This window comes from Sorangium sp. So ce590 (genome assembly GCF_051521365.1).
GTDB lineage: Bacteria > Myxococcota_A > Polyangia > Polyangiales > Polyangiaceae > Sorangium.
Window position 1 is genome coordinate 1,903,159 of the sequence record NZ_CP150346.1, and the last position, 115,343, is coordinate 2,018,501.

94 protein-coding genes (2 of these 94 only partly in view) are annotated in these 115,343 nt (G+C 71.6%); 49 read left to right on the top strand and 45 right to left on the bottom strand.

What is annotated here, in order from left to right; all coding sequences use genetic code 11:
- Both WMF28_RS07100 and WMF28_RS07105 read left to right on the top strand, forming a co-directional pair.
- Positions 1-202 carry the end of a GNAT family N-acetyltransferase gene (locus tag WMF28_RS07100; protein ID WP_437601317.1) on the top strand. Its footprint begins 269 nt before the window's first position, so the window shows 202 of its 471 coding nt (coding positions 270-471); its start codon lies off the left edge, out of view; it ends in the stop codon at positions 200-202.
- 195 nt (positions 203-397) lie between these two features.
- On the top strand, positions 398-1,258 hold the full coding sequence (locus WMF28_RS07105; protein ID WP_437601319.1) for an SDR family oxidoreductase: 861 nt from the start codon (positions 398-400) through the stop codon (positions 1,256-1,258).
- Between the two features lie 89 nt (positions 1,259-1,347).
- Here WMF28_RS07105 and WMF28_RS07110 read toward each other — a convergent pair whose 3' ends face one another.
- A complete protein-coding gene (locus WMF28_RS07110) occupies positions 1,348-2,193 on the bottom strand; it encodes a PPK2 family polyphosphate kinase (RefSeq protein ID WP_437601321.1) in 846 nt (281 codons plus the stop codon).
- On the opposite strand from WMF28_RS07110, the gene WMF28_RS07115 reads away from it, so the two are divergent.
- The 3 genes from WMF28_RS07115 (at position 2,192) to WMF28_RS07125 (ending at position 4,898) form a co-directional block, all read left to right on the top strand.
- A complete protein-coding gene (locus tag WMF28_RS07115; protein WP_437601322.1) occupies positions 2,192-2,443 on the top strand; it encodes a hypothetical protein in 252 nt (83 codons plus the stop codon). The genes WMF28_RS07110 and WMF28_RS07115 overlap by 2 nt on opposite strands.
- A gap of 116 nt (positions 2,444-2,559) precedes the next feature.
- Complete coding sequence (locus tag WMF28_RS07120; protein ID WP_437601324.1) at positions 2,560-3,744, top strand: MFS transporter; 1,185 nt, start codon at positions 2,560-2,562, stop codon at positions 3,742-3,744.
- 92 nt (positions 3,745-3,836) lie between these two features.
- Positions 3,837-4,898 carry an ABC transporter substrate-binding protein gene (locus WMF28_RS07125; protein ID WP_437601326.1) on the top strand — a complete coding sequence of 354 codons (1,062 nt, stop codon included), beginning with the start codon at positions 3,837-3,839 and terminating at the stop codon, positions 4,896-4,898.
- Between the two features lie 33 nt (positions 4,899-4,931).
- On the opposite strand, the gene WMF28_RS07130 is transcribed toward WMF28_RS07125, so the two are convergent.
- Positions 4,932-6,185, bottom strand: coding sequence for an efflux RND transporter periplasmic adaptor subunit (locus WMF28_RS07130; protein WP_437601327.1), 1,254 nt, complete (start codon positions 6,183-6,185; stop codon positions 4,932-4,934).
- Positions 6,182-9,364 (bottom strand): efflux RND transporter permease subunit, encoded by a 3,183-nt coding sequence (locus WMF28_RS07135; protein WP_437601329.1) that lies wholly within the window; start codon positions 9,362-9,364, stop codon positions 6,182-6,184. Before WMF28_RS07135 ends, WMF28_RS07130 begins: the two co-directional genes overlap by 4 nt.
- A 126-nt stretch (positions 9,365-9,490) precedes the next feature.
- On the opposite strand from WMF28_RS07135, the gene WMF28_RS07140 reads away from it, so the two are divergent.
- Positions 9,491-10,468 carry a LysR substrate-binding domain-containing protein gene (locus tag WMF28_RS07140; protein ID WP_437601330.1) on the top strand — a complete coding sequence of 326 codons (978 nt, stop codon included), beginning with the start codon at positions 9,491-9,493 and terminating at the stop codon, positions 10,466-10,468.
- A 48-nt stretch (positions 10,469-10,516) separates the two neighbouring features.
- Here the strand turns inward: WMF28_RS07140 and WMF28_RS07145 are convergent, their stop codons facing one another.
- The 3 genes from WMF28_RS07145 to WMF28_RS07155 all read right to left on the bottom strand — a co-directional run bounded on the left by WMF28_RS07145 (position 10,517) and on the right by WMF28_RS07155 (position 13,950).
- On the bottom strand, positions 10,517-10,810 hold the full coding sequence (locus WMF28_RS07145) for a hypothetical protein (protein WP_437601332.1): 294 nt from the start codon (positions 10,808-10,810) through the stop codon (positions 10,517-10,519).
- Between the two features lie 139 nt (positions 10,811-10,949).
- Entirely contained in the window at positions 10,950-13,079 is a 2,130-nt protein-coding gene (locus WMF28_RS07150) for a substrate-binding domain-containing protein (protein WP_437601333.1), read from the bottom strand.
- A 262-nt stretch (positions 13,080-13,341) separates the two neighbouring features.
- On the bottom strand, positions 13,342-13,950 hold the full coding sequence (locus WMF28_RS07155) for a hypothetical protein (protein ID WP_437601334.1): 609 nt from the start codon (positions 13,948-13,950) through the stop codon (positions 13,342-13,344).
- A 20-nt stretch (positions 13,951-13,970) separates the two neighbouring features.
- On the opposite strand from WMF28_RS07155, the gene WMF28_RS07160 reads away from it, so the two are divergent.
- Positions 13,971-15,773 carry a hypothetical protein gene (locus tag WMF28_RS07160; protein ID WP_437601335.1) on the top strand — a complete coding sequence of 601 codons (1,803 nt, stop codon included), beginning with the start codon at positions 13,971-13,973 and terminating at the stop codon, positions 15,771-15,773.
- Between the two features lie 311 nt (positions 15,774-16,084).
- On the opposite strand, the gene WMF28_RS07165 is transcribed toward WMF28_RS07160, so the two are convergent.
- On the bottom strand, positions 16,085-21,028 hold the full coding sequence (locus tag WMF28_RS07165; RefSeq protein WP_437601336.1) for a sigma 54-interacting transcriptional regulator: 4,944 nt from the start codon (positions 21,026-21,028) through the stop codon (positions 16,085-16,087).
- Positions 21,029-21,139: 111 nt separating this feature from the next.
- Between WMF28_RS07165 and WMF28_RS07170 the strand changes: the two genes are divergently transcribed.
- From WMF28_RS07170 to speB, 5 genes are all read left to right on the top strand, one after another.
- Entirely contained in the window at positions 21,140-21,871 is a 732-nt protein-coding gene (locus WMF28_RS07170; RefSeq protein WP_437601337.1) for a hypothetical protein, read from the top strand.
- A gap of 104 nt (positions 21,872-21,975) precedes the next feature.
- Complete coding sequence (locus WMF28_RS07175) at positions 21,976-22,653, top strand: hypothetical protein (RefSeq protein WP_437601338.1); 678 nt, start codon at positions 21,976-21,978, stop codon at positions 22,651-22,653.
- Between the two features lie 379 nt (positions 22,654-23,032).
- On the top strand, positions 23,033-25,153 hold the full coding sequence (locus WMF28_RS07180) for a substrate-binding domain-containing protein (RefSeq protein WP_437601339.1): 2,121 nt from the start codon (positions 23,033-23,035) through the stop codon (positions 25,151-25,153).
- Between the two features lie 69 nt (positions 25,154-25,222).
- Positions 25,223-27,340 (top strand): substrate-binding domain-containing protein, encoded by a 2,118-nt coding sequence (locus WMF28_RS07185; protein ID WP_437601341.1) that lies wholly within the window; start codon positions 25,223-25,225, stop codon positions 27,338-27,340.
- 138 nt (positions 27,341-27,478) lie between these two features.
- Positions 27,479-28,456, top strand: a complete 978-nt coding sequence (gene speB, locus WMF28_RS07190; RefSeq protein ID WP_437601342.1) for an agmatinase — start codon at positions 27,479-27,481, stop codon at positions 28,454-28,456.
- Positions 28,457-28,737: 281 nt separating this feature from the next.
- Here the strand turns inward: speB and WMF28_RS07195 are convergent, their stop codons facing one another.
- The 3 genes from WMF28_RS07195 to nrfH all read right to left on the bottom strand — a co-directional run bounded on the left by WMF28_RS07195 (position 28,738) and on the right by nrfH (position 32,388).
- The gene (locus WMF28_RS07195) at positions 28,738-30,051 is read right to left on the bottom strand and encodes a M28 family metallopeptidase (protein WP_437601344.1); all 1,314 of its coding nucleotides are present in this window, start codon (positions 30,049-30,051) and stop codon (positions 28,738-28,740) included.
- 267 nt (positions 30,052-30,318) lie between these two features.
- Positions 30,319-31,818, bottom strand: coding sequence for an ammonia-forming cytochrome c nitrite reductase subunit c552 (locus WMF28_RS07200; protein WP_437601345.1), 1,500 nt, complete (start codon positions 31,816-31,818; stop codon positions 30,319-30,321).
- A gap of 30 nt (positions 31,819-31,848) precedes the next feature.
- A complete protein-coding gene (nrfH, locus tag WMF28_RS07205; RefSeq protein WP_437601347.1) occupies positions 31,849-32,388 on the bottom strand; it encodes a cytochrome c nitrite reductase small subunit in 540 nt (179 codons plus the stop codon).
- Positions 32,389-32,663: 275 nt separating this feature from the next.
- On the opposite strand from nrfH, the gene WMF28_RS07210 reads away from it, so the two are divergent.
- The 6 genes from WMF28_RS07210 (at position 32,664) to WMF28_RS07235 (ending at position 38,465) form a co-directional block, all read left to right on the top strand.
- Positions 32,664-33,515 carry a phytanoyl-CoA dioxygenase family protein gene (locus WMF28_RS07210; protein WP_437601348.1) on the top strand — a complete coding sequence of 284 codons (852 nt, stop codon included), beginning with the start codon at positions 32,664-32,666 and terminating at the stop codon, positions 33,513-33,515.
- An 8-nt stretch (positions 33,516-33,523) separates the two neighbouring features.
- Positions 33,524-34,663 carry a hypothetical protein gene (locus tag WMF28_RS07215; protein ID WP_437601349.1) on the top strand — a complete coding sequence of 380 codons (1,140 nt, stop codon included), beginning with the start codon at positions 33,524-33,526 and terminating at the stop codon, positions 34,661-34,663.
- 1 nt (position 34,664) lies between these two features.
- Positions 34,665-35,909 carry an MFS transporter gene (locus tag WMF28_RS07220; RefSeq protein WP_437601350.1) on the top strand — a complete coding sequence of 415 codons (1,245 nt, stop codon included), beginning with the start codon at positions 34,665-34,667 and terminating at the stop codon, positions 35,907-35,909.
- A gap of 546 nt (positions 35,910-36,455) precedes the next feature.
- Positions 36,456-37,175, top strand: a complete 720-nt coding sequence (locus WMF28_RS07225) for a hypothetical protein (protein WP_437601351.1) — start codon at positions 36,456-36,458, stop codon at positions 37,173-37,175.
- 11 nt (positions 37,176-37,186) lie between these two features.
- The gene (locus WMF28_RS07230; protein ID WP_437601352.1) at positions 37,187-37,990 is read left to right on the top strand and encodes a hypothetical protein; all 804 of its coding nucleotides are present in this window, start codon (positions 37,187-37,189) and stop codon (positions 37,988-37,990) included.
- Positions 37,965-38,465: a hypothetical protein gene (locus WMF28_RS07235; RefSeq protein ID WP_437601353.1), complete on the top strand. Its 501-nt coding sequence runs from the start codon at positions 37,965-37,967 to the stop codon at positions 38,463-38,465. Before WMF28_RS07230 ends, WMF28_RS07235 begins: the two co-directional genes overlap by 26 nt.
- Before the next feature lie 136 nt (positions 38,466-38,601).
- Here the strand turns inward: WMF28_RS07235 and WMF28_RS07240 are convergent, their stop codons facing one another.
- The 8 genes from WMF28_RS07240 to WMF28_RS07275 form a co-directional block, all read right to left on the bottom strand.
- Positions 38,602-39,597 carry a zinc-dependent alcohol dehydrogenase family protein gene (locus WMF28_RS07240; protein ID WP_437601354.1) on the bottom strand — a complete coding sequence of 332 codons (996 nt, stop codon included), beginning with the start codon at positions 39,595-39,597 and terminating at the stop codon, positions 38,602-38,604.
- Positions 39,598-39,918: 321 nt separating this feature from the next.
- Positions 39,919-41,010, bottom strand: coding sequence for an alpha/beta hydrolase (locus tag WMF28_RS07245; protein WP_437601355.1), 1,092 nt, complete (start codon positions 41,008-41,010; stop codon positions 39,919-39,921).
- A 127-nt stretch (positions 41,011-41,137) separates the two neighbouring features.
- The gene (locus tag WMF28_RS07250; protein WP_437601357.1) at positions 41,138-41,791 is read right to left on the bottom strand and encodes a YIP1 family protein; all 654 of its coding nucleotides are present in this window, start codon (positions 41,789-41,791) and stop codon (positions 41,138-41,140) included.
- On the bottom strand, positions 41,788-42,153 hold the full coding sequence (locus WMF28_RS07255; protein WP_437578986.1) for a DUF2089 domain-containing protein: 366 nt from the start codon (positions 42,151-42,153) through the stop codon (positions 41,788-41,790). Before WMF28_RS07255 ends, WMF28_RS07250 begins: the two co-directional genes overlap by 4 nt.
- Positions 42,154-42,317: 164 nt before the next feature.
- Complete coding sequence (locus tag WMF28_RS07260; RefSeq protein WP_437601358.1) at positions 42,318-43,358, bottom strand: polysaccharide lyase; 1,041 nt, start codon at positions 43,356-43,358, stop codon at positions 42,318-42,320.
- Positions 43,359-43,588: 230 nt separating this feature from the next.
- Positions 43,589-44,470, bottom strand: a complete 882-nt coding sequence (locus tag WMF28_RS07265; RefSeq protein ID WP_437601360.1) for a galactose mutarotase — start codon at positions 44,468-44,470, stop codon at positions 43,589-43,591.
- Between the two features lie 34 nt (positions 44,471-44,504).
- Positions 44,505-44,792 carry a hypothetical protein gene (locus WMF28_RS07270; protein ID WP_437487923.1) on the bottom strand — a complete coding sequence of 96 codons (288 nt, stop codon included), beginning with the start codon at positions 44,790-44,792 and terminating at the stop codon, positions 44,505-44,507.
- Between the two features lie 88 nt (positions 44,793-44,880).
- A complete protein-coding gene (locus WMF28_RS07275) occupies positions 44,881-45,372 on the bottom strand; it encodes an LEA type 2 family protein (RefSeq protein ID WP_437601361.1) in 492 nt (163 codons plus the stop codon).
- A 172-nt stretch (positions 45,373-45,544) separates the two neighbouring features.
- Between WMF28_RS07275 and WMF28_RS07280 the strand changes: the two genes are divergently transcribed.
- The gene (locus WMF28_RS07280) at positions 45,545-46,513 is read left to right on the top strand and encodes an alpha/beta fold hydrolase (protein ID WP_437601362.1); all 969 of its coding nucleotides are present in this window, start codon (positions 45,545-45,547) and stop codon (positions 46,511-46,513) included.
- Here WMF28_RS07280 and WMF28_RS07285 read toward each other — a convergent pair.
- Positions 46,451-47,428, bottom strand: a complete 978-nt coding sequence (locus WMF28_RS07285; protein ID WP_437601363.1) for a penicillin-binding transpeptidase domain-containing protein — start codon at positions 47,426-47,428, stop codon at positions 46,451-46,453. The two genes, WMF28_RS07280 and WMF28_RS07285, sit on opposite strands and share 63 nt — an antisense overlap.
- Positions 47,429-47,457: 29 nt before the next feature.
- Positions 47,458-49,413, bottom strand: coding sequence for a MutS-related protein (locus WMF28_RS07290; protein WP_437601364.1), 1,956 nt, complete (start codon positions 49,411-49,413; stop codon positions 47,458-47,460).
- Between the two features lie 114 nt (positions 49,414-49,527).
- Here WMF28_RS07290 and WMF28_RS07295 point away from each other — a divergent pair, with 114 nt between their 5' ends.
- The 9 genes from WMF28_RS07295 (at position 49,528) to WMF28_RS07335 (ending at position 58,095) form a co-directional block, all read left to right on the top strand.
- Complete coding sequence (locus WMF28_RS07295; RefSeq protein WP_437601365.1) at positions 49,528-50,517, top strand: transaldolase; 990 nt, start codon at positions 49,528-49,530, stop codon at positions 50,515-50,517.
- 271 nt (positions 50,518-50,788) lie between these two features.
- Positions 50,789-51,553, top strand: coding sequence for a class I SAM-dependent methyltransferase (locus WMF28_RS07300; protein WP_437601366.1), 765 nt, complete (start codon positions 50,789-50,791; stop codon positions 51,551-51,553).
- Between the two features lie 10 nt (positions 51,554-51,563).
- Entirely contained in the window at positions 51,564-52,412 is an 849-nt protein-coding gene (locus WMF28_RS07305; RefSeq protein WP_437601367.1) for a class I SAM-dependent methyltransferase, read from the top strand.
- Positions 52,405-53,460 carry a polysaccharide deacetylase family protein gene (locus WMF28_RS07310; RefSeq protein ID WP_437601369.1) on the top strand — a complete coding sequence of 352 codons (1,056 nt, stop codon included), beginning with the start codon at positions 52,405-52,407 and terminating at the stop codon, positions 53,458-53,460. Before WMF28_RS07305 ends, WMF28_RS07310 begins: the two co-directional genes overlap by 8 nt.
- Before the next feature lie 157 nt (positions 53,461-53,617).
- Entirely contained in the window at positions 53,618-54,619 is a 1,002-nt protein-coding gene (locus WMF28_RS07315; RefSeq protein WP_437601370.1) for a hypothetical protein, read from the top strand.
- A 162-nt stretch (positions 54,620-54,781) separates the two neighbouring features.
- Complete coding sequence (locus WMF28_RS07320) at positions 54,782-55,108, top strand: acyl carrier protein (RefSeq protein ID WP_437601371.1); 327 nt, start codon at positions 54,782-54,784, stop codon at positions 55,106-55,108.
- The gene (locus WMF28_RS07325) at positions 55,105-56,049 is read left to right on the top strand and encodes an SAM-dependent methyltransferase (RefSeq protein WP_437601372.1); all 945 of its coding nucleotides are present in this window, start codon (positions 55,105-55,107) and stop codon (positions 56,047-56,049) included. Before WMF28_RS07320 ends, WMF28_RS07325 begins: the two co-directional genes overlap by 4 nt.
- On the top strand, positions 56,046-57,725 hold the full coding sequence (locus WMF28_RS07330; RefSeq protein ID WP_437601373.1) for an AMP-binding protein: 1,680 nt from the start codon (positions 56,046-56,048) through the stop codon (positions 57,723-57,725). Before WMF28_RS07325 ends, WMF28_RS07330 begins: the two co-directional genes overlap by 4 nt.
- A gap of 184 nt (positions 57,726-57,909) precedes the next feature.
- A complete protein-coding gene (locus WMF28_RS07335) occupies positions 57,910-58,095 on the top strand; it encodes a hypothetical protein (protein WP_437601374.1) in 186 nt (61 codons plus the stop codon).
- A gap of 83 nt (positions 58,096-58,178) precedes the next feature.
- On the opposite strand, the gene WMF28_RS07340 is transcribed toward WMF28_RS07335, so the two are convergent.
- A complete protein-coding gene (locus tag WMF28_RS07340; protein ID WP_437601375.1) occupies positions 58,179-59,330 on the bottom strand; it encodes a glycoside hydrolase family 5 protein in 1,152 nt (383 codons plus the stop codon).
- Between the two features lie 488 nt (positions 59,331-59,818).
- Positions 59,819-61,321, bottom strand: a complete 1,503-nt coding sequence (locus WMF28_RS07345; protein WP_437601376.1) for a carboxypeptidase regulatory-like domain-containing protein — start codon at positions 61,319-61,321, stop codon at positions 59,819-59,821.
- Between the two features lie 411 nt (positions 61,322-61,732).
- Here WMF28_RS07345 and WMF28_RS07350 point away from each other — a divergent pair, with 411 nt between their 5' ends.
- Positions 61,733-63,118, top strand: coding sequence for an MATE family efflux transporter (locus WMF28_RS07350; RefSeq protein ID WP_437601377.1), 1,386 nt, complete (start codon positions 61,733-61,735; stop codon positions 63,116-63,118).
- 135 nt (positions 63,119-63,253) lie between these two features.
- Here WMF28_RS07350 and WMF28_RS07355 read toward each other — a convergent pair whose 3' ends face one another.
- From WMF28_RS07355 to WMF28_RS07365, 3 genes are all read right to left on the bottom strand, one after another.
- The gene (locus WMF28_RS07355) at positions 63,254-63,892 is read right to left on the bottom strand and encodes a hypothetical protein (protein ID WP_437601378.1); all 639 of its coding nucleotides are present in this window, start codon (positions 63,890-63,892) and stop codon (positions 63,254-63,256) included.
- Positions 63,893-64,005: 113 nt separating this feature from the next.
- Positions 64,006-65,421: a sigma 54-interacting transcriptional regulator gene (locus WMF28_RS07360; RefSeq protein ID WP_437601379.1), complete on the bottom strand. Its 1,416-nt coding sequence runs from the start codon at positions 65,419-65,421 to the stop codon at positions 64,006-64,008.
- Positions 65,422-65,475: 54 nt separating this feature from the next.
- Complete coding sequence (locus WMF28_RS07365) at positions 65,476-65,889, bottom strand: Smr/MutS family protein (RefSeq protein WP_437601380.1); 414 nt, start codon at positions 65,887-65,889, stop codon at positions 65,476-65,478.
- 121 nt (positions 65,890-66,010) lie between these two features.
- On the opposite strand from WMF28_RS07365, the gene WMF28_RS07370 reads away from it, so the two are divergent.
- Positions 66,011-66,586 carry a helix-turn-helix transcriptional regulator gene (locus tag WMF28_RS07370; protein ID WP_437601381.1) on the top strand — a complete coding sequence of 192 codons (576 nt, stop codon included), beginning with the start codon at positions 66,011-66,013 and terminating at the stop codon, positions 66,584-66,586.
- A complete protein-coding gene (locus WMF28_RS07375) occupies positions 66,565-67,368 on the top strand; it encodes an SDR family NAD(P)-dependent oxidoreductase (protein WP_437601382.1) in 804 nt (267 codons plus the stop codon). Before WMF28_RS07370 ends, WMF28_RS07375 begins: the two co-directional genes overlap by 22 nt.
- Positions 67,369-67,530: 162 nt before the next feature.
- Here WMF28_RS07375 and WMF28_RS07380 read toward each other — a convergent pair whose 3' ends face one another.
- From WMF28_RS07380 to WMF28_RS07405, 6 genes are all read right to left on the bottom strand, one after another.
- On the bottom strand, positions 67,531-68,859 hold the full coding sequence (locus tag WMF28_RS07380) for an extracellular catalytic domain type 1 short-chain-length polyhydroxyalkanoate depolymerase (protein ID WP_437601383.1): 1,329 nt from the start codon (positions 68,857-68,859) through the stop codon (positions 67,531-67,533).
- 138 nt (positions 68,860-68,997) lie between these two features.
- Positions 68,998-69,738 carry an alpha/beta hydrolase family esterase gene (locus tag WMF28_RS07385; protein ID WP_437601384.1) on the bottom strand — a complete coding sequence of 247 codons (741 nt, stop codon included), beginning with the start codon at positions 69,736-69,738 and terminating at the stop codon, positions 68,998-69,000.
- 380 nt (positions 69,739-70,118) lie between these two features.
- Positions 70,119-71,159 carry a poly(ethylene terephthalate) hydrolase family protein gene (locus tag WMF28_RS07390; protein WP_437601385.1) on the bottom strand — a complete coding sequence of 347 codons (1,041 nt, stop codon included), beginning with the start codon at positions 71,157-71,159 and terminating at the stop codon, positions 70,119-70,121.
- A 515-nt stretch (positions 71,160-71,674) separates the two neighbouring features.
- Positions 71,675-72,916: a glycoside hydrolase family 5 protein gene (locus WMF28_RS07395; protein ID WP_437601386.1), complete on the bottom strand. Its 1,242-nt coding sequence runs from the start codon at positions 72,914-72,916 to the stop codon at positions 71,675-71,677.
- 881 nt (positions 72,917-73,797) lie between these two features.
- Positions 73,798-75,138, bottom strand: coding sequence for a PAS domain-containing protein (locus WMF28_RS07400; RefSeq protein WP_437601387.1), 1,341 nt, complete (start codon positions 75,136-75,138; stop codon positions 73,798-73,800).
- Between the two features lie 317 nt (positions 75,139-75,455).
- Positions 75,456-75,911 carry a GAF domain-containing protein gene (locus tag WMF28_RS07405; protein ID WP_437601388.1) on the bottom strand — a complete coding sequence of 152 codons (456 nt, stop codon included), beginning with the start codon at positions 75,909-75,911 and terminating at the stop codon, positions 75,456-75,458.
- Positions 75,912-76,079: 168 nt separating this feature from the next.
- Between WMF28_RS07405 and ligD the strand changes: the two genes are divergently transcribed.
- The 7 genes from ligD (at position 76,080) to WMF28_RS07440 (ending at position 85,071) form a co-directional block, all read left to right on the top strand.
- Entirely contained in the window at positions 76,080-77,654 is a 1,575-nt protein-coding gene (ligD, locus tag WMF28_RS07410; RefSeq protein ID WP_437601389.1) for a non-homologous end-joining DNA ligase, read from the top strand.
- Positions 77,655-77,777: 123 nt separating this feature from the next.
- Positions 77,778-79,265: an MDR family MFS transporter gene (locus tag WMF28_RS07415; RefSeq protein WP_437601390.1), complete on the top strand. Its 1,488-nt coding sequence runs from the start codon at positions 77,778-77,780 to the stop codon at positions 79,263-79,265.
- 453 nt (positions 79,266-79,718) lie between these two features.
- Entirely contained in the window at positions 79,719-80,948 is a 1,230-nt protein-coding gene (locus tag WMF28_RS07420) for an arabinan endo-1,5-alpha-L-arabinosidase (RefSeq protein WP_437601391.1), read from the top strand.
- Positions 80,949-81,195: 247 nt separating this feature from the next.
- Entirely contained in the window at positions 81,196-81,834 is a 639-nt protein-coding gene (locus WMF28_RS07425) for an RNA polymerase sigma factor (protein WP_437601392.1), read from the top strand.
- On the top strand, positions 81,831-82,853 hold the full coding sequence (locus WMF28_RS07430) for a tetratricopeptide repeat protein (protein ID WP_437601393.1): 1,023 nt from the start codon (positions 81,831-81,833) through the stop codon (positions 82,851-82,853). Before WMF28_RS07425 ends, WMF28_RS07430 begins: the two co-directional genes overlap by 4 nt.
- Complete coding sequence (locus WMF28_RS07435) at positions 82,850-84,037, top strand: hypothetical protein (RefSeq protein ID WP_437601394.1); 1,188 nt, start codon at positions 82,850-82,852, stop codon at positions 84,035-84,037. The genes WMF28_RS07430 and WMF28_RS07435 overlap by 4 nt, the downstream gene beginning before the upstream one ends.
- A gap of 53 nt (positions 84,038-84,090) precedes the next feature.
- On the top strand, positions 84,091-85,071 hold the full coding sequence (locus WMF28_RS07440; RefSeq protein ID WP_437601395.1) for a rhamnogalacturonan acetylesterase: 981 nt from the start codon (positions 84,091-84,093) through the stop codon (positions 85,069-85,071).
- A gap of 33 nt (positions 85,072-85,104) precedes the next feature.
- Here WMF28_RS07440 and WMF28_RS07445 read toward each other — a convergent pair whose 3' ends face one another.
- The 9 genes from WMF28_RS07445 to WMF28_RS07485 form a co-directional block, all read right to left on the bottom strand.
- Positions 85,105-85,560 carry a hypothetical protein gene (locus WMF28_RS07445; RefSeq protein ID WP_437601396.1) on the bottom strand — a complete coding sequence of 152 codons (456 nt, stop codon included), beginning with the start codon at positions 85,558-85,560 and terminating at the stop codon, positions 85,105-85,107.
- A gap of 141 nt (positions 85,561-85,701) precedes the next feature.
- Positions 85,702-86,070 (bottom strand): molecular chaperone DnaJ, encoded by a 369-nt coding sequence (locus WMF28_RS07450; protein ID WP_437601397.1) that lies wholly within the window; start codon positions 86,068-86,070, stop codon positions 85,702-85,704.
- A 326-nt stretch (positions 86,071-86,396) separates the two neighbouring features.
- Entirely contained in the window at positions 86,397-86,837 is a 441-nt protein-coding gene (locus WMF28_RS07455; protein ID WP_437601398.1) for a hypothetical protein, read from the bottom strand.
- A gap of 361 nt (positions 86,838-87,198) precedes the next feature.
- Positions 87,199-87,339 (bottom strand): hypothetical protein, encoded by a 141-nt coding sequence (locus WMF28_RS07460; RefSeq protein ID WP_437601399.1) that lies wholly within the window; start codon positions 87,337-87,339, stop codon positions 87,199-87,201.
- Between the two features lie 6 nt (positions 87,340-87,345).
- Entirely contained in the window at positions 87,346-88,065 is a 720-nt protein-coding gene (locus tag WMF28_RS07465) for a YciI family protein (protein ID WP_437601400.1), read from the bottom strand.
- A 318-nt stretch (positions 88,066-88,383) separates the two neighbouring features.
- Complete coding sequence (locus WMF28_RS07470) at positions 88,384-88,974, bottom strand: GTP-binding protein (protein ID WP_437601402.1); 591 nt, start codon at positions 88,972-88,974, stop codon at positions 88,384-88,386.
- Between the two features lie 353 nt (positions 88,975-89,327).
- Entirely contained in the window at positions 89,328-90,581 is a 1,254-nt protein-coding gene (locus tag WMF28_RS07475) for a hypothetical protein (protein ID WP_437601404.1), read from the bottom strand.
- Between the two features lie 249 nt (positions 90,582-90,830).
- Complete coding sequence (locus WMF28_RS07480; RefSeq protein ID WP_437601406.1) at positions 90,831-90,974, bottom strand: hypothetical protein; 144 nt, start codon at positions 90,972-90,974, stop codon at positions 90,831-90,833.
- Positions 90,975-91,085: 111 nt separating this feature from the next.
- On the bottom strand, positions 91,086-91,418 hold the full coding sequence (locus WMF28_RS07485) for a hypothetical protein (protein WP_437601407.1): 333 nt from the start codon (positions 91,416-91,418) through the stop codon (positions 91,086-91,088).
- 1,196 nt (positions 91,419-92,614) lie between these two features.
- Between WMF28_RS07485 and WMF28_RS07490 the strand changes: the two genes are divergently transcribed.
- A complete protein-coding gene (locus WMF28_RS07490; protein ID WP_437601408.1) occupies positions 92,615-93,895 on the top strand; it encodes a serine hydrolase domain-containing protein in 1,281 nt (426 codons plus the stop codon).
- A gap of 126 nt (positions 93,896-94,021) precedes the next feature.
- On the opposite strand, the gene WMF28_RS07495 is transcribed toward WMF28_RS07490, so the two are convergent.
- Positions 94,022-95,815 carry an adenylate/guanylate cyclase domain-containing protein gene (locus WMF28_RS07495; RefSeq protein ID WP_437601409.1) on the bottom strand — a complete coding sequence of 598 codons (1,794 nt, stop codon included), beginning with the start codon at positions 95,813-95,815 and terminating at the stop codon, positions 94,022-94,024.
- Positions 95,816-95,908: 93 nt separating this feature from the next.
- Positions 95,909-97,672 carry an OmpA family protein gene (locus WMF28_RS07500; RefSeq protein WP_437601411.1) on the bottom strand — a complete coding sequence of 588 codons (1,764 nt, stop codon included), beginning with the start codon at positions 97,670-97,672 and terminating at the stop codon, positions 95,909-95,911.
- Between the two features lie 68 nt (positions 97,673-97,740).
- Here WMF28_RS07500 and WMF28_RS07505 point away from each other — a divergent pair, with 68 nt between their 5' ends.
- Together WMF28_RS07505 and WMF28_RS07510 are read left to right on the top strand one after the other, a co-directional pair.
- Positions 97,741-100,149, top strand: coding sequence for a FecR domain-containing protein (locus WMF28_RS07505; RefSeq protein ID WP_437601412.1), 2,409 nt, complete (start codon positions 97,741-97,743; stop codon positions 100,147-100,149).
- Positions 100,146-101,660 (top strand): serine/threonine-protein kinase, encoded by a 1,515-nt coding sequence (locus WMF28_RS07510; RefSeq protein WP_437601414.1) that lies wholly within the window; start codon positions 100,146-100,148, stop codon positions 101,658-101,660. The genes WMF28_RS07505 and WMF28_RS07510 overlap by 4 nt, the downstream gene beginning before the upstream one ends.
- Positions 101,661-101,717: 57 nt before the next feature.
- Here the strand turns inward: WMF28_RS07510 and WMF28_RS07515 are convergent, their stop codons facing one another.
- Complete coding sequence (locus WMF28_RS07515; RefSeq protein ID WP_437601415.1) at positions 101,718-104,012, bottom strand: multiheme c-type cytochrome; 2,295 nt, start codon at positions 104,010-104,012, stop codon at positions 101,718-101,720.
- An 80-nt stretch (positions 104,013-104,092) separates the two neighbouring features.
- Positions 104,093-106,108, bottom strand: coding sequence for an arylsulfatase (locus WMF28_RS07520; protein ID WP_437601417.1), 2,016 nt, complete (start codon positions 106,106-106,108; stop codon positions 104,093-104,095).
- A 392-nt stretch (positions 106,109-106,500) separates the two neighbouring features.
- Here WMF28_RS07520 and WMF28_RS07525 point away from each other — a divergent pair, with 392 nt between their 5' ends.
- From WMF28_RS07525 to WMF28_RS07560, 8 genes are all read left to right on the top strand, one after another.
- Positions 106,501-106,713 carry a hypothetical protein gene (locus WMF28_RS07525; protein ID WP_437601418.1) on the top strand — a complete coding sequence of 71 codons (213 nt, stop codon included), beginning with the start codon at positions 106,501-106,503 and terminating at the stop codon, positions 106,711-106,713.
- A 51-nt stretch (positions 106,714-106,764) separates the two neighbouring features.
- On the top strand, positions 106,765-107,718 hold the full coding sequence (locus tag WMF28_RS07530) for an ArsR/SmtB family transcription factor (protein ID WP_437601419.1): 954 nt from the start codon (positions 106,765-106,767) through the stop codon (positions 107,716-107,718).
- A complete protein-coding gene (locus WMF28_RS07535; RefSeq protein WP_437604225.1) occupies positions 107,718-109,877 on the top strand; it encodes a vitamin B12 dependent-methionine synthase activation domain-containing protein in 2,160 nt (719 codons plus the stop codon). The genes WMF28_RS07530 and WMF28_RS07535 overlap by 1 nt, the downstream gene beginning before the upstream one ends.
- A 331-nt stretch (positions 109,878-110,208) precedes the next feature.
- Positions 110,209-111,285: a glycosyltransferase family 2 protein gene (locus WMF28_RS07540; RefSeq protein ID WP_437601420.1), complete on the top strand. Its 1,077-nt coding sequence runs from the start codon at positions 110,209-110,211 to the stop codon at positions 111,283-111,285.
- 93 nt (positions 111,286-111,378) lie between these two features.
- Entirely contained in the window at positions 111,379-112,017 is a 639-nt protein-coding gene (locus WMF28_RS07545; protein ID WP_437601422.1) for a methylthioribulose 1-phosphate dehydratase, read from the top strand.
- Positions 112,014-112,556, top strand: coding sequence for a 1,2-dihydroxy-3-keto-5-methylthiopentene dioxygenase (locus tag WMF28_RS07550; protein WP_437601423.1), 543 nt, complete (start codon positions 112,014-112,016; stop codon positions 112,554-112,556). The genes WMF28_RS07545 and WMF28_RS07550 overlap by 4 nt, the downstream gene beginning before the upstream one ends.
- A gap of 2 nt (positions 112,557-112,558) precedes the next feature.
- Positions 112,559-113,266: an acireductone synthase gene (gene mtnC, locus WMF28_RS07555; RefSeq protein ID WP_437601424.1), complete on the top strand. Its 708-nt coding sequence runs from the start codon at positions 112,559-112,561 to the stop codon at positions 113,264-113,266.
- A gap of 181 nt (positions 113,267-113,447) precedes the next feature.
- Positions 113,448-114,077 carry a Uma2 family endonuclease gene (locus WMF28_RS07560; RefSeq protein ID WP_437601425.1) on the top strand — a complete coding sequence of 210 codons (630 nt, stop codon included), beginning with the start codon at positions 113,448-113,450 and terminating at the stop codon, positions 114,075-114,077.
- 55 nt (positions 114,078-114,132) lie between these two features.
- Here the strand turns inward: WMF28_RS07560 and WMF28_RS07565 are convergent, their stop codons facing one another.
- On the bottom strand, positions 114,133-115,343 hold the 3' portion of the coding sequence (locus tag WMF28_RS07565) for a prolipoprotein diacylglyceryl transferase (protein ID WP_437601426.1). 586 nt of this gene lie beyond the right edge of the window; the window shows 1,211 of its 1,797 coding nt (coding positions 587-1,797); its start codon lies beyond the right edge, outside the window — the gene reads right to left on this strand; its stop codon occupies positions 114,133-114,135.

Sequence of the window (115,343 nt, forward strand, 5' to 3'; positions counted from 1 at the left end):
GGACCTTCGCGGCGCCGGCCTCGGGCGGCGGCTGCTCGAGGAGGCGATCCGCATCGGCGCCGCGCAGGGCGCGCGCGCGCTGGTCCTGAACGCCCAGGTCGTCGCCGCGCCGTTCTATCGCAAGCTCGGCTTCGTCGAGGAGGGGCCGATCTTCGACGAGGCCGGGATCCCGCACACCAGGATGGTCCGGCGGATGACCTGAGCCCGCTGTCGATTGACACGTTGTGTCTGCGCGGCGCGTCCGCCGGAGCCGCCGTGAGACCTGTCTGTCCGCCGGCAGATCCCGTGATCCTTGACGTCGACGCCGACATGCTGGAAAGGCTTGTGTCGCTGCGCGGCTGGCCCGGGAGCGACGGAGCGCTCCCGGGCGCCGCGCTCGAAAGGAACGGGTGCCCCGATGACTGTGCAGCGGATCCTCCTCGCCGGCGCCACGGGCGTGGTCGGCACCGAGCTCTTGCGCTTGCTCCGCGCGCGGGAGCAGTTCGTGCGCACGCTCTCTCGCACCCAGGGCAACGCGGCGCGCCTCCGCGGCCTCGCCTCGGAGGTCGTCGTCGCCGACGCTGCGGAGCCCGGGGCCGTGAGCGGCGCGCTCGACGGCATCGATACGGTCATCTCGTGTCTCGGCGCGAATGTGTCGATGACGCTGCGCGAGCGCAGGAGCTACCATGACGTCGATGTCGTGGCGAACACGAGCCTGCTCGAGGCGGCGAAGCGGGCGGGGGTGAAGCGCTTCGTTTACCTCTCCGCGCACCCGGGCCCCGGCTATGCCCACACCCGCTATCTCGCCGCCCATCTCCAGGTGGAGGAGCGCATTCGCGCCTCGGGTCTCTCGTTCTCGTTCGTGCGCCCGACCGGCATCTTCTCCGCGCTGAACGACCTGGTCACGATGGCCCGCGCCGGCGTGGGCACGGTGCCCGGCGACGGCCTGGCGAGGACCAACCCGGTTCACCCGGTGGACGTCGCGGAGGCCCTCGCCGAGGTGCTCGCCGGGGGCCCTGACGTGGTGCCCGTGGGCGGTCCCGACGTCATGACCCGCGACGAGGTGATGCGGCTGGCCTTCGACGCCGTCGGGAAGAAGGGGTATATCGTGCACATCCCCGCGGGGGTGCTCCGGTCCACGAGCGTGCTGCTCGAGGGCATCCATCCGCGGATGTCGGATCTGCTGGAGTTCGTGGCGGCCGTCATGACGTCCGACTCGGTCGCGCCCACGCGCGGGACACGGCCTCTGCGCGCCTGGTTCGAGGCGCTCGCCAGGTGAGCGCGGCCATGGCCGCGCGCGGCGCACGAGCGAGGGAAAGCCATCGCCGTGCTCCTGCGAGGAGGAGTTGAGCCGCCGAGGCGACAGGCTCACCCCTTGTGCCGCACGCCCCTCGATCTCCGGTACTCCTCGAGCTCCTCGCGGCCCGCCCTCCCGTTCCGCTCGAGCGTCTTCAGCCAGTCGTCGCGGTATTCGCGCATCGCCTCGGCCACGGCCTCGGCGACGACGAGGTTGCGGTACCACTTGGCGTCCGCCGGGACGATGCACCAGGGCGCGTGCCGCGAGGTGCAGCGCCGGAAGACCTCCTCGTAGGCCTCCGTGTACTCGTCCCAGTGCTCCCGCTCCTTCCAGTCGTTCACGTTGAGCTTCCAGGCCGTCGAGGGGTCCTCCTCGCGCTCCAGGAGCCGCTTCTCCTGCTCCTTCTTGCTGATGTGCAAGAAGAACTTGAGCACGAGGGTCCCGTGCTCGGCGAGCAGCTCCTCGAAGTCGTTGATATGGTCGTAGCGCTCGCCCCACAGCGACTTCGGCGCCAGGTCGTGCACGCGCACGACGAGCACGTCCTCGTAGTGAGAGCGGTTGAAGATGGCGAACTCCCCTGCGCGGGGCGCCTGCCGGTGGATCCGCCACAGGAAGTCGTGCTCCCGCTCCTCCTTCGTGGGCACCCCGAACGAGCTCACCGAGACGCCGCGCGGGTTGAGCGCGCCGACGACGTTCTTGATCGCGCCGTCCTTGCCGGCCGCGTCGCGGCCCTGGAGGACGATCAGGACGCTGTGCGTCCGCGCCCCCCACATGAGCTCCTGGAGCTCGAGCAGCTCCTTGCCGAGCTCCTTGAGCCGCTCGGCCGCCTCCTGCTTCGTCGCGTCGCGCGGCGGGTCGGTCGAGATGTCATCGAGGCGAACCTTCGAATCGGCCTTCGTGAGTCGCGTGATGGGCATGCCCGCGAGCGTACACGATCCTGCCCGGGCGCCCTCCTGGAGCGACGGCGAGCGGCCGCGGCGAGGCGCGCCGCCGGCCTCGGCGTTCACCGGCCCTTCAAGCGGGGCCCCGGCTCGAGCCATCGAGCGCGGCGGCGTCGTCCTGCTCGCGCCGGAGCAGCGGATCACCACCGGGTGCTGCCAGGGCAGCAGCGCGAGCGCGGGCTGCCTCGAAATGCGGCGCGCGGCGGGGCGGCACGGGGGTTGCTGAGCGTCGCTGGCACGCGGTGACGGCTGCTGATCGCTGGCGCGGATCAACAGGCCTGATGCGAGCCGTGCCCCGAGGTCAAGCTGCGCTCCTTCATCGACAAGAACCGCTTTCTTCTGGTGTTCGCGGCGCTGTCCTCGGTCATGGGCATCAGCGTCGGCGTGGCCAAGGTGACCACGACGCTCTACGCGCTGGAGCTCGAGGCGAACGAGGCGCTGCTCGGCCTCATCGCCGGGTCGCAGAGCATCGGGGTGCTGCTCATGAGCATCCCGATCGGGCTCCTCGTGGAGCACCTCGGGCCGGCGCGGCTGTTCGTGCTGGGGAGCCTCGTGGCCGGGACCCTCTACATGGCCTTGCCGGCGGTCCCGTCTCCGGTGTTCCTGCTGGCCTGCACGACCGCGATCAGCTTCTTCATGCCGCTGCGCTTCGTCTCGCTCAGCACCGTGTTCATGCAGCAGCTCGAGACGGTGGGTGAGGGCAAGGCCGGCTGGTACCGCGGCACCCATATGGTCGGCATGTTCCTGCTCGGCCCCATGCTCGCGGCCACCCTCACCAAGGCCCTGGGTTTCCGGGGCACCTACTGGCTCATCGGGGTGTGCTTCCTGGTCACGGTCTTCATGTCGCCGATCGTCTTCGGTCGTTATGCGGCGCGGTCCACCTCCCCTCGAGCGCTCCGGCTCTCCGGCGTCCGGTCCGACCTCGCCCTGCTCGCGCAGGACATCGAGCTGCGCAGCGTGTGCATGATCGAGTTCGCGACCCAGTCGGTCAATTCGTTCTTCATGTTCTTCATCATCCCGATCGGCATCACCGTCGCCCAGCTGACGGCGGCCGACGCCTCGGGGCTGCTCGCCTGGGAGGGCGTGACGTACATCTTCGCGCTGTTCGCGCTGGGCGGCCTGGTGGGCCGGCTGGGGCACGAGCGCGTCTATCTCGCCAGCTTCGTCCTCGTCCCGAGCGCGCTCTTGCTGCTCGGCCTCTCGCGCGATCTGACCCTGCTCCGGGCCGGCGGCCTGCTCCTCGGCCTCGGCCTCGGCCTCTTGCAGATCGCGAACCTCACCCGCATCGCCCGGATCGGCGCGCGGGTGGGGCGGGGGAAGGTGGCCGGCCTGCACGCCCTTGTGGGGCCGTCAGGAGGCCTGTTCGGCAGCACCGTGGGCGGCCTCGTGGGCAAGAGCCTGGGGCTCCAGTCCATGTTCCTGCTCCTGACCGTGCTCTTCGGCCTGCTCCTCGCCCTGGCGCGCAGGACGTCGAGCGCGGTGGCGGCGGTGCACCCCGCGTCCCCCGAGCCCGCGGCCGCCGAGTAGAGGCGCGCGTCGCCGCGCCGTCGAGGGGGCCCCGGCAGAAGAGAGATGAGCCAGACCCGGCGCCGACGCACGGCGCACAGAGGCCCTGCATCATGAGTGAACTCGACAGCCCTGCTCCGCTCTCCGCCACCCGCCGCGCGTTCGCGGCGGCGCTCTGCGTCGCGCTCGCGCTCGCGGCCTGCTCGAAGGCCGAGCCCGGCGGCGGCCGGGGCAAGGGCGACGGCGAGCACGAGGTGCTGGAGCTGCGCTATCAGGGGTTCTCCGGCGTGGTCACGCTGCCCGAGCTGGCGGAGGATCTGGGGTACCTCGCCCCGATCCAGCTGAGCTACGTCGGCAACACGATCAGCGGGCCGCAGGACATCCAGACGGTGGTCACCGGAGACACGGATTTCGGGCAGGCGTTCAACGGCGCCGTGATCAAGCTGATCGCCGCCGGCGCGCCGCTCCGGGCGGTGGTGGGCGGCTACGGGGTCGACGCGAAGCGGTGGAGCGGCTTCTACGTGACCGAGGACAGCGCCATCCGGGGGCCGCGGGATCTGCTCGGCAAGAAGGTCGCCATGAACACGCTGGGCGCGCACCACGAGCTCATGCTGAAGGAGTACCTGTCGCGTCACGGGCTGACGAGCGACGAGATCGCGCAGGTCACGCTGGTGGTGCTGCCGCCCGTGAGCGCGGAGCAGGCGCTCCGGCAGGGGCAGGTCGACGTCTCGGTCCTCGGCGACATCCTGCGCGACAAGGCGCTCGAGCGCGGCGGCCTCCGGGCGCTGTTCTCGGATCACGAGCTGTTCGGGGAGTTCACCGCCGGCAGCTACGTGCTGACAAGGCGCTTCCTGAAGGAGAGCCCGAACAGCGCCCGCAAGCTCGTGGAGGCGGCGGCGCGCGCCATCGAGTGGGCCCGGACGACCCCGCGCGAGGAGGTGGTGGCCCGCCTGGAGCGCATCATCGCGCGGCGGGGCCGCAACGAGGACGCGTCGCTGGTCAAGTACTGGACAAGCATGGGTGTCGCCGGCAAAGGAGGGCTTTTGTCGGCCAAGGAATACCAGGTCTGGATCGACTGGCTGGTGAAGGACGGCGAGCTGAAGGCGGGCCAGCTCAAGGCCGAGGACCTGTATACCAACCAGCTCAACCCGTTCGCGGCGACGCAGGTCGAGTGACGGCCTGAGCCCCGGCGAGCCCCTCCCGGGGCGTCACGGCACGACCTCGACCGCCATCCCGTCGGTCAGCTCCGCGCTCGCGAGCTTCACGATGCGCTCGCTCCCGTCGAGCCCCGTCGACACGTGGATCGTCGCGCCCGTGTCGCGCCCGACGGTGATGGGCGCGAAGCGGATCTTGCCCCCGGCCTCCACGACGGCCACGCGGAGCCCCTTGGCGTCGTTGTAGAGCGCCGTCGCCGGGATCTCGAGCACGCGGTGCGGCGTGGACAAGGTCAGCGCGACCTCGGCGTACATGCCCGCGAGGAGCCGCCCGTCAGGGTTCGGCACCCGCACCTCCGTGTTCATCGTCCGCGTCGCCGCGTCGAGCGCGCCGGCCGTGCGCGCGATCGTGCCCTGGAACGGCTGCGCCGCGAACTCGCGCACCGTGACCTTCGCGGGCGCGTCGACCCGCACGCTGGGCGCGACGTCCTGCGGGACGCCCACGAAGACGCGCACGGGGTCGGTCGCGGCGATCCGGAAGAGCGGCGTCCCGTTGCCCGCGGTGACCAGCGCCCCGCGCTCGATCGTCCGCGAGGTGACCGTCCCCGCGAACGGCGCGACGATCTTCGCGAACTTCTTGAGATCCAGGAGGCGCTGGATGCTCGCCTTCTGCGCGGTGATCGCCGCCTGCGCCACGGTGACGCCCGCCTCGGCGACGTGCGCCTGCCCCTGCCGCTCCTCGAGCTCCTCCTGCGGCGCCACCCCCGCGGGGACGAGCTGCTCGTAGCGCTTCACGCTCGACCGCGACAGGTCGCGGCTCGCCTGCGCCTGCACGAGGCCTGCGCTCGCCTGAACGAGCTGCGCGCGGGCCTGCGCGAGCTCCTGATCGAGCTCGGGCGTGTCGATCTCGGCGAGGACCTGCCCCTCCTCGACCCTGTCGCCGAGGTCCACGGCCCACCTCCGCACGTAGCCGCTCACGCGCGGGTAGACGACCGTCTCCTCGAGGGGCTGGATGCTCCCCGGCAGGGCGAGCGCCCTGTCGCTCGACACAGGCTGCGGCGCGACGACCACGACGCGCGGGGCGGCGCCCTCGGTGGCCCGCACGCCCTCCTCGAGCGCCGCGCGGGCGCTCCGGCGGGGCAGGTAGGCCGCGGCGAACGCGGCCCCGAGCACGACGACGAGGCCCACGCCGAGGGCGACGCCGCGCGTCCGTGTCATCGCGGCGGGCGGCGGCAGATCGAAGCCGAGATCGTCGGCGGGAGGGCCCGGGGGCGGAGCGGGGGCAAGAGCAGGGTCGGGGGGGCTCATAGGTCCTCTGCGAGCAGGTCTCGGGCCGGGGCCTTGTTCCGGAGGAGGCTGTACATCACCGGCACGAAGAAGAGCGTGCTCAGCGTCGCGACGAGCAGGCCGCCGATGACCGCGCGGCCCAGCGGGGCGTTCTGCTCGCCGCCCTCGCCGACGCCGAGCGACATGGGCAGCATGCCGAAGATCATCGCGAGCGCCGTCATGAGCACCGGCCGCAGGCGCGTCATGCCCGCGGCGAGCGCCGCGGTGCCCGCGTCGCGGCCCAGCTTGCGCTGCTCGTTCGCGAACGTCACGACGAGGATGCTGTTGGCCGTGGCGACGCCGACGCACATGATCGACCCCATGAGCGCGGGCACGCTCAGCGTCGTGTGCGTCACGAAGAGCATCCACGCGATGCCCGCCACCGCGCCCGGGAGCGCCATCAGGATGATCAGCGGGTCGAGCCACGACTGGAAGTTGACGACCATCAGCAGGTAGACGAGCACGACCGCGAAGAGGAGCCCGTAGCCGAGCCCGGTGAACGAGGAGTCCATGCTCTCCGCCTGCCCCTTGATGGTCACCTTGGTCCCGCGCGGCATCTCGGGCCTGAGCTCGTCGACGACGCGCGCGACCGCGCCCGCGACCGAGCCGAGGTCGGTGCCGTCGACGTTCGCCTGGACGTCGAACGTCCTCGCGACGTTGTAGTGGGTGATGTTCGCCGGCCCTGTCGTGCGCGACAGCGACGCGACGTTCGACAGGAGCTGGGGGCGGCCGTCGCCGCTCGACAGCGGCGTCGCGTTCAGGTCGTCGATGGAGCCGATCGCGTACTGGGGCGTCTGCACGGCGACGAGGTACTGCACGCCGCGCTTGTCGAGCCAGTAGGTCGGCGACGTCTGCCCGCTCGACGAGAGCGAGACCAGGACGTCGCTCGCCACGTCGCGCTGGGTGAGCCCCATCTGGTCGGCCATGGTGCGGTCGACGTCGATGCGGAGCTGCGGCCTCGCCGGCACCTGCGCGAGGTGGACGTCGACCGCGCCGGGGATCTTCTCCATGCGGTCGGCGATCCGCAGCGCGACCGCGTAGGTCTCGTCCTCCTTGCCGATCGGGCCCACGACCTGGACGTTGATCGGCGCCGCGAGGCCGAAGTTCAGCACCTGCGTCGAGATGTCGGGGGCGAGGAAGAAGAACGTCGACTCGGGGTACGTCGCGTTGAGCTTCGCGCGGAGCTTCCGGACATAGTCGGCGGTCGGCTGGTGGTGCTCCTCGAGCGCGATGAAGATCTGCCCGTCGGCCGACGAGATCTGCGCGCCCTCGCTCAGCGACAGGTTGATGCCGCTCGCCGGGATCCCGAGGTTGTCGAGCATCGTGCGGATCTCGCCCGGCGGGATCACCTCGCGGATGGTCTCCTGGATCTGGGCGAAGCGCCGCTCGCTCTCCTCGAGGCGGGTGCCCGCCGGGCCGCGCACGTGGAGCTTGATGAGCCCGGCGTCGACGGTCGGGAAGAAGTCGCGGCCGAGGAGCGGGATCAGCGCGACCGAGGCGGCGACGAACACAAGGAACGCCCCGACGAACCCGGCGCGGTGCGCGAGCGCCCACGCGAGCCACCCGCCGTACGCCGCCCGCAGCCGGTCGAAGGCGCGGTTGAACGCGGCGAAGACGCGCCCGAAGAGGCTCTTCGCGTTCGCCGTCCCCTCCGGGCCATGGCCGCTGGCGTGCTCCGCCGCCTCGCGCTCGAGCAACAGGCGTACGAGGGTCGGGACGAGCGTCCGCGACAGGAAGTACGACATGAGCATGGCGAAGACGACCGCCATGGCCATCGGCACGAAGAGCGACTTCGCGGCGCCGGTGATGAAGACCACCGGCACGAAGACGATGCAGATGCAGAGGGTGGAGACGAGCGCCGGGAGGGCGATCTCCTGCGCCCCGTCGACGATGGCCCGGATGAACGGCTTCCGCTGCCCCAGGTGGCGGTGGATGTTCTCGATGGACACGGTCGCGTCGTCGACGAGGATGCCGACCGCGAGCGCCATCCCGCCGAGCGTCATCACGTTGAGCGTGTGGCCCAGGGCGTTGAGGGCGATGATCGAGACGAGGATCGAGAGCGGGATGCTGAGGACGACGATGAGCGTGCTGCGCCAGCTCCCGAGGAACAGCAGGATCATGAGCGCGGTGAGCCCCGCGGCGATGAGCGCCTCGTGCACGACCCCGTCGACCGCCGCGCGCACGAACACCGACTGATCGAAGAGCAGCGAGACCTTGAGCTCCTTCGGGAGCTTCTCCAGCGTGGCCGGCAGCATCGCGTGGATGCGCGAGGTGACGTCGAGCGTGCTCGCGCTCCCGTTCTTGAGGATGCTCAGGAGCACGCTGCGCTTGCCCTCCACGTGCACCATGTTCGTCTGCGGCGCGTTCCCGTCGCGGACGCTCGCGACGTCGCGGAGGTACACGGTCGTCCCGTTGACGGTCTTGAGCGGCAGCTTGCCGAGGTCCTCGAAGGCCTCGGGGCTGCTGTTCATGAGGACGGGGTACTCGTTCTCCCCCATCTTCGCCGTGCCGGAGGGCAGGATGACGTTCTGCAGCCCGAGCGCGGCGTTCACGTCGCGCGGCGACAGCCCCCAGGCGAAGAGGCGCTGCGGGTCGATGTCGACCATGATCTGGCGCTGCTTGCCGCCGTAGGGCCAGGGGATCTGCGTGCCCCGGATCGTGGCGATGTCGGCGCGGATGAAGTTGACCGCGTAATCGAAGAGCTGCTGCTCGCTCAGCGACTCGCTCTCGAGCGCGGCCTGGAGGATGGGCACGCTCGAGGCGCTGTAACGGATGATGAGCGGCGGGCTGATGCCGGGCGGCATCATGCGGATGGCGGTCTGCGAGACCGCCGTGACCTGCGCGGTGGCGGCCTCGATGCTGGCGCCCGGCTGGAGGAAGATCTTGATGATCGCGATGCCGGTGAGCGACTGGCTCTCGATGTGGTCGATGTCGTTGACCGTGGTCGTCAGGAAGCGCTCGTAGTTGTTGACGATGCGCTTCTCCATCTCCTCGGGAGGGAGGCCGCCGTAGTTGAAGATGACGGACAGGACCGGGATGTCGATGTCGGGGAAGATGTCCGTCGGCATCCGGGTGATGGTGAACACGCCCAGGATGACGATGAGCATCGACATCACGATGAACGTGTACGTGCGTTGCAGCGCGATCCGGACGAGCCACATGGGCCATTTCCCGTCCCCCGCCGGAGCGCCCCGGCCGGGGCGGCGCCCGGAGGGCAGGCGTCGCATTTAGGGTGCCCCTGACGTTCGTCCAATCTATTATTTCGTATCACACGATACCTTCAAGGTATGGATCTGCGCCACCTCCGGTACTTCACGGCCGTCGCCGAGGAGCGGCATTTCGGCCGCGCGGCGCAGCGGCTCGGCATCGCCCAGCCCCCGCTGAGCCGGCAAATCCAGGATCTCGAGTCCGAGCTCGGGTTCTCGCTCTTCGATCGCTCGCGGCGGCGGGTGGAGCTGACGCCGGCGGGCGCGGTCTTCCTCGCCCACGTCCGGCGGGTCTTCGACGCGCTCGAGCTCGCGGTGCACGAGGCCAGGCGCGCGAGCGTCGGCGAGACCGGGCGCCTCGTGGTCGGGTACCTGTCGTCGCTCGCCTACAGCGGCATCACCGAGCTGGTCCGCGCCTTTCGCACGGACTTCCCGTCGGTGGAGCTCGCGCTCCGCGAGATGCCACCGCAGGAGCAGATCGACGCGCTCAAGGACGGGCGCATCGACGTCGGGTTCGTGCGGGCGCCGCTCAACGACGCCCGGCTCGCCTCCGAGTGCGTCCGCCGCGAGTCGCTCCTGGTCGCCCTGCCGGCGGATCACCCGCTCGCGGGGCACAAGCGCATCCCGCTCGAGCTCCTGTCGCACGAGCCGTTCGTCGTGTTCCCGCGCCAGCGCGGGTCGGCCTTCTTCGACCTGGTGATGGGGCTCTGCCGCGAGGCGGGCTTCTCTCCGCGCATCGTGCAGGAGGCGCTGCACCTCGACATCCTGAGCCTCGTGGCGGCGGGCTTCGGCGTCTCTATCCTACCGGAATCCATCAAGAATATCCGACGCAGAGGGCTCGCGCTGCGGCCGATCGTGGGCGCGCCGTCGACGGTCCTCCTCGTCGCGTGGCGCGCCGACGACGCCTCGCCCACGCTCGGGCAGTTCCTCTCGTTCGTGCGGCGGGTGGGCGTCAGTCGGAGCAAGCCGCGCGCGCCGCGCCGCGCACCCGGCGAAGGCGAGCGCGGCGCGCGGGCCCGCGGGGCAGGGGCGGCGGAGCCAGACGTGGAGGCGTCGTAGAGGAGCCGAGCGCGCGCCTGCCGTTCGGATCCCGACGGCGGGGTGAGCTCATCGGGCTTGCAAGCAGCTCTCGACTTTCTGTTCGAACGAGTCGCAGACTGCCAAGCATACATCGATGGAACGCAGGCAACAGCCGTCGGCTGTACACTGCCCAGCGCGCCCTGTGAACCCGCCGTTGCACCGGACGACCCAGAAGGGGCAATCGTCGGTGGTGCTGCACTCGATGGGATCCTCGTCGCACTCACCGCCTCCGCACCCGCTGGTGCTGGTGACGAGCACGCCGACGTGCATCGCGACGGCCGCGAGCGCTGTCGCGGCGGACAGACGTACAAGGTTCGACATGGCTTGCTCCTCCGGAGGCAGCCTCCTCTACCCGGCGCGATCAGGTCAACGACAATGTGGACCCATGCACGGCGAGGTCAGCGCCGGTCCGCTGCGCAGGCGGCCGCTCCGGGAGCGCCGGACGCTGCCGGGCGGCGGCTCAGGCATGTGGCATCCGTGGTCCGGTGATCGGCTGTCGCCTGCGGCGCAGCGCCGAGAGCGCGCTGGCGACGGTCGGGTAAAGCGTCATCCCCTCGAGGTCGATGCCGAGCTGGGTGAACTCCTGCGCGACCTGCGGCCGCATCCCCACGACGATGACCTCGGCGCCGAGCAGGAGGGCGGCGCGGGTCGTCTTCCTCAGCGACGCTGCGACCTGCATGTCGGCGAAGGGCACGCCGGTGATATCCATCAGCAACACCTCGGCTTCCTGGCGGCTGAGCTCCGCGAGCACCACCTCGAGCACGTGGCTCGCGCGCTCCAGATCGATGGCCCCGACGAGCGGCACGAGCAGCACCCCCTTGTCGAGCGGGATGACCGGGCACCCGAGCCGGCGCACGGCGTCGGCGAGGGCGCGCTCGCGCTCGTAGGCGGCGCGCGTCTGCTTCTCCTGCTCGATCAGCGACTCGATGAGCGACGCGCGCTCGAATGTCGCGGTGAGCATCGCCACCCACATGTCCATGTCCCGGTGATCCAGCCCGAGCGGGCTGCTCACCGGAGCGCAGATGGCCAGGACGCCGCGATCCTCGCCCTGGCTGCGGAGCGGGATGAGCCGGATGACGTGGTCGCCGTCGACCTGGACGGCGGCAGGCAGCCAGCCGCCGCGCGGGAACTCCGCCGTCGCAATGCGCGTGTCCGCCGCCGGCGAGGCGATCGGCGTGCCGGGGCAGGAGCTCTCGACGATCCGCAGCATGGGACCGGCGTCCCCGGGCTCTTCCCACACGGCGAGGCAGCCCCAGCTCATCTGCACCGCGGAGAGCCAGCTCAGCTTGCTCCCGCCGTTGTCGGCGTGCTCCAAGAGCGTCTCCCGGACAACGAGGTTGATGTCGAGGAGGCTGTTCAGGTAATCGGCGCGGGTCGCTTCGATCGCCACCCGGCCTTCCATCATGTCGTGGCGGGCCCTCCGGATGTACCCCGTGACGCGCCGCTTCGCGGCGGCGTCCCCGGCGCCGCGGAGCATCGACTGGCCCGCTTGCTCCAGCCGGTCGATGATCGCCAGGAGCAGGTCGATATGGGGCATCTGCTCCGCGGCCTCCCGCCATGCCCGCTCCAGCGCCGCCGGAGGGGGGCCTGGCCTCCCCTGGACGGCCGCCTCGAGCCCGAGGACCACGTCCGTCACGCCAGGCCAGGTATCGGTCGGCGGCGCGCTCCGGTCGGGCGCCGACGAGAAGGTGGCGAGAGCGACAAGCTCGCGAGCGAGCGTGTCGGCCTGGTCCGCGGCGCCCTCGGCCGACGCGGGCGCCTCGGGCTGCTCCGGGGCGGGCGAGCAGCCGCACGAGCGGCGCACGACAAGGAGCGTCGGCGCGATGTGCCCCGCGCTCGGGACATCCCGTCCAGCGAGGAGATCGATGAGCAGCTGGGCGGCCGTCCTGCCGATCCAGTCGAAGCGCTGGCGGACCGTGGTCAGCGGCGGAGAGGTGTACCTGGCCGCCTCGATGTCGTCGAACCCGACGAGGGCGAGGTCCTCGGGGACGCGGACGCCCGCCTCGGAGAGCGCGTCGATGGCCCCGAGCGCCCCCTGGTCGGTGGCCACGAACATCGCGGTGCAGGACATGCCCGATTCGACGAGGCGTTGCGCGGCGAACCGCCCGCTCACCCTCTCGTTGTTCGGGAGCTCGAAGACGAGGGCGGGATCGAACGGGATCCCGCGCTCCTCGAGCGCATCGCGGTACGCCTGGAAGCGCTGCCGGATATCCTCGTGCGCCATGTTGCCCGCGAAGACGATCCGCCTGTGCCCGTGCTCGATCAGGTGACGCACGGCCGCCAGGGCGCCGCCGTGGTTGTCGGGCAGGACGTACGGGCAGCGCCCGTCCCTGGAGCGCGCGCTGAGGGTCACGACCGGCCGGCCGTCGTCGAGGAAGAGCTCGATGTCCGTCGGATCGATCAGGGCGATCCACCCGTCGATCTGGTCCCGCGCGAGCTTCAGCCGGTGAACGTCTCGCGGCGACGACTTGACGGCGATCACGCGATATCCGGAGCGCCCTGCGGCCGACTGGATACCGCCGAGCACCTCGCAGAAATACGTGCCCCAGATGTCGTGGCACATGAGGCCGATGGCTCTATCGAGCGACATGGTGGCAGAATCCTCGGTTGTCCCCAGCACCGGCATTCCGCCGCGCCGCCGTCATAAACAGGTACGTTTAGCATGGAACGCGCGCGTGCGTCATGCCGGTCGGCGGCGGGTAGTGCTCACATTTGCCCGGAGAGAGTTCACATGAAGGCGGGAAGATCATTGAGCTTTTCTTCCCGCCTTCCGGCCTTCCCGCCTTCCCGCCTTCATGTTGAAATTTGAGCACTACCCGGCAGCGGGATCACAGCGGAGACGTGACCGGGGCTCACGCGCCGTGCGGCGAGCGTTGCTCGGGGTCGCCCGTGAACGGGAATGCCTGCTGCTCGAGGGGCACCCGCCCCTTGCGCTTCGGCCGGCGCGGCGGCGCCCCGACGTCCGGCTCGGCCGGCGCTGCCTCGGTCCGCTCGGCGCAGCGCGGGCAGAGCGCCGACAGGAGCCCGTCCGGCTCCGGCGCGGCGGCGGGCCGGGGCGGAGCGGGCGGCTCCGGCGCCGCCTCGGGCACCGATGGCTCGACCGGCTCCGGCTCGGCCCTCTCCAGCTCGGCGCGGCCGCGCGCGTGCTCGGCGGTGACCAGGGCGCGGAGGGCGCGGGCGGCGGCCCGGTGCTCGGCGGCGGCCCGGCGCAGGCGCGCGACGAGCTCGATCGCGGCGCGCGGCGGCGCGTGGAAGCGGGCGCGCTCGCGGTGCGCGCAGCTGTCGTGCGCGCCGCCGCTGCTGCCGCAGTCGATGCAGATCCGATCGAGCGAGGGCGGCCCTCCTGCGGCGGAGAACGCCTCGTCCGCCGCGGTGTCGTCGGGTGGGATCGCGTCGACGGGCTCGTCGTCGTCGGGCGGCAGCTCTTCGACGACGACGGCGGCGGCCTTGCGGGAGCGCATGCCTGTCGGCTAGCAGATGGATGAACGAATGTACAGTGCGGGCCGCCTGGCTCCACGAGCGCGTGACCGCCGGCGCCGCCGCGGCGCTGCGTCCGGCGCGGAGCCGGCGTGATAGCCTCTCGCCAATGATCCTCCCGTTCGCGCAGAAGCGCGCGCTGGCCCGGCCAGCCCGAAGTGTCCGGCTCGCGCGCGCAGCCTGCCTCGCGGGCGCGGCCGCCGCCTGCCTCGCGCTCGGCTGCCAGGGGATCCTCGGCATTCACGATGTCTCGCGCGACGGCGCCGGGGGCGCCGGGGGCAACGGCGCCGGCGGTGACGGCGGTGATGGCGGCGCCGCGTCAGGCGAAGGTGGGAGCGGCGGCGGGCCTGCGTCCGGCAGCGGGGGCGGGATGCCCCAGGCGGGCTTCTCGATCGCGCTCGACCCGGCGGCGACGCGCGTGGTGCGCGGCGGCTCGGCGGACCTCACGGTCACCGTCACGCGATCGAGCGACTTCGCGGGTGAGGTCGAGCTCTCGCTGGCGGATCTGCCGGGCGGGGTCACGGCGGGCCCGGTCGTGGTCCCGGGCGACGAGACCACCGGCGTGCTCACGCTGGCCGCGGATCCGCTCGCCACGGTCGGCGGCGCCGCGCCCTCGCTCGTGGCCAGCGCGCCCGGGCTGGAGGACCGTGTGGCGCCGGTCGCTCTCCTCGTCGCCGACCCGCCGGGGACGCTCGACCAGTCGTTCGATGGAGATGGAATCGCCACCAGCGGGACGGCCCACGAGGCGCGCGCCGTCGTCGTCCAGGAGGACGGCAGGATCGTCGTCGCCGGGGTCGACGGAGACACCTGGGGGCTCGCGCGCTTCCTGCCGAGCGGCGCGCTGGATCCCGAGTTCGGCACAGGCGGCCTCGTCGTCGGCCAGGAGGGATCGGTCGCGTCGCTGGCGCTCCAGCCGGATGGGCGCATCCTGGCGGTGGGGACGCGGAACGCCCAGCTCTCGGTCGTCCGGTTCAACGCGAGCGGCGGCGTCGATCAGGCCTTCGGGGCGAGCGGGGTCGCGAGGCTCGATCCTGGCTGGATCAGCGGCTCGGAGGGGTTCGACGTCGCGGTCCAGAGCGACGGCGCGATCATCGCTGTCGGCGTCGGGATCTCGGGCAACCGCGGCATCGTCGTGAGGTTCTCGCCCACGGGCGACGCCGACAGGGCGTTCGGCGGCTCGGGCATCTTCTCGCTGGACGAGCGCCCGCTGCACTCCGTCGCGCTCGCCGCGGACGACAACATCATCGTCGGAGGGACGGAGCGGCCCCAGGGCCCCGCCTTCCTGGCGGCGCGGCTCGATCGCGACGGGGTGCTCGATGCGGGCTTCGGAACGGGCGGCATCGCCTACCTCGATCGGACACCGTACAACGATACAGATCTCGCCCTCGGGAGCGACGGCAAGCCGGTCCTCGTGGGCTATGCGCTCGACGGCGTGAACGAGTGGACATTCGCGCGGTTCAACGCGGACGGCTCGGCGGACTCGACGTTCGGCGGGAGCGGCCTTGTGCGCGGGAGCGCGGGTGACGCGCACTATGTCCGAGGCCGGGGCGTCGCTCTCCAGGCGGATGGCAAGATCCTCGGCGCGGTCGCAGGGGGCACCGTGGCCTCGGGCATCACGGCCTCGATCCTCCGGCTCCTGCCGGACGGCACGCGGGATGTCGGGTTCGGCGCCTCGGGCGCCGTCGTGCTGAACGACCATCCGGAGACCAACCACCTCTACGCCGTCGCCGTCCAGCGCGACGGTCGCATCGTGGCGGTGGGGAAGCGGTCGAGCCTGGGGCTCATGGTGGTGCGCGTCTGGGATTGAAGGGTACGATGCACCTCGATCGCTGCGTCGACGACGACCTTGGCTATCTGATTCTCGGTCATTCTCTCCGCCTCTTTGCGCTTTTGCGTCTTTGCGTTGAAATCCGAGATTCTCGACGACATCAGCTGCAGGCACGATGAGGCACCCAGCGCTCTGACAAGCTGCGGTTTGACGCCCTCCGTCGACGTGACTTCATGGCCAGCTCGTGGCTTCGCGAAGCGAGGAGCTCGCGAGGAGGATGAGAGCGACGCGGGGCTCGGTCCTTCAAAGCTTCTTCCGGGATGCGATACGATCGCGCGACGTGCCGGCGCTCATTCCCGGCGCAGCAGCCCGTGCCGGGCGAGCTTCCGGTACAGCGTCGTCCTCGGGATCCCGAGGCTCCGCGACACCTCGCACACGTTCCAGCGGGCGAGATCGAGCGCGGCGCGGATCCGCTCCGCCTCGGCGCCCCGGTAGTCCGCGCGCGACCGGGATCGCGGCGCGGGCGCCGCCGCCGGCAGCTGGAGGTCGGCCGGGCCGATCTCGGGGCCCGGCGCGAGCACGCACGCGCGCGAGAGGACGTTCTCGAGCTGCCTCACGTTGCCGGGCCAGCCGTACGACATGAGCCGTCGGAGCGCCCCCCGCGACAGCCGGAAGGCCGGGCGGCCCTGGCGCGCCGCGAGCTTCTCGACGATCGCCTGCGCGATCGCCGGGATGTCGTCCGGCCGCTCGCGGAGCGGCGGCAAGCGGATCTCGATGACGCTGACCCGGTAGTAGAGATCCTCGCGAAAGCGCCCCCGGGCGACCTCCTCCCGCAGATCCCGGTTCGTCGCGCAGACGACCCGCACGTCGGCGACCGAGAGGCTCCGGTCCGACCCCACCGGGCGGATCGAGCGCTCCTGGAGCGCGCGGAGCAGCTTCGCCTGCACGCCGACCGGCATCTCCCCGAGCTCGTCGAGGAACAGCGTGCCGCCCCGCGCCGACGGGAACAGGCCGCCGTGATCCCGGACGGCGCCGGTGAAGGCGCCCTTCACGTGGCCGAAGAGCTCCGACTCGAGCAGCGCCTCGGGCAGCGCGGCGCAGCTCACCGCCACGAACGGCCCCTCCCGCCGGGGCCCGCCCGCGTGGATGGCGCGCGCGACGAGCTCCTTGCCCGTGCCGCTCTCGCCCGTCACCGTCACCGTCACGTCGCTCTCCGCCACGCGCTCGCAGAGCGCGAGCACGGCGCGCATCGGGGCGCTCCTCCCCGCGATCTCCGGGAAATCGCGGCGCGCGTCCGCGCGGGTCCGCTCGAGCTCGTGCGAGAGCCGCTCGATCTCGTCGGCCTGCGAGCGCATGAGCTCCGCGACCCGGCGCTGCTCCTCCTCCAGGGCCCGGGTGCGGTCCCTGAGCTCGGCCATCAGCCTGCCGTTGTGCAGCGCGACAGCGATCTGGTCCGCGAAGGCGCCGAGTAGATCCGCGTCGCCCTCCGCGAACTTGCCGCGCTGGAACCGGTTGTCGAGGTAGACGGCGCCGAGCACCGCGCCGTGCGCGCGGATCGGCACGCACACGATCGACCGGAGCCGCAGGGCGTGCACCGACGCGTTGCCGTGGAACCGCTCGTCGGCCAGCGCGTCGACCGTGAGCACCGCCTCCCCGCGCTCGACCACCCGCTTGGCGATCCCGTGGCTGAACTTGAGCTGGCTCTTGCCGACGCGCTCGCGGTCGAGGTTCCGCGCGACAGCGACCTCGAGCCTGGCCTTCCCTCGGTCGTCCGGCGAGGACGGGCGCGACGCGAGGATCACGAACCCCCGCTCGGCGCCGGTCAGCTCGATGGCCGCGTCCATGGCGAGGCGGAGCACCTCCTCCGCGTCGAGCGTCGAGCTCAGGCGCCGGTTGATCTCGAGGAGCCTCAGCACGAGCTCCATGCGGGCGCTGCCCGCGCTCGCCACCCGCGCGGGCCCGCCGCGGAGCGCGGCCCGCCGGGGGTGCCGCCAGAAGGCCTCGGCGAGCTCCGCCGGGAGCGTGCTCCCGATGCGCTCCCAGCACTCGATCGCGGCCGTGCGGTGCCGCTCGGCCAGCGCCGCCGCCGCCCTGCGGCCGAGCACCTCGGCGGACACCTCCTCGTGCTTCGCGTGGAGCTCGAGCTGCGCCACCTGCGCCACGAGGCCCGCGCCCCGCTGCACCTCCCTCAGGGCCGCGTCCGCGTCGCCGAGGGCCAGCGCGAGCTCCGCGCCCGCCGTCGCGTGGCGCAGCGCGAGGTCCGCCGCGTCGGTCTCACGGAGCAGCGCCGCGGCCTCGGCCAGCCGGTCGCCCGCCGCGGCCCTGTCCTGCGCCGCGAGCGCGACCTCGGCGGCGTGGATCGTCGCCTCGCACGCCTCGCGCTTCGATCCGCGCGCCGCGTGGCCGGCGCGGGCCTGAGCGAGCAGCCGCGCCGCCTCGCCGAGCGCGCCGCGCGCGGCGGCGATCTCGGCGGCGAGCCCGAGCGCCGCCGCGGCGATCTCGTCGGGGACCTTCGCGCCCTCGAGCGCGCGCGGCGCGCGCAGGCGCGCGACGCCGAGCTCGGCCCGCTCGAGGAGGCCGACGTCCGCGTGGATCTTGGCGAGGTTGAAGCGCAGGGTCGCCTCGGTCCGCTCCTTGGCGAAGGCGATCGCCGCCCGCAGCCCGCGCTCGTAGCAGCGCAGCGCCGCGCCCCAGTCGCCGAGCTGGTGCCGCGCCGTCCCCAGGTTCAGCGCGGCGGTCGCGAGCAGGTCGCCGAGGCCCTCCGCCTCGGCCAGGTCGAGCGCCTCCTGGAACCCGCGCGCCGCGAGGGCCGCGTCCCCGGCGCGGTAGGCGTGGAGCGCATGGTAGCTGAGCGTCCGGGCGCGGGCGCGGGGCGAGCCCGACGCGGGCCGCAGCGCGACGGCGCGCGCGAGGCTCCGGAGCGCGCCCTCCTGGTCGCCCAGGTACCCGAGCGCGAGGCCCAGCGTCTCGGCGAGCTCGGCGGCGGACGAGGCGTCGGCGAGGCCCGGCGCGAGGGCGCCGTCGAGCTCGCCCGCCGCGAGCGCGTCGCGCGCCTCGCGCCGGGCCTCGTCGTAGCGGCCGAGGCGCAGCAGGCAGCGCGCCGAGAGGCTCGCGAGCCGCGCGCCCGGCGGCCCGGGCGAGAGCGTCCTCGCGCGCTCGAGCTGCCCGAGCGCCCGCTCGACCTTGCCGAGCTTCTCGTAGCAGCGCGCCGCCCGGTACGAGAGCTCGGCGCCGACGTCGGCCGGCGGCCGGGCGCGCCTCGCCCGCGCGAGCAGCGAGAGCGCGCGCCTCGGGTCGCCGGCCGCCTCGAGCGCGGACGCCGCGGCCACGAGCGTCCGCGGCGCTGGCAGGACCTCGCAGGCGGCGTCCGCCGCGCGCACCCAGGCGCGCGGCGCCCACTCGAACATCGGCTCGGACGCGGCGAGCGCCCGCCGCGCCGCCTCGTGATCGCCCGCCAGGACGAGCGCCCTCGCCCGGTCCGCGGCGCGCCGGCTGCGGAGCGCCGGGGCGAGCGCCGCCTCGCCCTCGCCGGCGAGGTGGTCCGCCATCGCCCGCGCGACCTCGCGCACGGCGCCCGCGTCGAGCCAGGGCAGCAGCGCCCGCGCCTGTCCGGGCTGGCCGAGGCGGAACCCCTCGCCGTCGAGCCGCGCGAGCCCCGCGGCCTCGAGCGCGTCGAGCGCCGCGCGCCCCACGCCGAGCGCCGCGGCGGCCTCGGGCCCGAGCGGGTCCGCGACCGCGAGCGCCGCGAGCGCGCGCGCCTCCGCGGGGGCGAGGGCGTTGAGGCGCCGGCGCCAGAGCTCCGGGGTGCCCGTCGTGGTCACGCACCGATCGAGCTCCGCCTCGCTCAGGCTGCGCTGCCCCAGGGCGGCGCAGATCTCCTTGAGCGCGCGCGGGCGGCCGCCGCTCGCCCGCAGGAGATCCGACACGCGCGCCGCCGTGGCCAGGGGCGCCGTCCACACCCGGACCGCCGCCTCGCCGAGCGGGCCGAGCGGCAGCTCGACGACCGCGCCGCCAGCCACGTCGAGCCGCTCGGCGGAGGCGACGAGCCAGAGGAGGGCGTCGGTCGGCTCGGCCGACCGCACGAGCGCCTCGAGCAGCGCCCGGTCGGGCGCGCCCAGGCGGTCGGCGTCGTCGATGGCGAGCACGAGCGGTCCGCGCGGCGCAAACGGCGCCTTCGGTAAATTCGCTGTGAGCGCAATTTTCTTCGTGTGCAGAACGTTGGCCGGCCGCCCGGCCCCCGCGAGCTCGCTGCGGGCGCCGAGCAGCGCGTCGACGCCGGCCGGGAGCGCGGGGCGGCCGAGCGCGCGGAGCAGCAGCGCGCGGAGCGGATCCTCGCCGCGGGGCGCGCCCTCGAAGACGGGCGCGCTGAGCTGCGCGCGCCACTTCAGCTCGCGGAACAGCCGCGACTTGCCGGCGCCCTCCTCGCCCGTGATCACCACGGCGCGCGGCCCGCGCTCGCCGCGGAGCAGCGCCGCGAGCGCCGCGCCGAACGCCTCGACCTCGCGCTCCCGGCCCACGATCTCGCCCGGCTCGCTCACGACGGCGGGCGCGCGCCGCGGCACGCCGCCGGCGGAGAGGGCCTCCAGGACCTCCTCGACGCCGGAGGGCCGGCTGCCCGGATCCTCCGCGGTGAGCCGCCCGGCGAGGCGGCGCAGGGCGACGGGCGGCGCCCCGGAGAGGAGCGGGAACAGGGCCTCGAGCGTCCGCCCCACCGCGAAGAGATCCGAGCGCGCGCTCGGTGGGGCCCCCCGGAGGAGCTCGGGCGCGAAGTACCGCGCCGTGCCCGAGAGCTCCCCCGCCTCGGCGCGCATCCGCCGCGCCGCGCTGAGGTCGATGAGCACGCCCGCGCCGTCGTCCCGCACGAGCACGTTCTCGGGCTTGAAGTCGCCGTGGACGATGCCCGCGCCGTGAAGCCACCCGAGCGCGTCGAGCGCGTCGAGCAGGACGGGCAGGGCCGCGCCGAAGGCCTGTCCGCCGGTGTGCTCGGCCAGCGTCCGGCCCCGGATGAGCTCCGCCGTTGTGTACGTGAGCGGCGCGCCGCCGCACGTCGTCCGGGCGAAGTCGTACGCGCGCGGGAGGCGCGGGTGCGCGCAGGCCGAGAGCAGCGAGAACTCCCGCCGGAACGCCTCGGTCGCGCCCGCGGAGTCGAAGCGCAGCGACTTCAGCGCGACGTCGCGATCGAAGAGCCGATCGCGCGCCTCGACCACCGAGCCGAGCCCGCCTCGCCCGAGCGCGCGCACGACGTCGTAGCGGCCGTCGACCACGGCGCCTGGCGCAAGGCCGTCATGTACCATCGGTACAAGATGGTACAGAATGGTACAACAATCGGCCAGAATTCCCGCGATTTGCCCCGCGAACGCGCTGGCACGGCCGTTGAAAAGGACGTTGAACAGGATGTCGAGACGATGAACCGCGTTCGACGGGATGGAGGCCTGATGCGCTGGCTCGCGGTTCTTCTCGTTGCCTGTGTCGCCGGGTGCGGGGTGAACCCCATCCCGGAGCCGCCCTCCGCGCCGGCGCTCGCCGGGGACCTCGTCGGCGCGTTCTGCGACGGGTGCGACGGCGCGCCGGTGGAGCTGGAGCTCGCCGGCGGGCCCGGGAGCGTGAAGGACGCCGAGCTCGTCTGGGCGGTGAACCTCGACGGCGCCGGGCCGCCGGTGGTCGCGCCGGTCGCGGACGACGGGAGCTTCGCGCTTCAGATCGGCGCCGTCCGAGGGGACGAGCTGCGCGTCCAGGCGCGGCGCGGCGCGGCCCGCTCCGAGCCGGCGGATCTCGTCGTCGAGAGCGGCGTCCTCGAGCGCGCGCCCCGCCCGCTCGCCGACTGCTTCCAGGTCGAGCCGGAGCTCGCCTTGCCCGCGACCGCCGCCGGCGCGGCGGTGAGCCGCGCCCTCCGGCTCGTGCACACCTGCGCCGCGCCGCTCGCGATCGACGCGATCGCGCTGCGCGCGCCGGCGCCCGGGGTCCTCCTGGAGGGAGCGACGGCGCCCGTGGTCCTCGAGGCCGGGGAGGCCACCGAGGTCCGCGTCGTGTTCCAGCCGGTCGAGGACGCCGCGCGCGAGGAGGTGCTGCTCGTCGAGGTCTCTTCTCCGGAGGTCTCCCGGCGGGCGGTGACGCTCTTCGCCCGCGACGCTCCCTGAACCCGGCCCGAGCTCTCGCTCCTCCCCGGGGGCCCGAGGTGGGCCCCGAGGGGGAGGTGCATCTTCACGGATCAACCCTCTCGAAGAAAGAACTGGAGACGAACATGCGACTCTATGCCTTGTTGTTCCTTGCGGCCTCCTCGATCGTCGGACAGCTCGGGTGCGGCCCCTCGCCGGGCGGCGGCGGCGGGAGCTGCCCGGATCCGCAGGATCCCGACGTTCATTACGTGTCTCGCGAGCCGGAGTGCCCCGGCGTTGATTTCGCCTGTGGGCCAGAGCAGAAGCCGTTCTCCGTCGAGTGCGGGTGCGGTTGTATCGGCCCTGCGCCGCAGGCCTGCCCGGATCCGAGCGACCCGAAGGTCCTCTATGTCTCTCACGACCCGAGAGAGTGCGCCGTCATCGACTTCGATTGCTCGCCGCCGGACAGGTTCTTCTCCAATGAGTGCGGGTGCGGCTGCATCAGCCCTGAGCCGGCGGCTTGCCCGGACCCGAGCGATCCGAGCGTCCGCTACGTGTCGCACGATATCGAGGAGTGCCACCTCATCGACTTCTACTGCGCGGAGGGACAGACGCTCTTCTATGACGAGTGCGGGTGCGGCTGCATCAGCCCCGAGCCGGAGGCTTGTCCGGACCCGGGCGATCCGGACGTGCGCTATGTCTCCAAAGATCCGATGGAGTGCATGCTCCTCGACTTCGCCTGCTCGCGGCCGGAGACGCTCTTCTCCGGCGAGTGCGGGTGCGGCTGCATCGGCCCGCAGCTCCCTGTCGGCCACGCTCGCTGAGGCGCGCGACCCCACCCGCGCTCAGCCGTCTTGACAGAGGCGCCTTGACAGAGGCGCCTTGACGGAGGCGCTCGCGCGGACGGCCGGCGGCCCTGCCCGGCGAGATCGCCGTGCCCTGATGAGCCCCTCCGCCGGCCTCGCGCTCTGCGTGGGGCTCCCCACGAGCCAACGAGCCATGGTCAGCGCGCCCACGACGTCGCGCAGAAGCCTCGGTAAAATCGACCGTCCTGGCGTGGCCGTGCAGGATTATTTACATGCGCGCACCGGGGAGCGTCGCGCCGGATCGAGCGGCCCCGGGCCTGGCGCCGAAGTTCTCCAGTTGCTTCGTCAAGGTCGGTGATAGGCTCGCCCGTCGGATACGGGGGAGGACACGACCGGGATGAGCGAGAGGCATGTCGACCAGCGGACACGGGATGTGATCGGGGTCGCGGCGGTCTTCATCGACAACTCCTTCAACGCCGGGGCATTCGCTGGCATGCACCGCGCCGCGCGAGAGCGCGGCTACGAGCTCCTCCTGATGTACGGGCCGCCTCGGGCCGTGATCGAGCGCGGGGTGGGCCTCGACCGGGTGGCCGGGTGGATCGCGATGTACACGATTGACGGCCTGGAGGAGCTGATCTCCGACGGAAGGCCGGCAGTGATCTTCTGCGCGCCTGCGCTCGGCTCGCGCTGTCCGGTCGTGCGGGCCGAGAACCACGGCTCGATCCACCGGATGGTCGATCACCTCGTCGGCCTCGGCCACCGCCGGATCGCTTACATCGGCAAGTCGTCATCCGGCGACTTCATCGAGCGGGGCGCGGCGTTCGATGAGGCGCTCCGCGCGCGCGGGCTCGACACCGATCTCAACCTGCTCTCCGACTTCGACGAGTGCACGATCTTCTACACCGAGCAGCGCTTGCGCGGGGTTCTCGAGCGCGACGGCAAGTTCTGCACCGCGCTGGTGGCGGGAAACGACGAGATGGCGATAGGCGCCATCAACGCGATCCAGGCGCACGGCTACCGCGTGCCCGAGGACATCGCGGTGGTGGGGTTCGACGATATCACCGCCGCGCAGCACTGCGACCCGCCGCTGACCACGATGCGGCAGAACCCCGAGCTCCTCGGGAGCATGGCCGTGCAGCGGCTCGCCGATCTGCTCGAGGGCCGTGCTCTGGATCGGCTCGTGACCCGCATCCCCGCCGAGCTGGTGCTGCGGCGCTCGTGCGGCGGCGGCGCCGCGTGGGACGCCGCGCTGCACGCGGGGCCGGTCGGGCCCACCGACGACTGGCGGCGAGGCCTCTGCCGGCAGCTGAACGACGTGCTCGCGGGGGGGATGCCGTCGCCGCTCGAAGAGGCCCCCCTCGTCTGGCCGGAGGTCGAGGGGGTCGTGCGGAGCCTCGACGCGGCGCTGACCGGGGCGGAGCTGCCGGACGTGACGGCGCTCGAGCGCGCGTTCGGCGCCGCGGTCGCGTACAGCGACAGGATCGAGGTCCTCCTCGCGATCGTGAAGCGGATCGAGCGGGCCGCCGCGCAGCAGCTCGCCCTCGCTCCGGGGCCGGACGCCGCGCTCCGGGTGGCGACCTTCCTCGATCGGGCGCGCCTCGCCCAGCAGCGGGCGCTCGCGGCGTGGGAGCGCCGCAGCGTGCAGAGCCTCGAGCGGCTGGTCCGCGTCAACATGGAGACGAGCATGCTCCTCGCGTCGAAGCAGGCATGGCTCGAGGATCGCCTGGGGTGGCTGCGACATACCTCGATGCGCGTGGCGTGCCTGGCGCTCCCGGCGGCGCATCCTGGCCCGGGCGGGCCCGAGCTCGTCATCGACAGCCTGAGCGCCGTCGGGCCGGGCCATCAGGCGCTCGCGGGGCAGCGGGTTCCGGCGGGCGTCTTCCCGCCGCCGGCGCTGTTCGAGGCCGCCTCGCCGGACGAGCCGAACGGTTACCTCGTGCTGATCCCGATCGTGAACGGGCGGCGCGACTGGGGGACGCTGGTGCTCGGCGGGCTGAGCACCGAGAGCTTCGCGGACAACCTCCAGCCGGTGAGCATGTGGACCCTGCTGCTCACGGCGGCGTTCGAGCGTTACGAGCTGGAGACCGCGCTGCAGGCGGAGCGCGACATGCTGGCCGCCGCCTACGAGCGGGAGCGCGCGCTGTCGAGCACGGTGCGGGAGCTCGGCTGTCCGGTCATCCCGCTCTTGCCCGGGGTGCTCCTGATCTCGCTGATAGGCGCGATCGGCGCGTCGAGGGCGCAGCAGATCCTGGAGGCGGTGCTCGCGGGCGTCTCGCGCGAGGGGGCCCGGTGGGTGGTGCTCGACGTGACCGGGGTCCCGCTCGTGGACGCGGCGACCGCGGGGTCGCTGGTGCAGACGGCGCAGGCGACGCGGCTGCTCGGAGCGCGCGTGTGCCTGGTCGGCGTGGGACCCACGATGGCGCAGCGCATGATCGCCCTCGGGATCGAGCTGAAGGGTATATCCATCTTCCAGTCGCTGGCCGCCGCGATAAGCCACCTGACGGGGCGCTCTGGCTGACCGATGTTCCCGGACGCGTCGTCGACAGGGGGGGTAGGCTCGCCGGCGGGAGGGGAGGGCACGAAGGGGATGAGCACGAGGCATGTCGGTCAGCGCACCTCGAATGTCATCGGGGTCGCCTCGGTCTTCCTGGACAACTCCTTCGATGCCATGGCGCTCGCTGGCATGCACCGCGCCGCGCGCGAGCGCGGTTATCAGCTCCTCCTGAGCCAGGGGTCGCCTCGGTCCATCGTCGAGCGCGGGGTGGGCCTTCGCCAGATCGCCGGCTGGATCACGATGTACACCATCGACGGCCTGGAGGAGCTCCTGGCGGGCGGGGCGCCGGCCGTGATCTTCTGCGCGCCTGCGCTCGACGCGCGCTGTCCGGTCGTGCGGGCCGAGAACCACGCCTCGATCCACGGGATGATCGAGCACCTCGTCGGCCTCGGCCACCGCCGGATCGCCTACATCGGCAAGTCGTCCTCCGGCGACTTCATCGAGCGGGGCGCGGCGTTCGACGAGGCGCTCCGCGCGCGCGGGCTCGACGCCGGCCTCAACCTGCTCTCCAGCTTCGACGACTGCACGAACAGGTACACCGAGCGGCGCCTCGGGGCGTTCCTCGAGCGCGACGGCAGGTTCTGCGACGCGATCGTGGCGGGCAACGACGAGATGGCGATCGGCGCCGTCAAGGCGATCCGGGCGCGCGGCTACCGCGTGCCCGAGGACATCGCCGTGGTGGGGTTCGACGACATCTGCGCCGCCCAGTACTGCGATCCTCCGCTCACGACGATGCGGCAGAGCCCGGAGCTGCTCGGGAGGACGGCCGTCGAGCGGCTCGCCGATGTCATCGCCGGCCGCGCTCCCGAGCAGCTCGTGACGCGGGTCCCCGCCGAGCTGGTGCGGCGGCGCTCGTGCGGCAGCCCTGCGTGGGAGCCCCGGCCGTCGTCGCCGGAGCTCGGCGGGGAGCGGGGCGACTGGCAGCGCGACCTGGCCCGCCGGATGAGCCGACTCGTCGAGGGGCCGTCGCACTCGCCGCCCGGAGAGGCGCCCCTCGTCTGGCCCGGGGCCGAGGTCATCGCGCGGCACCTCGGCGCCGTGCTCGCCGGGGCGGAGCTGCCGGAGGTGGGGGCGCTCGAGCGCGCCTTCGGCGTCGCTGTCGCGCACAGCGACAGCCGGATCGAGGTGCTCCTCGATGTCGTGGAGCAGATCCATCTGACCGCCGCGCAGCAGCTCGCGAGCGCGACGGGGCCGGACGCGGCGCGCCGGACGGAGGCGTTCCTCGACCGCGTGCGCCTCGCGCAGCAGCGGGCGCTCGCGGCGTGGGAGCGGCGCGGGGTGAGGAGCCTCGAGCGGCTGGTCCGCGCCAACATGGACATGGGCGGCCTGCTCGCGTCCAGGCAGAGCTGGAGCGACGAGCGCCTCGGGTGGCTGCGGCACACGAGCGTGCGCTTCGGGTGCGTCGCGGTCTGGGCGAGCGAACCGGGCCCGGGTGGGCCCGAGCTCGTCATCGACAGCGTGCATACGGCCGATCCGGACGTGGCCGCGCTCGTGGGGCGCCGGTGCCCGTCGGACGCCTTTCCGCCGCTCGATCTGTTCGAGGCCGCCTTGCCGGACGAGCCGAGTGGGTACCTCGTGATGGTCCCGATCGTGAGCGCGCAGCGCGACTGGGGGATGCTGGTGCTCGGCGGGCTGCACACCGAGAGCTTCGCCGACAACCTCCGGCCGCTGACCATGTGGGTGTCGCTCCTCGTCGCGGCCTTCGAGCGTCATGACATGGAGGCCGCGCTGCAGGCGGAGCGCGACATGCTGGCCGCCGCCTACGAGCGCGAGCGCGCGCTCGCGAGCACGGTGCGGGAGCTCGGCTGTCCGGTCATCCCGCTCTTGCCCGGGGTGCTGCTCATCTCGCTGATAGGCGCGATCGACGGGGCGAGGGCGCAGCAGATCCTGGAGGCCGTGCTCTCGGGCGTCGCGCGCGAGGGGGCCCGGTGGGTGCTGCTCGACGTGACCGGCGTGCCGCTCGTCGACGAGGCGACCGCGGCGGCCCTGGTGCAGACGGCGCAGGCGACGCGGCTGCTCGGAGCCCGCGTGAGCCTCGTCGGCGTGGGGCCCACGATGGCGCAGCGCATGGTCAGCCTCGGGATCGAGCTGCACGGCATCGCCATCTTCCAGTCGCTCGCCGCCGCGATCCACCGGTTGACGCGGACATGAAGACGAGCAGGCGGACAGGGCAGTTCCGCCGGGCGTACCGCGCCGCCGCCGGCCGGCGCCCGCGAGGTTCCCGGATCCCGCCGCGCGGAGCATGGTACCTCTCGGCGGTGGTTCATCCGGAGATGGGAGCGAGTCAAGATGGAGGATAGCGCGCGCGGCGATCATGCGTTCACGGCCGAGGGCCTCACCGGCGTCTCGTACGAGCCGTTCTACGCGGGCGCGCTGTCGTTCCTGCGCCGGAAGTACTCGCGCGATCTGACAGGGGTGGACGTCGCGGTGACGGGGCTGCCGCTCGACACGGCGACCACGCAGCGCTCCGGCGCGCGCTTCGGCCCGCGCGCCGTGCGGGAGGCGTCCGCCATGCTTGCCTGGGCCCCCCCGTACGGCTGCAAGGTCAGCCCGCTCGATCGGCTGGCGATCGTCGACTACGGCGACTGCCAGTGGGATTTCGGCAGGCCGATGGAGATCCCTGCCGCAATCGAGGCGCACATCGCGGGGATCCTCCGCGGCGGGGCCGCGCCGCTGTCGATCGGCGGCGACCATTTCGTCACGCTGCCCGTGCTGAGGGCGCTGCACAAGCAGCACGGCACGCTCTCGCTGATCCACTTCGACGCCCACTCGGACACCTGGAGCGTCGGTGACGACGGGGGGAGGATCGACCACGGCACGATGTTCTTCCACGCCGCCCGGGAAGGCATCGTCGATCCGGCCCATTCGGTGCAGATCGGGATCCGCACCTACAATCCGGAGCCGCATGGATTCCAGATCCTCGACGCGCCCTGGGTCCACCGGAACGGCGCCGCGGCCGTGGCCCAGCGCGTCCTGGAGGTGGTCCAGGGGCGCAAGGTCTATGTGACGTTCGACGTGGACTGCCTGGATCCCTGCTTTGCGCCGGGCACGGGCACCCCCGTTTGCGGCGGGCTCAGCACCGCGACCGCCCTCGAGATCCTGCGCGGGATAGCGGGCGTGGATGTCGTCGGCGCGGACGTCGTCGAGGTCGCGCCGGCCTACGACATCGCGGGCATCACGGCGCTGGCCGGCGCGACAATCGCCTACGAGCACCTCGCGCTGTACGCGAGCCGGCCGGGCGCCGCCGCCGCGGCGCCTGCACCCTAGCGTCGCCGTGGCAACGCCCTTCCCGGGGAGCTGCCGACCTGCCACCTTTGCAAGCGCAGATCTCAGGAGTGAAAGACCGCGAGCGGTTCCCACGCGGACGATCCCGCGAAATGCGCCAGGAACATCCTGGCCCGCATCCTGCTAATGTGGACAGAGCAGAGCGCCCGTGATGGCTTTCCCCCCCTGCCGTCGAGCGGGCGCTCTGTTTTTTTTGCCCGCCGTGGGGCGCTCGCGCATCACGGGCCCATCGGGGATGAGCCTCGCTGCGCGGCGGTCTCATGCTACTCGATCAGCAGATCGGCCGCGGCGACGCCGACGGCCTGGGTCAGCCGCCGCATGTAGTCCCAGTTGAGCTGATCGACCGTGTCGCAGCGCTTGTGGTAGCAGGGGTTCCCGTCGTCGCCGAAGAAGTCCTGTGACACGGCCACGGCCGGCGCTCCGTAGCGCCAGAACGCCGCGTGATCGCTGCGGTTGGTGCAGGCGTCCGTCCGGATCAGGCCGAGCTCACCGCGCGTCGCGGCCGCCTCGACCCGGGCGGCCAGCTCGGACGACGTGTTCTCGTTGCAATGGATGACGTGATAGTGCCCATCGTCGTTGGCGTCGTATCCGGTCATTTCGAGATCCAGGACGCCGACGACCTGCTCCAGCTGCCCGTTCTGGTCGAGCATGCGCGCATAGGCCTTCGAGCCGAGGAGGCCGTTCTCTTCCTGATCGAAGGCGACGACGCGGAGCCCGATGCTCAGGCGTGCGTCCTTCAGCGCGCGGGCGATGGCGAGCGACGACACGATGCCGGAGCCGTCGTCGTCGGCGCCGGCGTTGTTGACCGAGTCGTAGTGGGCCGAGAGGATGAGGACGCGTGACGGATCGGCGCCGGGCTTGTCCGCCGTCACGTTGACCCCCTGGCTCCAGCCGCTTCGATAGGGGTGCTCTCGCACGGTGAACCCCAGCGCCTCGTACTGCTGGCGCAGCCAGGTTCGGGCCATGGAGCGCCCGCTCTCGGAGCCGCGCTCGCGGAGGACGACCGAGCGGCCGCCGAGGGTCACGGGCACGGCGCCGGAGAGCTCCTTGAGGCGCGCCTCGAGGAACTCGGCGTCGATCTGGAGGTCGGCGGCGGCGCCAGCGAGCGCCGCGCGCCTCCCGGCCGGGGCGGGGGCTCCCTGCCGGCTGCGCGTGTGCGACAGGACCACTTCGGTCTCCGCGATCGGCTCTGCGTGGTATCGGTGCGAGCCGAGCCAGTCGTGGGGCTCGTGGCCTGCGGGGATGGCGACGACGGCGAGCCCGCCGACGCGCGCGCGTTCTCCCGGGAGCGCCGCGGCGGGCAGCGGCCCTTCGACGACGTGCAGCGACGAATCGCGCTCTTCCTTCAGCGCGACGCTCTGCCAGGCGTCCTCGACGGCGGCGCGGGTCACGACGACCTGGCCAGCCTCGGTCGCGAGCCGGTTGAGGAACGTGCCGACCGTGTCCTTGCCCACGTGCGAGACGTGGATCACCTCAGCTGCCGGCGCGCCCGCATCTCCGGACGCGCACGACGCGGCGAGCAGCGCAAAGACGGCACATCCAGCGGCGGCGCTCGAACGATTGCGGCATGTTGCCATGGTGTCATCCCTTTCCGCCGCCACCGTACGGATCTCAACTGGAGGATCCAAGCACTATCTCGTGACGAGATGGTCATTTGAATCGAGCCGCTTCAGATGCATGGAGGGACACAAGTACGCTCCGCTGGAGCCATGGAATCAAGGTCCAGCTCGCCGGCCCGGAGGATGTTTCGAGGAGAGCCCGCTCGGCGGTGAGGCGCTCTTCGTCCTCACTCCTTCCGCGCGACCAGCGTACCTGCGAGAGCTCGTGTCTCGTGTGACGAGGGCTCAGCGGCCCCCGGCGTCCGCCGCAGCGGGGTCGCCCGGCGTCGCCGATCCCGCGTCCGCCTCCGCGCCCGCCGGCGCCGCGATCGCCCCGGCCGGGGCGCCGTCGCGCAGCGCGAGCTGGCCGCGGCGGCAGGTGTCGATGGCGGACGCGAGGATGCGCATCGCCTCCTGGGGCGCGTGGAAGCCGGACGAGTTCTCGGCCTCGGCGAAGTCGACGAAGAACTGGCACTTCCGCTGCGCCGCGCGCGCGTCCGCGAGCGCCTCGTCCGTCATGCCCGCCTCCCTCGCGCGTCGGATATCGCCGATCAGCGCGGTCACGGCGTCCATCGCCCGGTTGCGCGTCTCGAAGTGGCGCTCCTGGATCGTCTCCACGCGCTGCCGGAGCTCGTCCTCGGGCCACTTGTGGCACGTCTGGCACGCGCGGTTGATGTTGAGGAGCGGGCTCTGGATGTGGTGATCGGTCACCTTCGCCGCCCCCACGCGCTGGTACGGCATGTGGCAGTCCGCGCAGGCCACGCCGGAGCGGGCGTGGACGCCCTGATTCCACATCTCGAACTCGGGGTGCTGCGCCTTCAGCACCTTCGCGCCCGACTCGGCGTGCGTCCAGTCCGAGAAGCCCGTCTCCTCGTAATAGGCATAGATCTCGTCGACCTTGATGCCCTTCGCCCACGGGTACACGAGGCGCTTCTCCGGGCCCTTGAAGTGATACTCCACGTGGCACTGGCCGCAGACGTACGAGCGCATCTCCTGGCGCGTGGCCATCGTGTTGACGTCGTAGTCCTTCTCGCCCATCGACGCCTTGAGCGCGCGGATGCCCTCGAGGAACCCGGGCCGCGTCACCCTGAGCTGCATCGACTCCGGATCGTGGCAATCGATGCACGAGACCGGGTGCGTCACGAGCTTGCGCGCCTCGGGGAACGGCATCTGGTTCATCGCCTCCCACCCGCGCATGAGGTCGCCGCCGCCGAGCTTCTTGTACGGCACGTACACGGACGCGTGGCAGTGGATGCAGGTGCCCGGCTGCTTCGTCGCGGCCTGCCGCTCGGTGTACACCTGGTCCTCGAGCATGTAGGCGTGGCCGCGCTCCTCGCGGAAGTCGCGCGAGAAGGCGTAACCGGCCCACATCGTCTTCAGCCGCCCGTCCTCCTCGAGCTTCGACTGCGCGACCACGCTGCGCGGATCGGCCTCTGTCGGCGTGCGCGGCACGGCCTCGCTCCCGCCGAAGCGCGTGCGCTTCTGGTCGACCGTGCGCCGGTAGCTGTCGTACTGGATGGGGAAGTTCTTCCCCCAGATCGCGGGGTCATCTATCGTATCGTCAAGCTCGACGACACGATAGAACGGGTTCTTCGCCTCCTGCTTGTGCTCGAAGATGTTCACGAGCAGCGCCGCGAGCCCGGCGGTCGCGGCCGCCGCGGCGATCGTGATGAGCGGCAGGTAGCGCCGGAGCGCCGGCTGCGGCGGGCGCTTTGTCGTGGATCCTTCGTCCTTGGGCTCCGTCATCGTCTCCATCCCTCGTGCGGCGGGCGCACCTCAGTGAAGGTGACCCACCGATTCATGGCAGCGCACGCACGAGAGCCGGGGCGCGCCGCGGTGCTCGCTGTCGATCGCGTGCACGACGTCTCCGTGACACCCGCGACAGGCCTCCTCCGTGATGCGCAGATTGCTGGGCTTGATCCGGATCGGGTCCGGGAAGCGACCCGTGGTGAAGCCGAAGGAGTGCCAGAACCCGTTCGACGCCTTGGTGGCATATTTGCCCAGGAACGTGTGGGGCGCGTGACAATCGTTGCATCCTGCCACAGCGCGGTGGCTCGAGCGCTGCCACCCGGCGAACTGCTCGTTCATGATATGGCAGTTGGCGCACGCCGCCGGGTCGTCCTGCAGGTACGAGGCGCCCTTTGCGTAGATGAACGTGTAGCCGCCGAGCCCGACCGCCGCGCCGACCGCCGCGCACAGCACGAGCGGCAAGCCCCAGGTGAAGGCGCGCGAGCGGCGCGCTCTCTCGCGGATCAGGGTCTTCTGCGGCTCGCCTTGCTGTTGCTTCTCGGTCACGGGCTCCGGCGGCTCGGTCATATCGGTCGCTGCGCCGGTTTGCAAGGCAGGTGCCACCGAGCGCCGGCAGGGCCGATGGTCGACAGCCCGGCGGCGCGGTGGGCGGCGTGCGGGCTCGGCACGAGGGCCCGGCGCCGGGAGCGCGGCGCCGAGGCGGCCCTCGATGTCGCAACGTTGCAAGCCGTGCGCCGAGGTGCAGATTCCGCGCCGGCGGGGGCTCCCGGCGGCGGCTGTTCCCGCCGCGGTCCGGCTGCGCTAGTGGACCCGGGCCAGTGACCCGGGAAGGAGACGCTTCAGTGCACGCCCCGCAGCCCGCCGCCGACCTGCCTCCGGCCAACCGCCGTATCCGGCTGCCGGACTTCACGCTGGGCGACGCGCTCACGGCCGAGCAGCGGGATTTCCTCGACACCCACGGGTTCATCCGCTTCCGGGGCTTCGTCGGCCGCGACACGGTGCGCTCGCTCGTCGAGGAGGTGGAGGCCATCGATCGCCGGCTCATCGAGGAGGGGAGGACGCACATCAACGGCGTCCCGCTCATCCTCGGCACCAGGAAGGACGGGTCGCGCACCATCCAGCGCATGGTGTTCGCGTCGCTCTTCGGCGAGCGCCTCCGCGCGTTCCTGCGCGACCCGCGGTTCGGCGCGATCCTCGACGTCGCCGGGCCTGGCTACCGGATCGCCGAGCGGGAGCGCGACGGGCTCGTCATCAACCATTATCGTCACGAGGAGGGGTCGACGTACCAGCGCCTCGGCTGGCACACGGACAGCCTGCGCGACGTGTTCTATCTCGAGAAGCCGCGCCGCTACCTGAACGTCGGCTTCTATCTCGACGACTCGCCCATCTCGAAGGGCGGCGTGCGGCTGATCCCGTCGTCGCACCGCCAGGGCCTCTTCGCGATGCTCACCCGCAAGGCGTATTTCCTCGACCACCGGCCCGACCCGGACGAGTACGCGCTCGAGGCCGAGGCGGGCGACCTCACGATCCACGACGGCCGCATCTGGCACCGGGTCGCGCAGGCCACGGCCACGGGCGACGCGAGCCAGCGGCGCGTGATGTACCTGCCGCTCATGTGCGGCCCGCTCAAGGAGAAGCACGAGAACAGCCCCACGCCGCTGTATTTCCGGTTCAAGCGGCTCGCGGGGTACTGAGCGCCTCGATGTCGATCACCATCGAGGAGGCGAGGAGCGCCGCGGATCTCACCGAGATCCTCGACCTGCCGCTGCGCCTCCACGCGGCCGATCCGGGCTACGTGCCGCCCCTCCGCCCGCTCGTCTTGCGGCGGCTCGACCCGAAGAACCCCTTCTTCCGCGAGGCGAACCTCCGTTTCTTCCGTGCGCGGCGCGGGCGCGAGACGGTCGGGACGCTCTCGCTCCTCGTCGACGGGCGCCACGACCGCCATGGCGGCGAGCGCACGGCGTTCTTCGGCTTCTTCGAGTGCGAGCGCGATCCCGAGGCGGCGCGGGCGCTCTTCGGCGCGGTGAGCGAGCGCGCGCGGGCGCTCGGCGCGACCTCGCTGCGGGGCCCGCGCAACGTGACGCGGGTGGAGGACATCGGGCTCCTCGTCGAGGGGTACGGCTCCCGGCCGCCGATGCTCGCGGGCCATCACCCGCCATATTACCGCGAGCTCGTCGAGGCCGAGGGGTTCTCGAAGCGCTATGACATGCTCGCCTACGACACCCCGCTCGTCGACGCCGCGGGCCGCCCCCGGGAGCTCCCCGAGGTCCTGCGCCGGAAGGCCGCGTCGGTGAGCCTTCCTGGCCTCGAGGTGCGCAGCGCGGCGGCTCACCGCATCTCCCGCGACATGGAGATCGCCCACGCCGTCTTCACCGACGCGTACCGCGGCGTGCCGGAGGTCGTCCCGATGTCGCGCGCCGAGCTCGTGAGCCTGGGTCGCGCGTTCGTGCTGCTGGCGGGCCCGCGCCTCTTGCAGATCGCGACGGTGCGCGGCGAGCCCGCGGCGTTCGCCGTGTGCCTCCCCGAGCTGAACGAGGCGTTCGCCGCGGCGCGCGGGCGGCTCCTGCCGCTCGGGTGGGCGCGCGTCGCCTGGGCGCTCCGCCGCGTCCGGACGGCCAGCTTCAAGCTGATCGGCGTCGTGCCGGCGTTCCGGTCGACGGGCCTTCACGCGCTCCTCGTGCAGCGCGTGGTGGACGGCCTGCGGGCGGCCGGGTACGAGCGGCTCGAGGCCTCGTTGATCCACGAGGACAACGCCCCGATGCGGCATATCGTGGAGTCGGCCGGGTGCGCCATCTACCGGCGTTATCGCGTCTACGAGCGCCCGCTCGGAGGGAACAGGTGATATGACGACCGCTGCCCAGCCCCCGAAGACGCCGTTCACGCCGTACCAGCGGCGGCTGTTCTGGTTCCTCAGCGTGGCCTCGTTCTTCGAGGGCTACGACTACCTGGCGCTCACGCAGATCTTGCCGAACATCGGCGCGGAGATGGGCCTCGCGGCCCGCCACGAGGGGCTCCTCGTCGGGGTCATCAACTCGGGCACGATGATCGCGTACCTGCTCGTGCGCAAGGCGGACCAGTGGGGCCGGCGGCGGGTGCTCACGATCACGATCCTGGGCTACACGCTCTTCTCCGTGCTCACGGGGCTCGCGCCGAACGTCTATGTCTTTGCCGTCCTCCAGCTCCTCGCGCGCATCTTCCTCATCGGCGAGTGGGCGGTCAGCATGGTGTACGCCGCCGAGGAGTACCCGAGCGACCGGCGCGGCATGGTGATCGGCGTCATCCAGGCGTTCTCGAGCCTGGGTTCCATCGTGTGCGCCGGGGTCGTGCCGCTGCTCCTCTCGACCTCGTACGGCTGGCGCAGCGTCTATTTCGTCGGCGGGATCCCGCTCCTGGTGATGGCGGTGGTCCGGCGCGGCCTGCGGGAGACGGCGCGGTTCGAGCAGGCGGCGGCCGCGCGGGAGGGGGAGGGCGCGCAGCCGCTCATGCGCATCTGGCGCTCACCGCACCGCGGGCGGATGCTGCAGCTCGCCCTCATCTGGGGGCTGACGTACGTTTGCACGCAGAACGCGGTGACGTTCTGGAAGACGTTCGCGATCCGGGAGCGCGGCTTCAGCGACGCCGAGGTGGGCGCCAGCATCACGTTCGCCGCGGTGGTCTCGATGCCGCTCATCTTCGCCTCGGGCAAGCTGCTCGACGTGATGGGCCGCCGCGCGGGCGCGGTGATCATCTATGTGCTGGCGGCGGCCGGCGTGCTCGGCGCCTACTCGCTGGGCTCGCGCGCCGGGCTCACGGTCGCGCTGGTCTTCGCCATCTTCGGCGCGAGCGGCGTGCTGCCGGTGCTGAACGCGTACAACTCCGAGCTCTTTCCGACGCACCTCCGGGCCGACGCGCTCGCCTGGTCCAACAACCTGCTCGGCCGGATCGGCTACATCCTCTCTCCCATCGGCGTGGGCGTCGCCGCGGAGCAGATGGGCTGGGGGCGGGCGGTGTCCGCGACGGCGATCTTCCCGGTGATCGCGCTGGCGCTCATCCTGTGGCTCCTGCCGGAGACGCGCGGGAAGGAGCTCGAGGAGACGGCGCGGGTGTAGTCGCCACGGCGGACGTCCGCCTCCGAAACCGTCGGCACCTCACGAGCCGCCCGGCCTTCCCCTCGCGCGCCGCTTCCCCCCGGTCCGCTGGCGGGGTGAGCCTCCACCTGGCGGCCGCGACCTCCAGGCCACGGCCTCCGACCCGGCGTCTCTGGCATTCCAGCAGGCGTCTGGGCATGTTCGATCCGGCGCTCGCTCCGCGAGCGATCGCCCCGAATTTCAGGTCATTCCGTGGAGACCGCGGCCGCCGGCGACGCCCCGCCCGGCCGACCCGCCGCGCTCGCAGCGCATGGATCGAGGGTTGCAACTGCAACCGAGGGATTGAGAGACGGAGCAGCGCGCTGGCGCTGTCGAACGATTCCCATCTCGAGTCGAGGGATGGGAAGAGCGCCTGCCCAGCATCCACATCTCACGCGCGTGAAACCAGCGCGCAGAGCTGACGGCGTCGAGGCGCTGCGGCCGAGCGTGCAGTCGAGGGGGCGAGGCTCGCCCTCGCACGAACACAATCCGAGGTGAAGCATGTCGTCGGTCTCCATCAGAAATTCGATGATACTCCTCTGCGTCGCCCTGTCCGCGGGCTGCGCCGCGCCCGCCGAGAAGGACGCGCCGGAGGACACGGCGGTCGATTCGCAAGCCATCGAATGCGGCAAGGACTGCATCCAGGCGATGGTGAACAGGCAGCTGGCGCTCATGGGGGAGTTCGGCAATGACGCCGAGTTCGACGCGTCGCTCCGGGAGCTCGTGGCCGTGGGCCCGGCGGTCGTCCCGGTGGTCGTGGGCGTCTATAAAGAGTGGTCGGTGTCAGCTCCGCCGGACCCCAAGGTGTCGGCGAGGCCTGGCGAGATGCGCTGGCGGGCGGCTCATCTCCTGGGCCTCCTCGGCTTCCGCGACGGCATCGACCCGCTGAACGCCATCGCCAAGAGCCCGCTCCCCGAGCCCGGCAAGGACGAGCACCTCTTCGCGGATGAATACCGCGTTCGCCTGCGTGCGATCGTCGGGCTCGAGCGCCTCCACGCCGCGGACGAGCTGAAGGCCATTCACTCCGCCGGCGACCTCCTGCGCACCCCGGCGGCGGCGAGCCTCTACGCGCTCGGGATCGACGTCGGCGGGATCGAGCTGGTCGATGCGCGGAAGGCGCTCGCGGAGGACGTCGCCGATGCAAAAGATTACAACCCGAACCTCGGTCGACCGGCGCAGCCGGACAAGCCCGGGGATCGGAAATTCAAGGTGACGCCTCGGACCGACACGCCGTCCACCGCTCGATGAGGGGATTGACCATGAGAAACACGATCAGCGCCATTCTTGCGTCTTGCTTGCTCCTCGGTCTCGCCTCCGAGGCCCGCGCCGACACCTGCGACACGGTCAGGTCGACCGATCCCGGGGTGATGCAGGGCTTCTGGTGCACGCAGCCGTGGATCGACTTCTACTGGGATGCGTACGACTTCGACAAGGGGGACTGGGATAACGGCTTCGGCTGGGAGGCCGCCTGCGACCGGAGGAGGCCGCTGGCGCGCACGTTCCAGGCGATCCAGCTCGTCAACTACGCGTCGCCGAACGAGGCGCTCAAGACGAACGATTTCAGCGGCAACTTCCTGCGATGGGCCGGCAATTACACCATTCGCGAGTTCGACGAGCTGGACGCGCGGTGCGGGGACGGGTCGAAGCGAGCGCACACGACCTGGGGGCCGATCATCGACAACTACACGGATCTCTACATCCCGTTCTTCTACGACGAGAACGTCGTGGAGCGCGCCGGGACGCTGGTTCACGAGGCGCGCCACGCGGACTGGTGCGGCCACAGCGGCAACGATGGCAGCAATGCGTGTCCCGCGAAGAGCGACTCGTGCGACGAGAAGTACATGGACGGGTGCTCGGGGATCGGGTCGCCCAGCGGGAGAGGCGCGGCCGGCTACCAGGTCCTCTGGCTCTGGTGGTATGCTTTCGAGGCCGACGCGCAGCACAGCTCGTCGACGATGAAGGCCTTCGCGCGAGACGAGGCGAACCGGATCCTGAACACGATGTTCGACGTCGACCCCTGCTTCAACATCACGAGCAATGGCAGCAAGATCATCACGTGCTAGGCGGGCGGCGCTCGCCGGCTTCCTGTGGGGCGCGCTGTGCGTCGCCGGGTGCGCTGGTCATCCGGGCTCCGATATCCCGCCGGCGCCCTGGGCCCAGCTCGAGATGTACCGCGGCGCAGGCGAGGAGACCGTCCTCTGGATCGAGCTGAGCGGCACGTTCGAGGGCCACGAGGGGCAGACGTCGCTCCGCGGAGAGCTCAGCGTCGAGCAGCTCGCGGGCCTTCGCGAGCTGTTCGGGGACGAGCGGATCGCGATCTACCGGAGCGACGCGCTGCCCACCGACGGGAGCGTCGACCTCACGGGCACCGCGGAGCGGCCGATCTTCCGCGTCGTGGTTCGCGAGGAGAGCGACCGGATCCGGGCGGGCTCGGAGAGGCTCCAGGCATACTTCGCCGAGGGGGCGCAGCACGCCGAGACGAGCCAGATGCTGCTGGTGGTCAAGGAGATCATCGCTCGGGCGACGCAGGTCCCGTAGCTCCGCCCGCCAGAAGTCCGGCCAGGGAAGAGTTGCTGGGCTGCGCGAAGAGCTCGACAGTTTACGTGGAAGATCTCGTCGTGCGACGATGCGAAGCGCGGCGCGGGGCGGTCCCCGCCCGCCGGCTCCTCCGCATTCACGACGGCACGAGCACGGCTGCCCCGGAAAAGCGGCCGTTCCGAAGATCGTCGAGCGCGTCGTTGGCCGCCTCCAGCGGGTAGACGTTTACCTCCGTCCGCAGCGGGACTCTCGGCGCGAGCGCGAGGAACTCCTCGCCGTCCCTGCGTGTCAGGTTCGCCACCGAGCGCAGCACCCGCTCGCCCCACAGGATCGAATAGGGGAAGGAGGGGATATCGCTCATGTGGATTCCGCCGCACACCACGGTGCCGCCCTTGCGCACGGCGCGCAGCGCGGCTGGCACGAGCTCGCCGGCCGGGGCGAAGATCAGCGCCGCGTCGAGCTCCTCGGGCGGCGCGTCGGTGGAAGAGCCCGCCCATTCGGCCCCCATCGCCAGCGCGAACGCCCGCGCCGCGTCGTCGCCCGGCCGGACGAAGCCGAAGATGCGCCGCCCCTCGAAGCGGGCCACCTGCGCCACGAGGTGGGCGGCGGCGCCGAACCCGTAGATCCCGATCCGCTCCGCGTCCCCCGCCATGCGCAGCGTCCGGTACCCGATGAGCCCGGCGCAGAGCAGCGGCGCGGCCGCGAGGTCCTGGAGGCCCGCGGGGACAGGGAAGCAGAAGCGCGCGTCCGCTACAGCGAGCTCCGCATAGCCGCCGTCGATCTGGTATCCGGTGAAGCGCGCCCGGTCGCAGAGGTTTTCCCGCCCCGCGCGGCAATACGCGCACGCGCCGCAGGTCCACCCGAGCCAGGGCACGCCCACGCGCGCGCCCGGCGTGAACCGCGGCGCTTCGCCGGGCGCGGGCACCTCCTCGATGACCTCGCCGACGATCTGGTGCCCTGGCACGAGCGGCAGCCTGGCCTCCGGCAGCTCACCGTCGACCACGTGCAGATCGGTGCGGCACACGGCGCAGGCGCGCACGCGGAGCAGCACCTCACCGGGCCCTGGCCGCGGGGCGGGCCGATCCTCCAGCACGAGCGGGCTCTTCGTGGCTTTCAGGACGAGGGCGCGCATGGTCGTGCGCCCAGGGTAATCCGAGTCAGCCGAGGAGCACGCGACGGCTCCTCTTTCCATTCTTTCTGGACGGCGTGCGCGGCAGTCGAGCAGGCGCGCGCGTCCACGCTCGCGACCGATGGGGTGCGCTGCGGGCTCTCCTGGGCTGAGCAGAGCTCCGTCGGCCCCGCGGTAGCATTCTCCTCGCCACGGCGCTTCACGTGGCTCCTGTCGTCCTGTGGCTGGAGGATCCGTCCGTGCGCTGGTTCTACTTCCAGGATCCGGACGGTAACACGCTCGAGGCGCGTTGTTGCCAGTCGCTGATCGAGCGGGCACGCCGCGTCACCCCGCCGGCAGGAACGCTTCGATCTCGTCGAGCACGCGCGGAACGACGGGCAGGTTCGGATCGGTATACGCCGCGTTCTGCGACGCATTCGAGAGCGTCGCTTCCTTGAGCGTGTGGCTCATCCCCTCGATGAGGACGAGCTCCGCGTCCGGCCGCGCGCCGGCGAGCCGCTCGGCGTCCTGCACCTGGACCTGGATATCGGTCGTCCCTTGCAGCAGGAGGACCGGCGCGGTCACGGCCTTGAGCTCCACCGCGGGGTCGAGCTTCATCCAGGAGATGATGTACGGCTGCACGCTCGGGCGAAACAGGCTCAGGAACAGCTCCGTTTGCGGGACATCCTCCACGAGCTCGCCCTTCTCGAGCCGGTCGAGGATCGCGTACCCCTTCTCGCGATCCTCGTCCGGCAGGCCGGCGAGCTGAGCGCGCAGCACATCGCCGATGGGCAGGCCCGCGCCGGCGATCGAGACGTAGCCATCGATCTCAGCCGCCTGGGCGACAAGCATTCCGAGCAACGAGCCCTCGCTGTGCCCCACGACCGTGATCGTCGTGAACCGCCCGTCGTCGCGGAGCGCCTTCACCCACAGGCCCGCGTCGTCGGCGCCCATCTCGAAGCGCATCTCCTGCTCGGCGCGGGGCGCGGCGGAGACGCTCCCGCCGATCCCGGCCTTGTCGTAGCGGATCGACGCGATGCCCCTGTCCCGGAGGCCTTCCGCGAGGAGCTTGTACATGTCCGAAAGGATGCCCCCGGCGGCCTGGTTGCCGTCCCGATCGGTCGGCCCCGAGCCAGGGAGGATCACCACCGAGGGGAAAGGCCCGCACCCGGCCGGCACCTCGAGCGTGCCCGACAGCGTGCCGCGCGCGTTCTCCACAAGGATATCGACGCTGGCGGCCTCCGGACACGTCGGCGCGTTCGGCGCGTTCGGCGCCGGGTCTGTCGCGCCCGGGAGCGCGCCGCTTCCGCCGGGAGACGACTCGCCCTCTCCGGCTCTGCAGCCTGCGCCGAAGGGCGAGCACGCGAGCGCGGCCGCACACGAGAGAGAGAACACGGCGCGGCGCGCCGGGACCGGGAGATTCGAGCGCAGTGACATGACGATCCTCCGAGAAGCAAGGGAGAGAGCCGCGCCGCGAGGGCGCACCGGTGCGCCCTCGCGGCCGAGCGAGCAGTGCTGGGCGCGCGCCGCGTGAACCGGGCGGCGCGCGACGGAATGGATGGAGTCAGCCGAGGTGCGCGAGCGCGACCTTCGAGACGATCTCCGAGACGAGCACGAGGCCGATGAGCCCTGCAATCAGCCGAGCGCCCCGCAGCCCGGAGGCGTTCTTGAAGCCCTGGGTCAGGAGCGTCAGGAACCAGACGAGGCACAGCGTGGCCAGGACGGCGAAGACGGCCAGCTCGGGCGTGAGCGTGGGCACGCCCGCTGGCAGCTCCGGGGCGAGCAGGCCGAGCGCGATCGCCGCGAGCGCGAGCGGCGCGCGCGAGAGCCCGGTCACGCCGAGGAAATCGACGATCCGCACGCGGCACCGCAGGAGCCGCGCGTACGCCCAGAAGAGCAGGGCGGGCAGGGGCCACACGACGACCTGCTCCAGGAGCGCCGTTGTGTACGGGATGACCCGAGACGCCGTGTGCAGATCGAGGAAGCCGTCGAAGCGAACGCCGAGCCTCGTGATGGCGACGCTCAGCGCGGCGACGGCCAGCCCTGCCACGGCCGCCGTTCCCCCGCCGAAGCGCTCGAAAGGATTCAGCGCGAGCCGCCATCCGGTCCGGGGAGGCCGCGGCGACAGCGTCGCCAGCAGCCGCTCGCCCTCCGCAGGCTTGATCACGTGGTCGCGCACGAGCGCGCGCACCCTCTCGTCGGGCGTGGTCATCATCATAGCCCCACCTTTCTCAGCGCCTCCTCCGCCTCCTTCGCGGAGAGCCGGCCATGCTCGAGCGCATCCAGGATCTCGTGCCGGCGCTGCTGAACGTCCTGCTCCAGCGCTTCCAGCCGGCCGATGATCTCATCGAGCCGGTTGCGCACCGTCGGGTAGCTGATCTGAAGAAGCTGAGACATCGCCTTCAGGCTCCCCGACGACCGCACGAAGGCGGTCACGAAGGCGAGATCGTCCGGCGACAGCTGGAGCAGCGCCGGGATCTCGAACTGACCATCCAGGTTGGTTCCACAGGCCTGGCAGCCGAGCCGCGTCGCGCGCAGCTCGCCGTCGCAGCTCGGGCATCGAACGACAAATCTTGCCACGGGACGAGGTTAGTATCGCCCCTGGATCAACAATGTCAATGTGTGGATAAATAAAATTGATTCGAAAATCAATTTTGTGTGGCGCGGCCGAGCTCGTGGCCCGCGCGGCGCCGCTCGCGCCGGCTCAGCGCCGCTCGCGCCGGCTCAGCGCCGCTCGCGCCGGCTCAGCGCCGCTCGCGCCGCCGCGCGAACGCGAGCGCGACGACGAGCCCGGCGACGGCCAGCGGCGCGGGGGCCGCCGGCGAGCCGGCGGCGCGGCAGCTGCAGCCGCCGTCGTCGCCCTCCTCGTCCGCGCCCTCGTCGGCGCCGCCGGTCCCCGCGCCGCCGGCACCGGAGGTCGCGCCCGCGGAGGTCGACGTGACGGAGCCGCTCGCGTCGCCGCCGCCTGCGCCGCCGCTGCCGCTCGTCGCGCCGCCCGCGCCGCCGGCGCCGCCCGCGCTCTCGTTCCCGCCCGTCCCCCCGCCGCCCGCGCCCCCGGCGCCGCCTTCCCCGGAGGAGGGCAGCGCGGGACGGACGTCCTCGAGGGTGTCCCCCTCCACGGCGTCATCGAGGACGATGATGGGGCGGTCCGTGAACTCGGCCGGGTTGCGCAGCAGGCCGATCTGCGTGAAGTGCGCGTTGCCGTCGGCGAGGGTCTGCGCCTGGCCCCCGGTGACGACCTGCTCGCCGTCGAACCACACGTCGACGGAGCCCTGGCTCGGGTTCGTCGACCACTTGATGTGCAGCGCGATGCGGTGCCACACGCCGGGCGTCACCGCGGAAGCCGCCTCCCAGTGCACCTTGTTCGCGGGCTTGCGGGTGGCGAAGCTGATCTTCTGTCCCACGACCTCGAACGACATCACCTGATTGTAGGTCTGGTCGGACTCCCAGTACCCGATCTGCGTCGGCGGGTCCGCCGCGAGCGCCTCGGGGAGATAGAAGCTCCAGGCGAAATACGTATCGTCGCCCTCGGCCGTGCGCCCGGCGGCGGGCTTGTGGTTCAGCTCGACGCGTTTGATGCCGTTGTTGGGCCACACGGCGTCGTTTGTGAGCTGGATCTGCCCGGCCCGCGTGCCCTGCAGGACGGGCGACGTCACCACCGAGATGCGCTCGCCGTTCAGCGCCGTTGTCCACTGGGACAGGTCGCCCGTCTCGAAGTCTCCGGTCCAGACCGGCGCCGCCGAGGCGCCCGTCGTGACGGTCACGGCCAGCGCGGCGGCGGGCAAGGCGGAAAGCAGGAAGCGCGGCCGCCGCCCGAGCAGCGCTCGGCAGCGAGCAAGAAGGGTACGATGTGCGATAAGGTGGGCTGTTGAAGTCATGGCCGGAATTCCATGACGTTTCCGTCCCGCCGTCAACCGCGAAGCTTCCGAGCTCAGCGGAGCGGACGCCGCTCGGGCCGCCGGCCCTTCACGAAGGTCGAGTGGGGGGTTGCGGAGGAGGCGCGGCCGCGGGCGCTTCAGGTGGAGAGCTCGATCCACAGCGCCCGCGTCTGCCGCGACGGCAGGTGGATCAGGCGCTCTCCGGTGTTGAGGGCGTCGCCGGGGCAGGTCCAGGGTTCGAGGCAGACGAAGTCCTTGCCTTGCAGGGTCCACACGACCCAGTGGGTGAACTCGGGCGAGCCGCGGACCGCGATGCGCGCGGCCGGGGGGGCCTCGATCGACAGCGCGCTCTCGGTCGAGCCGTGGTCGAGCAGGTGGAGATCGACCTCGGGCCGGGTCAGATCGAGGCCGGAGAAGGGCACTTCCTGCTTCGTTGTGTTGTCGAACGCGCGCGTCGCCCGCGTCTCGATCGAGGCCCCGGGCTTGTCGGCCTGGGAGACGGCGAAGTAGGGGTGGAACCCGAGCCCGAAGGGCATCGGCGGCGCGCCTTCGTCGCTCTCGTTGGTCACGCGGACATCGATCCGGAGCGCCGTGCCGCGCAGCGTGTAAGCGAGCTCGGCGCGGAAATCCCAGGGGTACTGCGCGCGCGTCGCCTCGCTGGAGCGCAGCGCGAGCCGGGCATAGGCGCCGCCGGGCGCGGCGGTCCCGTGGTCGTCGAGCGACCAGGGCAGGGTGCGGGCGAAGCCGTGCTGCCGCATCTGGCCGTGCGCGCCGGAGGACGACCAGGCGTCGCCGGCGAGCTTGCCCGGGGAAGGGAAGAGCACGGGGTTGCCGCCGCGCACGTTGGCGCTGCGATCCTCGAAGGTGGCGCGATCGAGGTAGAGCAGCTCGCGCCCGCCGAGGGTCAGCTCCGTCAGGATCCCACCGCGCGACGGCGCGAGCACGGCGCGGCTCGATGCGCCGCTGTCGGCGAGCTCCACGGTGGGGATCGCTCCTTCGATCTGCTTCACGCTGAACATGACGCCTCCGCTCTCTACCATCCCCTGCGCAGCATCACCTGCGCAGCCACTCGAGCAACCCGACGAGCAGCGCGAGCGCCGCGATCGGCAGCGCGATCCACCCGAGGACCGTCGCCCAGCCCCGGCGGAGCGAGCGGCCGCCGCGATCCTCGCACGCGAGGCAGATCGCCCAGACGCGCGCGCCGCCCTCGGTGAGCACGCAGCAGTCGCCGCACACGGGCGCGTGGCAGCGCGCGCACGGCCCCGCCGCCTCGGCGCCGCAGCGCCCGCAGCGCGCGACGGACCCGCCGCCGCCGTCGTGGAAGATCAGGCCGCCGGACATGGGGCTGCGCTACCCGGCGGCGAGCACGGGCTCATCGAGCGACCGCGAGCGCTGTGGATCGATGGCCTCGTCGACGGGCACGGACGCCTCAGCGCAGGCCGGGGAGGGGCAGGCCCGGCAGCGAGTTCCCGATCACCGTGACGAGCTGCTCCTGCGTGATCGTCCCCGCGAGGTGGAACGGTAAGTCCACGTTGAGCGTCTCCCCGCCGATCGCGACGGTGCCGTTCACCTGATACGGCACACCCCGGCCCTGCGCCGCCAGCGCGGCGATGCTTGTGAGATCCTGCCACTTCACCGAGAGCGGCGCCTCGATCCGCGTCCACTTCTTCGCGACCAGCTTGAGCGGCGTGGGCACGGTGACCGTGCCGACGTCGATCTTGCCGTCGAGCAGCACGGTCGCCTTCATCGAGCGCGTCATGAGATCGATGCTGTTCGGGTTGTACGCCTGGATCTGGACCCGGAGATCGATGCCCTGGGCGGTGACGGCGGTCACCGCAGCGACCTCGGGCCTGAGCGTCGGCGGCTCGGGGCGCGAGCACGCGACAAGGGAGAAGGCGGCGGCGAGGAGCAGCGATCGCACGACGGAGATGTTGCGCGGATCTCCATGGAGCTCAACGGAAATCGGGCGCGCTCCCGGCCGCGCGCTGCGCTGCCCGCTGCCCGCGCGGGCGGAGGCGCGGGCGGCTCCGTTCCGCGCGCCCGCCCGCGCCTCCGCCCGCGCGGGGACCCTCCCGATCTGCTATTCCCGGCGTATGGGCATCCTCCCGCTCGCCGAGCGACTCGCCAAGAGGGCGCTGAACCGATCCGGGGTGCAGAGCCGCTGGGTCGACACGTCGGTCTGCCGGCTGCACCTCTACGATGCTCCGGGCACGGGCCCGCTCCCGACCGTGGTCCTGCTCCACGGCATCGGCTCCTCGGCGCTCCCGTACGCGCCGGTGCTCCAGCGCCTGCGGCGGCGCGCCCGCCGCGTCATCGCCGCGGAGGCGCCGGGGCACGGGTGGAGCGCGACGCCCGCGTCGGCGTTCACGCCGGAGTGCCTCACCACCGCCATGAACGAGCTGCTCGACCGCGAGCTCGACGAGCCGGCCGTCGTCGTCGGCAACTCCCTCGGCGGCGCGGTCGCGGTGAGCTACGCCCTGAGCTCCCCGGACCGCGTGCGCGCGCTGGTGCTCGCGTCGCCGGCCGGCGCCTGCATGGAGCAGAGCGAGCTCGCGCAGCTGCTCGGCACGTTCAAGCTGCGGTCGCGGGCCGACGCGCACGCGTTCTTCGCGCGCCTCTACCACCGCGTGCCGTGGTTCACGCCGCTGGTCGCCGGCGACGTCGTGCGGATGTTCTCGCGCGAGACCATCGTCTCCTTCACGAGCTCGACCCGGTGCGATCACGCGTTCACGCCCGAGCAGCTGCGGTCCCTGTCGATGCCGATCCTGCTGATCTGGGGCCGCTCGGACCGCCTCATGCCGGGCGGCAACCTCGAGTACTACCGGCGGCACCTCCCGCCGCACGCGGAGATCGAGGAGCCCGAAGGCGTCGGCCACTGCCCGCACGTCGACGAGCCGCGCCGCTTCGCCGAGCGGGTCGCCGCGTTCGCGCGGGAGGCGCTCGCGAGGCCAGCGGGCGCCGGTGGGCCGGCGCCGGCGGCTCCCGGCGCGCCGCCCGCGTCAGGCGTCCTCGGGGAGCGCGCCGTGCCGCTTGAGCAGGGTACGGGTCAGGCTGTGACGTAGCGGCATGATCCGCTTGCTGTCGCTGCGCTTGCCGAGGAGCACGGTCGCGTAGACGTAGGTGTCCGCCCCGCGCTCGACGTAACCGACCAGCCAGCCGGTGGTCGATCGCTCGTCGACCTCCAGCCCCGTCTTGCCGCGCAGCGTGTAGGCCGGCGTCTGCTCCAGCACGATGAGCCGCTTCACGATGTCCAGGCTCCTCGCCGCGCAGGGCAACGTGCCGGCGTGGAGCCGCCGCAGGAAGTCGATCTGCTCGTGCGGCGAGATGCGGAGCCCTCCGGTCAGCCAGAACCTGTCGATGCCGCCCGAGATGTCGCGGTTGCCGTAGCCGAACGCGTCGAGGTGCGCCTTCATGCGCTCGGGCCCGATCCGGCGCGCGACCTCCTGGTAGAACCAGAAGACCGAGTGCTTCATCGCCGACGCGAGATCGTGATCGCGGCTCCAGTCGGGGATGCTGCGCTTCACGCCGTCCCACCGCAGCGAGAAGCGCTCATCCGGGATGACCCCGGTCTCCAGGCCGATGAGCGTGTTCGGGATCTTGAAGGTCGAGGCGGGGACGTACCGCGCCGCCGCGCGATCCGGGTTCACGACGCGGGTGACGCCCCGCGCGGCGTCGAGGAGGACGAACGCGCCGTCCACGCCCTCCGCGCGGAGGAGCGCCGCCCCGCCCTCGTCGACCTCGGTCCTCGCCGCGGGCGCCGCGGCGGCCGCGTCCGCCGCCGGCGCGCCCTGCCCCGGCGCGGCGGGCGGCGGCGTCGCCTCGCTGCCCGGCGGCGGCGGCGGAGGTGGCGCTGGCGGCGGCGGCGCCGTGGTGCAGGCGCTCGCCGCGGCGAGGAGCGCCGGGAGAGCGCAGCCGAGGAGGGGACGCGCGGCCGCGACGGCGCGCCGCGCGAGGCAGGAGGAAGGCAGAAAGAGCATGGCGCCCCCAACGCGGCCGCGCGCCGCGCTTATTCCCGCGCCGCCATCTCGGGAGCGGCGGCCGTCGCCGGCGCGCGCTCGCCCTCCGAGAAGTCGAGATCGATCCCCACGATCTTCATCAGCCGCAGCGCGTTCGCGCTCGTCACGACGCCGGGCTTCAGCTTGTAGTCGAAGGTCATCCGATCCTCGACCACGAGCTCCTCGAAGTGCATGTTGCGCACGCGGCCCGCGGTCTCCTGCTCCAGCACGGAGATCCCCATGTCGTGGGACGACACCGCGCCGATGGCCCCCCGCTCCACGATGTGCCTCACGACCGCCCTGGCGCCGATCTGGCGCTCGCGCGCGTTCGTTCCGTGGAGGATCTCGTCGAGCAGGAACAGCACCGGCTCGCCGCCGTTCACGCCGTCGACGACGCGCTTCAGGCGGGTCAGCTCGGCGTAGAAGTGCGAGACGCCTTGCTCGAGCGAGTCCTTGATCCGCATGCTCGTCCGGACGCGGACCGGCGACAGCGACAGCGACGACGCGCAGACCGGCGCGCCCGCGAGGGCGAGCACGGCGTTCACCCCGATCGCGCGCAGCAGCGTGCTCTTGCCCGACATGTTCGAGCCCGTCACGAGCAGCGCGGCGCCCGCGCCCTCCAGCGAGACGTCGTTCGTCACCCGGCGGTCGCGCGGCAGGAGCGGGTGGCCGAGCCCCGTCGCCGTGAAGCGCGGCTCGCCGTCCTTCACCTCGGGGTAGGCGTAGTCGGGGTTCTCGTGCGCGAACGTCCCGAGGCTCGCGAGCGCCTCGACATGCCCGAGCGTCCGCATCCACGCCTTGACGTGCCGGCCCGCGCGCAGCTTCCACCGCTCCAGGGCGAGCGCGCACCACACGTCCCAGAGCAGGAAGATGTCGGCGACGAGATGGATGAGCCCGCTGTGACGCAGGTCCGAGTAGCCCACCCGCGTCTCGAGCGCGGTCATCTCGCGCGAGGCGAGCGCCCCCGAGGGGCCGGCGAGCTCGGCCTTGAGCTCGCTCAGGAGCGCCGACGAGAACGCCTGCTGCTCGATGCGCGCGAGGAGCGGCCGGTACCGCGCGAACGGCGCCTCGCGCGACGACGCCGCGGTGAGGATCGGCTCGATCGCGGGCCGCAGGAGGAGCAGCACGAGGAGCTGGGCAGCGAACGGCAGGAGCCAGGCGTGGCGGAGCAGCCCGAGCTGCTCCGCCGGGACGATCTGCGGCGCCGCGAGCAGCGCGAGCGTCAGCGGCACGAGCACCTTCGCCGCGGTCAGGAGCGCGCTCGTCGGCAGGCCGCCGGCGCGCGCCTCGGCGCCGAGCAGCGACGGGGGCGCCTCGGCCCACGCGATCAGCGGCCCGGCCTCGCGGCCGCGCGCCCCCGCCTGGATGCCCACCACGGCGAGATCCTCCCGGAACGCGCCGAGGCCGGCGAGCTCGCGCACCGCCTCCTGCCGCGCCGCCACGCCGGCCGCGGGAGAGGGCTCCGTGAGCCAGGCCGCGAGCGTGGCCTCGCCCTCGCCGGTCTGGGCCACGTCGAGCAGCTGGAACAGCGACGCCTGCCCGAACACGTCGAGATCGCCCGCGTAGTCGTGGTCCGCCGCGCCGAAGCGGTCGCCCCGCTCGGGGAAATCGGCGAAATCGCCGGCGACGCGCCGCTTGCCGCGCACGTAGAGGCCGATGCGCTGCTCGAGCTCCGTCATCCGGGTGACGAGGCGCGCGTGCGCCACGAGCAGCCCGAGGAACACCGCGGTCACCGCCCCGGCGGCGTACGCGACCCACCGCGGCACGTCGCCGAAGAGCGCGTACCCCCCGGCCACGGCCGCGGCCACGAACGAGGCCCCGCGCAGCAGCGAGAACGTCCTCGACCGGCGCTCGAGCGCGCCGGCCTCGGCGCGCAGGACGACCAGGCGATCGTCATAGGCGGACAGGACGCCCTGCGCGACGGCGTTGGGGGGAGGCTGCACGACGGCGTTGGGGGGCGGCTCCACGGGGCGCTGTCCATAGGCCACCGCCGGCCGTGCATCCAGCGGCAGGGGAGGGCCCCCGCACGAAGGCCACGAAAGCTTTGAAGCGTCCTGCCTGGCTGCTCGTACAATGGCGCCATGGACCAGAACCTGCTGGAGCGCCTCAAGGCGTACACCGTCGTCGTCGCCGACACCGGCGACATCAACTCGATCGAGAAGTTCCGCCCGCAAGACGCGACGACGAACCCGTCGCTCATCACCGCGGCCGCCCAGATGTCCGAGTACACCGACATCGTGAGCGGCGCGCTCGCCTGGGCACAGAAGGAGGCGGGCCAGGGCAAGGAGCCGGGCGACGCCGTGAGCCTCGCCTTCGACCGGCTCGCCGTCGATTTCGGCTTGCGCATCCTGAAGATCATCCCCGGCCGCGTCTCGACCGAGGTCGACGCGCGCCTCTCCTACGACACCCAGGCGACCATCGAGAAGGGCCGACGCATCGTGCGCCTCTACGAGGAAGCCGGCGTCTCGCGCGAGCGCGTCCTCATCAAGATCGCCTCGACGTGGGAGGGCATCCGCGCGGCGGAGGTCCTCGAGAAGGAGGGCATCCACTGCAACCTCACGCTGCTCTTTGGGCTGCACCAGGCGATCGCGTGCGCCGAGGCGGGCGTGACGCTCATCTCGCCGTTCGTCGGGCGCATCCTCGACTGGTACCTGAAGGACACGGGCCGCGCGAGCTACGCGCCCGCCGAGGACCCCGGGGTCGTCTCGGTCACGAAGATCTACAACTACTACAAGAAGCACGGCTACAAGACCGAGGTGATGGGGGCGAGCTTCCGCAACCTCGACGAGATCAAGGAGCTCGCCGGCTGCGATCTCCTGACGATCTCGCCGAAGCTGCTCGCCGAGCTCGCCTCCGGGCGCGGCGAGCTGCCGCGGAAGCTCGACCCGGACGCGGCGCGCGCCCTGCACATCGAGAAGATCACGATGGATGAGGCGACGTTCCGCGCGATGCACAGCGCCGACCGGATGGCGAACGACAAGCTCAGCGAGGGCATCGACGGCTTCGCGAAGGCGCTCGCCGCGCTCGAGGTCCTGCTCCGCGAGCGCCTGCAGAGGGGGGCTGCCTCCTAGCGCCGGCGGCGCGAGCGCGGCCCGCGGGGCGAAGCGTCGAGGAGACGCGACCCCGCGCCCCGCGTAGCCCGATGGACGGCGGCGCGGGAAGAAGGCGGAGGGCTGGCTTGCGCGCGGGCCTCCCGGTCTTCTAGGATTCGCGCAGCTGGATGGCACACGGGTCGCAACACGGGTCGCATTGGAGCATTCGCACCGCGGCTGGTCCAATGCGGTCCTCCGAGGAGGCTCGGCGTGGAGCCGTCCCTTCCGTCATGGCAACGAGGAGGCGACGTTGAAGCTCACGTCACAGGATTACTGGGAGAATCATTGGAAGGGCTACGCCGGGGCCGAGGACATGGGCGGCGGCTGCGAGCTCTACGACGACATCGCTCCCTTCCTGCCGCGCGGAGAAGGTTTGTCGTTCCTCGAGATCGGGTGTGCGCCGGGCCGCATCCTCGCCGACTTCTGCGGGCGCCTCGGGTTCACGGCCCACGGCCTCGACTACGCCTGCGACCCGGCCGTCGTCGCAGACGAGCTCACGAAGCGCGGCGTCAAGGTCGGCAAGATCGAGAAGGGGGACTTCTTCTCCTGGAAGCCCGAGGAAAAGTTCGATATTGTAGCTTCCTTCGGGTTCATCGAGCACTTCGACGACGCGGGGTCGGTCGTGGATCGGCACTTCGAGATGGTGAAGCCGGGAGGCACCGTGGTGGTGGCCATGCCGAACTTTGCCGGCGGGCAGAGGGCGCTCCACTGGCTGTTCGATCGCAAGAACCTGAACGGCCACAACACCCGCATCATGAACCTGCCGTTCCTCGAGGCCGCCGCCCGGCGCAACGGCGCCGAGATCGTCCAGGCCCGTTACACGGGCGGCCACTTCGATTTCTGGCTGGACGACGAAGCGCCGCTCCTGGCGCGGCGTGTCATCTGGAAGCTCGTCCCGCCGCTCCAGGCGCTCGCGCGCCGGGTGGTCCCGGGCGAGACGAACCCCTGGTTTTCCCCCTATCTGGTCGCCATCTACAGGGCGCCCATGCGGTCCGCAGGAACGCCCGACGCTTGATCCTTCCCCGATGAGCGATCCCAGTCCGAACGTCATATCGCCGCCAGCTGTCCGGGACGCAGACGCCGACCGCCGCTTCCGCGAGTGCGCCCAGCGCCACGGCTGGGATCCGGACGACACCTTCGTGGGGGGGTATGTCGACTGGGAGTGGCGGCACAGCCGCCACGCCTACGACGATCTCTTCACCTCGGTCCGCGGCAAGAAGGTGCTCGAGTTCGGCTGCCACCTGGGCGGGACGTCGGTCGTCCTCGCGACCCTGGGCGCGGACGTGACGGCGATCGATGTCGACCCCATGTACGTCGAGCTGACCCAGCTGAACGCCGAGCGCCACGGGGTGTCGGACAGGGTGCGCGTCCTTCACGTCCCCGACACGACCTCGCTTCCGTTCGCGAACGAGGAGTTCGAGCTCGTCTCCTGCAACAGCGTGCTCGAGTACGTCCCGCCCGGGCTCCTGCCCGCCGTCCAGCGCGAGATCGACCGGGTGGTCGGGCCGTGGGGGTTCATCGTCATCCTGGGCACGAGCAACCGCCTCTGGCCGGTCGAGCTCCACAGCCGCCGCGTCCTGATGAACTACGTGCCTCGCCCCCTGCGCCCGCTGTTTCCGGGCAAGTCGATCTACAGCGTATTTCCCTGGCAGCTCCGGCGCGGGTTCGGCGACTATGCGGATATCTCGCAGCAGGATCGAGGCCGGTTGATCGTCGACCTGAAGGCCAAGATGGGCATGTCCGGGCCGCGGCTCAGGGCCTTCTCCGCGGCGAACCGGCTGCTCGGCCCGCTCGGGATGCACGTGGGCTTCGTGGCCCCGACGATCACGATGGTGCTTCAGAAGCGTGGTGAGGGAGGAGCAGGCGATGGCTGACGGGAGGACGCGGGTATACATTACCGTGGACGTGGAGTGCGCCGAAGAGCGCATCACGGGCGACAGCAAATCTCCCGCGATGGGCTACGACCTCCGCATCTGGGGCCGCTTCGTCAACCAGCGCGAGCCGCTCGGCATCGAGCTCATCATGCGCGAGCTCGAGGCGTGCGGTCAGCGCGGGACGTTCTTCGTCGAGGCGATCGGCTCATACAGCTTCGGGATGGACGGGCTCAAGAACGTGTGCCAGGCGCTGCACAGCCGGGGCCACGACGTGCAGCTGCACGTGCACCCCGTGCAGCGGCGCGCCGACTGGCACACCCGGGGCGAGGCCCGCGTCTCGGACGACATCGCCGACTATCCGGTCGAGGAGCAGGCGCAGCTGCTGCTCGAGGGGCGCGACCTGCTCGTGCGCGCGGGCGTCCCGGCGAGCGAGCTGCTCGGCTACCGCGCCGGCAACTTCGGCGCGAGCAACGACACCTGGCGCGCGATGAAGCTGGCGGGGCTCGTGCTGAGCAGCAACTACAACCCCTGTTACTTCAACAAGAACTGCAAGATGCAGTATCCCGGCGCGCGGCTCGGCCTCTTCGAGACGCCCGAGCGGGGGGTGTACGAGCTGCCGGTCACGAACTTCATCGAGCCGACGAAGCGCTTCAGGCACCTTCAGATCACGGCGGTGACGCTCGACGAGATCAAGCACTGTCTCCTCCGCTACCGCGCGCTCGGGGTCAAGGAGGTCACGCTGGTGACCCACTCGTTCGAGTTCTACTTCCTCGACTCGGCGGAGGCGCGCCGCGGCTACCTGAACCGGCTCAACATGGAGCGGCTCCGCGGGCTCTGCCGCTTCCTCCAGGAGAACTCGAAGGATTTCGAGGTCGACACCGTGGGCGCCCTCGCGCGCCGGCTCGCGGACGCGGCGCCCGAGGCGCCCAGCGCTGACGACAGCGCGCCTCCCTCGCTGCAGTTCCCCCAGTCCAACGCCATTCACCACGCCCGCCGCGTCGTCGAGCAGGCGTACAAGCGCGTCGCGCAGCGCTTCACGTTCGGCTAGGCCGGCCTGTCCGGGGGTCTGGCCAGCCGGCGCAGGGACGTCCTCGCCCCTGCGCCGCCTCGGGCCGCCTCCGCAAAGCGCGGCCGGCCGGCGCATTATCGGCGCCGCCTGCTGCGTCGGCGGCCCTCCGGCGGCGCTCCGGTGCTAAGTAGCGCGCATGCGGCTCATCGGACAGATCCACGTTTCGCTCAAGGGCAGCCTCATCCAGCGCGACCCCACCCTGTGGGAGAAGCTGAAGCGCGGCCTCGGCGCCAGGGTGGACCTCGACACCGATCGCATGCGCGTCGAGCTGGAGGCCACCGCCGTGATCGACCAGGTGCGGCGGGCGCTCGTCCAGCTCGGGATCGGCAACGCCCTCTCGCTGGTCATCGACGATACCGTCATCTTCCAGGACACCGACGGGAAGCCGGACGATCTCCCCGATCTCGTGCTCGCGCTGTCCGAGCACTCCGCCGTGTTCGGGCGCGGCTTCAGCGAGCTCAAATTCGCCGCCGAGCACGAGGAGGCGGGGCTGCACCTCGTCATCGAGACGCGCGCCCGCACCGAGCACGCCGAGGACGAGCCGGCGGGGATCGTGTCCGTCGGCGGGCGCGTGCGGGATCTCGAGCCGCGCGCCGGCGAGTCCGCGGAGGACTACCGCCGCCGCGTCGAGCCCCTCGCGAAGGACCCGGCGCTGTTCGAGGCGGCGCGGATGCAGTTCGAGTCCTTCGTCGGGCGGCTCGAGGGCGCCCTGAAGACGTCGATTCCGGAGGCGCGCGTCGAGCAGCGCCACGCCGAGGCGCGCGTCGTGCACGCGCCCCAGGGCGACGGCGCGGCTGCCGGAGGGCAACCGGCGAACCCCACGCACCCCGCCTACGACCCGTTCGTGGCCTATTACCCTCCCAGCCCGCTCGGCATGATGCTGGACGTGATGCTCATCTCCTCGTTCATGCACATGATGTCGCCTCCTCACGTGCTCTTCGTGAGCCCGGCGGGCACGCCGCTCGGCACGGCGCAGGAGGCCGCCGCGGATCCTGGCCTCTTGAACAACGCCGATCGCGGCGGCGACGACCCGGGCGCCGGCGACGAGGGCGACGGGCCGGACGGCGGCGATCCGTGGGGCGACGACGGTGGCGGGCTCGATGACGGCGGTGGGCTCGACGGCGATTTCGGCGATTGAGCCGCTCGCGCCGGGCCTGCGGCCGAGCGAGCTCGTCCTGCATGGACGGCGAATGGCAGTCATGGTACTGCCCATTACGGCCGTGACCGGCGCTGGCATGGAGTACCTCTCGCGCCGGCGCGCTGAAGGTCGCGCGCGCCGAAACCTGAACTGGAGAGCGCGATGAAGAAGAGCGAGGCGGCGCTACAGAAGCAGCCGCAGGCGGCGGGCGGGGGAGATCCGGAGATCGCCCGCGAGGTCCGCACCATCATTGCAGAGCGATGTGGGATGAGCGTCGACGCCGTGACTCCCGACCTGTCTCTCGAGAACGGTGTCGGCGTGGATTCGCTGGCGCTCATCGAGGTCAACGTCGCATTGGAGGAGCGATTCCAGATCGTGGCGCCCGATTTCGCGGCGCCCGATCAGGCGCAGATCAGCACGGTCGGGGACGTGATCGCCTTTGTCGAGGCGCAGCTCGCGGCGCGGGGCGGCCGGGGAGGGGCGCCGTGATCGCGCCGCGCACGCGCGCCGAGCGCGAGGCCGCCTCCCGGACGCCCGAGGAGCAGCGGGAGCACGAGCGGCGCGAGGTCGCCGCCCATTACCAGAACGACCCGGAGATCTTCTCCATGGTCCTCGACAGCCGCCTGGCCTATGCGACGGGCATCTTCCTCGATCCCGGGGAGAGCCTCGAGGCGGCGCAGGAGCGGAAGTACGACTGGGTCCGCCGCGAGCTCGACATCCACCCCGGCGAGCGCGTCCTCGACGTGGGGTGCGGCTGGGGCTCGAACCTCATCTATCTTGCCGAGCACACCGGCGGGAGCTTCCAGGGCGTCACGCTGAGCGACAAGCAGCGGCAGGAGGCGCTCCGCCGCGCCGACCGGGTGGGCGTCGCCTCGCGGGTCCGCATCGACCTCGCCCATATCGAGGACGTCGACCTCGAGCCCGAGTCGCTCGACGCCGTCCTCTTCGTGGGCAGCATCGTGCACATGCACAACCGCGAGCGGATCCACAAGAAGATCGCCGCCGCGCTGCGCCCGGGCGGCAGGCTGCTCATCTCCGACTGCTATTTCCCGGCGCGCGCCCGCGGCGACCGGGAGAGCGCTGCCACGCAGTACATCTTCGTCCAGGCGCTCGGCTATTGCCGCCTGATCTCGCTCGCCGAGGAGCTCGGAATGATCGAGCAGGCCGGCCTCGATGTCCGGCGCGTCGAGGATCTCACGAGCTCGTACGTGCACACGGTCGCCCGATGGACCGACAACGTGCGCTCGAACCGCGCCCGGATCGACGCGCGCGCGCCCGGCTTCTCGCGGCTGCTCCAGACGTACATGACCGTGGGCCGGCTCTCGTTCGCGCGGCGCACCGCGCTCGAGTACATGATCGTGGCGACGAAGGCCGGCGGCCGCGAGCGCCTCGGCGTCGCGCCCTCTCCCGAGCCGGGGCGCGCGCCGTGAGCCGCGCGCTCGCTGCGCGGACGGTCGCTGGCCTGCTCAGGGCGCGGGCCGAGGCGACGCCGGAGCGGTTCGGCTTCTACCACAAGCAGCAGGGCGAGTTCGTCGGCTGGTCGTGGGCGGAGTACTGGCGCCGCGCGTGCGCGGCGGCCTCGGGGCTGCTCGCCGCGGGGGTTCGCCCGGGCGACCGCGTGCTCCTGCTCGTGACGGACGTCGAGGTGGCGGTGCCGTGCCTCTTCGGCGTCTGGGTGCTCGGCGCGGTGCCGATCCAGGTCGGGGTGCCTTACCGGCTCACCGACGTCGCGGCGTTCCTCGGCGAGCTCCGGCGGACGGCCGCCCGCGTCGGCGCGCGCGCGCTCGTTGTCTCGTCCGCGCTGCTCGGCTTTGCGCAGGGCGAAGGCGGCGCGGACGACCTCCTGCTGCTCGCCGCCGAGCCGCTGCTCGACGCGCCCCTCGCCGCCTCGCTGCCGGATCCGGAGCGCGCGCCCGGCCCGGCGCTCATCCAGCTCACGAGCGGCAGCACCGGGCATCCGCGCGGCGTGGTCATCCCGCACGAGCGGCTCATGCTGCACCTCGACGCGATGAGCCAGCGCCTCCCGGTGCGCGGCGACGGGGCGGGGGGCGTCTCGTGGCTGCCGCTCCACCACGACATGGGGCTGGTCGGCGGGCTGCTCTTCCCGCTCTTCAACGACTTTCCCGTGCACATGCTCTCGCCGCTCGAGTTCCGGACGCGGCCGTTCTCGTGGCTCTCGGAGATGTCGAGCATCCGGGGCGCCATCTCGCTGGGGCCGCCGAGCGCCTATTCCATCTGCATCGGGCTCGCCCGTCGCGCCGTCGAGGCGGGGCTCGACCTCGGCGCGTGGCGGTGCGCGATGGTCGGCGCCGAGCCGATCTCCCCCGCCTTGCTCCGCCGCTTCGCCGAGGCGTTCGCGCCCTGCGGCTTCCGCATCGAGGCGTTCTTCCCTGTCTACGGGCTGGCCGAGGCGACGGTCGCCGTGACCTTCCCCGAGCTGCTCGCCGCGCCGCGCGTCCTCACGGTGGATCGCGGCCTGCTCGAGCGCGAGGGCCGGGTCGAGGAGGCCGCGCCGGGACCTCTGTCGCTGGAGCTCGTCGGCCTCGGCAGGCCGATCCCGCACACCGAGCTCCGGATCGTGGACGCCGGGCAGAGCCCCGTCCCGGAGCGCGCGGTGGGGGAGATCGAGGTGCGCTCGGAGACCGTGATGGAGGGGTATTTCAACGACCCCGAGGCGACGGCCGAGGCGCTCGTGGGCGGGTGGCTGCGCACGGGCGATCTCGGGTTCGTCGATCGCGGAACGCTGTTCGTCACCGGCCGGAAGAAGGAGGTGATCATCAAGGGCGGGCACACGATGATCCCCGCCGTGATCGAGGAGATCGCGTCCCGGGTCGACGGCATCCGGGCCGGATGCGTGGTCGCGGTGGGGATTTTCCTCGAGGAGCGCCAGACCGAGGCGGTCTATGTGGTCGCCGAGACGCGCGCCGAGGCCGCCGAGCACGCCGGCCTCACCGAGCGCGTGCGCGAGGCGCTGCGGGCGAACGGCGTCACCATCGACCAGGTCGTCCTGCTCCCGCCGGGCGAGCTGCCCAAGACGACGAGCGGCAAGCTGCGACGCCGCGAGGTGGCGGAGCGGCTGCGCGCGGGGGCGCCCCGGCCGGCGTAGCCTCGCGCGCCAGCGATTCCGGAACGAGCTCCCCGTTTGCCATTCAATCGTTCTCCGAGGTCCTGTCCGTGCGTCTCAACGCCGGACAGATCTGCCGCCGCCAGGCCGATTTCGCGAGCGCAGCTGTGCTGCGCGCGATAGATCCCGGAACCGCTCTCCGGAGCACAACCGAACGGGGCCGTCCATGTTGAGTCGCCCGAGAGAACACAAGTCGACCTGTCCTGCCCCCCTTTCGCCCGAGGCGCGCGCGTGGGAGCTCGAGCAGCTCCGGGCGCTCGGCCTCGAGGACGACGACTGGAGCTCGGACGACCAGTGCCCCTTCTGTGCGGGGCGGCCTCTGACCGGGGAGAGCAAGCCAGAGCACGAGTGAGCGAGGGAGCGCGCCCTCGGCGGACGCGCGCCTCCTGCCGGGTCCAGGTCACCGGGGCGAGCGCCCGGGGACCCGTGCGTGGATCACTTCGCGATCTTCGCCTTCACCCACTTGCCCGACTCGGTGAGGTCGTTGTCCGTCCAGTTGCCCATGGGGTTGGCATTGGGCTTGAGGGCGGAGCACGCCTCCGCCTTGTCGCCCAGCGACCAGTTGGCCCAGCTGATGTTGTGCGCCTCCAGGAAGTCGAGCCAGGTCCCCGCCTGCGCGAGATCGAGCGCGCCGTTGCCGTTGGCCTCGCAGGTCCCCCACTCGGTCACGAACAGCGCCAGCCCTTTGTCGATCGCGCGCTGGGCCTTTTCCCGCAGCGCTTCCCTGTGCGTCGTGGCGTAGAAGTGCAGGGTGTACGCCACGTTCGGGTCGTTGACGGGGCTGTCCGCGGCGATGTCCGCGTCCTGCGACCAGTTCGGCGAGCCGACGATGACGAGGTTGTTGGCGCCCTGGGCGCGGATGTCGCCGATCACCGTCTCGGCGTACGACTTCACGGTGGCCCAGTTGTGCGAGTCGAGCGGCTCGTTGAAGACCTCGAAGATCACGTTCGGCACGTTCTTGTAGGTCTGCGCGACCTCGCGGAAGTAGCTTCTGGCCTGCTCCAGGTGTTGCTCCGCGTTGTGATCGTGCCAGTCGAGGATCACGTAGAGGCCCTTCGCGATCGCCGCGTCGGCGATGACCTTCGCCTTCTGCTTCTCGGGTCCCGCGTTCGCGAGGTAGCCCTCTCGCCCCTCGATGCCCATCGCCGCGCGGATGACGGTCGCGTTCCAGTTGTCTGCGACCGAGTTGACGACGCTCGCGTTGTAGTAGTTGCTCCACTGGCTCCAGAACAGGCTCATGCCTTTGAGCTGGACCGGGACCCCGTGCTCACCGACGATGTTGCCGTCCTTCACCTTGAGCTGGCCGTGACGCTCGACCGGCGTTCCGTCCGTGGGCACCACCCCGGAGCCCGTGCTCGTCGTCGACGAGGTCGCCCCGGTCCCGGTCGTGGTCGCGCTCGTGGAGGAGGCCGAGGTCCCGGTGGTCGCCGAGGTCCCGGTGGTCGCCGAGGTCGCCGAGGTCGCCGAGGTCCCGGTGGTCCCCGTCGTCGCGCCACCGCCGCCGCCGCCGGCGCCGGCGCCACCGTCGCCGCCCGCGCCGTCGTTCGTCGACGCGTCACCGCAGCCGACCAGCACGGCTGCTTGCAACGCAACCGCTGCAAGACCGAATGACCACTTCGACCTGCCAAGCACACCGCGAAGCGAAACGCTCTTCATCATGTCCTCCAAGGGAAGTCACCGTATGGCGCGGCATTAAAAGGGCAGCCCAGCGCCATGGCAAGCCCTCCGCGAGATAAAAGTAAATAGTAATGACTGGGTCTGGTGATGTGATCCAGGGTACAATGCTGCCGCGTGCAACTCTCGAGGGCGGGCCGCCGTCAGCCACGAGCGAGGGCGTGAGGCGAAGCCTTCACGGGCGCCGATGTGCCCGAGCGGCGGTGTGCAAGCAATTGAAATTTTCCGCAAGATACATGCCAGTCCGCTGGACCCACGGCTCGGTCGCCGCCGCCCCTCGTCTGTGGCCTGCGCGAGCTGTCTTCCCCGCGTAGATCCACGCAGGCTACGGTGCTCCCCTCGGTGGTCGGGCGACCACCCTGGTCAACCGCCCATCCATGCGCAGGGCGTCAAGAGAGCCGTCACCTCGGCACGGGCACAGGCGGCGGCTCGTCGTCCGGCGTGATGCAGGCCGACAGGTCGAACAGCATGAAGAGCAGCGCCTTCTCCTGGGCCGTCAGCCCATGGATCTCCCCGTTGCGGTCCTCGCAGCCGCTCGGGAACGGCGCCCCGGCGACGTCGCTCGCCGCCACGTGGATGTCCGTGTACACGAACCGGCCGCACTGCTGTTCTTCCGGGGCGCCGATCGGCGTGTTGAACGTGAAGTACTTCACCCCCGCACGCGCGTCGAACGCCGGGTCGGCGTTGTTGTAGAGCCACCGCGTCGCGATCTCCTCGTTCACCGAGTTGACCCAGTGCTGCGGATCGTTGATCTCGATCTGTCCGGGCACGGCCGACGCCTCCACGGTGACGAGCCAGTCCCGGAGCGCCACGCCCTTCGGAAACGTGGTGTCCACCAGCACGGGGAGCCCGTTGTCGGGGTCGCTCTCCTCGTTCCATTCTGCCGTGTCCGGGAACCGCTCCGGCCCGAGCCGCAGCCAGGTGTTGTGCCAGTGCGACGCGAACACGCGACCTCCCGTGGAGGCGTAGTCGAACATCGCCCGCCGCGCCGTCGCCGGCTTGTCCGCCACGAACGCCGACCCTTCGCACGACAGGATCACCATGTCGTACCGCTGCAGGTTGTCGAGCGAGCTCCAGAACTCCCGCGCAGGGGAGAAGGCCGCGCCGCCGTTCAGCCCGTCGCGGAACCGGCTCGTCGCGCTGTCGCCCTCGATGGCGCGCCCGACGAACAGGTTCACCCGCCCGTCGCCCGTCTCGGGCGTGAACTCCGACGCATCGATACCCATCTTGTAGAGGAGGCACTCCAGCACGTCCATGCCGCCGGTCGTCAGCGCGATCCTCGGGAGATGGCCCTCCGACTTGCTGCGCGGCAGCCGGATCTCCCTGTCCACGGTCGGGTTGTCGACGCACGCCTCGACCCTCGGCAGCGTGATCTGGCGCCGCCATTTGCCGAGCTGGATGACCAGCGGGATGTCCTCGCCGACCGGCACGTCCTCCAGCACGAACCGCCCCTTCGTGTCCGTCAGCGCGGTCGCGATCGGATCTCCCGAGAGCGTCACGTTGCACTGATCGCAGCTCGCCCCGTCGGCGATCGGATCGAGCTCCCTGTTCGGGACATAAACGATCACGTTGTACAGCGGGACATTGCCCGCGGGCTCGTACACGGTGCCACTCACGGTGGTCTTGCCGCCGGCCGGACAGGCGACCTGCTGGCATTCGAGCCCCTCGCACCCGCCGCTCCCGACGCCGGAGCCGCCGCTCCCCGCCAGGAATGGGGCCCCCCCGAAGCCGCCCCCTGCGCCCTGGCCGCCGCTGCCGCCGCTGCCGCCGCTGCCGCCGCTGCCGCCGCCGGACGTGCTCGCGCTCGTCCCGCCGGGATCGCCGCATGAGCACCCGGCAATCGCGGCCGGCGCCATCGCCGCCGCGGCCAGGAGCCATCCGGCGCTGCTATGCAATTTCACCATTCGACACCTCCGGGCGCGGAGGCGCGAGGGTGCCCCGCTCTGCCCATTCCGAGAGTAATCGAGACGAGGGGAGCCGGGAAGGGACAACCCTGCAAGGAGGCGAGCGCAGACACGTTTTGCTGTCTCGCCTCGAGATCGTCTTTCCTCACGTCGCCGCGAGAGCGCGGCGCCGAGCCGTCCGGCGCCTCGACCGCCGCTCGGCCGCTGCGACCCGAGCGGATCGTGAGGAGAGGGGCGACAGCGGCCCCCGCCGCCGTCCCGTGGACCACAGCGCCACGCGGCGGCGGCGCGACGACCCGATGACCGCGCCCCGTCCTCGCTGCCGGCGCGGCGGACTGCGCCGGGGCCGGCGTCCATCCGGCCGTGTTCCGCCATGGCGAGGTGCACCCCGGCAGAGTAGGATGCGGCGCTTTGCAATCGGTCCTTCCTGCTCCTTCTCTCGCTCGCCCCCGCCTGCTCGAGATCACCTGGCCCATCTTCAGCGAGCACCTGCTGCACATGCTCGTCGGGGTGTTCGGCGTGTGGCTGGTCAGCCGCCTCTCGGATGAAGCCGCCGCGGCGTACGGGCTGTCCAACCAGATCATGTTGACCTTCATGATCACCTTTCGCTTCGTCAGCGTCGGCGCGAGCGTGGTGGTCACTCAGTACCTCGGCGCGCGCGACCGCGCCGGCGCCGAGCAGGTCGCGCGGGCGTCGCTCGCCGCCAACCTGTGGCTCGGGGTCTTCAGCTGCGCCGTCATCGCGATCGGCGCGCGGCCCCTGCTCGAGCTGATGCGCCTGCCGCCCTCCCTGTTCCCGATCGCGCAGCCGTATCTGATCGCGGTCGGCGTGATGCTGGCGTTCGACGCGGTGAACTTCTCGCTCGGCGCGGTGCTGCGCGCGCACACGTACACCCGCGACACGCTGCGCCTCATCATCGTCATGTACGTCATCCAGCTCTCGCTCAGCCTGCCGCTCATGTTCGGTGTCGCCGGGTGGCCTGGGTTCGGCATGAACGGGCTCGCGCTCGCCGCGGTGATCGCGCGCGCGTGCTCCTTCTGGATGCACCGACAGCTGTGGATCGCGCGCCTCCGGATCCGCCCGACCTTCGAGGACTTCTGGCGCATCCGCCCCGATCGCCTCCGCGAGATGCTGCACATCGGCCTGCCGGGGGCGGGCGAGAACGTGGTCTATCGCATCAGCTTCATGATCATCCTCGCCATGGTCGCCAACATGGGGCAGACGGCGCTCACCACGCATACGTACACGATGCAGATCGTGCACTTCCTGCTCCTGTTCGGCCTGGCGCTCGGCTTCGGGACCGAGATCGTGGTCGGGCACCACATCGGCGCCGGCGAGCTGATCGGCGCCGATCGCCAGGTGCGCGGCGGCCTGTTGGTCGGGTTCTGCGTGTGCGTGGCCCTGGTGCTCGCGATCGCGCTGATCGGCCCCCACCTGCTCGGCCTGTTCACGAGCGATCCGGAGGTGATCGCCACCGGCTCCAAGCTGCTCTGGCTCACCCTCCTTGTCGAGCCGGGCCGCACGATCAACCTGGTCGTCATCAACGGCCTCCGCGCCGCCGGCGACGCGCGCTTCCCGGTCGCGTTCGGCGTCTTCTCGATGTTCGCCGTGGCCGTCGGGCTGTCCTGGCTGCTCGGCGTCTACCTCGGCTGGGGGCTCGTCGGCGTCTGGGTGGCCTACGGCGCCGACGAGTGGATCCGCGGACTCGCCATGTCCGCGCGCTGGCACTTCCGCGGCTGGGTGCCCCACGCGCGGCGCACCCGCCGTCGCGTGCGGCTCCACAGCCGCCCGGGGTGATAGCCGGTCGAGCGACGCCAAGCCCGTCTCCGCTTCGAAGTGGCATGTCCATTGCTCCACCTCGTCATCGAAGGAGAGCCCCGGGCGCGCGGGCGCTCCCGCCCCGCGCCTGGTCGCACGGTATCGGGAGCGTGTTCAGATAGGACCACTACCCACCTTCTCGGTCACCGCCATGCAGAGCGCGGCCACGCCGCGCCTCGGCACGGTGACGAGCTTGTCGCGGAACGCGGCGCGCTGGTCGGTGTAGAGCTTCGAGACCTTGTGCGAGAGGATCGTCGAGCTCCAGACCGCGACAACGTCGGCCCAGCGGAGATCGGCGTCGGCCTTCGTCGCGTTGCGGTGGCCCTCGCCGTCCACGATGCGGATGTCGACCTCGCCCGCGAGCAGCTGCCGCAGGTCCTCGGCCGTGCCCGGCCCCCCGCCGACCACGAGCAGCCTCCGGAGCCCCCGCGCATGGAACGCCCCGATCATCGTGAGCGCCGCCCGCTTGTTCGCGGAGCTGCCACACAGGTCGCAAACTGCGTTGGCGCCGACCTCGACCACGCGGACCCCCGCCTTCGCGGGGAGCTTCGCGCACTCGGCGCAGCGGCGCTCGACCGGCTCCGGCGCCGGCGCCGGCGGCGGCGGCCGGGCGAGCGCCTGCTGCGCCCGCTCCACCATCTCCGGGGGGAGGAAGTCCGCCGGATGCCGGATGTCGGCCGCAGGCGCTTGATCCGCGAGCCAGACGAGCAGCTCTGTTTCAGAAATGTTTAGAGATTTTGCGAGGTTGCGCACACGAACGGATCGCGCCATTTCGCCGCGACTGTGACATGGGCGGGGCGGTGGCGCCCTGTCCTATCGCGCGGGGCGGTCGCGGGCTCGCCCCGGTCGGTGAGGCGCGGCACTTCTCAGTCGAGGGCGGCGGCGCGGCGGAGCCCGTGGCGCTGGAGGAGGCGGTGGAGGTACATCCGGTCGAGCCCCGCCTTGCGCGCGGCGCGGCTCACGTTGCCGTTCGACCAGTCGAGCAGCGCGGCGAGGTAGTCCCGCTCGAACCCGTTGATGATGGCCTCCTTCGCCTCCTTGAAGGGCATCTCGATGTTCGCGGCCGGCGCCTCGCGCGCGGCGCCCGGCGGCGTGGAGCCCGGCGGCGTGGAGCTGCGCTCGGACGGCGCCGTCGCCCCCATGGCGGCGCCCTCGCCGAGCACGACGCGGCGCTCGACGTAGTTCCTCAGCTCCCGCACGTTGCCGGGCCAGTCGTAGCGCTTCATCTCCTCGATGATCTCGGGCGAAAAGAGGCTCACCTTGTCGGCGGCGCCGAGCTCGTTCAGAAAGCTGTGGACGAGGAGGCCGATGTCCTCCTTGCGCTCCCGGAGCGGCGGGACGCGCACGGTGAGCACCGAGAGGCGGTAATAGAGGTCCTCGCGGAATCGACCGCTGTTCACCTCTCGCTCGAGGCGCCGGTTGGTGGCGGCGATCACCCGGATATCGACCTTGCGCACCCGGCTCTCGCCGAGCCTGCGCACCTCGCGCGAGGCGAGGGCGCGGAGCAGCTTCGGCTGCATCTCCAGCGGCAGCTCGCCGATCTCGTCGAGGAAGACGGTGCCGCCGTCGGCCTCCTCGAAGGCGCCGGCGCGGTCGCGCGAGGCGCCCGTGAACGAGCCGCGCACGTGGCCGAACAGCTCGCTCTCGATGAGGCTCGGCGAGATGGCGCCGCAGTCGACGATGACGAGCGGCTTGTCGGCGCGGGCGCCGCGCTGGACGAGCTCGGTGGCGATGACCTCCTTGCCCGTGCCGTTCTCGCCCTCGATGAGCACGTCGGGCGCGCTCTTCGCCACGCGATCGAGGACGTGGAACAGGCGCCGCATGGGGACCGACACGCCCTGGAGCGCGCCGAAGCTGACGGCGCGCGCGAGCTCGGTCTCGGCGACGGCGTCGGCGTCGCGGATGCGCACGACCGACTCGCCGAGCTCGATGCGGCACTCCGGCAGGAGCGCGTCGGCGTCCCGCACGCGGACGCCGGCGATGGTGGTCCCGTTGAGCGAGCCGACGTCCGTCAGCCGGAACGTCGACTTCACGCGCTCGAGGATGCAGTGGAAGCGCGAGACGGCGCGGTCGGCGAGGACGAGATCGTTGCTCTGGTGGGAGCCGATGCGGATGAAGTCGCCGTCGAGCACCATCGCCCGGCTCGCGGGCTTGCCCGCCTCGCGCTCGACGCACAGCTCGATGCGGGGCACCGCCACCACCTCGGCCTTCATGCGGGGCTCGGTGGCGGCCGCGAGGCTGGTCGGGCCGGGGTCGTCGGGCGTGGCGGGGGGACGCGACATGCGCGCCATCTTACGCGGGAGCCCGCGGTCGTTCCAGGTGGCCTTGCTGACGCTTCACGGCGAGGCGCCGCCGCCCGAGGCCTTGAGCCACACGACGGTCGCGCCCCACCCGCCGCGCGAGGCCGGGGCGTCGCGGAAGCCGTCGACGGCGGGGTGGCGCGAGAGGACGCCCTGCACGATGCGGCGCTGCACGCCCTTGCCGCGGCCGTGGATGATCCGCACCTCGCGGAAGCCGCGCCGCTGCGCCTCGTGGAGGTACTCCTCGACCACCGAGGCGACGTCGCGCGGGGCGAACGTGTGCAGGTCGATCGCGTCCTCGATCGGCATGACCACGACGTCGTCGCCGCCGGGCGCTCCGGGCGGCTCGGCCTCCGGCGGCTCGACGCCGGCGACGATGTCGATGTCGGGTGACGCGGGCGCGCGCGGCGAGGGCGCGCGGTCGAGCCAGGCGAGGAGTCGGCGGAGCATCCGCGCGGTGTAGCCGAGCCCGCGGCGGCCGCCACGGCCCGCGGCGTCGAGGGGTCGCGCGGCGCCCGCGCTGATAAATCACATTGCATATATGCCACGTGTGTCTTATGGTTCGGGTGTCATGTCTCTCCGCGGCGCCATCCTGGGCTTCCTCTCGCTGGAGCCGACGAGCGGCTACACGCTGAAGCAGCGGTTCGACGGGTCGGTGCGGTCGTTCTGGTCCGTGACCCAGAGCCAGATCTACCGGGAGCTGCACGCGCTGGAGCGCGAGGGGCTCGTCGACGCCACGACGATGCCCGGGGACGGCAAGCCGGACCGGAAGGTGTACTCTCTCACGGAGCCCGGCCGCGCGGCGCTCAAGGCGTGGCTCGAGGAGCCGCTCGAGCCGCTCCTGCTGCGGCACCCGCTCTTGCTCAAGCTTGTGTTCGCGGCGCAGGTGCCGCCGAAGAAGCTCGACGACCTCCTGGCGAGGTACGCCCGCGAGATCGAGGCGACGAGGGTCGATTACGAGGAGCGGCTAGAGGACGAGCGGATCTTCGCGCTCGCGCGATCGGCGCGCGAGCACGACCTGTGGCGCCTGGGCATCGAGCACGGGATCGCGTGGTGCGACGCGGAGCTCCGGTGGATCGAGCGCGCCCGCTGCGAGCTGTCGGCGGAACGAGGAGGGCAGAGGAGATGGAACCGAAAGACAAAGTGATCGTCGTGACGGGCGCTTCCCTGGGCATCGGGCTCGCGGGCGCGAGGGCGCTCGCCCGCGAGGGCGCCCGCGTGGTCCTCGCCGCGCGGTCGATGGCCAGGCTGTCGGCGGAGGCCGACAGCATCGTCCGCGGGGGAGGGAGGGCCATGGCCGTCGAGATGGACGTCACGTCCGACGCCTCGGTCGGGGCGGCGGTGGCGTCGATCCTGGAGCGGTTCGGCCGTATCGATGTCGTCATCAACAACGCTGGCAACGGCGGCAAGATGTCTCTCTGGGAGTCGACGGACGGGGCGTTCACGCGCGCGATGTTCGACGTCCACGTGTTCGGGATGGAGCGTGTCACGCGGGCAGTCCTGCCGGCGATGCTGGCGCAGGGCTCGGGCACGGTCGTGAACATCGCCTCGACGGTGGCGTGGGTCCCGATGCCGGCCGCCGCCGCGTACTCCGCGGCGAAGGCGGCGGTCGTGGCCTTCTCCGAGTCGCTGCGCGGCGAGCTCGAGGGGCGCGGCGTCCGGGTGACCGTGTTTGCCCCCCCGCACACGAGCACCGCCGCCGGCAACGACTGGCCACTTGAAGGGCCGCAGGCCTTCGCGCCCGAGTGGGTGGCAGAGCAGCTCGTCGAGACGCTCCGCCGTGACAGGCGCAGCTTCCTCGCGGGCGCATCCAACCGCAGCCTGCTCGTGCTCCAGCGGATCGCGCCCGGCCTCGCGGCCCGCATCATGAAGGACATCGGGCTTCGCGCCGGGGCGAAGAGCGCCGCCATGCTCCGCGGCGCCGCCTAAGCTCCGTGCGTCGGAAGTCCCGCCAGACTTCTCTTGCGGCGAGGCGCGATTGGATGAAAGGCTGACGATTCCGATAGATTCCGGATGATCCTCGGCCGACCCTGGCTCGAGCGTGGCCCAGCGCGGACCCGACGTCATGCCGGTAGGTTTCATCCTATGCGCTCAGCGCGGGCGGCGCCTCGGGCGACCGAGCAGCAATCCCAGCGCCGCGAGGAGGAGCCCCGCTTGGGCGCCAGAGTCTCTCGCGTCGCTGCCCAGGGCGCAGCTGCAGCCGGAGCTCGAGCTCTCTCCTCCCGTCGAGTCGCCAGTCCCCGAGCTGGCGTCTTGTCCGTTCGCCCCCCCGGACCCGGTGCCAATCGCGCCACCGCTGCCTGCGCTGCCGCCAGCGCCACTCTCCATCACCCCGCCCGCACCTCCGGCTCCGGCCGCGCCACCGGCTCCGGCCGCGCCACCCGCGCCACCGGCACCGGCCGCGCCACCCGCGCCACCGGTGTCGTCACCACCGGGAACAGCACCGGGACAAGCCGCTGTCTCTGGATCCTGACCACCGGCCTTGTCGAGGCCGAAATAGGCGGCGACGGCGGGTCCGTCGAACGGCACAGCATGCCCGACGCCGTCCATCGAGAAGGCCTCGTAGACCGTGTAGCCGCAAGAGCTCTTCCACGACTGGCGCGTGGTCCCGGTCCTCGGAGCGTCGGTCTCATCCGGGGTTTCGTTCAAACCCAGAAGGTTCGTCCACTCTTTCACGTCTTCAGCCATGTTCTTGTAGCTGAGGATCGTGTCGGCGGTGCCATGCCAATGCTGCAGGCGCGGGCGATGGCCGGTGTAACCGGGATAGTACGAACGGACGAGGTCTCCCCACTGCTGCCCGGTCTTCGTGACGTTGCCGCCCCCGCAGGGCCCGCTCCACTGGGCATTGCTCCCCGTCCCGGTGACGTCGTTGTAGCCCTCGGCCCAGCAGCCACACGGAACGCCCATCAGCGACACGCCGGCCATGAACACGTCGGGGTACACACCCAACAGCGCCTCGGTCATGATGCCGCCCGATGACCCGCCGACCGAGTACACGCGGCCCGCGTCGCCGTCGTACTTCGCGAGCGTGTATTTTACCATCTGGACGATGGCTCCCGTGTCGCCACCACCGTCGTGCTTGAGCGATCTCGTCGATCCCGCGTCCCAGCAGTTCTGCCCGGTGGCCTCCGGGAAGATCATGATGAAGCCACCGGTGTTCGCTATGGAAACCAGGCTCGACATCTCGCTGAACGTCCCAGGGCCAGTCCCCTGGCAATGATGGGGGGCGACCACGATGGGAGGCTTGGTCGCCAGCGTGTCAGGCACGTAAATGTACAAGTTGACGTAGCTGGGGAGGCCGTCCACCCCCCATTCGCTCTGGTTGACCTTTTGTAGCGATGCCCCGCGCGCAGGCAGCGCGGCGAGCAGCGCCAGCGAGAGCGATGCGAGTCCGAGGACGTGACGTTGGAATGGGTCCATCGGGCAGAGATATTACACCAGCGCCAACCTGGTACGCAAGCCATCACCGCATTGTATCGTGGGCATGGGAACGAGCGGTCGGAGCGCGATGCCCTGGTGTTTCGCTATCTCGAAAAATACTCTGTTATGAAAAATGCCCTAGAACTGGCTCAGGAAGGTCCAGACTTCCTGGGGCATCCACGACATGTTCTGCCCGGCGTCGTTCGGCGATGGAGTATGACCGCCGTCGTAATCACACCAGCGGGTGGGGTGACCCGCCGAGCAGCCCTTGTAGTCCGAGCAGGCGTGGCCACCTCTGGGCGCCTTGGCCAAGGTCTCCACCGTGCATCCATTTTGCTTGGCGAAGAAGTCGCTGTTGGAGGTCTGTCCGGCTCCGCCGCTCTCCTCCTGACCGAGCGAAGACATGAAGGCGACCGGCTGACAGCTCGCGGGCCGGGCGACGCCGCCGCCGGAGTGGACAACTGCGGCGCGATAGACGTTCGGACGCGCGCAGGCCAGCGTCCACGCCATGGCGCCGCCCTGGCTGAAGCCTTCCAGCTCGATGCGCGAGGTGTCGATGCAGAGATCGTCTGTGACCTGCTCGAGGATGTCGTCGACGAAGGTCACATCGTTGTCGGCTGACCAGAACCCGCCGTCAGCGTCGGGCGCGATGAAGATGGTGCTCCCTTCGGAGAGCGACCAGAGCCCGAAGTACGAGGGAGCAACCTGGCCGCTGTTGCCCGTGGCCCCGTGGAAGGCGAGAATGAGCCGGTACGGGTGGCTGTTGTCGTAATCGTCGGGAACGCGCAGGGTGTACTTGCGGCTCTTCCCGCCGCTCAGCACGGCGCCAGCGCCGTTCTGAAGCGTGCGTATTTTGTCGCAGCCGGCGGACTTCCTCACGTCACCTCCGTCTCCACCTCCGCTGCCGCCGGCCCCGGCGGTGCCGGCTCCGCCCGTGCCCGCGCCGCCCGTTCCGCCCGCTCCACCCGCGCCCGCTCCACCCGCGCCCGCGGTCGCTCCGCCGCTACCGGCTGCATCGCCGCTGCTCGTGCCGCCGGAAGCCGTGCCACCGCCGGAGCCGCTCGCGGAGGTTTCACCGGCGGCTGATCCGCCGGCGTTGCCGTCGTCGCTACAGCCCAGGCTGAGAGCGGCGCAGAGGCCCAAGCCGCCCCAGATCGGCCGCAGCCAGCGCGCGTGATGGTGAATGCGATCGTGGCCCACAGGGCCAACTCTGGACGACATGGGTGCTCTCCTCGGTTGACATCCGCCTCGGCGCGAGGTCATTTCCAGCCCTTGCGCTGGGGATTCACCCAGGGCGAGGTGCACATCACGCAATCATCGCCGTAGAAGTAGTGCTTCCCCCCGGTGTCGTTGTAGATCCAGTAACGGAGCCAGGCCACGATCGCTGGCCGCTGGACGCCGCCCACGTCGCGCGTGATGTATCCATGATCCGCGCCCATCACCGTCGCCAGGAACGTCTGGGTCTGGGACATGTCGTAGGTTTTTTGCTGCATCGGCAGCCCGATCGTGTCCTGCGTTCCGCTGGTCTGCAGCATGGGCCCGTGCAGGGCCGCTGTCGCGACGTGGCCGTGGATCGAGACGACGGTGGCCACGGCCTCATGACCGCCGATTTCCACGGCGGCGGTGCCGCCGACCGAGTAGCCCATGGAAACGGCATGCTTCACGTCGATCTTGCCCTGATAGACGCTGCCCGCCTCGCTGTTTTGCTCGATGATCCAGTCGAGCCCCTCCAGCATGGCCGCGCGATTGTTCGGGGCGTTGGGACCGCCCGTGAGGAGATTGGCTCCAACCACCACGAAGCCGTGAGAAGCGAAGTTCGTCAGGAGAGCCGTGTAGCTGGTCACCTGCGTATTGATCCCGGGTCCAAAGATGATCGGCGCGTGCAGGAAACCGTCCTCACCCAGGCGTTCAGGCCTGAAGATCGTGTGGTTTCCGCCGGGCCCCGAGCCCCGCTCCACGGTCGTCGCGAACGGACCCTCGGCCGAGTAATCCGTGATCGGCGGGAGCGGCGAACCACCGGCCCCGCCCGCTGCTTCGCCGCCGTCACCTGCTCCGCCTGCGCCCGCGCCTGCCCCGCCCATGCCGCCGTCGCTGATGTCGGCGCCGCCACTGCCGCTGGCAGCGCCGCCTGACCCAGCGGTTGCGCTGGTGGACGCCCCGCTGGTGGCTGACACGCCCGAGCTGCCCGCGCCGGCAGTTTGTGCCGCGTCGCCGCTACCCTCGCTGCACGCCAGCAGCGCGACGCTCGAGAGCAAGCAGAAGAAATTGAAGCGCCTGACGGCTTTCTTTTCGTTGTACACGAGGCCTCTCTGGTTACGTCACGCCAGCGCGAAACGCTCGCTTCAGGCCGACGGTGGCGAAATTGGCAGACAGGTGGTTGCCAGGCGTTCCCGCCCAGGAGTGCGCCCCGATGTCATCTCAGGCCGAGCCCGACTGCTGCTCCATTCCCCCCCCTGCGTGCGCCTCGTCTGGAGCCATGGCGCGACCGTCAAGGTCGAACGCGCATGAGGTTGCAGGGCCCGCTGCGCATGACGGCCTATCCGGGGCAAGGCAAAAAAATATCCGCGGCGCTCAATGTGAACGCTCACATTGGCGGCGTCAATCAAAAACTCACGAGCGGCGATCGCCGGCGAGCGCGAGGTCCGCGTCTGGCGGGGAACGGAGCTTGTGGCGCGGCATGACCGCGCCTCGACGTCCGGTCCAGGCCTGCTCACCCCTCTGGCGCCGCCGGCAGCCCGAGCAGCCTCCCTTTCGCCTCGTGAGCGACCCGGGCCCCCACCTCATCTCCGGGGCGACTTCCCGCAGTCGTGCCAAGCTAAGGGCCGACGGCGTCCATGACGGCCTGCCACTCCGTCGAGAATGAGCCGTCCGTGCGCTTGATCTCCGACCCCGTGTCCCACAGCACAGGAACGATGCCGCGAGACTGCGCCGCCTCCGCCACCGACTGCATCCACAGCCTCCGCGACGCCGGGTCACGGGGGTAGTTCTCGCCCGGCGTGACGGAGAACTCGCCGAGGATGATCGGGATGCTCCGCTGAGCGCTGAACGCGCCAAGCCTGTCGAACAGGCTCTTCAGCTCCGCCTTCTCGGGATCCGTGCCCCACGTCGTCTTGGGAGAGCCCCAGGTCTCCACCGTGTCGAGGCCGCAGAAGGTGTAGGGCGTGTAGTAGTGGAGCGAGAGGAAGAGGCTCTTCGTGCCGGCCGGATCGGTCGGCACCTTGAAATCGTCCACACAGGTCCTGTCGATATCCGTCACGAAGCCGGCGATGAGCAGGGCGCGGCTCGTGTTGTACCCGCCCTTCTCGCGCACGGTGGTGACGAAGAGCTGGTTCATCTCGTTCAGGGCGGCGTAGTCCGGCGTCCCCCCGTCGCGAACGCCGTTGACCCAGTAGTTTCCCTCCTCGTTCATCCCCTCGAAGATCAGCTTGTGACCGACGCCGCTGAAGGCCGTTGCGATCTGGGTCCAGTAGGACGCGAACTTGCTTTTGACGTCGTCGGTGAGCTTGTGCTTGTCGGCGTTGGCCTCGTTGTAGATCCAGCCCCCGTCCCAGTGGATGTTCACGATCGAGTACATGCCGGCGGTCTCGATCCAGCCCACCACCTCCTTGACTCGGGCCATCTTTGTAGCGTCGATCGTGCCGTTGACGGCGTAGGTGTCCCAGGCCACGGGCACGCGCACCGTCTTGATGCCATGGCTGGCCATGCCGTTGATGAACGCCTGCGTGATCAGCGGCTGGCCCCAGCCCGTCTCCCACTGGGTGGTGTTCTCCAGCGTGTTGCCGATGTTGGCTCCGATGCCCATGTCGGGGACCATGGCCGCGGCATCCACCGGCGTCGCCGAGCCGCCGGTCCCGCCGGAGCCCCCGCTTCCCCCCGTGCCGGCGCCGCCCGTGCCGGCGCCGCCCATGCCGGCCCCGCCCGTGCCGGCGCCGCCCGTACCGGCGCCGCCCATGCCAGCATCGCCCGCGCCGGCGCCGCTCGTGTTCGTGCCTCCGCTGCTGCCTCCGGCGTTCCCGCTCGTGTTGCTCTCCGAGGAGCACCCCAGTGCAACGAGCATCAGCAAGGGAGTCGTGATAGTGAACCAAGACGTGGCCGCAGAGCGGCAGATTTGAAGAAAGGCCATGAGCGACACAGTAACCCGGTCCGCCGCGGACTACAAGCTCAACCTCGGTCCGATCCTCGGCTGGATATCCTCATTCATGCCTGTCAGGAGAGCAGGCCAGATGACGCTCACCGGCCAGACGGAGGTCGCCGAGCGGATACATCAAGAACACGAGCACCTGCTCCTCGAGCTCGGCTTCGTCGCGGTAAATCCAGTCCGAACAGCGAGCGGCACAGCACGATTCCTGGCCCCGGGGACGCCGGCTCCCCTACGCGCTGCCGCATGAAGATGCCGGCACGAACTTTGACGAAGATCTGGAGAGAGGAGCCAGAAAGACTGCCATGACGTCAAGAGGGGATCGCGCTCATGTATGCGATTGGCGCATGGGTGTTGGTGGGGAGACAGAGGGTATCATTCGCCGGGGCCAGGGGTGAGACCGCACGCATTTGGGGGCGCCCTGATGTCATCCCAGCCGAGCCCGACTGCTGCTCCTCTCCCCCCGCGTGCGCCTCGTCTGGAGCCATGGCGCGACCGTCGAGGTGAACGCGCATGAGGGCGCAGGGCCCGCTGCGCATGACGACCCAGGGCAGGGCAAAAGAACGCCCGCAGCACCAAATTGTGAACGCTCACATGGGCGGCGTCAACCACAAAAAGGGCGCGCGGCGATCGCCGGCGAGCGCGAGGTCGGCGTCTGGTGGGGGACGGAGCTGGTGGCGCGGCAGGACCGCGCCTTCGCGCCTCATGCTCGCGTCACCGACCCCAGCCACGCCGACGGGTCGCGGTGCAGACCTGCCGCGCCGGCGCCGCCGGAGGAGCTCCTGCTCTTTCAGGCGGACTCAGCGCGCTTGTCGCGAGCCCCCCGTGTGGCGGAGGGCGTATGCGATGCCGCTTTGCAGCGTGCCCAGCGTGGTGATGCCGGACAGGTCCACGCCGAGCGTGACCAGCGTCTGCGCCACCTCCGGGCGAACGCCGGTGAGCACCACGCGGGTGCCGAGCAGCTGGCCGGCGTGCGCCGTCCGCGTCAGCGCGTCCGCGACGTGCGTGTCGACCGCGCGCACGCCGGTGATGTCCAGGATCGCCGTGTGGGCGCCGTGATCGCTGATGCCGGCGAGCAGCGTCTCCATGATCTGCGCTGCGCGCGCGGTGTCGATCGTCCCTACCAGCGTCATCGCCACCACCCGGTCGGCGATCGGGATGAGCGGGGTGGACAGCTCCCGGAGGGCGGCCTGCTGGGCGGCGATGATCTTCTCCTGAAGCGCGGCCCAGTCGGCCTCCGCGTGCCTCAGCGACGTGGTGTTGGTGACGACGCCGCCGAGGCCGATCGGCTCGCCTCGCCCGTCGAGGATGGGGAATTTGACCGTGGAGAAATGAATGCTCGTGTCGCGGAACCTCAGGACCTCTTCGCACTGCACCGCCTTCCGCCCGGCGAGCACATCGCGCTCTCTCGCCACGATCTCATCCATGGCCTCGGGGGCCAGGGGGCTCAACTCATGCTCCCTCTTGCCGATGATATCGACGACGTGCCTCTGATAGACCTCCGCGTGAGCGCGGTTGGCGAAGATATAGCGCCCGTCGATGTCCTTGAGGAAGATGGAGTCGCGCGAGTGGTCCACCAGCTGAAGGAGCAGCTGAAGCCGCCCGAGCAGCGTGTGCTCGCTCCACGGCGGGTCGCTGGCGTCCTCGACGATCGCCGCGATCTCACGCGCGGCGCCGCGGTCGTCGCGCAGCACACCGTGGGTCCACCGGCAGAGGCGCGCCCTCCCGTCTTTCGTCCTGCCCTCGCTCGTGACCGAGGCGAACCGGTTCGCCGCCCAGTCGAGCGTGAGCGCGCGCACGGCGTCGGGGGACACGGGATCTGCGGCCACGAGGTCCCAGAGCGTGCGACCGACGGCCTCGCCCTCGCTCCAGCCGAAGACGCGCTCGGCGCCATCGTTCCAGCGCGTCACCGTGCCATCGGGGCGCCAGTGGATCAGCGCTGGCTCCGGCGTGTGCAGCCACGCGAGCGCGGCGAGCGCGGCGTGAGCGTCCGCGCTCGCCGCGTCGCGCCGCGCTGCTCCCTCTGCCGCGGGGCCGCAGGACCCCTCCGCCAGCGCTCCCTCCAGCTCCTGGATACGCGCCTGCAGCGCCGCGATCTCTGCCCTGAGCCGCCCAGTTTCCCCTAGCCCGTCGTCTGCCATTCGCTCGTTGCTGGACTGTATGCGGAGCGCGTCCGGGGTTGCAAGGTTATCGCGCAGCTTGCGCAGCGCTGGGCAGCCTAAACGGCGTCTGGCTCACACTGCCGAGCTTCGGCCCGAGCGTCTGTCCTCGGGGCGATGGGGCGCGTACGCCGCCGGAGAGTTCGTCCACGGCGCACGAGGCGCCGCACCCGGTCCAGCAGAAGCAACGGAGACGCCTCCGCTTCTCCCGGTCACGCCTCTCTCGCTTGATCAGGCGGTCCGCTCACAGGCAAGCTCAGCCGGGAACGTCGCGCCGTCGCCCGGTGGAGAGTTCACGGTCAACGTGGCGCCATGAGCGGCGGGAGCAGATCGAGGCGGTTCATGAGCGGCCCAAGGTAGTTCCGCAGGTCGTGCGCCATCACGGTGATCAGCTCGCCCTCGACGACGAGCGGGACCGCCATGTGCGACCGGATCCCGAGCTCGAGGATCACACCGGGGACCTCGCCGGGCTCTCGGTCCGCGTGCCCGGTGATGTAGGGATCGCCGGTCGTGAAGACGCCGGCGATCGAGCCGCCGTTGGCCACGGCCTGGACGTCGAGGCCGAGCGCATGCTGGAGCCGGCCCAGGGGCGTGTTGCTCGTCCCCATGGCGCGCAGCGTCTTCCTGCTCGGCTCGAAGAGGAAGACGTCGATCTTGTCGGCGTCGAGCGCGCTGCAAAGGAGCTCACTCGCCTGGTTCAGCGATTGCCGGAGGTCGGCTGCGGGGAGCTCGAGCAGGCGCTCGAGGGTCGCCATCAGCCGACCCTCCTTCGAGGGGACTTCCGGGACTTCCATTCCGGACATGCGATGTATTTTCTCCGGCACCCGTTCGGGTTCGTGTCCCGAGGACGTGGGCGGGAGCCCGGTCCGGGCGTCCTCAGCGGCTCGGCTGCAGCAGGCGCAGCCCTCTGCTAACCCTGGCGCATGGGACTGCGCGAGTACTGGCGCAAACGCGACTTCTCCCTCACGCCCGAGCCGCGAGGACAAGAGGTCACTGCCGCGTCCGCCGATGCCGAGGAGCGGACCTTCATCCTCCAGAAGCACGCCGCCTCGCACCTGCATTACGACCTCCGCCTCGAGCTCGAGGGCGTCCTCAAGAGCTGGTCTGTGCCGAAGGGGCCGAGCCTCGATCCCGAGGTCAAGCGGCTCGCCATGCACACCGAGGATCACCCGCTCGAGTACGGCGATTTCGAGGGCATCATCCCGAGAGGACAGTACGGGGGCGGGACAGTGCTCCTGTGGGACCGGGGCACGTGGGTGCCGCTCGAGGACCCCCACAGGGGCTATCACGCCGGAAAGCTGAAGTTCGTCCTGCGGGGCGAGAAGCTCCGCGGCGGCTTCACCCTCGTGAGGACCCGCGGGCGGGACGACGACGAGGGGAGGCGCTGGCTGCTCATCAAGGAGAACGACGCGGAGGCCCGCGCCACGGAGGAGTACAGCGTCGTGGAGGCCCGGCCCGAGAGCGTGGCGAGCGGGAGGCAGCTCGACGAGATCGCCGCGGCCAGGGACCGGGTGTGGCGCTCGAACCGGGCGGAGGAGGAACACAGGACGGCGCAGGCGGCGGCAGGCGGGCGAGGGGAGGAGAGCGAGGGCGCCTCGGTCGCCGGAGTGCGCCTGTCGCACCCGGACAGGGTGCTGTATCCAGCGCAGGGGATCACGAAGCGCGAGCTCGCTCTCTATTACGAGTCGGTCGCCGACCGGATGGTGCCGCTCGTGAAGGACAGGCCGCTCACGCTGGTGCGCTGCCCGGAGGGCGCGGTGAGCGGGTGCGTCTTCGTGAAGCACGCGCGGGTGCGGGGGACGTCCGCGCTCCGGCGCGTGACGATCCAGGAGAAGACGAAGGCGGGCGAGTACCTCGTCGCGGACTCGGCCGAAGCGCTGGTGTCGCTCGCACAGATGGGGATCCTGGAGATCCACACGTGGAACTCGACGACATCGCGGCTGGAGACGCCGGATCGGGCGGTGTTCGATCTCGACCCGGATCCCTCGGTGGCATGGGAGCGCGTGATCGCGGCCGCCCTCCTGCTCAGGGAGCGCCTGGCCGAGCTCGGCCTCGAGAGCTTCGTGAAGACGACGGGCGGGAAGGGGTTCCACATCGTGGTGCCGCTCGCGCCGTCGAGCGGGTGGGACGAGTGCCTCGCGTTCACGAAGGCGCTGGCGGGGGACATCGCGCGGCGCGACCCGAAGGGGTTCACGATCGCGGTCTCGAAGGCGCAGCGGAAGGGGAAGATCTTCATCGACTACCTGCGCAACACGCGGGGCGCGACGTCGGTGGCCGCGTACTCGACGCGCGCCCGGCCGGGGGCGCCGGTGTCTGCGCCGCTCTCCTGGGAGGAGCTCGGTCCCGAGATGCGCTCGGACCGATTCACGCTCAGGAACCTGCCCGAGCGCCTGGCTGCGCTCCCGGCGGACCCGTGGGCCGGCTACGGGGAGGTCCGCCAGAAGATCACGGCCGCGATGCGGCGCGCGCTGGGGATGCAGGCGCAAGCGCGCAGGTAGGCGGGCGGGCGGGCGCCGCGCGGATCGACGCGCGCCTCCCGCGTCCTGCGCCTCGACGAGCGGGGCCGCGCGGCGTCAGGCTTGCCGCGCCGGCTCGTCCACATCACATCTTCCGCCACCTGCATGGCTTCGGAACGCAAGACCCACCGCGCCCTCACCGTCGTCGGGCTGATCCTGTCCCTCGCCATGGCCGCCCTCGAATCGACGGTGGTGGCCACCGCGATGCCCACGGTGATCGGCGATCTCGGCGGCATTCACCAGTACGCATGGGTCACCACCGCCTACCTGCTCACCTCGTCGGTGCTGGTGCCGATCTGCGGCAAGCTCTCGGACATCTACGGCCGCAAGCCGGTCATGCTCTTCGGCATCGTCGTGTTCCTGATCGGCTCGATCGCGAGCGGCGCGGCGCAGTCGATGCCGCAGCTCATCGCCTTCCGCGCCCTCCAGGGGGCCGGCGCCGGGGCCATGCAGCCGATGGCGATGACCATCTCGGGCGACATCTTCGATCTCAACGAGCGCGCGCGCATCCAGGGCGTCTTCGGGGCCGCGTGGGGGCTGTTCGGCATCACCGGTCCCATGCTCGGCGGGCTCATCGTGCACTACTTCTCCTGGCGCTGGGTCTTCTACATCAACATCCCGTTCGGCATCGCGTCCATCGCGCTCGTGGCGAGCGCGTTCCACGAGCGGATCGACAGGCGGCCTCGCGAGCTCGACTTCCTCGGCGCCGGGCTCCTGTCCGCGGGCGTGGTCGCGCTGCTCCTCGCGACGGGGAGGCTCGGCGGGGCGATGACGCTGTTCGCCTCGATCGCGGCGGTGGCGCTGTTCGCCGCGTTCCTCGCCGTCGAGCGCCGGGCCCCGGAGCCGATGCTCCCGCTGCCGCTCTTCCGGCGCCCGGTGATGCTCATCTCCAACGTGGCCGGCGCGATCCTGGGCGGCGCGATGATGGGCACGATCACGTTCGTGCCGCTCTTCGTGCAGGGGGTGCTCCGCGGCACCCCCACGGACGCCGGGAGCGCCATCGCCCCGATGCTGATCGGCTGGCCGGTCGCGAGCGCGATCGGCGGGCGGCTCATCCCCCGGGTCGGGTTCCGCCCGCTCATCCGGGTCGGCCTCGGCGTGACGGCGGCGGCGGGGCTCGCGCTCGCGATCGGCGGGGCGCACGACACGCCGCTGATGCTCCGCGCGACGACGCTGGTCTTCGGCGTGGGCATGGGGCTGTCCAACGTCGCGCTGCTCATCGCGGTGCAGAGCTGCGTCGCGTGGGAACAGCGCGGGATCGCCACGGCGAGCACGATGTTCTCCCGGCTGCTCGGCGGCGTGGTGGCGGTGGGCGTCATGGGCGGCGTGCTCTCGGCCCAGCTCGCGAAGGACCCGTCGATCCCCGCGGACGCCGCGAGCAGGCTGCTCACGGCGGAGGGGGCGCAGGAGCTCGATCCGCTGATTCTGCAGCACCTCGGGGAGGCGCTCACGTCGGGGCTCACGACGGTGTTCTGGATCATCGCGGCCATGGGCCTGATCGGCTTCGTCGTGGCGCTGTGGTTTCCCCATGTGCCCCTTCAGACGGCGGACGACAAGGCCGCTGGGCCGCCCAGCGAGGCGGGGATCGGGTGAGGCTCGAGAGGGGGCGCCAGGCCGAGCGCGGCCCCCGGCGGGGGGGGTCGTCGCGCGGGCGGCGCTCGACGAGCCGCCCGCACCGGCGACCTCCAGCGGCGCACGGCCGCGTGGAGCCGCGGCATCCTTCCTCGGTGTAAATTTACTGCTGGAGGAGATCGCGCTGGCCTCACCGTGAGAAATTCGAGCAACCCGTGATTGATCGCGGGCGCTCGGGTCCACGTGGGAAGAGAGGAAGGACGCGTTCCCCATCGCGCTCGAGGACAGGAAAGAGAGCCAGCTTCACCGTCGCTCTGGCAGAGCGCGCGGCGTCGCTGCGGGACGCTTGGTCGCGGAGGAGCACGCGAGGTGCGTGCGCTGACCTCCGAAGGCAGTACACCGACGAACGCTCCGCCAAGAGAGCTTCAGGAGTTCCAGATGCGCTTCATGCTTTGCCGGATGCGGTTACGATGGGTGTCTGCGCGCGCGTGGGGCCTGATCAGCGTCGCCGCCTCGCTCCATTGCGGCTCGGAGACTCCGGGATCGGGCTCCGGCGCAGGGGGGCAGGACAGCGGCGCCGCCGGCGCCACCACCACCACCACCACGACCGCTTCCACCACCGCGGCGAGCAGCGGCGCGGGAGGCGATGCCGGCGCGACGGCCGGCAGCGGCGGCGGGGGCGCGGGAGGGGCCGGCGGTGCAGGGGCGGCCGGCGGCGCGGGGGGGACCGGCGGCGCGGGGGGGACCGGCGGGGCCGGCGGGGCCGGCGACCGGTGCGCCGACGCGCTCCACGACCCGGCGAGCCCGCCCGAAGCGCTGCGCCTGTCCGGGAACCTGGGGACCCACGACCCGGTGGCCATCCAGGCGGGCGACAGAACCTACCTGTTCCAGACGGGGGACAGGATCCCCATGAAGATCTCCTCGAACCTCATCGACTGGGAGGATGCCGGTCGGGTGTTCGACACGAAGCCCGCTTGGCTGGAAGCCAAGGTGCAGGGCGTGAAGGATCTGTGGGCGCCCGATATCTCGCGCTTCGGGGACACCTATCATCTGTACTATTCCGCCTCCACGTTCGGCAGCAACAAGTCGTGCATCGGGCACGCGACAAAGGCGTCGCTCGACGCCAGAGAGCCCTGGACGGACCGCGGCGCCACCATCTGTTCGAACGACGGGAGGCGAGACGACTGGAACGCGATCGACCCCAACGTCGCGATCGATGAGGCGGGGACGCCGTGGCTCGCGTTCGGGAGCTTCTGGACCGGCATCAAGATGGTGAAGCTCACCTCGTCGGGGGAGCGGGCCGACGCGGAGGTGCACGCCCTCGCCTCGCGCCCCGACGCCGGAGGGGCGATCGAGGCGCCGTTCATCGTCCGGCGCTGCGGCTTCTATTACCTGTTCGTCTCGTTCGACAGCTGCTGCCGCGGGACCGACAGCACGTACAAGATGGCCGTGGGGCGTTCGACGCGTATCACCGGCCCGTACGTGGACAAGGAGGGCAGAGAGATGATGTCCGGCGGCGGCACCCTCCTCGTGGAAGGCGGCACCCGGTGGCGAGGGCCCGGGCACAACGCCGTCCTGTTCGCCGACGATCGGGCCTACAACCTCTATCACGCCTACGATGCCCAAGCGAACGGCGCCCCCACGCTGCGGATCTCGGAGCTCGTGTGGGACAGCGACGGTTGGCCGCGCTCCGGAGGGCCCTGACGTGCGATCCGAGCGAGGCCGAGCGGCAGGGCTGCTCTACCACGAGGGGAGCGACTACCAGTCTGCGGCCACCTGGTCGAGCGTCCTCATGATGCGTCGATCATCGACGCTCGCAGGCTTCACTCCCTGTTCTCGCGGCGGCCTCGCGCGTCTCGCGGCGTCAACGCGGAGCGGCGAGGCCGCTGTCCGCAGACCGCACCCAAGTGTGCCTTGACCCAGACTTCTGGCCTCGTGCATCGTCTTCGACATGCGAAAGCCCGCGATCGATCTCCCCGCGCCGCCGGAGGGAGCACCTCCGAGGGCGGACGACCTGCTCGGGCTCGCTCGGGCCGCGGCGGCGCGCGATCCCGCGGCCATCCGCACGCTCATCACCGAGCTCGGTGGGGCCATGTTGCGGAGCGTGAGGAAGGTGCTTGGCCCTCATCACGCCGACGTCGAAGATGTAACCCAGGAGGCCGTGCTCGCGCTGCTCCAGGCGCTGCCCTCCTTCCGCGCGGAGTGTACCGTGCTCCATTTCGCGAACCGCATCGCCGTGATGAGCGCGCTCGGCGCGCGCCGGCGCCTCCGTGTGCGCGCGCGCTTCGACGAGCCGGACGCGCCGATCGATATCGCACCGGACGAGCGCGGCGCGTCGCCGTTCGCCGAGACGGTCTCCAACCGGCGGCGCGAGATGGTGCTCGAGGTGCTCGACAGGATGCCGGAGTCGACCGCGGAGGCGCTCGCCCTCCACTTCGTGCTCGGCTACACGGTCGACGAGATCGCGGCGCTGGCCCGCGTCTCTCCGAACACGGTCTGGAGCCGTCTCCGGCTCGGCAAGGAGGCGCTGAAGCGCGCGCTCGCCAACAACGCGAAGCTGGCCGAGCTCTTCCGGGGGAGGGAATCATGAGCGCGGATTGCCGGAACGAGCTCCTCCTCCGGGTGCGCCGCGGCGTCGCGACCGAGCCCGACCGGCTCGCCTTCGACGCCCACCTCGGCTCCTGCGAGTCATGCCGGATCACCTGGGAGCTTGCGCAGGATTTCGATGCCGCGGGCGCGGCGGAACCCGGGGACGCGGAGCTCCTCGCGCGTATCGCGAACGCCGCGATCGGCGGGGTCGCGATCGACCTGCGGCGCGACGGCGCGCCGGTGTGGCCCGCGAGCGCGGCCGTGCGGCCCGACAACGATGTCCGGCGCGGAGACGACGAGGCGCGACTCGAGGGCGGTCTCGCGGGGCGGCGCGGGGCCGGATGGCGGCGCAGCGCCTGGCTCTACGCCGCGGCGGCCGTCCTCGCGTGCGGCGTCGCCGCCGCGGCCACGGCGCTCGTCCGTCGGCACCCGGAGACGGCGTCAGGGCCGATCGCCCGCCTGCTGGAGCCCTCGGTGCGCGCGGTGATGTCCCGCCCGCGCGCGGTCGCGCTCCCCCAGGCCGTTCTGTCTGCCGGCGCGCCGGCGCCCTCCGGAGCGGCGCTGCCGGCGCTCGCGGCGCCTGCGCCGCGGCCGCGCGACGCCTCGCGCGGGGCGAGCGCGGCAGCGTCGTCCTCCTCCGCCTCGACGGCGGAGCAGCTCTTCCGGGAGGCCAACGACGTGCGGCGCGCCGGGAGCTCCCGGCGTGCCATCGAGCTCTATCGCTCGCTCCAGAAGCGCTTCGCGACGTCGCCCGAGGCCACGCTCTCCCTCGTGTCGCTGGGCAGCCTGCTCCTCGACACCGGCTCGCCCGCCGCGGCGCTCGCGCAGTTCGACCGGTACCTCGGCGTGGCCAGCTCGCGGCCGCTGGCGGTCGAGGCGCTCTACGGCCGCGGGCGCGCCTTGCGGGCGCTCGGCCGCTCCGCCGAGGAGGCCCAGAGCTGGCGGCGCCTGCTCCGGGAGCACCCGGGCTCGCCGTATGTCGAGCACGCCCGCCGCCGCCTCGCCGAGCTCGGAGGGTGATCACGAAGCGGGCGACGGTCTGGCTCGCGGTCGCCGCGGCCGTCGCGCTCTCCGCGGCGCGCGCCCTGGCGAGCGACGGGACGGCAGCGGCGTCGTCCGGGGCGCCCGGAGCACCTGTGTCCGGAGCACCTGTGTCCGGAGCACCTGTATCCGGAGCGCCTGTGTCCGGAGCGCCTGTGTCCGGAGCACCGGTGGTGGAGATCGTGCTCACGGGCGCTGCGGACAACCTCGGCGCGATCCGGACGGCGCTCGAGTCCGAGGCGCTCTCGGCGTTCGCGGTCCGCTTCCGGACCGCGCCGCGGTTCAACGCGACGGCGCTCTTCGCAACGCGGGCCTCCTCCGGCGTGGCCCTCTCGTGCTGGATCGACGTGAGCGACCTGCGCCGCGCCGTGCTTTACTTCACGGATCCCGTGGCCGATCGCTTCCTGGTGCGCTCGATCGAGCTCTCGGGCCGCTTCGACGAGCTCGACCGCGAGTCCGTGGCGCAGGTCGTGGAGCTGTCGCTGCGGTCGCTGCGCGTGGACGCGCGCGCTTCGCTCGATCGAGAGCAGGCGCGCGCGCTCATCCTCCGCCAGACGACGCCCCCTGAGGCGCTCGCCGACGCGCCGGTCCCCGCGGCGGCGCCGGCGCGCCGGCGGGCGCTGGAGCTCGGGGCTTTCTACGGCGTGACGATCCACTCGGCCGAGGTCGGCCTGACGCACGGCCCCGGCGTGCGCGTGGCGCTCGGCGGGAGCTGGGGGAAGCACCGGCTCGCCCTCGACACGCGCTTCCAGTACCAGCTCGAGCGCCGTTACGAGGAGCCGCGCATCGGCCTCGATCTCCGCACGATCGCGCTCCGGGCGGACGCCTGCTGGCTCTATTCCCTTGCCACGGGCGTGACGCCGCTCGAGGTCGGCGTGCGGCTCGGCGCGGGCATCGATCATGTGGACGCGGCGCCGAGGCCGGGCAGCGCGGGGCCGTCGGCGTTCGTCCCCTCGGCCGCGAGCGCCTCGAACGCGCTCGTGCTGGCGGCCGGCTCGGTGGTCAAGCTGCCGCTGAGCCGGGATCTCCGGCTGTTCACGGAGCTCTTCGTCGAGCTCGACCCCGCGCGCGTCCGCTACGAGCTGTCGCTCGAGCAGGGGACCGAGACCGTCCTTGCGCGTTACCGGCTCCGGCCAGGTGTGCTCGTCGGCATCGAGCTCTGACGGCGCACCCAAAGCATGCTCGTCCGTAGGTCATTTTTCAGCAGGAGTCCGTCATGCGAATTCACCCCATCTTCCTGACCATCGTGCTTCCTTCTCTCGTCACCGGCCTCGCGTCCGGCGGCTGCGGCCCAGCAGACGCCGACGACCGGCCCCCGGCCCAGAGCAGCAGCAGCAGCAGCAGCAGCAGCGGCGCGGGCAGCGAACCAGGCGCCGGCGTCACGGGGGCGGGCGGCGCGGGGGGAGGTGGCTCAGGCGAAGGGGGCTCGGCCGAAGGCGGCGGCGGGGGCGCAGCCGGGGGAACCACGAGCGCCTCGGGCGGCTCCGAAGGCGGCGGCGGGAGCGCCGCGCTGCCGGATGTGTCGGTGTACATCGCCGGCGACTCGACCGTTCAGACGTACGTGAACAGCTCCCTTCATCAGGCGGGCTGGGGTCAGATGCTGGGAGAGTTCTTCGACGCGCGGGTGCACGTCGAGAACCGGGCCATCGGCGGCCGGACCGCGCGCCGGTTCATCGACGAGGACCGACTGACCGAGCTCCTCGAGGACATCCAGAGCGGCGATTACTTGCTTGTGCAGTTCGGTACCAACGACAGCAACAGGACCGCGACGTACGAGCACGACGGCGCCACGATTCCGTACTACCTCGACCCCGCGACGGACTTCAAATCTTACCTCACGCAGTACATCACGGGCGCGCAGGCGCAGGCCGCCAACCCGGTGCTTGTCACCCCGCCCCCGCGGCGATCGTGCACCGACGACAGCCATAATTTCGGCAACGGCGTGGGCGCGTATGCGCAGGCGATGCGGGAGCTCGGGGCCGAGCTGGACGTGCCCGTCATCGATCTCAACGAGAAGACGCTCGCCCACCTGAACTCGATCGGGTGCGTGGCGGCGGGCGAGGACTTCTTCCTCGTCCGGGCGGACGGCACGGTCGACGGCACCCATTTCAACGAGACCGGCGCCCGCACCATGGCGGGCTTCGTCGCCGATGGCACCGCGGACGCCGGCCTGCTGCTCGCGCGGTACCGGGATTGACCTGCCCGTCCTGTGCGTCCGCCGCGGTCCACGTCACCGGACGTGGATATCAGGCCTGGGGGGCGCCGCCTTGCCACCGCCGATGTGGAAGCTCGGGTGAGGCGGCTGGTTGTAGGCGGTCTGCTCCGAGGTGATCTGCATGCGGTATTGCGGGTCGTGCATCAGCGTGTAGATCCGCCGCGTCGTCACGTTCGTCGTCGTGTACAGCCGCAGCGCCGAGCTGTCCGACTCACGCCACACGATCTCTTCCCGCCAGTCGCCGACCAGGTCGGCCGTGAGCGCCGGCGTCGACTTCGTGCCGTTGTTCGAGGCGCACTGGCTGCAGCTGAGCAGCGAGCCGCCGCCGTACTTGGTGATCGACGTGTTGTTCTGCAGCTCACGCAGCTCGTCCGCGTCCCACCAGATCAGGAAGTTGGCTGAAGCAGGCTGGCTCCCGACGTTCGACCCGCTTGTGGCGATCGAGGCGACATGGAGGCGCGGGCCACCCACAAGAAATCCACAGCATGTGGACAAATGTCCAGTAGGTGCCTCTGTGAGCGCCGCCGGCGCGCCTGGCTGCCGGCGTCCTGCGCGACGCCTGACGTCAGCGGGGGCTCGACCTGCACCCGCACCCGCGATCTGCGCCGGGGGTCAGGGCGTCGGCGGGCGGATCTGCTTGCGGATCTTCTTGATGAAGGTTTGCGTGCACTTGCCGTGGCTGCCCTCGTGCTCGATGATCTCGCGCGTCAGCTTCGCCTTCGTCTCGTTGGAGACGGTCGCGCTGGCCTTCACCTCGTTCGCGAGCTGGCCGCCTTCGAGGGTCGCGGGCCACGTCTGCTTCTCGACGACGGCGGCCACGTTCGTCGGGCGGTGGTGCGAGGCCTTCGTCTTGGTGACGTCGCGGAGGCCTCCCTCGTCGGACCGCCGGCCGGAGCCGTGGCAGCTCGGGCACGTGGTCGTATTTCCAAACGAGTTGGCGATCCGACCGTCGCCGCCGCAGATCCCGCACGTCTCTACCATCCGTGGGGTGTACTGTATTTCCCGCACGCGTGCAGGCTTTCTCTCGCGCGCCTCGCGCCTCCCAGTGCCAGGCGAAGCGTCGCGTCGGCACGGCGGACGCGGCGCACGGGGCCGGGCGCCCGCCGAGCGGGCGAGGAAGCCAGACGCGGCTACAGGCGCTCGGCGTTGCATGACTGGGCGCACTGACTCGGCGTGAGCTGGCCGTCTTCCTGGCACCCGGGGACAACAAAAAGCCAGGGCGCCGAGGGCGAAAGGAGAGCTCAGCGCGCTTCTCCCGGCGTCCTCGGCGCCCTGGCGGCTCACATCACGCTCGTCCGAGCACCGCGCTACAGGCCGCCCTTCTCACACGGGATCTCGTACTTGTCGGTCATCATCAGGGCCCACTCGCCAGGGCCGACGAACTCATTGCCGACGAACTCCTGGCGCAGCACCGACGGGTCCTGGGTGCACTTGCCGTCTTTCTTCTTGTAGATCACGGTGGCGTTCGCCACGCGGCCCGTCACGATCCCGCTGTTCTCGTTGCGCTCGATCCGCCACTCGTCGTCGGAGAAGATCACCTTGGCGGCCGTGATGGTCCCCTTGGACTTCATCTTGTCCACGAGCTGCTGCGCGAGCGCCTCGTCGTGAATCTTGCCGGGCGCGGGGATCGGGGGAGCTTCCTTCTTCTCCTTCTGCGCTTCCTGCGCTTCCCGCGCCTTGGCGTCGTCGGAAGCGGCCGCGGCGGTGAGCAGCGAGAAGCACCCCGTCGAGAAGAGGGCGATGGACATGAGAACGATGGCAGAGCTTGCGTGCTGGAGTGCGCGTTCGGATTTCATCTGGAGGATCTCCTGACGGAGTGGTGGGTTGCGTCGACGAGGGCCGCCTGCGCCTCCCGCGGAGCTCGGAGGAACGCGCTCGGTCAGGGGGTAATGGGCCCGCTGTGCGCTGCTGTTGACGGCTCGCCCACAATGCGCGTCACGGTTTCAGCTGCCTGAAAAATCGTCAAGAGAAATCGCGGCCGAGCGCTCCCGCAGGACGCGCGGCGTCTCTGGTCTTCCTGTCGGTCTTCCTGCCGGTCTTCCTGTCGGTCTTCCTGCCGGTCTTCCTGTCGGTCTTCCTGCCGGTCTTCCTGCTTCCTGCCGGTGCGCCTCAGCGGCGCCCGCGATCCATCTCCCAGAGGGCGAGCTTCGCGATCGCCCTCTGGGTATCGAACACTCCGCGGCCGCTCGTCGCCGCGGCGTCGAGCTCGGGCGCTCCGTTCGGGTCGAGGAGCCCGCTGGCTGTACCCAACCGACGTCAGGACAGCGCGCGGGCGTCCATCTCGATGTCGCCCACGAAGTCCGCGTAGCGGAGCGCCAGGTCCTTTGCGTCGCCCAGCGACGGCACATCGACGATGACGTACCCGGCGATCAGCTCCTTGGACTCGGCGAACGGCCCGTCGACCACCGTCTGCTTGCCGCCGGCCGACACGATACGCGCGCCCTTCGCGCTCGGCTGCAGCCCCTCGGTCGCGAGCAGCACGCCGGCCCGGGTCATCTCCTCGATGAGGCGGCCCATCTCCGCCATCTGCTTCGGCGTGGGCGGCGCGCCGCCCTCCGCCGCGTCGTGGGAGTGGACCGCCATGTACCGCGTCGTCGTGAGCCCCTCGGGCCTCGGCGCCATGCCGAGATCCCACATCTCGGTCACGGGACGGATGTCGATGTCGACGTCGCCGATCACCTCCGCGAAGCGCGACGCCCAGCCGATCGCCTCGTCGAGCGACGCGACGCGGAAGATCGCGAAGCCGGCGGGCACCGCCTTCGCCGCGCCGAACGGCCCCCGCGTGACCGTACGCCGGCCGCCCGCGAACTGGAGGCGAACGCCGTGCGCGCTCGGGCGGAGCCCCTCGCCGCCGCGCATCACCCCTGTCTTCACCAGCTCCCCCATCAACTGCCCCAGACGCGCGATGAACTCGGGGCTCGGCATCGCGCCGGCTTCCGTCTGCGCGTTGGTCCTGTGCATGATCATGAAACGCATATCCACATTCTCCTCGGTTCTAGGTCGAAAGAAAACTTACGAGCTGCCGTGGTTCGGTTCGACGCTCTCCACGAGACCTCCCGGATCGGCGGCCATCACGCGCCGACGCGCAGCGGAAACACGGCGCTCCTTTTCCCATGCTCTCTCCGGGGGTCGTTGCCGGGACGAACCCCGGCGCTCAGCAGGGCGACGAACGGGGGCGAGCCGGATCGACACGGGGGCGCATTTTTTTTTCGCGTCGCCGCCGGGCCGCGCTCGGGCGTGGGGTGAGGTGGGCGCGGGATGGCGTGGGCGGGCGCACGCCGCGCGCGGGAGGCCTCAGCGGCGCCCGCGATCCATCTCCTTGAGAGCGAGCTTCGCGATCGCCCTCAGCGTGTCGAAGACCCCGCGGCCGCTCGCCGCCGCGGCCTCGAACTCGGGCGCTCCGCCCGGGTTGAGGAGCCCGCGGAGCTCCGCGATACCGGCGATCCCGTCGAGATCCCGCTTGTTGTACTGGATCACGAACGGCAGCCGCCCGGGCGAGCGGCCCTCTTCGGCGAGGTTGTCCCACAGGTCGGTCATCGACTCGAGGTTGGCGTCGAGCCGGGCGCGCTGCGAGTCCGCCACGAACACGACGCCATCCAGCCCCTTCAGGATCAGCCTCCGGCTCGCCCTGTAGAAGATCTGGCCCGGCACCGTGTAGAGCTGAAGGCGCGTCCGGAAGCCCGAGAGGCCCCCGAGATCGAGCGGCAGAAAATCGAAGAACAGCGTGCGATCGCTCTCGGTCTTGAGCGAGATGAGCCGCCCCTTGGCGTTCGGCACGGTCCGGTCGTACACGTATTGAAGGTTCGTCGTCTTCCCGCCGAGCCCGGGCCCGTAATAGACGATCTTGCAGTAGATCTCCCGGCTCGCATAGTTGATGAACGCCATCGGCGTGCTCCTCCAGAGTCGACGTTCGAGGGGAGGCAAGGCCGGTCCCCGCGTTGGAAGCGAAGGCGACAGGCGGCCGTCGCGCTGGAAGCGAAGGCCACGGCCCGACGCCGCATGGCAAAGGAGCGCGACCGTCCCCCCTCGCGCTGGAAGGGAGGCCGCGGTCGGCCCCCGCGCTGGAAGGGAGGGCGGCGGCCGCTCCCCCTCATGAATCTCCGCATCGAGCGCGGCGCGCCCGGCTCGCCGGCGCGCCGCGCCCCGGCGCCCGCCCTCCGCGCTACGTCACGCGCTGCCGGCCGCGAGCTGCTCTGTTGCCACGGCCGCCCCCGCGCGCGGCGCGGCGCCGGCGGCGCTCAGCAGGACGCGTCGGCGATCGCGTGAAGGGCGGCCACGAACCCCTCCAGCGAGGCGTCGCGTGCGTCGCTGTGCTTCACGAGGCGCTCGTTCACGGCGATGAGCTCCACGACATCCTCATCCTCGCTCGCGCCCGGGACCCGCCGGAGCTCGTGGACCGCGCGGCTCACCCGCGACGGCGGGTCGAGGCACGCGAGCGCCGAGAGCGCCGCCGTCGCGCCTGCCTTTCGGCCCGCCGCGAGCGCCTCCCGCGCCATCCCGAGGAGGACCAGCGCGAAGGCGACCTGGATCGCCTCCAGGAAGCCGCGGGAGACCTCCTTGCCGCCCTGGCCGGCGTCGCTCCACGCGAGCGTCACGAGCTCGCCTATCTCCGAGAAGGCGCGCCTCGACATCAGCGCAGAGAGCGTCTCCAGACCGTGCTTGTCCCAGGCGGCCCGCGTCGTCAGCTGACGCGCGAGCCACGGGAGCAGGGCATATGCGTCGCCCCCCGCCCGGATCGCGCCGAGCGCGATATCCATCAGCGCGGCCCTCGCCACGCCGTGCGCCTCCAGCCAGCCGAGCAGGTTCGCCCGCTCTGCCCCCCGCGGCGTCCGCCGCGCCTTCTCGAGGATCGCGTCCCGCAGCACCGCGGGGAAATGGGGGATATCGACGCTCCAGTCCTCGTCCGAGCCGCGCGCGCGCTCCATCGCCAGGGCGGCGAGCGCGCCGTCGTCGAGCGACAGCACCCCCGCCCGCCGCGCCGCGAGGATCTTCGCGACCGGCAGATCGCGCAGCGCGGGGCGCTCCGCGCCGAGGCCGTCGAGCTCGTCGCCGTCGAGGAGCGGCGGCAGCCCCCGGTAGACCCCGGGCGAGAAGACGAACCCCGAGGCCCACTGCACAGGCTCGCGCTTGCAGCGCGCGAGCACGCGCTCGTAGATCCCCGCCGGGACCTTGCCGCGCACGAGATCCGAGAGCTCGATCCACTCCTCCTCGTCGAGCGTGAGGCGCGGCACGCCCAGCACCTCGTGCTGGAAGTGCGCGGGATCCCGGATCGCGAGCCGGGCGAGCTGCTGGATCACCGGCCCGCTGAAGCCGCTCTCGCACCGCGCCCTCCAGCGCAGGAGATCGGATGTCCCGAGCTCCTCGATGTGCTCGGACAAGAAGGCATGATCGTCCGGCTCGAGCGCCGGCTGGCGAAGCACGTGAAAGAACGCGACGGGACGGGCACGGCCCCGATGCGCGCGCACCAGGGCGTCGATTTCCGCCTTTCGCATGGCGCGACCTCGTCATCCCCGGCCAGGGAGGCTCGGGGACATCCTTGGGTCTATCGTCGCCTGGCGCTTGCGCGGCCCGTCATGACTCGGCGGTCGGTGGAATGACGGATCCTGTTCCTGACCGGTGTGCCGAGGATAGCGCGGGCGCGCCCTCTGTCAAGATGAGCACGCGCGGGAGGGCTTTTTGCCGCGACTTGCCACGACCGTCGAGAGCGGGTGACGCACCTCAGTCACCCTCGTCTGCGCGCGTCACGCCGGCCCGGCGATGAACCGCAGCGGCAGGGCGACCGGGCCGCGCACGGTGAGCGTGCGATTGTAGACGATCGCGCCGGGGCCGCGCTCGACCCGGGGGAAGCGCGCGACAAGCGCTTCGAGCGCCGCGCGGGCCTCCATGCGGGCCAGCGCCGCGCCGATGCAGGCGTGGATGCCGTGACCCGGGAGGCAGCGCGCCTCCCGGGCTTCGATCTCGTGATGCCGGCGCCCCGCGCCGTCGATGCAGGCGTCCTACTTGCCGAAGACGAGGCCCTTGCCCTCGTCGAAGACCTTGACGGCGACGACATCCTTGAGGTCGACGTCGTTGTCGCTGAGGATGTCGCCGATCTTCACGTTGTTGAGGAGGTCGATCCTGTCCAGCGAGTTCTGACGGCTGACGAGCTGAAGCTTCACCAGCAGGTTGTTCAGCGTGTTGTTCACGTTCACGAGCTCGTCGCCCGAGAGGATATCGTCGAGATATACGACCTTGATGTCCTCGGCGCTCACGCCGACCAGCGCGATGATGTCCGTGATCTGGGCGGTGATGAGGCCGACGGCGCCGGACACGCTCGTGTAGTCGGGCACGTCGGTGGGAGCCGGGGTGGACCACGACGCCAGCGCGGTGGTCGACAGGCTGAGAGCGACGAGCGCAGCGCCAACGCCGGACAGAACGCGAGACTTGAGTGCCTCGCCGGGGCCGTGACGTCGAGACGAGATTCAACAGCGTACGCGGAGCCGCGGATCGTGGGGCGAAACTCGAGATCGCCCCGGGAGGTCCCGCGGGCAGCGCGGCGATCGACCGCGCCGAGGAGCACCCGCAATGGATGACCGCCATCCGCTCCGGCGCCCTGCAGCATGGACGCGACGCTTCGGTTGCGATGCGGAAAGAATCCTCTGCGGTCATATCTCCGCAGGAGCTCTGTTGCATGCCGGAGCATGCAGTTGCATGCTGGGGCATGCAGACGCGACAGCGGAGCACCGGCGGTCGCTGGTGCGGCTCGGTCCGGGCGCACCGCTGGCCCGCCGAGCCGGGGCTCAGCGCGGGCGGGCCACCCGCCCGTCCTGAGGGGCGAAAGGACATGAGGGGAGCGCGGCGCGCGGCGGCTTCGCCACAGGGCAGCACCGTCGATATCCTGCTATGGCAGCGAATCGGTCACGCTGCTCTCCAATCGATCCAATCGACCTGTGAGAGCTGTTTGGCAGGAGACAAATCGGAGCCGGCGATGAGCGCGGCGGACGGGGTAGCGGGCAGATCGCGGGGCTGCCCTCGACCGAGCGCGCGCGGAGGTCTCCTCTCGCGCTGGCCGTCAGATGTCGTGTGGCGCACCTCGAGAGGTGCCGTCCGCGGCGATCGCGCCTCCAGGACGGGCCGTCGAGCGGCGCGGCAGCGCCGGAGGAGCGACGCTCGAATGCCGTGTCAGCGGCCGGCCACCCCGCCTCGAAGCGCGGTCGGAAACGTGCCGTGCATTCGTCCACGCCCGTCCGCGGTCGTCCTGGATGTCGAGGGGAGCGCACATCTGCTTGCGTCTTCCCGCAATCGATTGCGCGTCGATTCCCGCCGTGCCAGCTCAATCGGAGGCGACGCGCCCAGCCGCGGGGCTGAAGAGGCAGCGAGAACTTCGATCTTGTCGGCGATCGGGCTCGAAGGAGAGAAGGCAGGCAGCGCTGGCGTGCAATTTGCGATTCCTCGCGTCAGACGCCCACGTTGAATACGCTCCGGGCCCTGCCGGGCGGCATCGTGGAATCATTCGTTCTTCATGAAAGCAAGGTTGGGAAGCGCCATGACCGAACAACGACGAGCGTTCAACCGCAGGCAGTTCTTGCAAGGGATGACCCAGCTCGCCGCGGTGGCCGCCGCGCCGCCCGCGCTCGGCTCGAACCCGTGGAGAGGCAGCTCCTGCACCACGCTCACCGCGGGGCGGCCCGAGGACGTGCGCATGAGCTCCGAACGGCTGGAGGACGTCTTCGCGCGGATCCAGCGCCGGGTGAACGACGCCCTGTTCCCGGGCGCCACGGCGCTGATCGCGCGGCGTGGAGTCATCGTGGGTCAGCGGGCCTTCGGCAGCAAGGTCGCCGGCGCCGACGAGCCGGTGACGCTCGACACGATCTTCGACCTGCAATCGATGACCAAGGTGCTCTCGACGGCCGCGTCGGCGCTCGCGCTCGTGCAAGAGGGGGTGATCCGGCTGACCGATCCGGTGGCCAGCTACCTGCCGGCGTTCGCCGCCAACGGAAAGGGGGCCGTCACCGTCTACGACATGCTCCGTTACTCGGCCGGTCTGCCGATGGACAACCAGCGCCTCGACGAGCCGGACGCCGAGACCGTGTGGTCTCTCATGGCCGAGACGCCGCTCGAGTACCCGACGGGTACGTCGGTGCTTTACAGCGATCTCACGTACCGCCTCCTGGGGTGCATGATCGAGGCCGCCGCGGGGGAAGATCTCGATACCGTCGCGGGCGGGTGCATCTGGGGTCCTCTCGGCATGAACGACACGATGTACTGCCCGCCCCCGGCGCTCGTCGAGCGCATCGCGGCCACGGGGTACTCGAGCATCCGGGACTGCGTCGTCCGCGGCGAGGTGCAGGACGAGCAGGATTTCGCGCTGGGCGGCGTCACCGGCTGCGACGGCGTCTTCTCCACGGCGAGGGACATCGCCGTGTTCTGCCAGATGATCCTGAACGGCGGCGCCTATGGCGGCGTCGAGGTCCTGCGGCCCGATCTGGTCCGCAAGATGAAGAAGAACAACACGCCCCAGGTGACGGCGGCGGCGACCGACACCTCGCCCATCAACAACCTGCTCTACACCCCGAAGGGCCTCGGCTGGGAGCTCTGGACGAGCCGCTTCTCGAGCGGCGGCATGCGGCTGTCGCCGCGCTCCTACGGCAAGGCGGGCGGCGCCGGCACGTTCATGTGGGTCGACCCGGATCTGGAGATCATCGGCGTCCTCCTGACCAACCACGGCCTGCCGCAGCCGTTCGATGACATCGGCTGGGCCCGGATGCTCGACGACATCGGCTGCGCCGAGTTCTTCGACGGCATCATCAACGCGGTTCATGACTGATCGCCCGCGCCGCAGCGCTCCCTCTCCCGGGTCGACCTGAGGATGCCGATCCGCGCGCCAGGGCAGGGCGCGACGCTCACGGTCGAGCTGCCGATCGGCGGATCGTGAGGGATCGCGTCCGGTCCTTCAGTCCGGATCGAGCGCATAGACGGCCGTCGTCGTCTGGCGCCCCGTGAGGTTGCGCTCGCCCAGCGCGCGCAGGGGGAAGGCGTCGCCGGCGAGGGCCCTTGTCGCCTCGGAGACCAGCACCTGGTTCGGCGCCGCGATCGCCTCGAGCCGCGAGGCCACGTTCACCACGTCGCCGATCACCGTGTATTCCATCCGCTTGTCGGAGCCGATGTTGCCGACGATCGCCTCTCCGGAGTTCACGCCGACGCCGAGGCGGACCTCGATGTCGTATTTCTCGCGCCACTCCTCGTTCGCCGTCTCGAGGAAGCGCATCATGTCCTCCGCCGCCGCGAGCGCGCGGCGCGCGTGATCCGCCTGCGCGAGCGGGGCGCCCCAGACGGCCATGACGCAGTCGCCGATGAACTTGTCGACCGTGCCCCCGTGCCGGAACACGATCTCGGTGAGCATCGAGAAGAGCTCGTTGAGGAGGGCGACCATGCGCTCGGGGTCGCGCGACTCGGCGAGCGGCGTGAAGCCGACGACGTCGGCGAAGAGCACCGACACGGCCGCGCGCTTGCCGCCGAGCGCGAGCGGGTGCTCGCCCCGCACGATCGCGTCGACGACGGCCCTGTCCATGAACCGGCCGAGATCGCCGCGGAGCTTCGCCTCCCGGGCGATCTCCGCCTCGCCCTGCTCGAGATCCTCGGCCATGCGGCCGAGCGAGGCCGCGAGCTCGCCGATCTCGTCGCGCCGCCCGCGCAGCCCCTCGCCGAGCGCGATCTCGCGCCAGCGCCGGGCGCCGATGAGCCGCGCCTGCGCGACGAGGTGGAGGATCGGGCCCGTGACATGGCGGGCGGTGAAGACCGCGAGGACGAGCGCGAGGACGAGCGCCCCCGCGGCGACCGCGAGGCCGCGGCGCCGCATCTCGTCGAGCGCCGCGAAGGCCACCGGCTCCGGCCGCCAGATCGCGACCGCCCAGCCGAGGTCGGGCAGCGTCTCGATGGCGCCGATCATCCGCTGGTCACCCTCGTCGTGCGGGCTGAGCACGCTGATCTCGTCGGTCCACACCGCGCCCGGCGGGAGCTTGCCCCAGAGCGGCAAGGCGGAGACGTCGCTGCCCGGCGCGGCGCCCGGCACGCCGAAAGCCGCGATCGCCCGGCGGTCGTGGCCCGCGATGAGCAGGCGCACCTCGCGGCCGCCGAAGCGCCGCTCGGCGATCGCCGCGAGATCGCGCCCGAGCGCGTCGAGCGCCACCTCCGCGACCACGTAGCCGGCAGGGCCGCGCGGGGAAGGCGGCGGCGCGCCGGCCGGGTCTGCGCTCGCGTCGCCGGAGGACCGCACGCGGGCCACGAGGAGGCCGCGGGCCGGCCCGACCACGCCGAAGCCGACCCCGCGCTCGTCCGCGAGCCGGCGCAGCGCAGCCGGCGCCGAGGGGACGTCGGCGCCGGACGACGCCTTGCGGATCACGGTGCTGATCCCCGCGTCGGGCACCTCCAGCCGCACCGCGTCGATCAGCGCGCGCGTCGCGACGAGGGCGCGCACCGACGCGACAGCGTCCTCGTCCCGGATCGCGCCGCCCGCGGCGTGGCCGAAGATGGCCGCCGCCGCGACAACGTCGCTCTCGACGTCCCGGACGAGCTGGATCGAGGCCGAGGCCACCTCGGAGAGGATCGCCGCCTGCAAGCTCTCCTCGGACGTCCGCACGGCGCGCCGGTTCACGTCGGCGAGGAGCGTCACGGCGACGGCCACGGGGACGAGCGCGACCCCCGCGAACAGCGCGATCGCCTTCGTCTTGAGCGAGAGCGCCCTCACGCGGAGGCCTCGGCGCGCGGCCGGGTGTTGCGGTCATTCCCACCCGCGGCCGGTGGCGGCGAGGGCCGCACGCCGGCCGCGTCGCGCGTCGGGTCACTCAAGCGGGCCGTCCTTCCAGCCGGCCGCGCCCTCGTCCGTGCGCTTGCGGATCTGGAACTCCACCCGGCGGTTCCTGGCCCGGCCGTCGGGGGCGCGGTTGTCGGCGATGGGCCGGCGCGCGCCGAAGCCGCGCGCCTCGAGGCGGCGGGCGTCGATGCCGTGCGCCGTGAGCCACGCGACGACGGCGAGCGCGCGGCGCTGCGAGAGCTTCAGGTTCGCCTGAGCGTTGCCCTGGTTGTCCGTGTGGCCGTCGACCGCGACCCGGGCGATCTCGGGGTGCTCCTCGAGGACCGCCGCGACCTCGGAGAGCAGCTCGAAGCTCTCCGGCTCGATCTCGGCCCTGCCGGTCGGGAACTGGACCTGCTGCAGGATGACGATCTGCGAGCCCTCGATGCGCACCGCGAACGGGCAGCCGTGCGTCGCGCGGTCCTCGCTCGGCTTGCCGCGCTCGTAGGGGCAGGCGTCCGTCGCGTTGGGGATGCCGTCGCCGTCCGTGTCCGCGGGGCAGCCGTGCTTCGACGTGGGCCGCGACCCCGCGCTCCCGGGGGCGCCGTCCGCGGCGGCGCTGCTCACCCCCGGCACGTCCGGGCAGCGATCGTCGATGTCGTAGATCCCGTCCTCGTCCCGGTCCGGCGGGCAGCCGCGCCGGAACCCCGGCCGCGCGCCCGCGGCCGGCGGGCGCGCCTCGCCGATGACCCGCGGGCACGCGTCCTCCGCGTCGGGGACCGAGTCCCCGTCGAGATCGGCGACCGGAGCCGGCGCCCGCGCGGCGCCCCGGCCGCCGCCCGCCCCCGCAGGCGCGGCCGCGGGGACCCGGGAGGCGGCGGGGGCCGTCGCCGCCGGCAGGACGTCGGCGGCGATGCCGAGCGCCGCGAAGAAGCGCGCCTTCGGCGTGCCGGGCAGCCGCCCGAAGCCGGGGCCGGCGCCCGCGTCCAGCGTGAGCGGGCCCAGCGACCAGCGCGCTGTGAGCAGGAGCTCCGCCCCCGCGCGGCCCGGGACCCGGAGCGCCGACGCCTCGCCGGCGGCGGCCCACACGGAGAGCTCCGACCCGAGCTGCAGCGGGCCTTTGCGGACGCCGGCGCCTGCGGAGAAGAAGACCTCGCTGCCCGTCAGGCTGTCCGCCGAGGCCGGCTGGAACCGGCCCCCCGCCGAGGCCGCCCAGAGGAAGCCCGGGTGCTCCGCCCCCACGATCACCCGCGGCGCGTAGCGCACGGCGCCCGCGCCGGCGAACGCCGACGCGTCGCCGGTCGGCAGCCAGACGGAGAGCCCGAGCGCCGCCGCCGGCCGGAGCCCCTCCTGGGGCAGGAGCGCCACCCTGCCGCCGAGCTGGAGATCGGCGAGGGCGGCGCCGCCGGCGGGCGCCGTGACGCGGACGTCCCCGAGCGCGCCGGACGCGCCGCCCTGGTCCAGCACGAGCGGCACGTCGAGGTCGAGCTTGACCCGGCGCAGGAGCTCGACGCTCGCGAGCGCATGGAGGATCGCCTGCCGGTCCACCCACGTTACAGCGCCTGCAGGCGCTGTCCCGCGCAGGCTGAGCGGTTGATATGAATAGGAAAGTAGCAGTCCGACCGCCGGCCGGAGCTCGCCGGATACGCCGGCAGAAGGGACGGTGGACAACCCGTCGCCCGCGGGCGCGGGAGCGAGCCTGTCGAGCGCGGTGGCCTCCTGCGCCGCGGCCGGCATGGAAGCCGAGGCGGCGGCGACGAGGAGCGAGGAGGCCAGGAGGGGCGCGATGACGCGCGCCGACCAATACGCCATCGGTCTGCTCGTATCCCATTGCCTGGTCTCTTGCAACGCCGATCTCGATCCGGTAGCGTGCGGCGGGCGTGGCACCGTCAAATGGCCAGTCCGTCGCTGTCGCGGTGCTCCTCGGCTGCGCCAGCCACGTTGGTTACGTCGGCGCGTCGAGCGCCGCAGAGCCGACGCCCGGATATCCAGAGGCGGTCATCCAATGGGGCGTGCAGAGAGGAGAGACGTGCGATCACATCGCAGAGGTCCTCTACGGCTCGCCCAGGCACGTTGGGCTGATCCATCGATATAACCGCGTTGCGTGCGGCCCGGGCACGACGCTCGCGGAGGGGCTCACGCTCGTCCTCCCCGCCGAGGTGACGTCGATCCCCGACGCGAAGATCCGGTCGATGCACCCGGACGTGCGCGCGCGCCCGGCGGCCGGCGCCTGGTCGCCCGCGACGCCGGGGCTGCCGCTCCTCACGAACTCGAGCGTCAACACGCTGGATGAGGGGCGCGCAGATATCGAGTTCGTGGATCGGACTCGGGTGCTGCTCGCGCCCAATACGCTCGTCGTCATCTACGGTACGGCGAGCCGAACCCGGGTATCGAAGACGCCGCCGGCGGCCGTCGAGCTCGCGGACGGCGAGGTGAAGGCAGCGCTCGCCGCGCTGCGCGGCCAGTCGGTCGAGGTCGCCACGGGCGGGGGCGGCCGGGTGAGCGCGTCGTCGCGAGACACCGTGGTGCAGCGGCGCGGCGAGCGCACGACGGTCGCGGTGTTCGACGGCAAGGCGGGCGTCAGCTCGGGCGGCACCTCCGTCGTGGTCCCGAAGGATCATGGCACCCGGTTCGCGGACAGGTCGCCGCCCGCGCGCCCGCGCCCGCTGCCGCCGCCGCCGGCGTGGACGACCGCGGACGCCGCGCCTGTCGCGCTCGCGCCGGGGGGGCTCGGCGTCCTGTCGGCGTCGTGGCAGCCCGCGCCCGGGGCGGCCGGCTACCGCGTCGAGGTCGCGCGCGACCCGGAGCTCAACGACCTCATCGTCCGCGAGGAGGTGAAGCCGGACGTCGTGTCCTTCCGCGCGGAGAAGATGCCGGCCGGCGCCTATTTCCTCCGGGTCCGGGTCATCGATCGGGAGGAGTACCTGGGGGTGGGCGCGGTGCGCACGTTCCACCTCGTCGCCGCGCGGGTCTCGGGGGGCGTCGCCCCGGCGGCGCGGGAGATCACCGCGAACCCCTACGGGGTCATCGAGCTCACGCCGACCCCCGCGCTCGAGCTGTCGCTCGACGACGGGCCGTTCGGCCCGATCCCCGAGCGCATCGACCTCCTCCAGCGCGCCCCGCGCGAGCTCCGGCTGCGCGAGCGGGGCAGCGCCGCGCCCGCGGCGGTGACGTCGCTCCCGGTCCGGTACACGAACGTGGGCGCGGCGGTCCGGGCTGCGCGCGTGGCGACGGCGGACGGGCAGGCGCTCGAGGCGCGGGTGGAGCTCGAAGGGCTCGCGGGGATCGACGTCGCGCAGCGGGTGGCGCCGCGGATCTTCGCCCACCTGCCGGGCGGGGTGCGCTCCGCCGCGCTGACCGGCGGCGAGCGCGGCGGAGCGCTTGTCGCGCGGATCCCGCTGCCCCGGGCGGCGATGCGCCCTGACGAGCCGCTGCGCGTCCGGATCGACGTGGCGGACGGCCGCGGCGGTGTGCTCGGCACGAGCGACGCCGAGCTGCCCGCCGCCCCGGGGCCGGCGCGAGCGCCGCCGCGGGCGCCCCCGGCGGCCCCGGCCGCGCCCGTGCTGGGCGCGTACCTCCCGCTCCTGCCGGTGTCCGTGTCGGCGGACGTGCTCTGGCTCGCGCCCACGCCGCCCGCCGTGGTCGCCGTCGGCGCGGCCGCGGTGCGCTCCGGGGGCGACTGGGTCGCTGCGGGGCAGGTGCGCGCGAGCGGCGCCGTCGGACCGCTGGGGCTCGACATCTCGCTGCGATCGAACCCCGCCGGCGACGGCGAGGGGGTGGGCAGCGCCGGCTGGATCGGCGCGCGCTACCGCGTCCTGCGCCTCGGGCGCTCGGAGCTCGAGCTCGGCCCCACGCTCCGCCTCGGCGTGCCCTTGGCCGACGGGAGCCCGCCTGTCCGCATCGAGCCCGGGGTCGCGCTCGGCGGCGCGGCGGGCCGGCTGACGTGGGTTGTCGACCTCGGCGCGCGCCTCCGCGCCGCGGGCGGCGAGGGGGCCGAGGGCGGCGCGGCGGGCGGCGGTGAGCTGACCACGTCGGCGGCGCAGGGCTTCCTGCTGGCCGGCGTGGCGGCCGACGCCGCGTCGTGGCTCCGGCTGCACAGCGCGCTGGATCTGCACCTCGTCCAGCGGGACCACGCGGCGAACGATGGGTTCGCCGGCCTGTCGGCGGGCGCCGAGGCCGGCGGCGCGCTGTTCGGGGCGCTCTCCGTGCGGGTGAGCCCCTGGCGCGAGGCGGGCGAGGGCCCGGTGACGGCGCAGATCGCGGTGGGCTTCCGCGAGGCCTCGCCGTGAGCGCCGACGACGGCGCGCGCCGGCCGCCGGACGGGGACGCCGGCCGCACCGTGCTGAAGGGCGGGCGGGCGCTGGGCCCCCGGCCGGCGCCCGATCCTCACCTGTCCACCGGCCGCCTGGCGGGCGCGGAGACGCTCCCCTCGGACGTGCCCGAAGCGGGCCCGTCGCAGCGGGTGGGCGTCGGGCGGGTCCTTGGCGGCAAGTACAACCTCGTGCGGCTGCTCGGCGCGGGCGGGATGGGGGAGGTCTACGAGGCGGAGCACGTCCTGCTCGGCGTCCCGGTCGCGGTGAAGACGATGCACCCGCACATCGCGATGCTCCCGGAGAGCCGGCGGCGGTTCCTCCGCGAGGCGCGCGCCGCCTCCAGGCTCGTGCACCGGAACGTGGTCAAGGTGCTCGACCTCGGCGGCGACGAGGACGACGGCGACGAGCTGATCTACCTCGTGATGGAGCTGCTCAAGGGGCAGTCGCTCGCCGCGCGGCTCCGGGCGCCGCGCGAGCTGCTGGGCCTCGCGGAGGCGACGGCCATCTTCGCCGGCATCCTCGAGGGCGTGGGCGCCGCGCACGGGTCCGGCATCGTGCACCGCGACCTCAAGCCGGAGAACGTGCTGCTCGCGGAGCAGGACGGGGAGCTCGTCGCCAAGGTCGTCGATTTCGGCCTGGCGCACCTCGACGACCCGCTCGACGCCGGCCCGACGCTCACCTCGAGCGACATGGTCGCGGGCACGCCGGAGTACATGAGCCCCGAGCAGTGCCGCTCGCTCGTCGTGGGCCCGAGCTCCGATCTTTACTCGTGTGGCTGTATTCTTACAGCTTTGTTGCAAGGTACGCCGCCGTTCTGCGGTCTCCCTGCGGTGGAGCTCATGGCGATGCACATGTTCTCGATCCCGCCGCCGCTGATCCGCCCGCCCGGGGCTCCGCCGGTCCCGCCGCTCCTGGAGCGGCTCCGGCTGGACCTCCTGTCGAAGCTGCCGGAGCGGCGCCCGGAGAGCGCCGCGGCGGCGCGGGCGCGGCTCGACGAGGCGATGTCGCGGGAGGCGGAGGCGCGGCGGCTGCCCGAGCGCAAGGCGGACGTGCCGCTCGGGGGGCGGGGCGAGCGCGCGCAGCCCTGGCTGGACGGCGAGACCGCGCGGTTCGCGCCGGTCCCGGAGCACGCCGTCGCGCTGCTCCGGCTGGCGCCGGCGGGCCAGGGGTTCAGCGAGGCGTGCGAGATCGGGCTCGACGCGCAGGGCATCCACCTCGCCGAGGTGCCCGACGCCGCCGCGCTTGTCGCGTCGGGGCTCGGCGTGGCGGTGATCGACGCCGGCGCCGACGTGGAGGCCGCGTGCGCGCTGCTCGAAGCGCTCGGCCGCGCGGCGCCCGGCGTGCGCGCGGTCGTGTGCGCGTCCGGTCTCTCCTCGGAGAGGATGAACGCCCTCGTCGCGGCGGGCGCCGCGGATGTGACGCGGTATCCGGTGGCGCCGGACGTGCTGTCGCGCAAGATCGCGCGGGTCGTGCGCCGCGGGCGCTGAAGTGCGGCGCGGAGCGGCAGCCGTGGCCGCACGCCGCGCAGGCGAGCGACCAGGCGCTCATGGCCGGCCGAGAGGAGGCTGGGCGTGAGCCGCCGGGGTGGATGACCGCAAGGCGGTCAGCGCGGCCTGGTAGACGGCCTGGAAGCGAGCCTGCTCGGGCGCGAGCTCGGCGGCGCGTCTCAGCGGCTCGAGCGCCTGGTCCTTGTGGCCTTGCCGGACCAGGGCGAGGCCCAGCGCGTGGAGCAGCTCGGCCTGCTCGGGGAGGCGGGTGATGCCGCGCCGAAGCAGCGCGACGCCGTCCGCGTCGCGACCGAGCGCGCGATAGAGGTCGGCGAGGTTCACGTAGGTGGGGACGTAGCCGGGCTCGATGCGAAGCGCGGCGAGGTAGGCCTGCTCGGCGTCGCGCCGCTTGCCCGTGCGGGTGAAGATGAGGCCCAGGTTGTTCTGGGCTTCGGCTCGATCGGCGTGGAGGGTTTGCGTGGCGATGTACTCGCGCAACGCTCCGTCCAGATCCCGCGCGGCGCGCTCGGGCAAGGCGCCGAGGTCGACGCCCGCGAGCACGCGCGCGGCTTCGACGCGCACACCGCGCACGGGATCGGCGAGGAGCGGCGCGGCGACGGCCGCGGCGCGACGAGGGTCGTGGCCCTCCAATGCGCTGAGCGCAGCGCGTCGCAGCAGCGGGTCGGGATCGGCGAGCGCCGAGCGGAGGACGGCGAGCGACGCGGCTGTCGGGGCGACGCGCAGCGACGCGAGCGCGGTGGCGCGCGCGATGGCGGGGTTTTCGCGGTCGGTCGCGAGCCGCTGGAGCTCGGCGGCGACGGCCGGGTCGCCGGGCGCGGTGCGCGCGAGCGCGAAGACCTCGGCGGTTGTCTGGTAGCTCTGCGCGGGGCGGCCGAGCCAGGCTTGCACGGCGTCGGCGGCCCAGCGCGCGGGCTTCTGCGCGTGGCAATCGGTGCATGTGTTCGGGATCCCGAGGTGGACCGAGAGATCCGGCCGAGGCACCCGGAAGCCGTGATCGTGACGGACGTCGACGCCCATGTACGTGCGCGCCGGCATGTGGCAGTCGACGCAGCGCGGAGCGGCGTGCCCGCCGGGCGTGACGCTGCCGTTCGCGGCGTGGTGGTGATGCTCGGGGACATCGAAGCGCGCCGGTTCGTGGCAGGACGCGCACACGCCGTTGCCCTCGGCGCGCAGACGGCCGGAGTGCGGCTCGTGGCAGTCGCTGCACGTCACGCCGGCGTGCGCCATCTTGCTCTGCTGGAATGAGCCGTAGGTGAAGACCTCGTCGTTCATCACGCCGTCGGGCGTGTAGGAGGGCGCGGTCAGCAGCTCGGGCGCGACGCTGTCGAGCAGCGGGGCGCCGTGCCGGAGCGGCTGCGAGAGGGTCTCGCGGCGGCTGTGGCAGAACGCGCACGTGGCGCTTTCGGTGCCGCTCGAGGGCCTCTTGCCACGCTGCGCGGTGCCGCTGGGCAGCCGTGTCCACGTGGTGTCCTGACGCTCGTCGAAGCGCACGTCGAGGCCCTTCGAGGGGTCCGACGTCCGAGCCTTGGTCCAGTCGAGGTGGCGCGCGCCGCCGCCGTGGCAGCCTTCGCACCCGACGCTGATCTCGGACCAGGTGGTGGTGAAGCGATCCGCGGCCGCGTCGTATCCTTTCGTGACGTGCGTCGAATGGCACTCGGCGCACATGTGGTTCCAGTTCTGGCTGGCGGCGGTCCAGTGCAGCACGTCGCCGGCGCGCACGCTGTCGCGCTCTTGCAGGTGATACCAGCGCTGCCCACCGCGTGCTTTGGGGCGCGAGTCCCACGCAAACGGCAGCACCTGCAAGCGTCCGCCCGGGCCGGCAACGAGGTACTGCTGGAGCGGTTCGACGCCGAAGGTGTACAACACCTCGTAGCGGTGCAGCTGGCCATCGGGGCCGTCCGTGGTGACCCAGTATTTTCCGTCCTGGCGATCGAAGCGGTGGACCAGCCCAGCGTAACGCAGGCGCGCCCCCCCGAAGTCTCCGAGCACGGTGGCGGCGCTCGCGTGCTGCATGGCCCGCGCGTGCTGCGAGCCCTGCCACGCGGCGTGCTCTTCGGCGTGGCACGGCGCGCAGCGGTCGCTGCCGACGAAGCCGGCCGCTGCGCGCTCTGGCGAGTCCTCCGCCGGACTCACCCGCTCTGCGGTACCCGACGAGGCCTCCGCGGCGTCGCCGTGCCCCGCCCCGGGTCTCGCCCCCGGAGCGCTCGCCGTGGGGGCGTCGGCTGGCGTGAGGGAGGATGCGTTCGTGGGCGCGCGCCAGACCACGAGCGCGGCGAGCGCCAGGGTCAGGACGGCGAGGGGCCACCAACGAATGAGCCGGGGATCAGCCATGAGCGGAGCGGAGGCGAGCACCGCTGCGAGACTCGGGTCGTGCAGAGACGCCCGGGTCTCGCGTGCGGCGGGGTGCGCGTTTACTCGGTGAGGATGACTCCGCGGTCGGTCGCGTACTGCGTCCACGCGGCGGCGAGCTCGGCCGCCACCTCGGGATGAGCCGCGGACACGTCGTTGATCTCGCCGCGGTCGGTGGCCAGATCGTACAGCGTCCAGGCGCGCGGCGTCGGGCCATGAGGCGCGCTGAGCCACAGCAGCTTCCAGTTGTCGCGGATCACGTAGCGGTGGTTGCCGTGCTCCCAGATCAACCTCTCACCGGGCGCGCGCACGCTGGTCGCCCGATCTTCGAGCGCCGGCAGGATCGAGCGCCCGCTGATCGGCTCGACGGCCCTGTCCTTGTAGGTGCTCCCCGGATCGGGCACACCGGCCAGATCGAGCACGGTCGGCAGAAAATCGACAACGTGCGTGGTTCCGTCGAACTGCGGCCTGGCCTGGTGCTGTCCCGGCAGCCGTGCGATGGCCGGAACGGCGATGCCGCCTTCGGTCGTGTAGCTCTTCCACAGCCGGAACGGCGTGGCGCTCACCTCGGCCCAGCGGGGCCCGACGCCAATGTACGAACCCGGTCGACCGAGGTTCTCGAGCGTGTTCACCACCGGCCCGGAGCGGCTCGGGTCGCTGGCGGCGAAGCCCTCGCGATTGCCACCCTCCGCGCCGTTGTCGGACTGGAAGAAGATGAAGGTGTTCTCGTACTCGCCGACCCGCTTGAGGTACTGGATCAGCCTGCCGATGTTGGCGTCGAGGTTCTCGACCATGGCGGCGTAGATCTCCATGCGCCGCGCTTCGTAGATCCTCTCCTCCGGCCCGAGCTCTTCCCAGGTCTTCGGGTTGCTGCCGCCGCTCGGCAAGCGGGGATTCGGCGTGAACGATCCGGGGATGATGCCGCGGCTCTTGAGCCGCGCGAGGCGCTGCTCGCGGATGGCGTCGTAGCCCGCGTCGTAGCGGCCGCGGTACCTGTCGATGTACTCGGGCGGAGCCTGAAGCGGCCAGTGCGGCGTGGTGTACGTCGCGAACGCGAAGAACGGCTTGCCGTCGGCGCGGTTGCTCTCGATGTACTGGATGAGCTTGTCCGTGTAGAGCTCGGTCGCGTAGAAGTCGCGCGGCGGCTGCGTGTACACGCCGTCCTCGCGATAGAGCCGGGTCTGCGCGGACGTCGGCGGATCGGCGTACTCGTTGAAGAACGTCGCCACGCCGCCGAGCAGGACGTACGATTTCTCGAAGCCGCGCGCCGCCGGGCTCTGATCCTCCGCGTCGCCGAGGTGCCACTTGCCGGCGATGTACGTATGGTAACCGGCGTCTTTCAGGAGCTCGGCCACGGACAGCGCGTTGTCGGTCAGGTGGCCCTCGTAGCCGGGCTGCCCTGCTTGCGGTCCACTACCACCGCCCATGCGGCCCAGCCCGACGGAGTGGCTATAGGTGCCGGAGACCAGCATCGCGCGGGTCGGCGCGCACAGCGATCCGGAGCGGTGCCCGGTGAGGATGCGGCCTTCGGCGGCGAGTGTATCGAGGTTCGGGGTGGTGATCTCGCCGCCGAACGCGCCGAGGTCCGAGAAGCCCAGATCGTCGGCCACGATCGTGACGATGTTGGGCAACTCGGCGCCCGTGCCGCCCCCGCCCGCACCGCCGCCGCCCGCACCGCCGCCGCCCGCTGCACCGCCGGCCCCGGCAGCGCCGCCGGCCCCGCCAGCACCGCCGGCCCCGGCAGCACCTCCGTCCCCGCCCGCACCGCCGCCGCCCGCTGCGCCGCCGTCCCCGCCAGCACCGCCGGCCCCGCCAGCACCGCCGGCCCCGGCAGCGCCGCCCGAGCCCGCTGCACCGCCGGCCCCGGCAGCGCCGCCGGCGCCGCCCGTGGCGTTGCCGGTGCTGCTCGTGGAGCCACCCGACCCGCCGCTCGAGCTGCCGGTCTGACCGGCGCTGCCACCGCTGCCCGAGTCATCGTCGCTCTGGCAGCCGATCGGGCCGAGCAGCATGGCCAACAACCAGGGCCCGCTCGCGAGCGCCGAACCAATCCATCGGTGACGTTCGAAGAACCGCTTCATACCTGTCTCCTTGAGAGTGCTGGAAGCGCCGCATGCCGGAGTCGAACGTCGTCGGAAGCGAGGTTCCGCCGTCATCCCGGAGGGACGCCTCGGTTCGCGCACTGGCAAAAGCTCAGCGGGGCGCGCCACGAGAAGGGCGGCCTCTGACGGTGATGAGCCCCGTGGCTCGGCCGTCACGACGAACGGCAGCGTGGCGCGTCGCCGTGGACGCGCCACGCTGCCTCGCTGTTCTCCTCGCCGCAGCTCGCGCCGCGGCGCATGCGGCTAACTACAGCAAGAACGACAGGTGCTCGTTCGGCAGCACGCGCCTGGGGCGCTCGAGTGAGCACCGAACGTTCGCGTGGCCACGAGGAAAGGATGCATTCGTCCGTTATAACAGATGCAGTGACGTTATGCAAGACAATTCTCGCGCCGCGGAGCCGTGGATCGACATGCTGAAGGCGCTGAGCGTCGACGAGCGACGGGTGGCCGCGCAGCTCGAGCTGCTGGGGCTGGTGCGCCGGTCCCGGATCGCGGCGGTTCGCCCCCGCGGAGCCGTCCTGCCCGTGTCCCGGACCCGGCTCGGCGGCCTGCGTCCGGTGCTCCTCGGGTGCCGGCGCGCTTGACTCCGACAGGCGGGGGTTCTATTACATTCGCGCATCTAGATACAGGGATACATGGGTCTTTCCGAGTACATCGAGACGCTGAACCTCCTCGGGGACGAGAGCCGGATACGGCTGTGCGTGCTCCTCCGCGAGCGCGAGCTGCGGGTGACGGATCTGGTTCGCGTGACGGGCATCGCGCAGTCGCGCGTCTCGACGCACCTCGGGCGGCTCCGCGAGGCAGGGTTCGTCCGGGACAGGCGTCAGGGGCCGCAGTCGTTCTATGCGCTCGCGGTCGATACCCTGCCCGGGACCGCGAAGGCCCTCCTCGATGAGGCCACGAAGTCGGCCGACCCGACCCTGGAAGGCGACAAGCGGCGCCTCCTGGAGCTCGACGCCGAGCGGCGCGGTGGCCTCCCGGAGTCCTTCGCCGGTGAGATGGAGAGGCACTACTCCCCGGGCCGCACGTGGCAGTCGCTCGCGGTCGGCCTCGCCGCATTGCTCCGCCTCGGCGACGTCCTCGACGTCGGCTCGGGCGACGGCGCGGCGGCCGGATCGCTCGCACCCTACTGCCGCTCGCTCACCTGCATCGACTCGAGCAGCCGGATGATCGAGGCCGCGAAAGAGCGATTCGCGACCCTGCCCCACGTCCGCGTCCAGGTCGCCGATGTCCACGATCTGCCGTTCCAGAAGGCCTCCTTCGACTCGGTCCTCGTGTTTCACACGCTGACCTACGCCGAGCAGCCGCCGCGGGCGCTGGAAGAGTGCGCACGCGTGCTCCGCCCGGGCGGACGGCTGGTGATCCTGTCGCTCGACGCGCACCAGCAGCGGGAGGTCACCGCGCCCTACGGCGAGCGCCACCCCGGCTTTTCGCCCTCCGACCTCCGCGCCATGCTCACCCGCGCGAGGCTCGATGTCGTCGTGGCCGACGTCGCCTGCCGCGAGGCGAAGAAGCCACATTTTCAGGTCGTGCTCGCCATCGCCGACAAGCCGACCCCGGGTCCCTCCAAGAGCGCCAAGCGAGGCTGATCAGGCCGTCCAACAACCCCACGCCTCCCCTTCATCCACTCCAGAAGCTCCTCCAGAGCCGCATCGCCATCATCGACGGGGCGATGGGGACGACCATCCGCACCTACGGGATGAAGGAAGCGGACATCCGGGGCAAGCGATTCGCGGATTCGAAGAAAGACCTGCTGAACAACGGTGATCTGTTCACGCTCACGCAGCCGGAGATGATCTGCGATATCCACCGGCGGTTCCTCGAGGCCGGCGCGGACATCATCGAGACAAACACCTTCGGCGCGACGAGCATCACCCAGAGCGAGTTCTTCGTGGACGACCCGCGGGAGCACGGCGGGCGGAAAGATCCCGCCTTCTATCAAGGGATCATCGACGACCCGTTCCTCAACGACCTCTCCTGGGAGATCAACGAACAGTCCGCGCGGCAGTGCCGCGAATGGGCGGATCGCGTGGCGAACGCCGACGGGCGGCAGCGGTTCGTCGCGGGCGCCATCGGCCCGCTCACCGTCTCCCTGTCCAACTCCCCGGACGCCGACGACTCCGGCTTCCGCGTCGTGACGTTCGATCAGGTGAAAGAGGCGTACGTCCACCAGATCCGCGCCTTGATCGCCGGCGGCTCCGACGTGCTGCTGGTCGAGACCATCTTCGACTCGCTCAACGCGAAGGCCGCGCTCGTCGCCATTCGAGAGGTGTTCGACAAGGACGGCAAGACCCTGCCGGTGATGATCTCGGCGGCGGTCGGGCGCGGCGGAGAGACGATGATCTCCGCGCAGACGGTCGAGGCGTTCTGGACCGCGGTGAAGCACGTGAACCCGCTCGCCGTCGGGCTGAACTGCTCGCTCGGCCCGGACCTGATGTATCCGTTCCTGTCCGAGCTCTCGGAGAAGTCCAGCGCCGCGATCTCCTGCTACCCGAACGCCGGCCTGCCCAACCCGCTCTCGCCCACGGGCTTCGATCTGGAGCCGCCGGACATGGTGATCGGCGGGGCGACGACCAGCAAGGCGCACACCGCCGTGAAGGTGGCCCCGCATTACAGCGAGCCGGTCGTGCATGTGGTCGACGCGAGCCGCGCCGTGCCCGTCACGACGAGCCTCCTGAGCGAGGAGGGCAAGCCGGCGTTCGTCGCCCAGCACCGCGCCGAGTACGAGAGGCTCCGGCAGATTCACAGGGCGCCGAAGCACAAGCTCGTCCCCCTCGAGGCCGCGCGCGCGAACCGGACGCGGATCGAGTGGCGCGCCGAGGACCTGCCGGTGCCCGAGTTCACCGGCGCGCGCGTGCTCGAGGATTTCCCGCTCGCCACCTTGCGCGAGTACATCGACTGGACGCCGTTCTTTCACACGTGGGAGCTGAAGGGCGTCTATCCGCGGATCCTGGAGCACGCCAAGTACGGCGAGCAAGCGCGCCAGCTCTTCTCCGAGGCGAACGCGCTGCTCGACAGGATCATCGAGGAGAAGCTGCTGACGGCGCGCGGCGTGTATGGCTTCTTCGCCGCGAGCGCCGTGGGCGACGACGTGGAGGTCTACGCGGACGGGACGCGCACGACGGTGCTCGAGCGGCTTCACTTCCTGCGCCAGCAGACGGCGAGGGAGAACGGCGAGCCGAACCGGTCGCTCGTGGATTTCATCGCGCCCAAGGAGACCGGCCTCCCGGACCACATCGCCGGCTTCGCGGTGACCTCCGGGATCGGCCTGAAGGAGCTGTGCGAGCGGTTCAGGGCGAGCTACGACGACTACAACGCCATCATGGCCGAGGCGATCGCGGATCGCCTGGCCGAGGCGTTCGCCGAGTGCCTGCACAAGCGGGTGCGCGACGAGTGGGGCTATGGCCGGCAGGAGGACCTGACCAAGAGCGAGCTCATCGAGGAGAAATACCGCGGCATCAGGCCCGCGGCGGGGTACCCTGCGTGCCCGGATCACACAGAGAAAGGCACGCTCTGGCGGCTGCTCGACGTCGAGAAGAACACCGGCATCCAGATCACCGAGTCGTTCGCGATGTGGCCCGGCTCAAGCGTGAGCGGCCTCTACTTCGCGCACCCGCAGGCCCGGTACTTCAGCCTGGGGAAGATCGATCGTGACCAGGTGGTCGACTACCACGTGCGCAAGGGCATGACCGTCGCGGACGTCGAGCGCTGGCTCGGCCAGAACCTCAACTACGACGCTTCGAGCTAGCACCTCTGGGCTCGAAAGGAGCTGACGGTTCAGGTCGAGCCGGGCCGCGCGTTTCATCCTCCGGGGTCGGCGGTCCCGCCGCCGTCCGTCCTACCCCGCGCGGCGAACAGGGCCTCTTCGCTCTGCGGGCGGCGGGGCAGCTCGGCATGACCTCGCCCGCCGGTGTGCAGCCCGAGCCCAGCGGCCTGCTCACCCGCGATCCCGGCCCTCCCGCGCAGCGCAGTTTGCACCGATCGACCCCGCCACACCGCCTGGCCCCGCGCTTGTATCCGCCTCTCGCGCAGTCCATCGGCGGGTCGGTTCGACCCGCGAGAGAGACCGGGGGGAGTTCATGGATCGGTCGGCGGGCGCGCCCCTCTGCGGGCGCCTCTCGCTGCGCCCGCTCGCCGAGCGGCCGCGGTGCAGCATCGTCATTCCCTGTTACAACGAGGAGCGCTACATCGAGGACGTCCTTCGCTGTGCTTTGGAGCAGCGTTATCCACCCGATCTTCTCGAGATCTTCGTCGTCGACGGCGGCTCGAGCGACAGGACGCGCGAGATCGTCGCCCGCGTCGCGGCGGAGGACCCGCGGGTGACGCTCCTCCACAACGCCGCCCGGATCCAGGCCGCGGGGATGAACCTCGGTATTCGCCGATCGCGAGGCGACGTGATCGTCCGGATGGACGCGCACGCCGACTACGCCGCCGACTACGTGGCCGCGTCGGTCGCCGCGCTCCGGAGGACCGGCGCGCTCAACGCGGGCGGCGCGGCGCGGCCGCGCCACCGGAACGGCTTTCAGCGGGCGCTCTGCGCTGCGCTCTCGAGCCCCCTCGGCGTGGGCGGCTCGGCCTACCGCGACCCGTCGCGCGAGGGATTCGTCGAGTCCGTCTTCAACGGCGCCTTCCGGCGCGAGGCGTTCGAGATCGCCGGCCTCTACGACCCGGCCGCGATCACCAACGAGGACGCCGAGCTCAACCAGCGCATCATCGAGGCCGGCGGCGCGGTGTACCTGTCCCGGGAGATCGTCGCGTACTACTATCCGCGATCGTCCCTCCCGGCGCTCGCGCGGCAGTATTTCGCCTACGGCAAGGGCCGCGCCCGCACGCTGCTCCGTCGCCGGAGGCTCCTGTCGCTCCGGCCGATGCTGCCGTTCTTCCTCGTGACGGCCCTCGCGTTGCTCGCGCTCGCGTCCGCGCTCCTGCCGTCCGTCCGCCCCGCGCTCGCGCTCGCGTCGCTCGCGTATGCCGCGCTCGTCATCGCGGCGTCGCTCCGGGTCGCGCTCCGCGCCTCGCCCCGCGATTTCCCCTTGATCTGCGCCATCTTCCCCACGTTGCACGCCGCGCACGGGCTCGGGTTCTGGGCCGGCCTGCTCCGCGGCGCGCGCGACCGCGCTGGACGGCGCGCGGAAGGCCGTCTGCCCACCTCGTGACGCGCGCGATCGGCGCGGCGATCGCCGGGCGCCGCGGCGCGCGCCGCCGGGGGGCGCGTTGATTGACAGCGCTCGCTTTGGTATGGTCGCGCGGTGAGCGTGCGCGGGATGTCGTTTGCCTCGTTCTCCTCGGTCGCCGCCGGGCTCATCGAGCTGTCCCGCTGGTGCCACGAGCGCGGCTGGACGCCGGCCACGAGCGGCAATTTTTCCGCCCGGCTCAGCGAAGACACCATCGCGATCACGGCGTCCGGGCGGCCCAAGGGCGCGCTCGGCCAGTCGGACATCGTGGTCGTCAACGCGGAAGGCCGCCTGACCGGACCGTCCGCGGGCCGCCCGTCGGCCGAGACGGCGCTGCACTGCCAGCTCTACCGGCGCTCCAGCGCGATCGGCGCCGTCGCGCACACCCACTCGCGGGCCGCGACGGTGCTCTCGCGCCGGTGCGCGCACGAGGGGTACGTGACCCTCGCGGGCTACGAGGTGGCGAAGGCGCTCTCCGGGGTGGCGACGCACGACCGCGCGGTGCTCCTCCCCGTCTTCGTCAACACGCAGGACATCCAGAAGCTGGCCGAGGACGTCGAAGCGTTCATGTCGGCGCACCCGCCGGTGCACGGCTACGTCATCGCCGGCCACGGGCTCTACACGTGGGGCTCGGACATCGCCGACACGATCCAGCATATCGAGGCGCTGGAGTTCATGCTCGACTGCGCGCTTCTGGAAGGGAGGATCTCATGAGCCTGCTGCGGGTTTACCGGGAGGACGATCCCACGAGGGCCGAGGAGCACACGACGTTCGAGGACATCGTCCGCGTCGCCGCCGCGTCGCAGATCCGCTTCGAACGCTGGGCCGCCGAGCGCCCGCTGCCGCCGTCGGCGGCGCCGGAGCAGGTGCTCGAGGCGTACGCCGGCCCGGTGAAGGAGCTCTCCGAGGCGTGCGGGTTCGTGACGGCGGACGTGATCTCGGTCTCGCCGAGCACCCCGAATCACGCGGAGATCCGGCGGAAGTTCCTGGACGAGCACATCCATTCCGAGGACGAGGCGCGCTTCTTCGTCGAGGGGCGAGGGCTGTTCTGCATCCATCAGGGGGAGCGCGTGCTCTCGTTCCTCGTCGAGAAGGGCGATCTCATCAGCGTTCCGGCCGGGACGCGGCACTGGTTCGACATGGGGCCGGCGCCCTCGTTCACCTGCATCCGGTGGTTCTCGGACCCGAGGGGGTGGGTCGCCGAGCACACCGGGTCGGACATCGCGTCGCGCTTCCCGCGGCTAGCGGCGTGAGCGTGGCGGCGATCCCTGCGCGCGCGGTGCTCGTCGATATCGAGGGGACCACGACCGACGTGCGCTTCGTCCACGACACGTTGTTCCCGGTGGCGCGCCGGGATCTGGCCGCGTACGTGTCGGCCCACGCCGGGAGCCCGGAGGTCGAGGCCGCCCGGAGCGCGGTGGCGCGCGAGCGGGGCGCGGGCGAGCAGGCGGTGAGCGACGGCGAGCTCGCGGCGGCGCTGCTCGCGTGGATCGACGAGGATCGCAAGGAGACCACGCTGAAGGCGCTGCAGGGGAAGATCTGGCGCAGCGCCTACGAGTCGGGGGGGCTCCGGAGCCACGTGTACGCGGACGTGGAGCCGGCGCTGCGGCGGTGGCGGGACCTCGGGGTGACGCTCGCCGTGTTCAGCTCCGGGTCGGTCGAGGCGCAGGAGCTGCTGTTCCGGCACACGACCTCGGGGGACCTGACAGGCCTCTTCACGGCGTTCTTCGACACGACGACCGGGCCGAAGCGGGAGGCGGGCGCTTACCAGCGGATCGCGGAGGCGCTCGGGCTGCCCCCGGGCGAGGTGCTGTTCCTGTCGGACGTCGTGGCCGAGCTCGACGCGGCGGCGGCGGCAGGGGTGCGCACGGTGCAGCTGATCCGGCCGGGGACGGCGCGGGAACCGGGGAGCCGGCATCCGGTGGCGGAGCGGTTCGACGAGATTGCGGTGGAGCCGGGGTAACGGGGGGCAAGCCTGGGGGGTGGGGGCATTTGCCCAGAGAGATGTCCCATGAAGGCGGGAAGGCGGGAAGATCTTGATGATTTCCTTCCCGCCTTCCCGCCTTCCCGCCTTCATGTTCAAATGACCCCATCACCCATGCCTGCGCTGTGCGACCGCCGCGAGACGGCGCTAGCCTCCCCGTATGTCCGTCATCCTTCCGGCAGTCCGGGCGCTGCAGCCCGAGCGCGCCACCCTCGCGGACTGGCTCGCCGAGCCCGACGATCGGGGAGCAGAGCTGCTCCACGGCCGGCTCGTCTACAAGGCGGTCCCGAGCCCGGAGCACGGACGCGCGCAGCGCAAGCTGGGCGCCCTCCTGGACGCGTTCGACGGCCGGACGGGCGAGGGCGGGCGGCCGGGCGGCTGGTGGCTCTCGACCGAGGTCGACCTCGAGCTCGCCGGCGAGGGGGTGCGGCCCGATCTCGCCGGCTGGCGGCGCGACCGCGTCCCCGCGCTCCCCAAGGCAGTCCCGGGCGGCGCGGTCGCCGAGCGCCCCGACTGGGTCGCCGAGGTGCTCTCTGCCTCGACCGCCGCCCGCGATCTCGGAGACAAGCGGACCATCTACCACGCGGCCGGCGTCGGCCATTACTGGGTCCTCGATCCGGCCAATCGGATCCTGATCGTCTATCGCTGGGCGCACGAAGGCTACCTGTTCACCCTGAGCGCCGGCGCGGGCGAGCCCGTGCGCGCGGAGCCGTTCGAGGCGCTGGAGCTCCGGGTCGGGCTCCTGTTCGGCGACGAGGACGAGCCGGAGGCAGGCGCCTCCCGGCCGTGACAGCGGGCGTGCTCAGCTGACCTCGAGCCGCCCGCGGGAGCGCCGGCGACATCCATCACAGCAGTCCGGCGCCGACCCAGAGCCCAGGCTCGTACGCCACGAGCGCGTCCACGTCGCCCGACGCGAGCAAGAGGAAGTTCACCGGAGAGAGACCGACGAACAGGTGCGGCGTGATCGGGAACTGTATCCCCCACGCGAAGCGGCCGCCGAAGGCGCCGACGCTCTCGAAGTAGGGTGAGTCGAAGAAGATGCGGTGATAGCCCGGCGTGATCCCGACCGACATCTCGACATGCGAGCCGACGCCCATCACGAGCCGGAGCGGGACGCCGACCGCAATCTGGTGGACGTCGGTCGTCGAGATGCTCCGGAGCTCGACGCCGATCTCGAAGCGGCGCGTCTTGCTCGAGGGGAGGCGCGCGACGACGTCGAGATCCACGGACATCCCGTCCTTGACCGCGAAGCGACCCGGGACGAAGTAGCCGGAGATCCCGAGCGAGAGCGCCATCCGGCGCGCGTTGGCCTCCGCCTGGTGGCCTGTCGCGGGCTGCTCGGCGGCGGGCTCCGGGGGCGTCTCCGGCGAGCGCCCAGGCGGCTGTGCGGCGGCCGCAGGCGAGGGCGGGGGAGACGCGGGGTATCCGCCCGCCGGGGGCGGCGCATGCGGATAGGGCGCGGGATACCCGCCTGGCGGGGGAGGCGGGTACGGGTAGGGCGCCGGATACCCGCCTGGCGGGGGAGGCGGGTACGGGTAGGGCGCCGGATACCCGCCTGCCGGGGGCGGCGCATGCGGATAGGGCGCGAGATACCCGCCTGGCGGGGGAGGCGGGTACGGGTAGGGCGCCGGATACCCGCCTGCCGGTGGCGGCGGGTACGGATAGGGCGCCGGTGCCGGCGGTGGGGTCGGGGCAGGCGGTGCCGAGCTCGCGGCCGCGGGCTTCGCTGTCGTGGGCGACGTGGGGCGCGACGGCTGGGCCGCGGCCTCGCCCGCGGCGAGGCTCAGCGACGCGAGCGCCATCAGCGCGGGGGCCGCGGCGGCAGCGCCGCGCGCGCCGCGGGCCCGGCGCGCGCGCAGGACGGCCGCCGCGAGGCCCAGCAAGAGCGCCAGCGAGACGAGCTGGCCGGTGCTGAGCCCCCCGTACACGCCGCGCCCGGCGTCCCCGCGGAGGAGCTCGATGAAGAACCGACCGGCGGCGTAGAGCGCGAGCCAGGTCCCGAACGCCCGGCCGTCCCGGTGCCCCCGGACGAGCCAGAGGGCGGCGATCGCGCTCG

Coding starts and splice junctions, on each gene's coding strand:
- WMF28_RS07240 (WP_437601354.1), bottom strand. CDS start 39,597: ATGCGCGCCCTCGTCCTGAAAGCCACGAAGAGCCCGCTCGTGCTGGAG.
- WMF28_RS07405 (WP_437601388.1), bottom strand. CDS start 75,911: ATGGCGACCCTCGAGCGCCTGCTCGAGCTCCCCGCAGCCGACCTCCGG.
- WMF28_RS07245 (WP_437601355.1), bottom strand. CDS start 41,010: ATGTCACTGCGCTCGAATCTCCCGGTCCCGGCGCGCCGCGCCGTGTTC.
- WMF28_RS07175 (WP_437601338.1), top strand. CDS start 21,976: ATGCGACTCTATGCCTTGTTGTTCCTTGCGGCCTCCTCGATCGTCGGA.
- WMF28_RS07110 (WP_437601321.1), bottom strand. CDS start 2,193: ATGCCCATCACGCGACTCACGAAGGCCGATTCGAAGGTTCGCCTCGAT.
- WMF28_RS07270 (WP_437487923.1), bottom strand. CDS start 44,792: ATGTCCGGCGGCCTGATCTTCCACGACGGCGGCGGCGGGTCCGTCGCG.
- WMF28_RS07530 (WP_437601419.1), top strand. CDS start 106,765: ATGGGTCTTTCCGAGTACATCGAGACGCTGAACCTCCTCGGGGACGAG.
- WMF28_RS07230 (WP_437601352.1), top strand. CDS start 37,187: ATGAGAAACACGATCAGCGCCATTCTTGCGTCTTGCTTGCTCCTCGGT.
- WMF28_RS07150 (WP_437601333.1), bottom strand. CDS start 13,079: ATGTCGCTCGATAGAGCCATCGGCCTCATGTGCCACGACATCTGGGGC.
- WMF28_RS07145 (WP_437601332.1), bottom strand. CDS start 10,810: ATGTCGAACCTTGTACGTCTGTCCGCCGCGACAGCGCTCGCGGCCGTC.
- nrfH (WP_437601347.1), bottom strand. CDS start 32,388: ATGACCGAGCCGCCGGAGCCCGTGACCGAGAAGCAACAGCAAGGCGAG.
- WMF28_RS07265 (WP_437601360.1), bottom strand. CDS start 44,470: ATGTTCAGCGTGAAGCAGATCGAAGGAGCGATCCCCACCGTGGAGCTC.
- WMF28_RS07520 (WP_437601417.1), bottom strand. CDS start 106,108: ATGAAGCGGTTCTTCGAACGTCACCGATGGATTGGTTCGGCGCTCGCG.
- WMF28_RS07125 (WP_437601326.1), top strand. CDS start 3,837: ATGAGTGAACTCGACAGCCCTGCTCCGCTCTCCGCCACCCGCCGCGCG.
- WMF28_RS07310 (WP_437601369.1), top strand. CDS start 52,405: ATGGCTGACGGGAGGACGCGGGTATACATTACCGTGGACGTGGAGTGC.
- WMF28_RS07370 (WP_437601381.1), top strand. CDS start 66,011: ATGTCTCTCCGCGGCGCCATCCTGGGCTTCCTCTCGCTGGAGCCGACG.
- WMF28_RS07235 (WP_437601353.1), top strand. CDS start 37,965: ATGGCAGCAAGATCATCACGTGCTAGGCGGGCGGCGCTCGCCGGCTTC.
- WMF28_RS07250 (WP_437601357.1), bottom strand. CDS start 41,791: ATGATGATGACCACGCCCGACGAGAGGGTGCGCGCGCTCGTGCGCGAC.
- WMF28_RS07140 (WP_437601330.1), top strand. CDS start 9,491: ATGGATCTGCGCCACCTCCGGTACTTCACGGCCGTCGCCGAGGAGCGG.
- WMF28_RS07170 (WP_437601337.1), top strand. CDS start 21,140: ATGAACCGCGTTCGACGGGATGGAGGCCTGATGCGCTGGCTCGCGGTT.
- WMF28_RS07540 (WP_437601420.1), top strand. CDS start 110,209: ATGGATCGGTCGGCGGGCGCGCCCCTCTGCGGGCGCCTCTCGCTGCGC.
- WMF28_RS07105 (WP_437601319.1), top strand. CDS start 398: ATGACTGTGCAGCGGATCCTCCTCGCCGGCGCCACGGGCGTGGTCGGC.
- WMF28_RS07500 (WP_437601411.1), bottom strand. CDS start 97,672: ATGGCGTATTGGTCGGCGCGCGTCATCGCGCCCCTCCTGGCCTCCTCG.
- WMF28_RS07195 (WP_437601344.1), bottom strand. CDS start 30,051: ATGGCAACATGCCGCAATCGTTCGAGCGCCGCCGCTGGATGTGCCGTC.
- WMF28_RS07215 (WP_437601349.1), top strand. CDS start 33,524: ATGTCGATCACCATCGAGGAGGCGAGGAGCGCCGCGGATCTCACCGAG.
- WMF28_RS07130 (WP_437601327.1), bottom strand. CDS start 6,185: ATGAGCCCCCCCGACCCTGCTCTTGCCCCCGCTCCGCCCCCGGGCCCT.
- WMF28_RS07165 (WP_437601336.1), bottom strand. CDS start 21,028: ATGGTACATGACGGCCTTGCGCCAGGCGCCGTGGTCGACGGCCGCTAC.
- WMF28_RS07490 (WP_437601408.1), top strand. CDS start 92,615: ATGACCGAACAACGACGAGCGTTCAACCGCAGGCAGTTCTTGCAAGGG.
- WMF28_RS07280 (WP_437601362.1), top strand. CDS start 45,545: ATGGGCATCCTCCCGCTCGCCGAGCGACTCGCCAAGAGGGCGCTGAAC.
- WMF28_RS07395 (WP_437601386.1), bottom strand. CDS start 72,916: ATGCTCGTTGCACTGGGGTGCTCCTCGGAGAGCAACACGAGCGGGAAC.
- WMF28_RS07220 (WP_437601350.1), top strand. CDS start 34,665: ATGACGACCGCTGCCCAGCCCCCGAAGACGCCGTTCACGCCGTACCAG.
- WMF28_RS07135 (WP_437601329.1), bottom strand. CDS start 9,364: ATGTGGCTCGTCCGGATCGCGCTGCAACGCACGTACACGTTCATCGTG.
- speB (WP_437601342.1), top strand. CDS start 27,479: ATGGAGGATAGCGCGCGCGGCGATCATGCGTTCACGGCCGAGGGCCTC.
- WMF28_RS07155 (WP_437601334.1), bottom strand. CDS start 13,950: ATGCGCTCCCGCAAGGCCGCCGCCGTCGTCGTCGAAGAGCTGCCGCCC.
- WMF28_RS07345 (WP_437601376.1), bottom strand. CDS start 61,321: ATGGTGAAATTGCATAGCAGCGCCGGATGGCTCCTGGCCGCGGCGGCG.
- WMF28_RS07295 (WP_437601365.1), top strand. CDS start 49,528: ATGGACCAGAACCTGCTGGAGCGCCTCAAGGCGTACACCGTCGTCGTC.
- WMF28_RS07305 (WP_437601367.1), top strand. CDS start 51,564: ATGAGCGATCCCAGTCCGAACGTCATATCGCCGCCAGCTGTCCGGGAC.
- WMF28_RS07365 (WP_437601380.1), bottom strand. CDS start 65,889: ATGCTCCGCCGACTCCTCGCCTGGCTCGACCGCGCGCCCTCGCCGCGC.
- WMF28_RS07225 (WP_437601351.1), top strand. CDS start 36,456: ATGATACTCCTCTGCGTCGCCCTGTCCGCGGGCTGCGCCGCGCCCGCC.
- WMF28_RS07315 (WP_437601370.1), top strand. CDS start 53,618: ATGCGGCTCATCGGACAGATCCACGTTTCGCTCAAGGGCAGCCTCATC.
- WMF28_RS07200 (WP_437601345.1), bottom strand. CDS start 31,818: ATGACGGAGCCCAAGGACGAAGGATCCACGACAAAGCGCCCGCCGCAG.
- WMF28_RS07470 (WP_437601402.1), bottom strand. CDS start 88,974: ATGGCGTTCATCAACTATGCGAGCCGGGAGATCTACTGCAAGATCGTC.
- WMF28_RS07160 (WP_437601335.1), top strand. CDS start 13,971: ATGAACGAATGTACAGTGCGGGCCGCCTGGCTCCACGAGCGCGTGACC.
- WMF28_RS07430 (WP_437601393.1), top strand. CDS start 81,831: ATGAGCGCGGATTGCCGGAACGAGCTCCTCCTCCGGGTGCGCCGCGGC.
- WMF28_RS07440 (WP_437601395.1), top strand. CDS start 84,091: ATGCGAATTCACCCCATCTTCCTGACCATCGTGCTTCCTTCTCTCGTC.
- WMF28_RS07285 (WP_437601363.1), bottom strand. CDS start 47,428: ATGCTCTTTCTGCCTTCCTCCTGCCTCGCGCGGCGCGCCGTCGCGGCC.
- WMF28_RS07480 (WP_437601406.1), bottom strand. CDS start 90,974: ATGGAGGCCCGCGCGGCGCTCGAAGCGCTTGTCGCGCGCTTCCCCCGG.
- WMF28_RS07425 (WP_437601392.1), top strand. CDS start 81,196: ATGCGAAAGCCCGCGATCGATCTCCCCGCGCCGCCGGAGGGAGCACCT.
- WMF28_RS07550 (WP_437601423.1), top strand. CDS start 112,014: ATGAGCCTGCTGCGGGTTTACCGGGAGGACGATCCCACGAGGGCCGAG.
- WMF28_RS07320 (WP_437601371.1), top strand. CDS start 54,782: ATGAAGAAGAGCGAGGCGGCGCTACAGAAGCAGCCGCAGGCGGCGGGC.
- WMF28_RS07475 (WP_437601404.1), bottom strand. CDS start 90,581: ATGCGAAAGGCGGAAATCGACGCCCTGGTGCGCGCGCATCGGGGCCGT.
- ligD (WP_437601389.1), top strand. CDS start 76,080: ATGGGACTGCGCGAGTACTGGCGCAAACGCGACTTCTCCCTCACGCCC.
- WMF28_RS07415 (WP_437601390.1), top strand. CDS start 77,778: ATGGCTTCGGAACGCAAGACCCACCGCGCCCTCACCGTCGTCGGGCTG.
- WMF28_RS07525 (WP_437601418.1), top strand. CDS start 106,501: ATGCAAGACAATTCTCGCGCCGCGGAGCCGTGGATCGACATGCTGAAG.
- WMF28_RS07335 (WP_437601374.1), top strand. CDS start 57,910: ATGTTGAGTCGCCCGAGAGAACACAAGTCGACCTGTCCTGCCCCCCTT.
- WMF28_RS07560 (WP_437601425.1), top strand. CDS start 113,448: ATGTCCGTCATCCTTCCGGCAGTCCGGGCGCTGCAGCCCGAGCGCGCC.
- WMF28_RS07450 (WP_437601397.1), bottom strand. CDS start 86,070: ATGGTAGAGACGTGCGGGATCTGCGGCGGCGACGGTCGGATCGCCAAC.
- WMF28_RS07465 (WP_437601400.1), bottom strand. CDS start 88,065: ATGCGTTTCATGATCATGCACAGGACCAACGCGCAGACGGAAGCCGGC.
- WMF28_RS07360 (WP_437601379.1), bottom strand. CDS start 65,421: ATGTCGCGTCCCCCCGCCACGCCCGACGACCCCGGCCCGACCAGCCTC.
- WMF28_RS07180 (WP_437601339.1), top strand. CDS start 23,033: ATGAGCGAGAGGCATGTCGACCAGCGGACACGGGATGTGATCGGGGTC.
- WMF28_RS07115 (WP_437601322.1), top strand. CDS start 2,192: ATGCCCGCGAGCGTACACGATCCTGCCCGGGCGCCCTCCTGGAGCGAC.
- WMF28_RS07400 (WP_437601387.1), bottom strand. CDS start 75,138: ATGGCAGACGACGGGCTAGGGGAAACTGGGCGGCTCAGGGCAGAGATC.
- WMF28_RS07375 (WP_437601382.1), top strand. CDS start 66,565: ATGGAACCGAAAGACAAAGTGATCGTCGTGACGGGCGCTTCCCTGGGC.
- WMF28_RS07185 (WP_437601341.1), top strand. CDS start 25,223: ATGAGCACGAGGCATGTCGGTCAGCGCACCTCGAATGTCATCGGGGTC.
- WMF28_RS07455 (WP_437601398.1), bottom strand. CDS start 86,837: ATGTCCATCGCCCTCTTCTCGACGGGGTGCTTCTCGCTGCTCACCGCC.
- WMF28_RS07380 (WP_437601383.1), bottom strand. CDS start 68,859: ATGGACCCATTCCAACGTCACGTCCTCGGACTCGCATCGCTCTCGCTG.
- WMF28_RS07515 (WP_437601415.1), bottom strand. CDS start 104,012: ATGGCTGATCCCCGGCTCATTCGTTGGTGGCCCCTCGCCGTCCTGACC.